Below are 115,343 nucleotides of genomic sequence, written 5' to 3'. Positions count from 1 at the left end.
ATTGATGAACACGTAGACGAACGCGAAGAACAGGGTCAGGCCCTGAATGACGGGGTAGTCACGCGCCAGCACGGCTTCCACCACCAGCCGGCCCAGGCCGGGGATGTTGAACACCGATTCGGTCACGACCACACCGCTGATCAAGAGCGCGATGCCCAGGCCCACGACGGTGGCGATGGGGACGGCCGCATTGCGCAGCGCATGGCCCAGCAGCACGCCAGTTTCACCCAGGCCCTTGGAGCGGGCGGTGCGGATGAAGTCTTCGCCCATGACCTCAATGACGCTGGTGCGCGTGATGCGCGCAATCAACGCCACATAGACCGTGGACAAGGCCAGGGACGGCAGGATGAGCCGGTGCAGATAGAGCCAGAAGCCCTTGGCCAGCGGCGCATACCCTTGCACGTTGAACCAGCCCAGCTTGATGGCGAACAGCCAGATCAGCAGGTAGCCGGTGACGAACACTGGCACCGAAAAGCCCAGTACTGAAAAGCCCATCACGGCGCGGTCCAGCAACTTGCCTTGCCGCCACGCCGCCAGGATGCCCAGCGGAATGGCCACAAGCAGCGTGAAGACCAAGGTCAGCACCGCCAGGCTCAGCGACGGTTCCAGGCGCTGCGCGATCAGTTTGGTGACCGGCACGCCAGACATGAGCGAGGTGCCCAGGTCGCCTTGCAGGAGCTTGCCGCCCCAGATGAAGAACTGTTTGATGACCGGTTGATCCAGGCCCATCGTCTGCCGTATCTGGACGATACGTTCAGGCGTGGCGCCGTCGCCCGCCATGATGATGGCCGGGTCGCCCGGGCTGAAACGCAATATCGCGAAGACCACCACCGCGACCATCACCAAAACGGGGATGGTCGCGAGGAGCCGGCGTGAGACAAATGCCAGCATGTATTTCCCCCTGAACTGCTTGCCCCTTTACGGAGCTTTCTTGACGTTCCAGAACGCAAAGACCGGTGCATGCACCAGGCCGGAGAGCTTGGTCGAGTAGACGGTGGGCACGGACATCTGGCCCAGCGGCACGTACAGGCCTTCGTCGATGCCGATGCGCTGCAATTCGTCGGCGATCTTCTTTTGCTCGGCGGGGTCGGAAGTCAGCGCGAACTTCGTGCGCAGTTCTTCCACTTGCGGCATGTCGGGCCAGCCGAACCAGGCGTTGTCGCCGTTGGCGGCGGCGGGCGCGGAACGCACCGGGTCCATCACGTCAGTGGCGTACCAGTTGGTGTTGTGGATGTTCCAGCCGCCTTCGGCCGGTGCGGCCTTGGAGGCGCGGCGGGTCGCCACGCTTTGCCAGTCCATTGCAGCCAGGTTGACGTTAAAGCCCGCCTTGCGCAGCGCTTGCGCCATCACCACAGGTTGCGCGGACAGCGTGCCCACGTCGGTGGCGTGCATGACGAGGATGGGCGTGTTGTCGTAACCCGCTTCCTTCAGCAGCGCCTTGGCCTTTTCGATGTTCGACGGAACGACGACGTCCTTGCCGATATCGCTTTCCATCGGCGTGCCGCAGCCCCACAACGAGGCGCAGGTCTTCCAGTACTTCGGATTGCCGACCAGCGCCTTCATCACGTCTTCCTGGCCGATTGCGTACATCGCGGCCTGACGGATCTTCTTGTTGTTGAACGGCGGGTGCTTGAAGTTGAAGCGGTACATCGTGAAGTAACCGACCGGGCTGAGCGATTCTTCCTTCAGGTCCGGGTTGCCTTCAATCATCGGCAGCAGGTCATACGGGAACTGTTCGACGAAATCGATCTCGCCGCCCAAGAGCGCGTTGGCGGTCGTGAGCGCATCAGGCATGACGTCCCATTCCACCTTGTCCACGTTCACGACCTTGCCGCCGGCCAGGCCGCTTGCGGGTTCCTTGCGCGGCACGTAGTCGGCGTTCTTGGCGTACACCGTCTTCACGCCCGGCTTGAACTCGATCACCTTGAACGGGCCGGAGCCCGTCATGTCGGTGATGGGCTGGCCGATGGCCTGTTCGGCGATGCGCTTGGGCATCATGAACGGCGCGGTGCCGGTGGGCTTGGACAGGGCGCGCAACGCCAGGTCTGTGGGTTCCTTCATGACGATGCGAAAGCTGTTGTCGTCGATGACTTCAATCTTGTCGGTGAACTTCAACAAGGTGCGGCCCATGCCGTCGCCCGCGGCCCAGCGCTTGATCGACGCCACGCAATCTTCGGACGTGACGGGCTTGCCATCGTGCCATTTCTGGCCGGCGCGCAACGTCATCGTGTAGGTCTTGCCATCAGGCGAGACTTCCCACTTCTCAAGCATCTGGGGCTGGATCTTGTTGTCGGCATCGGTGGCCAGCAACGTGTCGTAGATCATGTAGCCGTGCCACGTCGTGATGTACGCGGTGGTGGCGTGCGGGTCGGTCAAGCGCAACGGTGAGTGCATCACAGACTTGATGACGGTTTCGGCGTAAGCGCCGTGAGCCATCATCAGCGTTGCACCGGCCAGCGCGGCCGCTCGAACAAACTTGAGCATGAAGGTTCCCCTTGAAGCGGTGTGAGCGGCACGGTCGGCCGCTACGTCGTTAACGCGCCGCTCGATGGCGGCGTGCGAGGGTCAGGCTGTTGCGGGCAGGCCGGAAAAGACCGGCCCGCAAGGCGCCATTCTGATGCCGGGACGCAACCGTGTCCATGGTTGTTTTGCCGCATCCATCAGCATGGAGCCAGGGGCGGCGCACACCAGGATCGTGTGCGAGATGGCCGTGAAATCCGCGCGGAAATGCGCTGAACTCTTCACCACCAGAATCGCGGCGCGCGTGGGTTCGACACCGGCGAATCGGAACATTTCCTGGTCGGCCATCTGCACCTTGTTAGAGGCGACGATGATGCGTACGCCGCCGATGCGCAGGCATGCGCTGGGGCCCAGGTCCATGTGGAATCCGCGGTAGAACGCGCCGTGCGTATCGAAGCGTCCGTCTGACGTTTTCTCGACGATGAATTCGCTGTCCAGCGGTTCGTCGTCGGGAATACCCGAGTGTCCACCTAGTGCAATCCGGACCTTGTTTCCAACGCCTGCACGATGCGCGGCCAACGCCGCGGCGGGGTCAACAATCAGACCAATCGCCGTGTCGCGCGCATCGTGGCGGATCAGTGCGCGCAGCATGCCGGTGGTGTCGGAACTGCCGCCTGCGCCGGGGTTGTCTTGCGCGTCGGCGATGACGACGGGTTTCGTGGCGTCGCGTGCCAGCCGCATGGCTTCCTGCACGGCTTCGTCGGGCGTGTAGAGCTTGCCGCCAAAGTCGCGTTCCGCGTTCAACACGGCGCGCGTCATTTCATCGGCGGCGGCATCGGCGTCAGCTTGCGTGGCGCCGTAGGCCCACACGGTGGGCGCGCATTCGGGGAAGTCTGCCGCGGGAAAGCCGGTGGCGAAAGACAGGCTCGTGGCGCCGCGGGTTTCGATCTCGCCCACCAGCGCATACAGGCTGCGCGACGGTTCGATGTCGGTGGATTGCCAGCACAGCGAAATCAGGTAGGGCAGGGCGCGCAACGCCGCGTAAGGGCGCGGCACGCCGGCCAGACGCAGGGACAGCAGCGCGGCGGCGCGTTGCCCGGTCTCGGCCATGTCGATGTGGGGATACGTGCGATAACAAACCAGCGCGTCGGCGTGGCTCACCATCTTGCGCGTGACGTTCGCGTGCAAGTCCAGGCTGGCCACCACAGGCACATTGGGCCCTACCAATTCGCGCACGCGCTTGAGCAGTTCACCTTCGCCGTCATCCAGATGCTCGGTGACCATCGCGCCGTGCAGATCCAGGTACACGCCGTCTAGCGGCATCGCCACCGACAGGCCTTGCAGGATCATTGCGCTGATACGTTCGAACGCGTCTTTGGTGACCAGGCCAGAGGGGCTGGCCGCGGCCCAGGTGGTGGGCACGAGCGTGTGCTGCGCCATGGCTTCGATGAAGCCGGCAACAGGGATGTTCGCACCCGCTACTGCCTGAAACATCGCGGGGCCGCTGACCAGCTTGGGCCAGCCTCCGCCTTTTTCTGCAAAGTCTTCCCACGTGGCGCGCGAAGGCGCGAACGTATTGGTTTCGTGCTGAAAGCCGCCTATCCCGATGCGCATCAGGCATCCCCTTGTATGTGTGTTGTTGCTGTTGTTGCTGTGTCGTATTGCCGGGCGGGCGCGGCCGTGGCCGCGCCCTGTGCTCAAGCTGGGTAATGCGTCCTTCTGTAGGGCTTGTTGAAGCGTCGTGGGGCGAAGCGAAGGATTACTTCGCCACGGGCATGGTGAATTCCGCGCCCTTGGCGATGCTGTCCGGCCAGCGCTGCATCACGCTCTTGTAGCGCGAGTAGAAGCGGATGCCTTCTTCGCCGTAAGCGTGGTGGTCGCCAAACAGCGAACGCTTCCAGCCGCCAAACGAATGCCATGCCATCGGCACGGGAATCGGCACGTTGATGCCGACCATGCCCACCTTGATCTGGCGGGCAAAGGCGCGCGCCACGCCGCCGTCGGACGTGAAGCACGCCACGCCGTTGCCGAATTCATGCGCGTTGATGAGTTCGACTGCGCTGGCGAAGTCCGGCACGCGCACGACGCACAGCACGGGGCCGAAGATTTCTTCGCGGTAGATGTTCATCGCGGGCTTGACGTTGTCGAACAGCGTGCCGCCCAGGAAGTAACCCTTTTCGTTGCCAGGCACCTTCAGGCCGCGGCCATCCACCACCAGATCGGCGCCGGACGCGATGCCGTCTTCGATGTAGCCCACGACCTTGTTGCGGTGCTGCGCGGTAACCAGCGGGCCCATTTCGGCGTCTGACTGCATGCCGTCTTTGACGATCAGCGCCTTCACGCGCGGGATCAGGCGTTCGACCACCTTGTCGGCCACGTCGCCCACCGCCACGGCCACGGAAATCGCCATGCAGCGTTCGCCGGCCGAGCCGTAGGCTGCGCCCATCAATGCGTCGGTGACTTGGTCGAGATCGGCATCGGGCATCACCACCAGGTGGTTCTTGGCGCCGCCCAGCGCCTGCACGCGCTTGCCGCGCTTGGTGCCTTCGGCGTAGATGTATTCGGCGATCGGGGTCGATCCGACGAACGACAGGGCTTCAACGTCCGGATGCGCGATCAGCGCGTCAACGGATTGCTTGTCGCCATGCACGACGTTGAAGACGCCCGGCGGCAGGCCGGCTTCGGTCAGCAGTTCGGCCAGACGCAAGGACGCCGAGGGGTCGCGTTCAGACGGCTTGAGCACGAAGGTGTTGCCGCAGGCGATGGCCACCGGGAACATCCAGCACGGCACCATCATCGGGAAGTTGAACGGCGTAACGCCAGCCACCACGCCCAGGGCCTGGCGCATGCTCCAGTTGTCGATGCCGCCGCCGATCTGGTCGGAGTACTGGCCCTTGAGCAGTTGCGGAATGCCGCAGGCGAATTCGACGATTTCGATGCCGCGCATCACTTCGCCCTTGGCGTCGGAGAAGACCTTGCCGTGTTCGCGGGTGATGAGTTCGGCCAGTTCGTCCTGGTGCTGATCCAACAGCGCCTTGAAGTTGAACAGGATGCGCGCGCGCTTGAGCGCCGGCGTTTCCGACCAGGCCGGGAACGCAGCCTTGGCGGCGGCGACGGCCAGCGCCACGTCTTCGTTGGACGCCAGCGGAATCGACGAGCTGATCTCGCCGGTGGCGGGGTTGAAGCCATCAGCGTAGCGGCTGCTGCGGCCGTCGTAGTGTTGGCCGTTGATGAAATGAGGAATCTTCTTCATGGTGCGGAGGCTCGAAGCGGAGTTCTTTAAAAACGCCCGAGGGCGGCCATCGGCCGCCCGCGGGATTGGGTCAGGATGCGCGGCAGGGCCGCGATGTTTGGGTCACCATCTTGGGGTCACTGTGTTGAGGTCAATATCTTGAGGCCAACATGTTGAGGTCAACATCAGGCTCAAGCGACTTCTTTCAGCACCTTGCCGATCTGTTCGAAGATTTGGCCGATCTGGGCCTCGTCGATGATCAGCGGCGGCGAGACGGCGATGATGTCGCCGGTATAACGCACCATCAAGCCGTTGTCGAAGCACTTCTGGAACACTTCGCCTGCGCGGGCGCCCGGCGCACCGGCACGCGAAGACAGTTCGATGCCGGCGACGAGACCCAGATTGCGCACGTCGATGACGTGCGGCGCGCCCTTCAGGCTGTGGGCGGCGTCCTGGAAGGCGCCAGACAGCTTGCGGGCGCGGGCAAAAAGTTCGTCGCGGCGGTAGATGTCCAGCGTGGCCAGAATGGCGGCGGCGGCCAGCGGGTGCGCCGAATAGGTATAGCCGTGGAAGAATTCGATGCCGCCTGCCGGGCCGTTGACGATGGCGTCGTGGACTTCGCGTTTGACGGCCACTGCGCCGGCCGGCACGGCGGCGTTGCTGACGCCCTTGGCCATGGCGATGATGTCCGGCGTGACGCCGAAGAATTCGGAGGCAGTGGCGGCGCCCAGGCGGCCGTAGGCGGTGATGACTTCGTCAAAAATCAGCAGGATGCCGTGCTTGGACGTGATCTCGCGCAGCTTTTCCAGATAGCCCTTGGGCGGAATCAGCACGCCGGTGGAACCCGCCATGGGTTCGACGATGACTGCCGCAATGGTGGACGCGTCGTGCAGGGCGACGATGCGTTCCAGTTCTTCGGCCAGGTGCGCACCCCAGGCAGGCTGGCCCTGGGAGTAGGCGTTCTGCTCCAGGTTGTGCGTGTGGGGCAGGTGGTCGACGGCGGGCAGCAGCGCGCCGGAGAAGGTTTTGCGGTTGGTCGAAATGCCGCCGACCGAGATGCCGCCAAAGCCCACGCCGTGGTAGCCGCGTTCACGGCCGATCAGGCGGGTGCGCTGGCCTTCGCCGCGGGCGCGGTGGTAGGCCAGGGCAATTTTCAGCGAGGTGTCGACGGATTCGGAACCCGAGTTCGTGAAGAAGACGCGGTCCAGCCCTTGCGGCATCAGGCCGGCGACGGCGGTGGCGGCTTCAAAGGCCAGCGGGTGGCCCAGCTGGAAGCCCGGCGCGTAATCCATGATGCCGGCCTGGCGGGAGATCGCATCGACGATTTCCTGGCGGCCGTGGCCGGCGTTGACGCACCACAGGCCGGCGGTGCCGTCCAGAATCTGGCGGCCATCGGCCGACGTGTAATGCATGCCTTTGGCCGTTGCCAGCATGCGCGGGTGCGCCTTGAACTGCTTGTTGGCAGTGAAGGGCATCCAGAGATGAGACAGATCGGGCAACTCGGCGGGGGCGTTCATGGCGGCTCCAGGGTAAGGACAAGCGGCGGGTCTGCATGAATAGGGCGCAGCCGCCGCGATTCGAATGATTCTGGTACGTCCTACGGGGAATGAAAATATACGATCTGCGCAAAGGCCGCTAACTGTATAGTCACGAGTGGCCCAACTGTACAGTTATCTCCGTGATTGATTTCCAGCCTAACCGTGCCCGTGGACTCGCGCCCACACTCGTCGAACAGCTGGTCGCGGCCATTCTGCGCGCCATCGAGGAGCAGACCCTGCGTCCGGGTATGTCCCTACCCTCGGTGCGCGAGTTTGCCCGGCAGTACGGTGTCAGCACCTTCACGGTGGCCAGCGCCTACAGCCGGTTGGTGTCTTTGGGCTGGCTGGCGGCGCGGCCCGGCGCGGGCTACCGGGTGGCCACGCCCGACGCGCCCGCGCGCCGGGGCGAACCGCTGTCATGGGAGCCGCCGCGGCTGAATGCCGGCTGGCTGCTGTCGGACATCTTTGCGGACCATTCCATCCCGATCAAGTCGGGTTGCGGCTGGCTGCCCGGTGAATGGCTGAATGAAGAAGGCATGCACGTGGCGCTGCGGCACGTGGGGCGCGTGCCGGCCATGCGTATCGCCAATTATGGGCATCCGTACGGCTACGCGCCGTTGCGCGAGACCATCGCGGCCACGTTAAGCGCACAGGGCATGGACGTGGAGGTGTCGCAGGTGCTGCTGACCCAGGGCGTCACGCACGGTCTGGACATGGTGATCCGCACGCTGCTGCGGCCGGGCGACACGGTGGTGGTCGAACAGCCCGCCTACGCGAACCTGTTGCAGATGCTGCGGCTGGCGGGGCTGCGTGTGGTGTCGGTGCCGCGCACGGTGGACGGGCTGGATTGCGACGCGCTGGAACGCGTGGCGGCCCAGCACCGGCCGCGCGCGTTGTTCATCAACACCGCCTTGCAGAACCCGTCGGGCGCCAGCATCGGCATGGCCAACGCGTTCCGGATTCTGCAAGCGGCCGAGCGGCATGGCTTGTGGGTGATTGAAGACGATATCTCTCGCGAACTCGCGCCGGGCGTGACGCCGATGCTGGCGGCGCTGGATGGCGCGCGGCGCGTGGTGTATCTGGGCGGCTATTCCAAAGTCATCAGCCCGTCGGTGCGGGTGGGGTATGTGGTGGCGCATCGTGATCTGGTGCGTGACATTGCGCGCACGAAGATGGCGGTGGGGCTGACTTCACCCGAGATCATGGAGCGCATCGTGCACCAGGTCATTCGCGAAGGGCGCTACCGCGCGCACATCGCGCGCACGCGGGAACGGCTGGCCGGGGCGCATACCGTGGTGGCCGAGCAGATGCGGCAGCACGGATTCGACGTGTATGGGCGGCCCCAAGGCGGCCTGTTCCTGTGGGCCAAGGTGGCGGGCGAATGGCGGGCGCGCGGCGCGAACGGCCTGGCCGAATTGGCGCTGAAGGACGGTATCTGGCTGGCGCCGGGGTCTTACTTTGAAGTGGATGAAGCCGATACGCCCTGGGTGCGGTTCAACGTGGCGTATTCAGAGGCGCCAGCGTTGTGGCGGTTCATGAGGAATGCGGGGGCGGTTTGATGGGTTACGCGCGATGAGCGTGTGGTCCGATGCCGCCGCTGCGCCGCCGTCCGTAGGATGGGTGTAGCGCGCAAAGCTGCAAAAAAGAACCCAGCTGCCCAACGCGCAAACCCATCAGGCGCCCGACCTCTCGTAGGTCACAAAATCGTACTCATATCCGTTTTCCGCCGGCTGTTTTTCGCGTGCGGTTTCCTTCCACTGGAAGGCGGGCAGCAACGGGAAAAACGCGTCGCCTTCCACGTCGGCATGAACTTCCGTTGCCAGCACGCGTTGGGCAAGCGGCAGCGCGTGCGTGTAGATCTGCGCACCGCCAATCACGAAGGCTTGATCCACATCGCCGCAGGCGGCGATGGCGGCGTCCAGCGTGGGCACGACAGTGGCGCCCGTGGCGGCGAAGTCCGGGTTGCGGCTGATCACGATGTTGAGTCGGCCTGGCAGCGGGCGGCCCAGCGAATCCCAGGTTTTGCGGCCCATGATGATGGGGTGGCCCAGCGTGCTGCGCTTGAAGTGCGCCAGATCGCCCGGCAGTTTCCAGGGCAGGGCGTTGTCGCGGCCGATGGCGCGATTGGTGGAGTAGGCGACGATCAGGGTAAGGCTGGCGGGCATGCGGGCTTGCTACGGTTGGGGGCGGGCCGGGGGTCGGCCAGCGCAACGGCGTAAGCGTAGCAAATTCTGCCGCCCGGTCAGGTCCGGTGCGGCCGTATTGGCCGCGTCAACCTACCGCTTCAACCTACCGCTTCAACCTACCGCGTGTTCCAGGAATTCCGTCGCCGGCATCGGGCGGCCCAGCAGGAAGCCTTGCAGCGAATCGCAACCCAGGCCCGTCAGGAACTTCTGTTGTGCGGCGGTTTCCACGCCCTCGGCCACGATCCGCAGATTCAGCTGCTGCGCCAGCGCGACGATGGCGGACACAATGGCCGCGTCCTCATTGTCGTTTTCCAGCTGGTTCACAAAGCCGCGGTCAATCTTCAGTTCGGTGGCGGGCAGGCGCTTCAGATACAGCAGGCTGGAATAGCCGGTGCCGAAGTCGTCGATGGAAATGGTGACCCCCAGCCCCGACAGGCGCTTGAGCACGGCCAGGCTGGCTTCGGCGTCGCGCATGGCGGTGGATTCGGTCACTTCCAGGGTCAGGCAGGCGGGCGGCACATCGTGGCGCGCCAGTGCCGAGCGCACGGTTTCCACCAGGCTGGCGTGGGCGAACTGCAAGGCCGAAATGTTGACGGCGATGGTCCAGTGGCCTTGGCCGGCGTTGATCCATTCCCGCATCTGGCGGCAGGCTTCGTTGATGACCCATTCCCCGATCGACAGGATCAGGCCCGTCTTTTCGGCCGTGGGAATGAACTGATCGGGCCCAACCAGGCCGCGCGTGGGATGGTTCCAGCGCAGCAGCGCTTCGGCGCCCATGATGGGGCCGGCGGGCGCTTCGTACTTGGGCTGATAGTGCAGCACGAACTGGCCGCGTTCCTGCGCCAGCCGCAGGTCGTGCAGCAATTCGATCTGTTCATGCGCGTCCGCGTTCATGGACGGCTCGAAGAAGCTGTAGCCGGTGCCTCCCAGGCGCTTGGCGTGATACATCGCGGCGTCGGCGTTGGTCAGCAGCGTATGGGTGTCTTCGCCATCGTTGGGGTAGATGGCGATGCCCACGCTGGAGGTCACCAGCACTTCGTGGCCATAGACCATGACGGGGCGGGCGATGGCTTCGATCAGGCGGTCGGCCACGTTGGCGGCGTCGGTGGGTTCGATGACTTCGCTTAACACGATGAATTCGTCGCCACCCAGGCGGGCAACGGTGTCCTGCGTGCGCAGCGCCTGGCGGATGCGTTGGGCCAGGTCGATCAGCAGCGCGTCGCCGGTGTGGTGGCCATAGGCGTCGTTGACCGCCTTGAAGCCATCCAGGTCGAAGAACAGCACCGCGAAATAGCCCTTGCGGCGGCTCGCGCTTTCAATCGCCTGCTCCATTCGGTCTTCAAGCAGGATGCGGTTGGGCAGCTTGGTCAGCGTGTCATGCAGCGCCAGTTGCACGAGCTCTTCGTTGGCTTCGGCCAACGAAGAGGCCAGCGCCGACGTGCGCGCCTCCAGCCGGTTGTCCAGCACGGCCACGACCAGCGCGATGGCCAGCACGCTCAGCGTGACGGCGGTAACGGCAATGGCCAGCCAGCCGGCCGAGATGCCGCCGTCGGCGGCCATGCAGATGCTGCCGGCAGGAAAACTTGCTGCTTCCATGCCCGAATAATGCATGCCCACGATGGCGATGCCCATGACGACGGACGCCAACGGGCGGGACAAGGCCACGCGCGGCCCGTCATGGCGCAGCCGGTAGGTAATCCACAGCGCGGCGCCCGAGGCGGCCACGGCAATCCCGATCGACAGTGCGAACCATTTGGGGTCGTAGTCGATGCCGGGCGCCATCCGCATGGCGGCCATACCCAGGTAATGCATCGCGGCAATGCCCGCGCCCATCAGCAGGGCGCCCGCCACCAGTCTGGTCCAGGGCAGCTCGTCCTTGCAGACAATCCACAGAGCAAAGGCCGAGCAGCCGATGGCGATGGCTAGCGACAAGGCGGTGAGCGGCAGGTCGTAGCCCATGGGAATGGGCAGATTGAAGGCCAGCATGCCGACAAAGTGCATGGACCAGATGCCGATGCCCATGGCGAACGCACCCCCTGCCAACCAGTAGCGCGCGGCTGGCAGCCCGTTCGAGGCCCTTACGCGATTGGCCATGCCCAACGCCGTATATGACGCCAGGATGGCGACCCCTAGGGATACGAGGACGAGCGAAGGGTTATAAGTTCCAACGAGCATGTGTGGGGTCCTGTCCTGAGCGCTTGCTGCTGTCGCGCCGGCCTCAAATCAAATCAATTAGTAGTCAACCGTTGCAATTGGGTCGTAAGACACTGCTTCAGTCGACGCTGGCGATTTACGTACTCTCTTGTCGGGAAGGGGGATGCGGCGGGCATGGCCTGCGGTTGGCGCTGCCGGGTGTGCCGCGCTGCATTGCGGCAAGCGACAGGCGCGGCGCGGCATGGGCCGGTCGGAAGCCTGGGCGCGCGCGAAACTCTGGACGCGCGTCCGTGGCTAAGGGATGGGTTATACCGAAATCGCGCTTCCAGAAGCTCACCAATCTTCACTTAAGGCCGACGAGCGCGGCAAACCCGCCGCGGCGGCGCCAGCGGCGGTTAGGGGTCGCGTCCCGGATTGCCGGAGTCGGCAAGCCGGGCGCGATCTTACACGGCCATGGGCGCGGTGAGGGGGGCGTGATGCGTGTAGCCGGACAACGAGAAATCGCCCGGTTCCACCTTTTCCAGCCATTCGGGTTCGTAGCGGCCCGTGACGGCGAAATCGGGGATGCGATCAGACAGCACCAGCTTGGGCGATTCGTAAGGCTCGCGGGTGAGCTGTTCGCGCAGCATCGGCAGGTGGTTTTCGTAGATGTGCGCGTCGCCAATGAAGTACGTGAACCAGCGCGGGGTGTAGCCGGTCAGGCGGCCCACCAGATGCAGCAGCGCGGCGCCTTCCGTCAGATTGAACGGCGTGCCCAGCCCGACATCGTTGGAACGGATGTACAGGCAGAGCGAGATCTCGCGCGTGGTCGCGTTGGGCAGGAATTGATAGAGCAGATGGCAGGGCGGCAGCGCCATTTCTTCGATCTGCGCCCAGTTCCAGCCGTGGAACAGGATGCGGCGGTCGCCCGGGCGTTCATGGATGGTGTCCAGGCATTGACGCAACTGGTCCACGGCCTTGTACATCAGCACCTTCGGCACGCCGCCTTCATTCAGGTCAGAGACCTTGGCGTAGCCGCGCGACAAGGCGTCTTCGATCTGGGCCGGGCGGCTGGCGTCCAATACCTTATAGGCAGGCCACTGGCGCCATTGCACGCCGTACACGGGGCCCAGGTCGTCCGGGCCTTCGCGGTACGGGTTGGCCAGCCACTGGCTGTTCTCGTTGGCGTTCTGGTCCCAGACCTTGCAGCCCAGTTCACGGAATTCCGCGGCGCTGCGCGAGGCCCGCATGAAACCCACCATTTCACCGATGGCGGACTTGAAGGCCAGCTTCTTGGTGGTGACGGCGGGGAAGCCTTTTTGCAGGTCAAAGCGCAGCGACGCGCCCGGCATGCTGATCGTGCGGATGCCCGTTCGGTTTTCCTGCCACGAGCCGGTGTCCAGGATGGATTGAACGAGGTCTAGATATTGTTTCATGGCGGTCCTCAGGCAGCGGCGGGCGCTTCCTGCGTGTCGACGATTTCAACCGAGAACGTCATGGCCGCGGTCTTTTCCAGCATGGCCGAGGCCGAGCAGTACTTCTCGTGCGACAACTGCACCGCGCGTTCGACGGCGGCTTGCGGCAGATTGCGGCCGGTGACGGTGAATGCGAAATGGATGCGGGTGAAGACCTTCGGGTCGGTATCGGCGCGATCCGCCTGGAGCTTGACGCTGCAACCCGTGACCGCATGGCGGCCACGTTTCAGGATCAGCACCACGTCATAGGCCGTGCAGCCGCCGGTGCCGGCCAGCAGCATTTCCATCGGGCGGGGGGCCAGATTGTGTCCGCCGCCGTCTACAGCGCCATCCATCACGGCCACATGGCCGCTGCCGGTGCTGGCGGTAAAGAGCATGCCATTGGGGCCGCCCCAGTCGATCGTGCATTCCATTTCGAGTGTCCTTGAGCTTTGAGCGCAGTCAATGGCTGATGATACCTGTTGCGTACAATTCCAGGCACGAGAGCCCCGCCCCGCATCAGGGGTGTGCGCGCCAGTCTTCTCGAGGAGTAGTCCATGTCCACCGCCCTGTCCCGATCCGGCCCTGTTTCCTTCCTGCGCCGGACGAGCCCCCTGGATGCCTTGCTGGCCGAAGCCGACCGCGCGCTGCGCGTGCTGTCCAACAGCGCCACCGCCGGCCGGCCCTATCCCGCCAAGGCCCCCGAGGCGCCGGATACCCTGTCCGTGCAGGAAAAACGCCACGCAGCGGGCTTGATGCGGGTGAACCATGTGGGCGAGGTCTGCGCGCAGGCGTTGTATCGGGGGCAGGCGTCTGTGTGCCGCGAACCCGCTCCGCGCGAGTTGCTGCTGAACGCTGCGTCGGAAGAAGTGGACCATCTGGTCTGGTGCAACGAGCGATTGACCGAGCTGAACAGCCGGCCCAGCCTGCTGAATCCGGTCTGGTACGCGGGTTCGTTTGCCATGGGCGTGCTGGCCAGCGTGGCCGGCGTGCCAAAAAATTTGGGCTTCATGGCCGAAACCGAGCGGCAGGTCGAGGCCCATCTGGAAGAACATTTACGCACCTTACCGGTGCAAGACGAGCGCTCGCGCGAAATCGTCCGAAAGATGAAGGATGACGAGGCCGAGCACCGCGCCAGCGCCGAGCGGGCAGGGGGCGTGCCGCTGCCGGGCCCAGTAAAGACGGCCATGCGCGCGATGTCCAAGGTCATGACGACGACGGCGTACTGGATCTGACATCGGCGGTTGCTAAAATGTTGCAGTGCGCAAATTCCGCAACGTTGTGGTGCGCGGCGCACTGATCTGGTGCAAAAAACAGGGTGGGATTACCCGGTGCCGTTCAGGGTAAATCCCCAAGGGGTTTACCCATTCGGCAAAAACCCTTTTTTTGGCTAGACCTATTGTTTGTGCGGGTCTTCAGAGGGTCGGATTGAAATTTGCGGCAAAAACGCAACGTGAAATCTGGCCTTCTAAAGAGATTGAAAAAATTCTTGCAACGCACAAAAAACCTCGGTACTATTCACTCATCGGATGTTGAAACGCAGTCGGCGCGGTGCAAAACCCCGACAGCGCAGCGAGCAGAAGGTCAGCTCCCAACATGCCACGGTTGTCTCCTCCACCCTCCTCCTTTGGTGGATTTAGCCCGAGATCTCACGATCTCGGGCTTTTTTTTACGTCAAAATAATCCGTCCCTATTTTTAAGAGGCGCGACACCGCCAGTGCGGCCATTCGCCGTCTCCTCCCTATGGCGGCATCCGCGTTTTCCCTGGGATATTTCGCGTGTTCCGAGGCGGAAAGCTCTACAATCCTTCGCATGAAACCTGACCTTCCGCGCGTTCGCGGTGTTGTTGCATCCGCCCCTTCCCGGCCACGGCGGGTTGGCTTTCGAACAGCCCAAATTCGGGTGTTACGTTTCGTGCCTGTGAATTGCACTTCCTTATCGCTCCCATATATGGGCGTTACACCTGCCCCCGATAATGGCGGGCCTGTCTCGATAGACCAACCAGAGGTGATCTTGTGACCTGGCTGTACATATGCGTGGTCGCGTTCCTTGTTGGCGGGGCGATCGTCTGGTCGGAACGCTGGCATGGCCGTTTTACCGGCGACAGCGACCTCAATAAACCGCAAGCCAACCATTCCCGCGCCACGCCTCGCGTCGGCGGTTTGGCCGTGCTTGCCGGCACGCTGCTGGGCCTGCTTGTGCTGGGCCCCGCAAACATGACCCTGACCTGGCTTTGGCCGGCGCTGTTCGTTGCCGCCTTGCCGGTGTTCGTCGCGGGCTTGCTCGAAGACATCACCAAAGATATCGGCGCCAGCAAGCGTTTGCTGGCGGCATTTTTGTCGGCCGCAATCGCGTGGTGGCTGCTGGGCGGCGTCAGCCGTGTCGGCATGGCGCCGGTGGATTACGTGCTGTCCTATTGGCCCGTGTCGCTGCTGTTCACCATGTTTGCGGTGGGCGGCTGTACGCACGCGCTGAACATCGTTGACGGCATGAACGGCTTGGCCGGCATGGTCGCCACGTTGATGGCGGTGTCGATCAGCTTGGTGGCGCTGCAAGTGGGCGACGTGCCGATCTTCCTGATTTCCGCGGCCTTGGCCTCGGCCACCTTGGGGTTCCTGGTTTGGAACTTCCCGTTTGGCCGCGTGTTCCTGGGCGATGGCGGCGCGTACTTCCTGGGCTTCATGCTGGCCGAGCTGGCGGTGTTGCTGGTGGTGCGCAACCCCTCGGTGTCGCCGTTCTACGCCTTGGCCGTGCTGTTTTACCCGGTATTCGAAACGGGCTTTTCGATCTGGCGCCGCCGCTTCAAGCGTGGCGTGCCGGTTGATCAGCCGGATGCGTTGCACTTGCACCAGTTGGTGTTCCGCCGCCTGGTTCGTGTGACGTTCAGCCGCGGCCGCCGTCATGCGGTGCCGGCGCTGTGCAACGCGATGGCGTCGCCCTACATGTGGGTGCTGGCGTTGATCGGTTTGGTGCCGGCCACCATCTGGTGGGACAACGCCTGGGCGCTCTGCGCCAGTCTGGTGGTGTTCGCCAGCGTCTATATCTGGCTGTACGCGCGCCTGGTGTCCTGGCGCCGTCCGGGATGGCTGCTCTTGCCGTCCGTTTTGAAGACCTCGGATTAGTTTTGAGTGCCCCGGCGAATGCCGCCGGGGGCTCGGTTATCAATCACCCGACCATATTTAAAATGCCGTAGTCGATCTACGGTGAAGGGAGAGTTATGTTGCGAATTCAGGATGTGAAACTCGCTGTCGTTGGCCTTGGCTACGTCGGTCTGCCCCTGGCGGTGGAGTTCGGCAAGAAGCGCTCGGTCATCGGGTTCGATATCAATACGCGCCGTATCGACGCATTGAAAGCGGGTCACGACCATACGCTGGAAGTCAGCGACGAAGAGCTGGCCCAAGCCGCTCAGCTGAGCTATACCGCCGACCGCGCCGAACTGGGCCAGGCCAACGTGTTCATCGTGACCGTGCCCACGCCCATCGACGAATACAAGCAGCCCGACCTGACCCCGCTGGTCAAGGCCAGCGAAACGATCGGCGCCGTGCTCAAGCGCGGCGACATCGTCATCTATGAATCGACCGTGTATCCGGGCGCTACCGAAGAAGATTGCGTGCCGGTGCTGGAACGCGTGTCGGGCCTGAAGTTCAACGTGGACTTCTACGCCGGCTACAGCCCCGAGCGCATCAACCCGGGCGACAAAGAACACCGCGTCAGCACGATCAAGAAGGTCACCTCCGGCTCCACGCCTGACGTCGCCGAACTGGTCGACCAGCTGTACAAGGAAATCATCACCGCCGGCACGCACAAGGCGTCCAGCATCCGCGTGGCCGAAGCCGCCAAGGTGATCGAGAACACGCAGCGCGACGTGAACATTGCGCTGATCAACGAACTGGCCCTGATCTTCAACAAGATGGGCATCGACACCGAGGCCGTGCTGCAAGCTGCCGGCACCAAGTGGAACTTCCTGCCGTTCCGTCCGGGCCTGGTGGGCGGCCACTGCATCGGCGTGGACCCGTACTACCTGACCCACAAAGCGCAATCCATCGGCTACCACCCCGAGATCATCCTGGCGGGCCGCCGCCTGAATGACTCGATGGGCGGCTACGTGGTGTCGCAGCTGGTCAAGGCCATGACCAAGCAGCGCATCCATGTGCAAGGCGCGCGCGTGCTGGTCATGGGCCTGGCGTTCAAGGAAAACTGCCCCGACTTGCGCAACACGCGCATCGTGGACATCGTGCGTGAACTGGGCGACTACAACGTCGACGTCGACGTGTACGACCCGTGGGTCGACCCGGAGGAAGCCGTGCATGAATACGGCCTGACCCCGGTCGCCAAGCCCGAGGAAGGCAAGTACGACGCCGTCATCCTCGCGGTGGCGCACAACCAATTCAAGGCCATGGGCGCCGAAGGCATCCGCAAGCTGGGCAAGGCGCAACACATCCTGTACGACTTGAAGTACGTGCTGTCGCCCGCCGAATCCGATCTGCGTCTGTAAGGATTGCGCCATGACTACACGTTTTGAGACCCTCAAGCAGGAACTGTCGGCCGCGCCGCGCAAGTGGCTCGTGACCGGCTGCGCCGGCTTCATCGGCTCCAACCTGCTGGAAACGCTGCTGAAACTGAACCAGACCGTCACCGGCCTGGATAACTTCGCCACCGGCCACCAGCGCAATCTGGATGAAGTGCGCGACTCGGTGTCGCCTGAGCAATGGGCGCGCTTCAACTTTGTTGAAGGCGATATCCGTGACCTGGCCGCTTGCCAGCGCGCCACGGAAGGCGTGGACTTCGTGTTGCACCAAGCCGCGCTGGGTTCCGTGCCGCGTTCGTTGAAAGACCCGATCACCACGAACGAAGTGAACATCGGCGGCTTTCTGAACATGCTGGTCGCCGCGCGCGACGCCGGCGTGAAGTCGTTCGTGTATGCCGCGTCCAGCTCCACGTACGGCGACCACCCGGCGTTGCCGAAGGTGGAAGAGAACATCGGCAAGCCTTTGTCTCCGTACGCTGTGACCAAGTACGTGAACGAGCTGTACGCCGACGTGTTCGCCCGTTCGTACGGCTTCGAAACCGTGGGCCTGCGCTATTTCAACGTGTTCGGCAAACGCCAGGACCCGGACGGCGCCTACGCCGCCGTGATCCCGAAGTGGACCGCCGCGATGATCAAGGGCGACGACGTCACCATCAACGGCGACGGCGAAACCAGCCGCGATTTCTGCTTTGTGGATAACGCGGTGCAAGCCAACCTGCTGGCCGCAATGGCCCCGCCGGAAGCCCGCAACCAGGTCTACAACGTGGCCGTCAGTGGCCGCAGCACGTTGAACGACCTGTTCGGATTCCTGGTCAAGGCGCTGGGCAACCAAAGCGTGACCTACGCCAAGAAGCCGGTGTATGCCGACTTCCGCGCGGGCGACGTGCGCCACTCGCAGGCCGACGTCAGCAAGGCCGGCCGTCTGCTGGGCTATGCGCCGTCACACACCGTGCTGCAAGGCCTGGAAGTGGCCATGCCCTGGTACACGCAATTCCTGCGTTGATTTGAAAGCACTTCTCCGCAAACTCGGAAACATCCACCCGGACCACCAGCGCATTTTCAAAGGCGCGTTCCGGGTGGCGGTGTTCCTCTTGTTGGGCAAGGCCGCCGGCGCCATCAAAGAGATGGCGGTGGCGTACCGCTACGGCGTCAGCGACGCCGTGGACGCCTACCAGTTCACGATGACCATGGCCACCTGGCTGCCGGTCACGATCGTGGGCGTGCTGTCGGTGGTACTGATTCCGGTGCTGGTGCGCCTGAACCGCGCCGAAGACGCCGAACGCAACCAATTCATCAAAGAGCTACAAGGCTGGGTCGCCGCGGCGGGTATTGCGTTGGCGATCGGCACGTGGTTCGCGTGGCCCTACGTGGTCGATGCGCTAGGCAAGGGCTTGCCTGAACGCGTGCGCGGCATGACGGGCGACTTGCTCGTGGCCTTTGCCCCAGTGTCGGCCCTGCTGCTCATCGCCGGCATCAGCGCCGCGCGCCTGCGTGCGCATGAACGCCACGTCAATACCTTGCTGGACAGCGTGCCCGCCGTGGCGACGCTGGCCTGGGTGATGCTGGCCGTAAGCGCCGATGGCGTGGGGCCGCTGCTGTGGGGCACGCTCGTCGGCTACGCGATTCAAACCGTGTGGCTGGCCTGGCTGGCTGCGCGCGCCGACAAGGGGTTCTGGGGCGCACCCAGGCTGACCTTGCGTTCGCCGCACTGGCCCGAACTGATGGGCGCGGCCGGCGTGATGCTGATCGGGCAAGTTGCAATGAGCTTTGTCGGCCCGCTGGACCAATACGCCGCGGCGAACCTGGGCGCCAACGCCAACGCCACGCTGGGTTACGCCAGCCGGCTGCTGTCGTTGTTGCTGGGCATTGGCGCCGTGTCGGTGGGCCGCGCTGCGCTGCCGGTGCTGGCCGACGTGCAAGCGCGCGGCGACACCGCGCGGGCGCGCAGCATGGCGCTGAAATGGTCGGTGCTGATGGTGGGCGCGGGCGCGGCCGCCGTGGCGATCGGCTGGGTGCTGGCGCCGTGGGGCGTGTCCGTGCTGTTTCAGCGTGGCGCATTCACCGCCGAAAATACCGAGGCCGTGGCGCACGTGTTGCGCTGGGGCCTGCTGCAATTGCCGTTCTATTTCGGCGTGCTGATCCTGGTGCAATTGCTGGCCAGCCAGAACCGTTACCGCATCATGGCCGCCATTGCCGTGGCCAATTTTGCGTTGAAGGCCCTGTTGAACACTGTGCTGGCGCCCAAGATGGGCGCGGCCGGCATCATGCTGGCGACCAGCCTCATGTATGTGCTGTCTTACGCGTGCTACCTGGTGGTGGCGATGCGCAAGGCCGAACCCAAGGAGGCCGATTGAATGTCCGACGCCGACTCCGGCCGCGCGCTGCGCGTGCTGCTGTTCATTCATTCGCTGCATGGCGGCGGCGCTGAGCGGGTTGCCGCGGACCTGAGCGCGCATTGGGCCGACATGGGCCGCGAAGTCATGGTGGTGACCCAGGCCAGCGCCGATGGCGACGTCTATACGCTGCATCCGAAAGTGCGCCGCGAAGTCCTGCACACGGCAGGCGAGGGCGGCGGCCTGCGCGGCATCTGGAGCAATGTGCAGCGCGTGCGCGCCTTGCGCCGCGTGATCAAGGCGTTCCGCCCGGACATCGTGCTGGGCATGATGACAACCGCCTCCGTGCTGTCCGTGCTGGCCGCGAGCGGCCTGTCGTGCCGCGTGATCGCAACCGAACACACGCATCCCCCGTCGCAAACCCTGTCGGGCTTGTGGCAGCGCCTGCGCCGCATGACGTATCCGCGCGCCGCGCGCGTGGTTGCGTTAACGCGCGGCACAGCAGACTGGATCGAGCAACACGTGCCGGGCTCGCGCCTGGCTGTCATTCCCAACCCGGTGCACTGGCCGTTGCCGCGCGCCGAACCCGTGTTGACGCCGGTTTCGGGCGACGGCCGCAAACGCCTGTTGGCGGTGGGCCGCTTGCATGCGGACAAGGGCTTCGATCTGCTGATCCAGGCTTTTGCCACGCTGGCGCCATCGCATCCGGACTGGGATCTGGTTATTCTGGGCGAAGGCGATGAACGCCGCGCGCTGGAAGCGCAGGTCGCCAACGCCGGGCTGGCCTCGCGCATTGCGATGCCGGGACGCGCCGGCAACGTAGGCGACTGGTACGGCAGCGCTGACCTCTATGTGCTGACGTCGCGCTTTGAAGGCTTGTCGAACACCTTGCTGGAATCGATGGCCAGCGGCTTGGCCGCAGTGTCGTTTGATTGCGATACCGGCCCGCGCGAGATTGTGCGCGAGGGCATTGATGGCGTTTTGGTACGCCCCAACGGCGACGTGCCGGCGCTGTGCAAGGCGCTGGCGGACGTCATGGATAACGACGCAGGGCGCCAGCGGATGGCGCAGGCAGCAACCGATGTGCGCGACCGTTTTTCGGCCGCGCGCGTGCTGCAACAATGGCAAGAACTTTTTGACGGCGTGCGCGCGCCGGGCCGCTAGGCCTGGCCCGCATGCCGTTGCTACGGTGACCACGAGAACCTCATCATGTGTGGAATAGTCGGAATTTGGGGCCCCATCGGGAACAAGGAACGCGTGCTGGCGGAAAGCTGCCGCCGCATCCGCCACCGCGGGCCGGACAGCAACGGTTTCTGGGAAGACCCCGAGGCCGAGCTGGCGCTTGCGCACGTGCGCCTGGCGATCCTGGACCTGACCGAAGCCGGCCACCAGCCCATGACGTCCGCGTGCGGCCGCTATGTGATGGTGTTCAACGGCGAGGTCTATAACCACCTGGACATCCGCAAGCAGCTTGAGCAATCGGCGCTGGCGCCGTCGTGGCGCGGCCATTCCGACACCGAAACCCTGCTGGCCGGTTTTACCGCGCTGGGCATCGAGGCCACGTTGCAGGCGGCGGTGGGCATGTTCGCCATCGCCTTATGGGACCGCGCCTCGCGCAAGCTGATGCTGGCGCGCGACCGCATGGGCGAAAAGCCGCTGTACTACGGCTACTCGGGCGCTGAACTGGTGTTCGCGTCCGAGCTCAAGGGCTTGATGCCCATCCCCGGATTTGGCCGCGACCTGAACCGCAACGCGCTCGCGTCGTTCATGCGGCACAACTACATCCCCGCGCCGCAATCCATCTATCAAGGCATCGCCAAACTGCCGCCGGGCACGTGGGTGGAATTCACCGCCGACGACACCCGCAGCCGCCGCATGCCCGAGCCGCGCGTGTACTGGTCGGCGCGCGACGCCGCCGACGCCGCCGCCAAATCGCGGCTGACGTTTGAGTCCGACGCTCAAGCCACCGAAGCGCTGGAAGCCGTGTTGTCCAAGGCGGTCGGCGGGCAGATGTTGTCGGACGTGAGCTTGGGCGCCTTCCTGTCGGGCGGCATTGATTCGTCGACCATCGTCGCGCTGATGCAGGCGCAAAGCGCCAAGCCCGTGCGCACCTTCGCGATCGGTTTCCACGAAAAGGGCTACGACGAGGCGCAGCACGCCAAGGCCGTCGCCACCCATCTGGGCACGGACCACACTGAACTGTATGTGACCGCGGCGGATGCGCTGGCGGTCGTGCCGTCGCTGGCGGACATGTATGACGAACCGTTCGCCGATTCGTCGCAGATTCCGACGTCGCTCGTCACGAAGATGGCGCGCCAGCACGTCACCGTGGCCTTGTCGGGCGACGGCGGCGATGAACTCTTTGGCGGCTACTCGCGCTATTTCCGCGTGAACAAGTGGTGGCAGCAATGCGAGCGCGTTCCGGCGCTGTTGCGCAAACCCGCTGGCGCGCTGCTCACCGCATCGACGCATCTGCCCGGGCGCGGCGCGTGGCGCGGCAAAGTCGGCAAGCTGGGCGAACTGTTGCGCACCGATTCGCGCGGCGATTTCTATCGCCACTTCGTGTCGTACTGGGCGGACCCGTCGCAGGTCGTCAAAGGTGGCGTCGAACCCGTCTCGGAATTTGCGCGCGCCATGCAAGGCACGACTTTCGAAGCCATGATGAAGCTGGACACGGTGACTTACCTGCCCGACGACATCCTGGTCAAGGTTGACCGCGCCGCCATGGCCGTCAGCCTGGAAACGCGCGTGCCGCTGATCGATCACCGCGTGTATGAATTCGCCTGGAGCCTGCCGCATCAATACAAGGTGCGCGGCAATACGGGTAAGTGGCTGCTGCGCCAGGTGCTGCATCGCCACGTGCCGCAGGCGCTTGTGGACCGCCCCAAGCGCGGCTTCGCCGTGCCGCTGGCTGCGTGGCTGCGCGGCCCCTTGCGGGAATGGGCGGACGCGCTGCTGGACCCGGCGCGCTTGCGCCAGGAAGGCTGGTTCGAGCCCGAACCCATTCTGCGCAAGTGGCGCGAACACACGTCGGGCCATCGCAACTGGGACAGCCATCTGTGGGGCGTGCTGATGATGCAGGCCTGGCTGGATCGTTATCGTGCAGGACCGGATCAAGGGGGATCTATTGGGAGTCTTTGACGAATGAGAATATTGATGCTGGTCAGTTCCATGCATGCGGGCGGCGCCGAGCGGGTGGCTGCCACACTCGTCAGCGCATGGGCCGAACGCGGGGATGCCGTCACCTTGACGCCCACCTACTCGTCCAAGGGCACGTGTTTTTATCCCTTATCGGACAAGGTCGAACTTGCCTGGCTGGCCGATATCGCCGGCACGCGGGCCTCGGGCGGGTGGGCTGCGTTCAAGCGCCTGATGGCGCTACGCAAACACATCCGCGACACCAAGCCCGATGTGGTGGTGTCTTTCCTGACCAACGTCAATGTGGCCGCCATCCTCGCCACGCGAGGGCTGGGCGTGCCGCTCATCGTTTGCGAACGGACCAATCCCGTCGCCGAAACGACCACGGGTTCGGTGTGGCGCAAGCTGCGCCGGCTGCTGTATCCGCGCGCCGACATGGTGACGGTGCAGGCGGAAGACACCGCCGGCCCGTTCTCGCGCCAAGTGCCGGGCATCAAGCGCCTGGCCGTCATTCCCAATCCTTTGCCTGCGCCCTTGCTGGATGCGCCGCGCGTGCAACAGCGCGAAGACGGCAGCCCGCGTGAACTGCTGGCCATGGGACGTCTGGTGCCAGACAAACAATTCCATCTGCTGATCGACGTGTTCGCGCAATTGGCGCCGTTGAATCCCGACTGGAACCTGCGCATCTGGGGCGAAGGCCCCGAGCGTGCCGCGCTGGAAGCGCAGATCGAGCGCCTGGGCCTGCAATCGCGGGTCAGCCTGCCCGGCCGCACCGAAACGCCGTGGGAAGAACTGGCGCGCGGCCAGGCATTCGTGCTGAGCTCGCTGGTGGAAGGCTTTCCGAATGTGTTGCTGGAAGCCATGTCGCTGGGCCTGCCGTGCGTGGCGTTTGATTGCCCGAGCGGCCCGCGCGAAATGACGCGCGACGGCCAGGACGCGTTGCTGGTGCCGGCAGGCGACAGCGATGCGCTGCGCGATGCGTTGCAGCGCGTGCTGAGCGACGTGTCGTTGCGCCGTCAATTGGGCGAGCGTGGAGCAACGGCCGTGCGCCATCGTTATGCGCTGGAAGCGGTGCTGACGGAATGGGACGAACTGTTCGAAGCGGTGCGGGAGGGGCGATGAGCACCCCCGCGCTACGCGTGCTGCATGTCATCACCGGTCTGGGGCAGGGCGGCGCGGAATCCGTGCTGCTGCGCCTGGCGACCTATCCCGATGTGGGGGTGGAACACACCGTCGTGTCGCTGACCGATGAAGGTATCTACGGCGAGCGTCTGCGCGCAGCCGGCGTTGCGGTGCATGCGCTGGGCATGAAGCGCGGGCGCGTCAGCCTGGGCGGCTTTTTGGCCTTGCGCCGGTTGATCGCCGACGCGCGCCCCGACGCCGTGCAGACGTGGATGTATCACGCCGACCTGATCGGCGGGCTGGCCGCAAGGCTGGCGGGCGTGCGCGCCATTGCGTGGGGCATCCGCAATTCGGGCGCGCACCTGGAACGCAGCAGCCGGTCGGCGCGCATCGTGTTGCGTGCGTGCGCGGCCTTGTCGGGCAGCGTGCCCCGCGCCATTGTCTGCGCCGCGCAGAACGCCGCCGAGCGCCATGCCGAAAAGGGTTATCGGCGCGACCGCATGGAGGTGATCTCCAACGGCTATGACTTATCGCGCTATGCCCCCGATGCGCAGGCGCGTTCGCGCGTGCGGGCGCAATGGGGCGTGTCGGAAGACGCGCCGGTGATCGGCTGCGTGGCCCGCTGGGACCCGCTCAAGGACCACGCCAATCTGCTGCGCGCCGTGGCCGCGCTGGTGCGCGATGGCCGTGATGGCGGCCTGCGTTGCGTGCTGGTCGGACGCGGCATGAGCGCCGACAACCCCGAACTTGCTGCCCTGATCGACAAGCTGAACTTGCGCGACCGCCTGATACTTGCCGGCCCCAGCGACGATGTTCCCGCCGTGATGAACGGCCTGGACCTGCACGTGCTGTCGAGCTGCGCCGAAGGCTTTCCCAACGTCGTGGCCGAAGCGATGGCCTGCGGCGTGTACTGCGTGGTGACCGACGTGGGCGACGCCGCCTACATCGTTGGAGACACTGGCGTGGTCGTGCCGCCTGAACAAGCCGAGGCGCTTGCGCGCGGCATCGAAACCGCCTTGTGCGACGTGGCCGCGCGCGGCCATGGCCGTGCAGGCGAAGCCGGCCGCGCCCGCGTGCTGGAAAATTTTGACCTTGCCCGCATGGTGCAACGTTACATCGCCGTATGGCGCCGCATTTCTGGAGTCCAGGCATGAGCACCGGCCGCCGCCTGATGTTTGTCGTCAATAACCCCGCGTTCTTCATGTCGCATCGCGTGCCAGTGGCGCTGGCCGCACAACGCGCGGGGTATGACGTGCATGTGGCGACGATGGACGGGCCCGCCGTGGCCGACATCCAGGCACTCGGCATGACGCACCACGCCATTCCGATGACGCGCAGCGGCAAGCATCCCTTGCAGGAGCTGGGCACCTTGATGGCGCTGTTGCGGCTGTTCCGCCGCGTGCGTCCTGACGTGGTGCACCTGGTCACGATCAAGCCCGTGCTGTATGGCGGCATCGCCGCGCGTCTGGCACGCGTGCCCGGCATGGTGGCCGCGATCTCCGGGCTGGGCTTCGTGTTCCTGTCCAATTCGCTGAAGATGCGGATGGTGCGCGCGGTGGTGGCGCGGCTGTATCGCGTGGCGCTGGGGCATCCCAATAGCCGGGTGATTTTCCAGAACACCAGCGACCGCGACATGCTCAAGTCGCTGGGCGCCGTGCGCGATGAGCAGGTCGTCATCATCCGCGGCGCAGGCGTGGACCTGAATGCGTACCGGGCCTTGCCCGAGCCGCCCGCACCGCCCGTCGTGGTGACGATGGTGGCGCGTTTGCTGCGCGACAAGGGCGTACAGGAATTTGTGCAGGCGGCGTCGCTGCTGCGCGAACGCGGCGTGCCCGTGACGATGCAATTGGTGGGCGGCGTGGACGCTGGCAACCCGGCATCCGCGACGCAGGCCGAGGTCGAGGCCTGGCAACGTGATGGCGCGGTCCAGGCGCTGGGCGAACGGTCGGACATCGCCGAGCTGTACGCGGCGTGCCACATCGCCGTGCTGCCCTCATACCGTGAGGGGCTGCCGAAGTCACTGATCGAAGCCGCGGCCTGCGGGCGTGCGGTGGCGACGACCGACGTGCCCGGCTGCCGCGATGCCATCGAACCGAATGAGACGGGCTTGCTGGTGCCAGTGCGTGATGCGCGAGCCTTGGCCGACGCCATCGAGCGCTTGGCAGAAGATGCCGCGCTGCGTCAGTCCATGGGGGCAGCAGGCCGTGTGCTGGCGGAACGCGAATTCAATATCGAGCGCGTCGCCCGCATCCATGTGGAGCTGTACGACGCGCTCAGCGCCTGAGCCGGCTGAACAAAAATAGGGCGTGCTGCGTGGAGCACGCCGCGTGGCGTACTCCGCGCTGGGCAACCTAGTGGCGGCGCGCCATCGCGTCGATCCAGAAACGGGTCGACGGGTCTTGCTGGCCAGGCTGCGGCGCATCCAGTTCGCGCATGATGCTCTTTGCCAGCACCTTGCCGAATTCCACGCCCCATTGATCAAACGGGTTGATGCCCCAGATCACGCCTTGCGTGAACACCTTGTGTTCGTACAGGGCCAGCAGCGCGCCCAGCGTGTAGGCTTCCAAGCGCGGCAACACAATCAGTGACGACGGGCGGCCGCCCGGGTGCACGCGATGCTGCGCCAGCAGCCGCGCACGGGCCGGGTCGCGTTCGGTGGCGGAGGTTTCCGCCAACGCTTCCTCGAACGATTTTCCGCGCAACAGCGCCGAGCGCTGCGCCAGGCAATTGGCGATCAGCAGCTCGTGATGGCGCGCGTAATCGTGGTCGGGCTGTTCGCACAGGATGAAATCCACGGGCGCGCCCATGGAGTCCTGATGCAGCCATTGGAAGAAGGTGTGCTGGCAGTCGGTGCCTGACATGCCCCAGATCGCCGCGCCGGTCGGAACGCCCACGGGGCTGCCGTCGGCGGTGGCGACCTTGCCCAGCGATTCCATTTCCAGCTGCTGCGCCCACGGCACCAGGTGATACAGCCGGGAATCATAGGGCGCGATGACCAGCGAGTCATACCCCAGCACGCTGCGATTCACGACCCCCGAAAGCGCCATTTGCACGGGCGCGTTGTCGGCCAGCGGCGCGGTGCGGAAGTGTTCGTCCATGGCCGCGGCGCCGGCCAGCAGCTGGTCGAACGCATCGTTGCCCAGCGCCAAGGCGATGGGCAGACCGATGGCCGACCACAGCGAATAGCGCCCGCCCACCCAGTCCCAGATCTGAAAGATGTGGTCGGGCAGAATGCCCAGGTTCAGCGCGGCTTCCACGTTGGCGGTGATCGCCACAACCTGTTTGATCGGGTCGGCCACGCCCGCGTCGCGCAGCCAGTTCATCGCCACTTCGGCGTTGGCCAACGGTTCGGTCGTGGTGAACGATTTCGACGCGACGATGACCAGTGTGTCGTGCGGGTCCAGCCGGCTCATTGCGTCGGCCACCGAATGCGAATCGACGTTCGACGCGAAGCGGACTTCGCGGCGGGCGCCGCCATGGCGCAGCGCGCGGGTGACCAGGCGCGGCCCCCAGTCGCTGCCGCCGATACCCAGATGCAGCACATAGCCGTAGCGGTCGGCGGCATCGGCCTCTCGCACGAATTCGCGCAGACGGTCGCGTTCGGCCTGCACGGCGTTGGCGACTGCCGGCGGCGGCTCCGCCGCGCGCAAGGCGGTGTGCCAGGCGGCGCGGCCTTCCGTCCAGTTGGCGTGGCCGCCGTCGAACAGCATGGCGCGCGCGGCGTCAAAGCCTTGCTGCGCCAGCAGTTCGCCGGAAGCCGCCTGCAAGTCGGGCGAGTGGGCCTGGGTGCTCAGGTCCAGGCGCAAACCGGGCGCCGGGATCAGCCGCAATTGCTCGCCGCGCCGCGATGCGGCGTGGGCCGCTGCGGTGAAGCGTTGCCAGGCTGGGCTGTTGGACAGTGACATGGACGGCTCAGAACGGCAGTTTGGCGTCTGGCGCCAGCTTGCCCAGTTCGCGGCGGAAGTCGGCCTGGATGCGTGCCAGGGCCTCGGCGTTCTCGGCCTCGAAGCGCAACACGACCACCGGCGTGGTGTTCGACGGACGCGCCAGGCCAAAGCCGTCGGCGTATTCCGCGCGCACGCCGTCGATGGTGATCACGCGGCGGGCGTCGGGGAATTGCCCCTGGTCCTGCAAGGCTTTCACCAGCGTGAAGGGCTGGCCTTCTTCCATTTCCAGCTTCAATTCGGGCGTGGACACGTCTTGCGGCAAGGCTTCCAGCGGCGCGCACGGGTCGGCAAAACGCGACACGATTTCGAGCAGGCGCGCGCCGGTGTAGAGGCCGTCATCAAAGCCGTACCAGCGTTCCTTGAAGAAGATGTGGCCGCTCATTTCGCCCGCCAGCGGCGCGCCGGTTTCGGCCAGCTTGGCCTTGACCAGCGAATGGCCCGTCTTCCACATCAGCGGCACGCCGCCCGCAGCTTCGACCGACAAGCCCACGTGGCGGCTGCACTTCACGTCATAGATGATCGTGGCGCCGGGGTTGCGGTCCAGCACGTCGCGGGCAAACAGCACCAGTTGGCGATCCGGCCAAATGATCTGGCCCGACTTCGTGACCACGCCCAGGCGGTCACCGTCACCGTCGAACGCCAGACCGAGTTCGCAATCGGTCTCGCGCACGCACTTGATCAGGTCTTGCAGGTTTTTGGGTTCGGCGGGATCGGGGTGGTGGTTGGGGAACGTGCCGTCCACTTCGCAGAAGAGTTCGGTCACTTCGCAGCCCAGCTCGCGGAACAGCTGGGGCGCGACCGCGCCCGCCACGCCGTTGCCGCAGTCGATCGCAATCTTCATGGGGCGGGCCAGCTTCACGCCGGAGGCCACGCGCGCGATGTAGGCGGCCACCAGATCCAGCTGGCGGCGCACGCCTGCGCGCTCGGCGGGCGCGGGGCTCGTGCCGTTCATGGCGGCGCCTAGCGCCTGCACATCATCGCCGTACAGGGCGCGTCCGCCCATCATCATCTTGAAGCCGTTGTACTTGGGCGGATTGTGGCTGCCCGTGATGGCCACGCCCGAGCCGCACTGCATGATGTGCGTGGCGAAATAGACCAGCGGGGTCGGGACCATGCCGATGTCCACGGTGTCCACACCGCCTTCCAGCATGCCTTCCTGCAAAGCCATCGACAGCATGTCGCTGCTCAAGCGGCCATCCCGGCCCACCACCAGCGTCTGCACGCCGGCCTCGCGCGCGCGGCCGGCCAGCGCCACGCCCAGGGCGCGCGCGAACGACGCGTCGATCAGGTCCGGCACGGTGCCGCGGATGTCATAGGCCTTGAAGACCGAGGCGGGAAACTGCGACTTGTTATTGCCCACGACGATTCCTTGATAAGGGAGTTGCAACGGGGGATTTGGGCGGGGACTAATGGAAAACCCGAATGCCAAAACCCGCCTGAAAAGAGGGTCAAGGTGTGAATTATCCTCCATCGGCGCATGCGCCTTCATCCCTCGGTCGGCGTAGGGCGTCTTAACGGTAGCGCGTGCCCTGGTTTGGTGCGTGGCGCGGCCGTATCGCCTTGATCCGGTGCATGACGCGGCGGGGCTGAAAGGCCCTGTCCCAGGGGCGCTGCCGTGGCATGGAACTTGCTCGTCATCCGAAGGTGATACGCTTGCGCTGCAAGTAGAAAGACCGGGAGGGGCCATGGGTGCCAAAGTATCTACTGTCATGTCATCGGGAGGCGCCACCAGCCGGCGAGGCCCCCCCACGGATTTCGCCGGGCCAGCCGCTGGCCGCGAACGCCGGCTTGATATCCATGTATTCCACTCCGATGCCGGCGAATTGTCGTCTGGCCGCGCCTGGGAACGTTGTGTCTGGCGCGACGCGCGCGTCCTGATCGCTGAATGCCCGGCGCCGCATCTTCCCGCTTCCATTGAGTCCGCGCTGCGCGCCGTTGCCGCCGATGTCGCGCGCGATCGCGGCTGGCAGGGCATGGGCACCGTGGCGTTCGCGCTGGATGACCGCAGCGGCGTGTTCAGGGTGATCGGCGCCGATGCGCAGCCGCACAGCGGTTCGGCCATGGTCAGCCCCGATCCCGACAACGCGCACGCCCTGGAAATGCGCATCGACGGCTGCGTGGACCGCCGCCTTCCCTGCACGCGCCTGCTGGTCTGCGGCGCGACGCGGGGCGAGGCGCTGCGCCGCGCGTACCGGGCGCTGTCCGAGATGCCCGGCCCCGCCGGCGTTGACCGGGCATTCCTGATGAACCGCATCGCGTCCCGCGCTTATTGCTCCGGCCTGACCGGCACGCGCCTGGACCAGGCCGTCGGCTAGCGCGGCGCTTCGGCCCGCGCGATTCCGCCCCTACAATAGTCCGCACATCCCTAGACCCGCGCCTGGGCGAGACCAGGCCATTCTTGTGCGGCTGCTATGACATTGCTGAGCGATCTTCAGTCCCTCCTGGGTTTCACCCATGTGTTGACCGGTGTGGATGCCGAGTCCTATGTGCAGGATTGGCGCCGCCGCTATCGGGGGTCCGCGCTGGCGGTGATACGCCCCGGGTCCACGCAGGAAGTGGCCGACGCCGTGAAACTGTGCCTGCATCACGGCGTGCCGGTGGTGCCGCAAGGTGGCAATACCGGCCTGTGCGGCGGCGCCACGCCTGACGACTCCGGCCGCGCCGTGGTGCTGTCCACCGCCCGCCTGACCGCCATACGCAACCTGGATACCGACAACGACACCATCACCGTGGAAGCGGGCTGCATCCTGCAAGCCGTGCAAGAGGCCGCCGCAGCGGCCAACCGCCTGTTCCCGCTCAGCCTGGCGGCCGAAGGCAGCTGCACCATCGGCGGTAACCTGGCCACCAACGCTGGCGGCACGCAGGTGCTGCGCTACGGCAACACGCGCGACCTGGCGCTGGGCCTGGAAGTGGTGACGGCCGATGGCGAAATCTGGAACGGGCTGCGCGGCCTGCGCAAGGACAACACCGGCTACGACCTGCGCGACCTGTATATCGGCAGCGAAGGCACGCTGGGCATCATCACCGCCGCCACGCTGAAACTGTTCCCCCGGCCGGTGGCGTCGTGCACCGCGCTGCTCACCCTCGACACGATCGACCACGCCGTGGAATTGCTGTCGCGCGCACGCACCGGTTTTGGCGCAGCGTTGACGGGCTTTGAATTGATGAGCGGCGCCTGCCTGCAAGCTGTCGTGCGGCTGTTCCCGCAGCAGCGCCTGCCCTTCGAAGGCGCGTCCGCCGAGTCTCCGTGGTTTGCGTTGCTTGAGTTGTCCGACAGCGAAAGCGAAGCGCATGCGCGTGAACGCTTTGAAGCGGTGCTGGGCGAGGCCATCGACGCCGGTCTCGTCGACGATGCCGTCATCGCCGCCAACGTGGCGCAGAGCAAGGCGCTATGGCACTTGCGCGAAAGCATTCCGCTGGCCGAAGCCGAGCTGGGCAAGTCGGTCAAGCACGACGTGTCCATTCCCATTTCGTCCATCGCCGGTTTCGTGCACAAGACCAATGCCTTGCTGCAATCCCGCTTTCCTGGCGTGCGCCATGTGATCTTCGGGCATCTGGGCGATGGCAATCTGCATTACAACGTGGCGAACGCCGCAGGCCAGACCGAGGCCGAGTTGCTCGCCCTGCAAAGCGAAATCTACGGCGTGGTGCATGACAGCGTGCATGCGCATAGCGGCTCGATCAGCGCCGAGCATGGCGTGGGCCAACTCAAGCGCGACGAACTGCCGCGCTACAAGAGCCCTGTCGAACTTGCGCTGATGCACCGGATCAAGCGCGCGCTGGACCCGCAAGGGCTCATGAATCCGGGCAAGGTGCTGCAAGGCTGAGCGGCGTGGTCCGCTACCCCCTGCGTTCCTTATTTCACACGGAGCCTCAATGATGGCAGTCAGTCCCGCGGCGGGTGCGAATCATCGGGTGCTGATCGTTGAAGACGATCACATCATTGCCGGCAACCTGTTCTCCTTCCTGGAGGTGCGCGGGTTTTTGCCGGACGTGGCCTACACCGGCCACGCCGCGCTGGAACGCATGAAAGAGCAACGCTTTGACGCGCTGATCCTGGACATCGGCTTGCCGGGCATGGACGGCAACGCGGTGCTGCACGCGTTGCGCAATGAACGGCGCGTGGATGTGCCCGTGCTGATCCTGACCGCGCGCGACAGCCTGGAAGACAAGCTGGCGGGCTTTTCCCATGGCGCCGACGATTACCTGACCAAACCCTTCGCGTTGCTCGAAGTCGAAGCACGTCTGCTGGCGCTGATTCAGCGCGCCAAGGGCTCAACGGTGGATTCGGTGCGCGTGTTTGGCCCGGTGCAGTACGACACGCGCAGCCGTGCGGTATCGGTGAACGGCACGCCCGTGCATCTGACGCGCAAGGCGGGCCTGATCATGGAAGCGCTGATGCGCGACCCCGGCCGGGTCGTGGCGCGCGAAGAGCTGGAGTCCATGCTGTGGGGCAACGAGCCGCCGTCCTCTGACGCGCTGCGCAGCCAGGTCCATCTGCTGCGCCGCGCGCTGGCGGATGCCGGCTTTGATGGCATCGAGACCATGCACGGCACCGGTTGGCGCCTGACGCTGGGCGGGGCCGCGGCATGACGCGCGCTGCCACCGGCACCTTGACGCAGCGCGTGGTGTGGGCGCTGACGGGCACGGTCGCCTTGTTCGTGACGGCGCTGGCGCTCTTGGCCTACCTGACGTTCGACCAGATGGAAGACGATCTGGTCAACGACATTCTCAATACCGAAATGGACCGGCTGGTGCAGCATGCGCGCGCCAGCGACGAATTCATGCCGCGCCAGGGCGCACGCGAATTGGGCGGATCAATGCGCGCCTGGATGAGCGTGGACGGACAGCGTCCGGCCGGCATTCCCGATGAAGTGCTCGGCCTGGATAACGGGCTGCACCTGATCGAACCCGGCGCCTACACCTGGCACGTGATGGTGGCCGAGACCGGGCGCGGCAAGGTGTATCTGCTGTACGACGCGACCGACAACGAAGAGCGCGTCCACGATTTTGGCCTGATTGTGCTGGGCGTGGGCGCCATTTGCGTCGTCGGCGCCTACGCATTGTCGCGGCGCGTCGCTACGGTGGCGGTGGGGCCGCTCTTGGACTTGACCGACCGTTTATCGACCTGGGCGCCCGGGTCGCCTGATATGGCCGTCACCCGCGACGACGAGGCCGGCCGCCTGATCGAAGCCTTCAACCGGGTGCAGAACCAGGTTGACCGATCCATCGCCCGCGAACGCGAGTTTGCGGGCAACCTGAGCCACGAGGTGCGCACGCCGCTTGCCGCCATACGCTCTGATAGTGAACTGATGTTGCTGACGCAGGCGCTGACGCCCGACCAGCGCACGCGCCTGACGCGTGTCATGGACAACGTGGACGACGTGATCGTGTGCCTGGAAAGCGCCCGAGCCATGGCGCGCGACCAATTGCTGCTGCCCGCCCCGGTTGATATCGCCGACTGCATGGAAGACGCCTGGCGCGGTTACGAGGTGCAGGCGCAACACGCCAACCTGCGCTGGGACAACCAGATTGCCCCCGGCCACGTCCTGACGCTGGACCGCTACGCCTTGCTGACGGTGCTGCGCAACCTGGTGCGCAACGCGGTCGAGCATGCCGCCCCGGCGACGCTGACCACCCGGTTCACCGACGATGGCGTGCTGGAATTGAGCGACGACGGCAAAGGCATCGCCGAAGCCGATCTGCCGTTCCTGTTCCGCCGCTACTACAGCGGCCGGCTGCGCGACTCCGGCGTCGGCGCGCATGACGAGACCGCGCGCGGCTTGGGCCTGGCCATCGCCAAACGCGTGTGCGACATGCAGGGCTGGTCGCTGACAGTGGCGTCGTCGCGCGAACCCGAAACGCGTGGCACGCGATTCTCGTTGCGCTTCGACGCGGCAGCCGGCGTTGATGCCGCCACGAATTCCGCCACGTCCAGCACCCCGCGCCCGGGCTCCACAGCCGGCGTTGCGCCCAAGACACAAGATCGAATTTGACGATTTTTCGACTGCCCGCGCTCTAAGCTTTCTGCTTGTCCGACGCGTCCCCAGTCCATTGATCCATGTCGTCCCCCTTGCTGTCCGCGCCGCATGCGCCGTCGCCTGCGTGGTACCTGAGCACGCAGCTCGTCGGCGTCACGCTGATGCTGGCGTGCCTGGCTTGGTGGGCCAATGCCTCGGGCATGGATATGCGCATCGCCCGCGCGCTGTTCGATCCCGCCCTGGATGATTTCCCGCTGCACCTGAATCGTTGGTTCGATCTGTTCGGACATCGCATGGTGCTTGCGCTGCCGATTGGCGTGGCGTTGGCGGCCGTGGCGGCGGCCGTGGCAAGCTTTCGCATCCCCGCCTTGCGTCCCTGGCGCGGCGCAGCGCTTGCGCTGGCGGCGACCTGCCTGGTTGGCCAACTGGCGGTGAACCAGCTCAAACACCACACGACCTTGCCGCGCCCCTATGACCTGGAAACGCTGGGCGGCTACACGCCATACCCGCTGCACTGGTGGACGTGGGCGCGTGCGCGGGCGGGCGGCGCATTGCCCAGCGGCCACGCGGGCGCCGGCTATTCGATGCTGACGCTGTATTTCGCGGGCTGGGCGCTGAACCGTCCGGCGTGGCGCTGGTGGGGCCTGGCCCTGGGCGTGACCGCAGGCGTCGCCTTTTCCGTGGTACGCATTCTGCAAGGCGCCCATTTCCTGAGCCAGACGCTGTGGTCGGCCACCTTGCTTTGGTTTCTGGCGGCGCTGTTCTTCTACCCGGTGATCGTGGGCCGAGCCGCTGCGCGCGGCCCGGCCCGGCAAACGCCGGTTCAGTTGAGCAGCACGCCCGGCAACCACAGCGAAAACGCCGGCACATAGGTCACTAGCGCCAGCGCGGCCAGCAGCGCGCCGTAAAAGGGCCAGATTGTGCGCATCACGGTGCCGACCGACACGCCGCCGATGGCGCACCCCACGAACTGCGTGGTCCCCACGGGCGGGGTGTTCAAGCCCAGCGCGCAGTTCAGCAGCATCACGATGCCGAACTGCACCGGCCCCATGCCGTACTGCATGCAGATCGGCAGGAAGATCGGCGTGCAGATCAGGATGGTGGCGGCCATGTCCAGAAACGTGCCCAGCACGAACAGGATGATGTTGACCATCAAGAAGATGGCCCACGGGCTGGTCGATACCGACGCCATCAATTCGCCCGTCTTTTCCGCTACGCCATAAAAGCTGATCAGATAGCCGAAGGTGGCCGAGATGCCAATCAGCAGCAGCACGACGCCGGTTGTCTTGACGGCCTTGCTGGCGGCGCGCACGAACTGGTCCCACGTCAGCGAGCGGTACACGAAGATCGTCAGCGCCAGCGCATACAACACCGCCACCGCCGCGGATTCCGTTGCGGTGAAAACGCCGCTTAGGATGCCCGTGATGATCAACACCACAACAAACAGGCCAGGCGCCGCCGCGATCAGCGACCGCAGCACGATGTGCCATCCCGGAAACGTGCCCGCTGGATACCCGCGGCTGCGCGCCACGAAGTACGCCGCCGCCAGATTGCACAAGGTCAGGATCAGCGCGGGCACAACCCCTGCCGCGATCAGCGCCGCGATCGACACCTTGCCGCCCGCCGCCAGCGTGTAGATGATGATGTTGTGGCTGGTAGGCATCAGCGCGCCGACCAGCGCCGCATGCGTGGTGACGTTCACCGCGTAGTCGGCGTGATAGCCCTCGCGCTTCATCATCGGGATCATTACCGACCCCATCGCCGACACATCGGCCACGGGCGACCCGGACACGCCGCCGAACAGCGTGCAGGCCACCACGTTGGACATGCCGAGCCCGCCGCGCACGTGCCCCACCAGCGACTTCGCAAACGTCACGATGCGGTCGGCGATGCCGCCGTACAGCATCAGTTCGCCCGTGAAGATGAAGAAGGGAATGGCCAGGAACGAAAAGGCGTTCATGCCCGAGGTCATCTGCTGGAACGCAACCTGCAAGGGCAGGTCTTCGACCATGATGGCGGTGATGGACGACAAGCCAATGGCGAACGCCACCGGCACGCCGATCACCAGAAACCCCATGAACGTAAAGGAAAGCAGTGTCAGCGCCATGCCGGTACCACCTTATGGTTGCGCAGGATGGCGATGATGTGCTCAACGGAAAAGAGCGCGATCAGGGCGCCAGACAGCGTCGCGGGGATGTATTTCCAGGCGTTGGAAATGCCCAGGTTGGGGATCTTGTAGGCAGACACGGATTCCGCCAGCATCCCGCAGTTCCAGGCCATCAGCACGCCAAACAGCAGCACCAGCAGATGGATGAAGATCCGCAGGCGCCGCTGGCCAACGGGGGGCAAGGCGTCCAGCAGCGATTCAAAGCCGATATGGCCTGCATCGCGCACGCCAACCGCCGCGCCCAGCATGGTGACGTACAGCACCAGCAGCAGCGCCAGGCTTTCGGCCCAGGTGGGCGTGCTGTTGAGCACGTGGCGGCCAAAGATTTGCAGGCTGACGGCGATGATCAGGCAGACGAGCCCGAACACGCTGGTCCACATGCAGGCCCGGGCAATCCACGCGCAGGCGCGCGTGTAGGCGTCCAGCGGAGCGGCAAGGGCTTGCGCCCCGCCTCCCCCGGTCATCTCAGGTTCATTCGTAGGAGTGGCCAACATGATGTCCTCACTGGACGGCCTGGATCTTTGCGACCAGGTCTTTCATCTCGGGCGTGGTGACGAAGCGGTCGTACACCGGCTTCATCGCACCCTGGAACGACGCCTTGTCCACCTCCACGATCTGCGACCCGGCCTTTTCGACCACCGCGCGGGATTTCTGCTCGCGCTCGTCCCACAGCTTGCGCATATAGGGCACCGATTCGCGCGCGGCCTCACGCAGAATCTTCTGGTCTTCGGGCGTGAGCTTGTCCCACTGCCGCTTGGAATAGATCAAAATTTCCGGCGTCATCGTGTGTTCGGTCATCGAGTAGAACTTGGCGACCTCGTAGTGATGCGCGCTTTCGTAGCTGGGGAAATTGTTTTCCGCGGCATCCACGAGCCCGGTCTTCAGCGACGTATAGACCTCGCCCATCGGCATCGGCGTGGCGTTGCCGCCCATTGCTTCCACCATGGCCACAGACAGGTCCGATTGCTGCACACGAATCTTCAAGCCCTTGGCGTCGGCCAGCGTCTTGATCGGCTTGTTGCGCGTGTACATCGACCGCGAACCGCTGTCGTACCAGGCCAGCCCGACAAAGCCCGCGGCTTCGCACGAGCGCAGGATCTGGTCGCCGATTTCGCTGTCCAGCACTTTGTGCAGATGGTCTTTCGAGCGGAACAGGAACGGCAGCGACGGCACGCGCGTGGTCTGGCAGATGTTGTGCATGGCGGCGCTGGACACGCGCGCCATGGCAAGCGCGCCCATCTTCACCTGTTCGATCGAATCGTCTTCGTTACCCAACGCGCCGCCGGCATACACCTTGACGGTGATGCGGCCATTGGTGCGTTGCTTGACCAGTTCACCGAACTGGCGCACGGCCTGCACGGTGGGATAGTCGTCGGGATGGATGTCGGCGGATCGCAGTTCGGCGGCTTGGGTGGCGGGAATCAGCGTCAGCAAGGCAGCCGCCGCCAGGATGGCGCGGGTCAGGGTGGGGCGCAGCATGTCTACCTCCGGTTGGAGTACGGCGTTTCGTTAAGGGCCGGGTCGGCCTCGAAGCTCTATGTGTACAGACCTACTTTGCGTGGGGCGCGGGACGATGCGGGCGCTCCGGTCGGGTGCTAACCGGTGCTTGCGGTTTCCTCCAGGCCCTGCGCGCCGGGGCGCAGGGCGAATACGCCACCGTCGGGCGCGCCAGGGGCGGCGTTCGCGGGGCGTATCGATGTGATGAAGAGGGTGTCCATGGCCGCGCCACCGAAGGCGCACATCGCGACTTTGGCGGCGGGCACGGTATAGGTGCGGTCGAGTTTGCCCTCGGGCGTGTAGCGGTAGACGCGGCCGGCGTCGTTGCCGCAGATCCAGTAGCCGCCATCGGTGTCCACCGCCGCGCCATCGGGCCGGCCCGCGGGCAGGGCGTCGATGAAGGGGCGGCGGCTGTGCGGCGTGCCGGTGTCGATGTCGTAGTCGAACGCCCAGACCCTGGCGCGCGACGGATGCGAGTCTGACAGGTACATCGTCTTGCCGTCCGGGCTGAACGCCAGGCCGTTGGGCACGATCAGGTCAGACAGCAGCACCGCCACGCCGTGAGCGTCGTAGCGGTAGAGCTTGCCGGCGGCTTGCGCCAAACCCATGTCCATGACCATCGTGCCAGCCAGGAAGCGGCCTTGGCGGTCGCAACGCCCATCGTTAAAGCGCATACCGGCGGCCGCGTGGGCCACCGCAGCGATCCGTTCAGGAGTGCAGGGCGCGCCCGCTTGCAGCGGACCGCAGCCGTACAGGCCGTCTTCCATCGCCAACAGCCAGCCCGCGCCGCGCGGCGCGATGCTGCCCGCCATCTGCGGCAGCGCCCAATGCTCAAACGTGCCATGGGAGGGCGACCACCGGTGCAGCGTTTTGCCGGGGATGTCGGTCCAGGTGTAGGCCTGCTCTGTGGCGCGCCAGACCGGGCTTTCGCCCACACCGCAAACCAGATCCCCGATACGTTCGGCCAGGGTGGACATGGTGGCGTTTACTTGGAGGCGGGGGGAAAGGGAAACGGGCCGGCCTTGACGAACGCGCCGCCTTGATAGCGGGCGGCCGGGTCATCGGCCGCGAGCGGCGGCTGCGCTTCAACTTGCGCGCGGAAGCGTTCGGAAGAATCTTTGGGGACGAACCCCAGTACTTTCGCAGCGTCGTCGTGCCACCAGCGGTCGCGGTTGGCGGATGCGCCGTAGACGATCAGATGGCCAACGCCGGGGGTGAACAGGGCTCGGGTGACGAGCTCCGTCAGGTCGTCGTAGCTGAGCCACGTGACCATCATGCGGCGGTCTTTGGGTTCGGGAAACGATGAGCCGATGCGCAGGCACACGGTTTCGATGCCATAGCGGTCGAAGTAGAAGCGCGACAGGTGTTCGCCGTAGGCTTTGCTCAAGCCGTAATAGCCGTCGGGCCGCAAGGGGACGTCGGCGTTCAGCTGCTGCCCTTGTTCGTAGAAGCCGATGACGTGGTTCGAGCTGGCGAACACCACGCGTCGAACGCCGTGCAGGCGGGCGGCTTCGTACAGGTTGTAGATGCCCTGGATGTTCGCGGGCAGGATGACGTCGAAAGGCTGCTCTACCGAGACGCCGCCCAGATGCACAATGGCGTCGACCCCTTCAACCAAGGTGGACACGGCGGCCGCGTCGGCCAGATCGCAGGGCAGGGTTTCTTCGCCGGGGTCGGCGGGGCCGACGTCCGCCACGTCCGACACGCGCAGCAGATCTGCGTGGGCTTTCAGACGGGGACGCAACACCTTGCCCAGGTTGCCGGCGGCGCCGGTCAATAGCAAACGATGGCAGCGGAACTGGGCAGGCGGGGTGTTGACGGTTTGGTTCATGTCGCAACGCTCGGTGAAAGAGACGGATATCCAGGCAGATACTCATGCGGATGAACGTCCAGAAGCCTGTGCAGAGGGGGGGCGATCTGGTACGTTGTCGTACAACCTGCGCAAAGTATAATTAGCCCCAAATTTCAGCGTCAAGCTTTGTGCAATCAATTTCGGACTACATCCCGTGAACGCTCCAGTCGATACCTCTGTTCTGCCGCAGCGTCGTCCCCGAAATCTGGCCCAAGGCCTGGTGGAAAGCATCTCGGAACGCATCCGCAGCGGCAACATCCGCCCGGGCGACAAGCTGCCCACCGAATCCGAAATCATGCGTCAGTTTGGTGTCAGCCGCACCGTCGTGCGCGAGGCGCTGTCGCGCTTGCAAGCGTCCGGTCTGGTTGAAACGCATCACGGTGTCGGCACCTATGCGCTAGAGCCCAACGGCAGTGGCGACTTTCGCGTCGACCCCGCCGACATCGCCACCGTGCGCGATGTGCTGGTGCTGCTGGAACTGCGTATCTGCCTGGAAAGCGAGGCCGCAGGCCTGGCCGCCATTCGCCGCAGCGACACGCAGCTGCAAGACATGCGCCGCGCGCTGGACTTGTTTCGCAGCGCGTTGGAAAGTGGTGGCGACACCATCACGCCCGACTTTCAATTCCATTTGCTGATAGCGCAATCCACCGACAACCGCTACTTCGCGGACCTGATGTCGCACCTGGGCTCGGCCATCATTCCGCGCACGCGCATCAATTCCGCCAAGTTCGCGCATGAAGACCGCGCCGCCTATCTGGCGCGCGTGAATCTCGAACACGAAGACATCTACAGCGCCATCATGCGGCAAGACGCCGAGAGCGCCCGCGCCGCCATGCGCACGCACTTGAGCAACAGCCGCGAACGCTTGCGCCGTGCGCAATAGCGCGACAGACGGGCCGCGTCAGATGCGGCCCTGTTTGTGAAATACGATGTCGTACAACGTTTGACATCGCGCTGGCGTGACGTCGACATCACGCTGGCCTGACGCCTACGTCACGCTGGCGTTACGACGATGTCACGCTCACGTCACGCGATCGGCCGCTGGTTGGCGCAAAACCGCGTTAATCTTTGCCCGTTTTCATTCCGGACATCGACGCAGCATGGCTTTGCTAGGCACCCCCCGCGGCATTCTTTCATCTGAAACGGCGAGCGCTCGCTATCTCGGGAGGGCCGCCGCATGCGCCGCCTGACACTTCGATTCATCCTTGCCATTCTGGCGCTGCTGACGCTGTCGCGTCTGGGGCTGTCGTTCTGGATGTGGGACCGCGTGCAAGCCGCTGGCGGCCTGTGGCCGGTGCTGTTCGGCGGATTGCGTATCGACGTCTGCCTGCTGTCGATGGTGATTGCGCTGCCGGCGGTGTTCTCGCCCTGGTTCGGGCACCGTCCTTTGGCGGCCCGCATCACCGCATGGTGGTTCCGCATCTGGTGGATGCTGTATGCGCTGCTGGAAGTGTCCACGCCGCAATTCATCGCTGAATACGACACGCGGCCGAACCGTCTGTACTTCATCTACCTGCTGAATCCGAAGGAAGTGGGTTCTATGCTGTGGCAGGGCTACAAGGGCGTGCTGCTGGCCGCGTTCGTGGTGCTGGTGGTGGCGGCCTGGTTGGCCGTGAAGCTGTTCCCCACGCGTGCGCGTGACCCGTTCATGGCATGGTGGAAGCGCCCGATTGCATCGTTCGTGATCCTGGCGCTGGTGTTCCTGGGCGCGCGCGGCACGCTGGAACATCGCCCGATCAACCCGGCCAAGGTGGCCTTCAGCTCGGACGCCATGGTCAATTCCTTGGCGCTGAACTCGCTGTACAGCGTGTTTGATGCAGCCTATCGCATGCGCGATGAACGCTCCTCCGCCGCCATGTATCCGAAGATGCCGGTCGACCAGATGAACGCCATCGTCCGCGAGAAAGCCGGCCTGACCGGCGCGCCGCTGGACCCGCGTTACCCCAGCCTGCACGAACAGAAAGCCACGGTACGCCGCGACAAACCGTTGAACGTGGTCATCATCTTGCAGGAAAGCCTGGGCGCACAATACGTCGGCAGCCTGGGCGGCCGCGACCTCACGCCCAACATCGACCGCCTCTCGAAAGAAGGCTGGATGTTCCACCGCGCCTACGCCACCGGCACGCGCTCGGTACGCGGCATCGAAGCCGTCACCGCCGGCTTCCTGCCCAGCGTCGCCGATGCCGTGGTCAAACTCCCCCGCTCGCAAACCGGCTTCTTCACGCTGGCGCAGGTACTGGGCAAACACGGCTACCACTCGCGCTTCGTGTACGGCGGCGAATCCCACTTCGACAACATGCGCGCCTTCTTCCTGGGCAACGGCTTCGACGAAGTCATCGACCGCCCCAAATTCGTGAACCCGGTGTTCGAAGGGTCATGGGGCGCCTCCGACGAAGACATGTTCAACCAGGTCGACCGCCTGCTGCGCGCCGACGGCGACAAGCCCGTCTTCACCCTGGCGTTCTCGGTCAGCAACCACTCGCCGTGGGAATACCCCGAAGGCCGCATCAAACCGGTCGGCGACCCCGCCACTGTGGACAACACGGTGCGCTACGCGGACTGGGCGCTGGGCCAGTTCTTCGAGAAAGCCAAGCAGGCGCCGTACTGGGACAACACGGTGTTCCTGGTCATCGCCGACCACGACTCCCGCGTCTACGGTTCCATCCCCGTCCCCGTCCGCCACTTCCAGATCCCGGCAATGTTCCTGGGCGCAGGCATTACGCCACGCCAAGACGAACGCCTGGTCAGCCAGATCGACATGGCGCCCACGCTGTTGTCGTTGATCGGCCTGGACAACGTGAACCCGATGCTGGGCGCCGACCTGACCCAACGCGACCCCAACCGCGCGATCATGCAATACGCAGACAACTTCGGGTATTTGCAAGGCGACAAGCTGCTGGTGCTGGAACCCGCCAAGGAACCCAGAGAGTTCAAATACGAGGCTGCCCCGGTTGGCAAGGATGAGGTGTACGCCCCGATCACGCCCGCCGACCCGACGCTGACGGAAGAAGCGTTAGCGCACGCGTTGTGGGCAAGCTGGGTCTACCGCGAAGAAAAGTACCGGTTGCCTTGAGGGGGGATGGCGCGCAAAGGGTAGGCACGCGCAAGGCAGTGCCCACCGCGCGCCACCCTATACCCCACAAAACACGCGCGAGGGGACATCAACAAACCACGCCCCGCATTCGCGAAGCGATCACCAAGCGAGCGACCCCCTGTGCGTATGCCGAGTAAGGCCGCCCGCGCGGCCGCCACTCGGCGGGCCCCGCAGCACTCGTAATTAAGGCACACCCTAGCAGCGCACCGACCCAAGACGGCGGCAGCCCGTCGGCGCGGTGGCCCTGGCGGCGTGCAACCTCGATGCGCCCGAGGGAATCTGAAGGAACCCGCCAACGGCGGGTGACGAAGATGACAACGGGGGGGGCCGCCTAGGCAAGTCCGGAGCGAAGGCTCCGGACCGCAATCGTGGGCGCACGCCGCCAGGGCCATCGCGCCGATGGGCGACCTACATCCCCCTAAGCCGCCCGCAAATAACCCCCCTCAACCCCGCGAGCAAACACCCCCCCGCGAGCAAGCAATCATCAACCCCGCGCCGGCAACACCACCCCCGACGCTTCACCAAATCCAACCCTCGGATACCCCGCCTTCTCGCAAGCCGCCCGCATGATCACCTGATCCCCGTCCTGCAGGAACGTCCGCTTCTCCCCCCAAGGCAGATCAATCGCCGTCTTCCCGCCATTGCTCAACTCCAGCAACGACCCGGCTTCCGACGGCTGCGGACCTGACAGCGTGCCCGTTCCCAGCATGTCGCCCGGTTGCAGATTGCAGCCGTTCACCGTGTGATGCGTAATCAGCTGCGCCACGTTCCAGTAAGCATCCCGGAAATTGCTGCGTGACAGCGACACCGGCGGCAGCTTCGCCTCACGCGATTGCGCCGTCGTCATCAGCACCTCCAACTGCACGTCATACGCACCCTTCGCGCGGTTTGCATCGGACGCCAGATACGGCATCGGCTGCGGTTCGGCCGGGCCACGATTCCATTGCGTACGGAACGGCTCCAGCGCTTCCATCGTCACAATCCACGGCGAAATCGTCGACGCAAAATTCTTCGACAGGAAAGGCCCCAACGGCTGGTATTCCCACGCCTGAATATCCCGCGCCGACCAATCGTTCAGAATGCAAAGCCCGAACACATGCGCGTCAGCATCGGCCAGACCGATGCGCTCGCCTTGCTCATTGCCCGTACCCACAAAAATGCCCAGTTCCAGTTCGTAATCCAACCGTGTGCACGGGCCGAATTGCGGCGTTTCGCCTTCAGCAGCGGGACGCGTCTGGCCAACCGGGCGCGGGAATTTCTGGTCCACGCCAATGCTCGATGCACGGCCGTGATAGCCAATCGGCACCCACTTGTAGTTCGGCAGCAAAGGATTATCGGGACGGAACTGCTTGCCGATTGCGGTGGCGTGGTGCACCGAAATATAGAAGTCGGTGTAGTCGCCAATGCGCGCGGGCGTCGTGTACTCCGCGTCGGCCTGCGCCACCAGCAGCGGCTCGACTGTGGCGCGCAACGCGGCGCCTTCACGCAAAGCACGCGACAACGCCAGACGCAGCGCGCTCCAGTGCGGCTGGCCCAACGCCATCAGCGCGTTCAGGCTGTCTCCCGAGCAGGCGGCCAAGGCTTCCGCGGCCAGACCTTCGAACGGTGCTTTCGCGGCCAGCGCGGCCAGGTCCAGAATCTGGTCACCGATCGCCACGCCCGGGCGGAACGACTCTTGTGCGCCCTTGCGGCGGAACGCGCCATACGGCAGGTTTTGCACCGGAAAATCTGACGTGCCGGTGTTGGCGCTGGCGATCCAGCTCTTCAAGGACGGATCGTGGGTTTCGTTGATCGTGGTGGTCATGGCTGCGTGTCTCTTCTGTAATGGTGGGAATGGGAATGCCGAAATACGGTATCGCTGAAATGCCAAAACGGCGATGCGCTGTCGCGCACCGCCGTGGAGGGATCAGCGCGGGGCTGCCGTCACGCCTTCGTGGGGTCGAAGTGCTTCACGATACCCTGCCAGCACCGGTAATAGTCGCCCTGCAATTCTACCGACGCCAGCGCTTGCTCCGTCGGGCGGATGACGCGGCGCGTTTCGAACATGAACGCCATCGTGTCACGAATGTAATGCGCGGCGTGCGTGTCGGCGTGCGAGGCCTTTTCGAAGGTCTCGGCGTCGGGGCCGTGGCCGCTCATGCAGTTGTGCAGGCTGGCGCCGCCGGGGGCGAAGCCATCGGCCTTGGCGTCGTAGACGCCTTGGATCAGGCCCATGAATTCGCTGGCCACGTTGCGGTGGAACCAGGGCGGACGGAACGTGTTTTCCATCGCCAGGATGCGCGGCGGGAAAATCGCGAAATCCATGTTGGCCGTGCCCGGGGTGTCGGACGGCGCGGTCAGCACGGTGAAGATCGACGGGTCCGGGTGGTCGAAGCTGATCGAGCCGATGGTGTTGAAGTGGCGCAGATCATATTTGTACGGCGCGTGCGTGCCGTGCCAGGCCACCACGTCCAACGGCGAATGGTCGATGGACGCGCGCCAGAAGCCGCCCGTGAACTTGGCGATCAATTCGAAATCGCCTTCCACGTCTTCATACCAGGCAACCGGCGTCTTGAAGTCGCGCGCGTTGGCCAGACAGTTCGAACCGATGGGGCCCAGTTCCGGCAAGCGCAGCGTGGCGCCAAAGTTCTCCAGCATGTAGCCGCGCGCCGTGCTGTCCAACAGCTCGACACGAAAGCGCACACCGCGCGGAATCACGGCGATTTCCAAGGGTTCCAGGTCGATCAGGCCCAGCTCGGTGGCCAAACGCAGACGGCCTTCTTGCGGCACCAGCAGCAGCTCGCCATCGGCGTTGTAGAAGAAACGGCCCTGCATCGAACGGTTGGCCGCGTACATGTGTATGGCCACGCCGCCTTGCTCGTCGGGGCTGCCGTTGCCGCCCCACGTCTTCACGCCTTCCAGGAAGTCGGTGGGCGCATCCGGGATGGGCATCGGGCTCCAGCGCAACTGATTCGGCGTCACCGGGCCGTGGCCGAACGTGCTTTCCCAGCCTGCCGCGCCGCCAAACGCTTCAAACGGCTTGTGCTGCGCGCCCGGGCGAATGCGGTAGAGCCACGAGCGGCGGTTTTCGTTGCGGGGGGCCGTGAAGGCCGTGCCGGACAGCTGTTCGGCGTACAGGCCGTAAGGGCATTGCTGCGGCGAATTGCGGCCGACGGGCAGCGCGCCGGGCAAAGCCTCGGTGGCGCAGTCGTTGCCGAAACCGGTCAGATATTGCAGTTCCATGGAATCCTCCTGGGTGGCGGCGCGGTGCTTGGCCGCGCGATCGGTATGGGGTGGCTGTGCTGGGCGTACCCAGGGCCGATTCGCCATTGTCGGAAAAAACGCCCGCTAGGGCTACGGGAATGCAAAAATACAGACTATAAATTTTGTGAATAGTAGGGGGCGTGATGGCGGAACTACGTGATGTCGATCTGAACCTGTTGATCCTGTTTCAGCACCTGCTGGAAGACCGCAACCTGTCGGCCGTGGCGCGCCGCATGGATTTGACGCAACCTGCGGTCAGCAACGGCTTGCGCCGTTTGCGTGACGCCTTTGGTGATGAACTGTTCGTGCGCACCGCCCAGGGCATGTTGCCCACCCCTCGCGCGCAGCGGCTGGCCGGCCCCGTCAGCGAAGCGCTGACCGTGCTGACGCAGGCCTTGCAAGATCAGGATGTGTTCGACGCCGCCACCAGCACGCGACGCTTTCGCGTAGCCATGACGGACGTAGGCGAAATCCACTTCATGCCGCGCTTGATGGAAGTGTGCGTGCAAGTCGCGCCACACGTGCGCATCGATTCCGTGCGGGTACAAGGGCCGGACCTGCCGCGTGAAATGGAGTCGGGCCGCGTCGATCTGGCCATCGGCGCGTTCGACGAAATGGGCGCGGGCACGCTGCAACGCATGCTGTTTCGCCAGGGTTACGCAACCTTGTTCCGGCAGGCGCATCCGACGGCGCATGCGGGCATGGGCATCAAGGCGTTCCGGGCGGAACGCCATCTGATCGTGTCGCGCGCTGCGCCTTACGGGCAGGTCAATCAGTCGATGGAGCGCGCGGGCATCGTGCTGGCCGAGCACTTCAGCGTGCCGCATTTTTCGGCCGTGCCGTACATCGTCAGCGCAACGGATTTGCTGGCGACGGTGCCTGAAAAGCTGGCCGCCAGCGCCGCGCCGCCATTCGGCCTGCGCTACATGACCCCGCCGGTGAAAGTGCCTGCGCTACAGACGAACCTGTACTGGCAGCGCAGGGTGGACCGGGACAGCGGCAACCAATGGCTGCGCGCGTTGATCGTCAACACGTTCGCGGTGGGCGCCTAGGAGGGGTTGCGCGCGCCTCGGGCGGATGATTATTTCCGTGCCGGGCCGCGCGCTTCACCCATCCTATGGCCCTTCAAACCGTCGTTGTGTTCGTCACCGATGCCCGCGCTTGCTGCAACGCCTCTCGCAGCAGCGCCACATCGCCCAGATGGTTGGCCAGCAGCAGAATCAGCGCCGCGTTCAGTTCCTGGCTTTGCTCGTTGGTCAGGTCGCGGTGCGTTTCGATCAGCGCCTCGTAGAAGTCGTCCGGCGAGCTCAGATTGGTTTCAGTAATCAGCATGATGGAATGACCTCTGGATTCACGCGTGGCCCGTTGCGCGCTTTACGGCGGCGGCGACGGCTTCTGCGTTGAACGCGCGCCAGCGCGCGGCGATGTGCTGGTCGGGGCGGATCAGGTAAGCCGTGCCCGCTTCTGCGTCATAGCGCTTGGCCAGGCACCCTTGAACGTCCGTCACCACTGGCAGGTCGGCAGACAAGCCCGACACGTCGCACTGCGGGCCTGCCACCAGCACGGCCTTGACGGGCACCGCCGCCATGCGCAGCGACTGCAAGGCGGATTGCACATCGCGGCTGGGCAGCGCGCCGTCACAGAACACGGCCAGCACAAAGCCGCCGTCCAGTTGCGACATCCACCAGCCTTCATCGCCGTGTGCGGCGACAGGCGCGTCCAGCGCCACCGCGCCCGGCACCATGCGGCCCTTGAACGCGTCGGCATCCGGCGTGTTCAAGGGCGACGCGGCGTAGGTTGCGGGCAATGACAAGCGGCCGCTGTTGACCAGCGAACGCGCGAACGGATGCGTCTTCGCCAGGTTCAGCACCGCGTTGCGGAAGCTGCGGCTGATGTCGCTCTTGGGGGTGATGAAGTCGGTCGCGCGCGACGAATTCAGGATGTTCTCGTCGGCGGCGAACTCGCGTTCAGCGCTGTAGCTGTCGATCAGCGTATCGGGCGCCAGGCCCGCCAACACCAGCTTCAACTTCCACGCCAGGTTCTCCGCATCTTGCACGCCGCTGTTGGCGCCGCGTGCGCCAAACGGCGAAACGCGGTGCGCGGAGTCTCCGGCGAACACCACGCGGCCGTGGCGGAATTTGTCCATGCGCTCGCACGCAAACGTATAGACGCTGACCCATTCCAGATCGAACTGCGCGTCGGGGCCGAGCAGGGCGCGGATGCGCGGCAGCACGTTCTCGGGCTTGACGGCTTCAACGGGGTCGGCATTCCAGCCCAGCTGGAAGTCGATGCGCCAGACGTTGTCGGGCTGGCGGTGCAGTAGTACAGATTGGTTGGGATGGAAGGGCGGGTCGAACCAGAACCAGCGTTCGGTCGGGAAGTCGGCCTTCATCTTCACGTCGGCAATCAGGAAGCGGTCGCGGAAGATGCGGCCGTGGCTTTCCTGGCCGATCAGCTTGCGCACCGGCGAGCGCGCGCCGTCGCAGGCGACGAGCCAGTCGGCGTGCAGCGTGTACGGGCCTTCGGGGGTTTCGATCGTCAGGTCGACGCCGTCATCGGCTTGCGTGACGCCGGCCACCTTGTTCTTCCAGCGCAGGTCGATATTCGGTTCCTGGCGCGCCTGCTCGTACAGATAGCCTTCGGCGTAGTACTGCTGCAGGTTGATGAAGGCGGGGCGGCGGTGGCCGGGTTCGGGCAGCAGGTCAAAGCGCCACACTTCCTGTTCGCGGAAGAACACCTTGCCCACATTCCACGACACGCCTTTGTCGATCATGCGCTGGCCGACGCCCAGGCGGTCCCAGATTTCCAGCGTGCGCTTGGAAAAGCAGATGGCGCGCGAGCCTGTGGACAAGCGGTAATCGTCGTCCAGCACCACGACGCGCACGCCTTGGCGGGCGAGATCCAGCGCGGTGGTCAGGCCGACCGGGCCGGCGCCCACCACCACCACTTGATGGCGCGGCGCTGCGCCGGCGCTTTGGTCGGCGTGCTTTTCATAGGCGAACTCCATCGCCTGAAAGTCGATGTCTCCCACGGTTGTCTCCTGTGTGGATCACTTTGTTTTTATGCGCGAAGCCGCGCGCCGTCTTGCGACGCGCGTCTTCGGTTCTTGCCAAATTCCAGTTCGGGCAGGGCCGTCTTCAGCGGCCCGTGCGCCTTAACCTTCCAGCTGCGCCCACATTTCCAGATCGCGCTTGTCGGTCCAGATGCGCGGGTGGGTGTGGCCAGAGGCCTCGTCGTAGGCGCGCGACACGTCAAACGGCATGCAGTGGTCAAAGATCACCCAGTCGCTGTAGCGCGGCTTCATGAAGTCGTAGACCTCGCGGTAGATCGTCTTCAGGTCTTTGCCTTCGGCCACGCCGCGGTTGACGGCGCCGTACAGGTCGGTCAGGAAGGCGCGGGTGCCGGCCAGGCCCTGGCGGACTTCGGTGGCGCTCTTCAAGGCGGGGCCGCGTCCGGGCACCATCTTTTCGGCTTCAAAGCCCGACAGCGCGTCCAGCGTGCTGGGCCAGTCGCGGAAGTAGGCGTCGCCGCAGTACGGGGTGGACTGGTATTCGACCAGGTCGCCTGCGAACAGAATCTTCTGTTCGGGCAGCCAGGCGATGGTGTCGCCCTTGGTGTGGCCGCGGCCCACTTGCAGCAGCTTGACTTCCAGATTGCCCAGGTTGACGGTCATTTCGCCCTTGAACGTCATCGTCGGCCAGACCAGGCCCGGCGGAATCGATTCCGCGTTGCGGAACAGGCGGGGGAAGCGGCCGATTTCGCTGGCCTTGTCTTGTTCGCCGCGTTCGACGATCAGGTCGTAGGTGTCGCGGCTGGCCAGGATTTCCTGGGCGTTGTAGGCGGAAGCGCCGAACACGCGCACGGCATGGTAGTGCGACAGCAGGATGTATTTGATCGGCTTGTCCGTGACTTCACGGATGCGGCGGATGACGTCTTGCGCCATGACCGGCGTGGCCTGGGTGTCGATCACCATGACGGCCTCGTCGCCGATGATCACGCCCGTGTTGGGGTCGCCTTCGGCCGTGTAGGCATAGGCGTTGTCGGACAGCTTTTCGAACGAGACGACCTTGTCGTCCATATCGGCGTGCGAGGCGAATTGCTTGCTCATGGAGGCTCCTTCCACTGTTATAGGAATAGGTGTGTGGAAGGAATATAGCGTGGCGTTAGTGTTTGTGCAATACGTTCGCTATAAACAAACGGCCTTGTTTTTACAGGGATTTCCCGAGGGTTTTCGGGGACTTATGATTCAGTTCCTTTGGCACTTCGGGCAGTAATACGTGGCGCGCTGGCCCTGGACGAAGCGCCGGATTGGGGTGGAACACACCCGGCAGGGCAGGCCTTCGCGTTCGTAGACGGCGGCATGGATCTCGAAGTAGGCCCCAGGTTCGCCCGTAGCGCCAACATAGTCGCGCAGGGTGCTGCCGCCAGAGGTCAGGGCGTCGGCCAGCGTGGCGCGCACCATGTCGGCCAGCCGCTCGCAGCGCGCAAGCGACAGCTTGTTGGCCGGCGTCTTCGGGTTGATGCGCGCGCGGAACAGGGATTCCGATGCGTAGATATTGCCCACGCCCACCACCGCCATCCCGGCCAGCAGCACCTGTTTGATGGCGGCGCTGTGATTCTTGAAGTGGCGATGCAGCCACGCGCCGTCAAAGCGCGGGTCGAAGGGTTCGATGCCCAGCTTGGCCAACAGCGGGTGGGCGTCGATCGGGCCGTCGGCCTCGGGGTGCCACAAGACCGCGCCGAACCGGCGGGGGTCATGCAGGCGCAGCACGGCGTCATCGAAAATCCATTCGACGTGGTCGTGCTTGCGCAAGAATTCACCGGGAGCCACGCGGCGCAACGACCCGGACATGCCCAGATGCACAATCTGGGTGCCGTGTTCAAAGCGCAGCAGCAGGTATTTGCCCCGGCGGGCGCACTCCAGAACGGCGCGGCCGCCGATCAGCGCAGGCAGATCCGGGGGGATGGGCCAGCGCATGCGGGGTTCATGGACGAGCAGACGATTCAACGTCCGGCCGGTGATGACGGCGTCGATTCCGCGACGCGTAGTTTCGACTTCAGGCAGTTCCGGCATGAGCCAGTGTAAGATCATCAATTGCGTGTACGAAGATTGTGCCATCAACCGGACGGGCCGCGTGAAGTCGTCTTTCAAACAAATGAATATCGGGATCGCCGCGCTGGCGCTTGCGCTGGCAACAGGTTTTGCGCTGCCAGCCCAGGCGGCCGACAGCCGGACGCGTGATGCGACCGGGCCGCGTATGGCCCCGCAGAACCGCCAGCCAGAAACCGAGGTGATCCGCCTGCGTCCGGGCCAATTGCCCTACGTATCACTGACCGCCGACATCTTCTATCGCGTCCTCGCGTCGGAGATCGCCGCCCAGCGCGGCATGTACGGCACGGCCGCCACCACCATGGTCGGCCTCGCCCGGGACACGGGCGACCCCCGCCTGGCCCGTCGCGGCCTGGAATTCCAGCTCGCGGGCGGCAACCTGCCCGGCGCGCTGGACGCGGCCCGGGTCTGGGCGCGCCTGTCTCCCAACGACGTCGAGGCCAGCTCCACCGAGCTGGCGCTGGCCGCCGCCAACGGGCAGACCAAGGGCCTGGCTCAAGCGTTGCGCAACCGTATCGACGCTTCGCGCGACAAGCCGGCCGCCATCGGCCAGGCCTTGGCCGTGTTGAGCCGCCTGAACGACCGCCGTCTGGCGCTGCGCATCCTGGACGAATCCTTGAGCGATAGCGTGCGCAAGCTGCCTGCCGCCCATCTGGCGCTAGCCGACGTGGCCTCGGCCGCGGGCGACTACGAGCGCGCGGCGCAGGAATCCCGCGCGGCGCTGGCGGCAGACCCCAAGTCCGAACCCGCCGCCCAGCGCGTGCTGGAATATGGCTCGAAGGTCGACCCCCAACGCGCACAAACCGAAGCCCGCGCCTATATCAACCGCAATCCCAGCGCCCGCAAGGTTCGCCTGATGCTGGCCGGCCAACTGGCCGACAGCGGCGACTACAACGGCGCGCTGGCCGAATTGCAGGCCATGGCCCGCCGCTCGCCGGAAGATTTCGACCTGCTCTTCATGCAGGCCCAGCTGGCCTACAAGGCGGGCCAGTTGCCGCAGGCGAAGACGCTGCTTCAGCAATATCTGGATGTGCAGCAGCAACGCCAGCGCGCCACGGTGCCGGGCGCAACCGACGCGGGGGCCGCCGCCGCCGACGCGCATGTGCTGTTGTCGCGCATCGCTGAAGACCAGGGCCACTACGACGAAGCCATCAATGAACTTGGCCGTATCGACGACCCGACCCTGCGCTATTCCGTGCGCATGCGTCAGGCTGCGCTGCGCGCCAAGAGCGGCCGCGTCGACGACGCGCTGGCCATGATTGATTCCGCAGGCCCGCAGGATGAAGAAGAACGCACGCTGGGCGTGCTGACCAAGGCGCAGATCCTGCGCGACGCCGACCGCGTGGGGCAAGCCGTGACCACGCTGGAAGCCGCCGACCAGGCGCTGCCGGACACGGTCGAAATCAAATACGAACTGGCGATGCTGTACGAACGCCAGAACCGTCTGGCCGATCTTGAACGCATGCTGCGTCAGGTCATTGCGCTGGACCCGGACCACGCGCATGCCTATAACGCGCTGGGCTACACGCTGGCTGACCACAATCAGCGCCTGCCCGAAGCGCTGGACCTGATCACCCAGGCGTTGGAACTGTCGCCCAATGACCCGTTCATTCTGGACAGCATGGGCTGGGTCAAGTACCGCATGGGCGAATCGGAGTCCGCGGCGGAATACCTGCGCCGCGCCTACAGCGTGCGTCCGGAAGCCGATATCGCCGCCCACCTGGCCGAAGTGCTGTGGTCCCAGGGCAAGCGCGATCAGGCCACCGAGCTGCTGCGCGCCGCGCTCATGAAAGATCCCAAGAACAAGACCGTCCAGGACGTCGTCAAGCGTCTGGGAGTTCGTCTGTGAGGGCAGTAGTGCAACGCATGGCGGGCGCGGCAGCGTGGCTGCGCTGGGCGCTGATGGCGATGTTGGCCATGGCCCTGGCCGCCTGCACCACCACGCCCAAACCGATTGAAGGCGCCAGCGCCGATGCGTTTTCGCGCATCGGCCGCTTCGCCATCACGGTGAATGAAGAAAGCGGCAAGCAGAACGCCGTGCAGGGCGGCTTTTCGTGGTCGGACGATGGCCGGCGCTATGTGCTGGACCTGACCAACCCCTTGGGTTCTACCGAAGCCCGCGTCGAAGGCCAGCCCGGTTCGGCCAGCCTGACCAAGGCCGACGGCACGCGCCTGACGGCCGATAACCCCGACGCGCTGGCGGAAGACGCGCTGGGCAGCAGCATGCCGGTATCCGGCCTGCGCGACTGGCTGCGCGGCAAGCTGCCGGCTGACCCGGAAGCCACAGAGATCAAGCGTGATGACCTGGGCCGCCCCACGGCCTTCGAGCAAGGTGGCTGGCAAGCCAACCTGTCGCGCTATGACACGAAGGGCCCGCAGCTGCTGGTTCTGCAACGCCAGGAGCCGGGCCGCCGCATCATGGTGCGGCTGGTCGTGAATCAGCGCTGATCGTGAATCAGCGCTGATCGTGTCGGCCCTGAGCGCCCGCCGTCAGCGCACGGCGGGCTGGCTGCGTGGTTCAGGGTTGTCGCGCGCGAGCGACCGGTACAGGCTCGCCATGTAGCACAGCAACACCACTGAAAACGGCAGGCCGCAGAGCACCACCGCGGTCTGCATGGCATTGAAGTTTCCCGCCAGCAGCAGGCCAATTCCCAGCATTGTTGTCAGCACCGCCCAGAAGATGCGCAGCCAGATGGGTGCGTCGCGTCCGGCGTCGGCGTCGCGCGCCGACAGGTTGGCGATCATCAGCGTGCCTGAGTCCACCGGCGTCAGAAACAGCATGAACGACATCACGACGCCCACCGCGGCGACCAGGTTCGTCATGGGCAAATATTCCATCAGCTTGTAGAACGCCATCGGCGGGTTGGTCATGGCGGCGTCGCCCAGGGCCGCCGCGCCTTGGTTCATCACCAGATCAATGGCGGTATTGCCGAAGATGGACAGCCACGCCAGCGTGTAGCCCAGCGGCACCAGCATCACGCCGAAGATCAATTCGCGAATGCGGCGCCCGCGTGAGATGCGCGCGATGAACATGCCCACAAACGGCGCCCAGCCGATCCACCACGCCCAGTAGAAGATCGTCCAGGAACTGGTCCAGCGCTCGGCTTTGAGGTCATACAGATACAGGTCGAAGCTTTTGCCCAGGAAAGCGTTCAGGTAGTCGCCCAGGTTTTGCACCAGCGCGTCCAGCAGCAAGCGGGTCGGGCCGGCCAGGAAGATGAACAGCAGCAGGAAGCCCATCAGATAGGTGTTGATGTTGGATAGCACGGCAATGCCGCGCTTGATGCCGAGCGCCGCCGCGCCCGTGGCCACGGCCATCATGATGATCACGATGGGCGCCTGCACTGCCGCCGTATTGGGTACGCCCAGCAGGTACGTCAGCCCGGCGTGCAGCAGCAATGCGCCCAGCCCCAGGTTCGTCACCATGGACACGATGGTGGCCAGCACGCCAAAGCCATCCACGGCATGCCCTACGCTTTTGGGCAGCGGCCGGTTCAGCAAGCCCTGCAACGGCGAGCGCAGCGCTAGCGGCAGGTTGCGCCGATACGCGAAGTACGCCAGCGCCGTTGCGGTCAGCGCGTACAGCGTCCAGCCGTGAATGCCCCAGTGCAGAAACGTCAACGTCAGCGAATTGCGCGCGGCTTCCGTGGTGCCGCCCGCGCCGGTTGGCGGCAGCAGGAAATGGTCCAGGGGTTCGTACACGCCGTAGTACACCAGCGCGATGCCGATGCCGGAAGAAAACAGCATCGACACCCACGATAGATAGCTGAATTCCGGGGACTCGTCGTCATCGCCCAAGCGCAGCGCGCCGTGGCGGGATAACGCGAGCCAGAGCGCGAAGCCCACGCTCGCCGCCATCGCCAGCATGTAGTACCAGCCGAAGTGCGCCGCCACAAACCACTGAGCCGTCTCCAGCCAAGCCTGCGAGGCATCGGGGTAGGTGATGAGCAGGGCGCCGATCAGCAGCACGGCGCCTGAAGCGCTCAGGAAAACGACGGGGTTCGTGTGCGCGAGCCACACGCGCCTGGCTGGCGCGGCCCCTGGTTGTTGCGTCGTGCTGTCCCCGTCTTGTTGCACCGCCGTCTCCCCGTCTGGTGGTACTGCCTGGGTGCTGCATTGTGGTCGTTCGTTGTGTGCTGCGGCGGGCGCTGCTGAATGTTCTGCTGATTGTTCTGCCGCATGGGCTGGTGCATGGGTTGCTGCATGGCCTGCCGCATGGGTTGCTGCATGGGCTGCTGCATCGGCTGCTGCGTGGGCTGCCGCGTGTTCCGATGCATCTTCCGCCGTCGTTTGGCGGACCTTACCGGTTTTATATTGAATGATCAATCAATATAAACTAGACTCCATCGCAGCCCGGCGAACCGCCTTCCGGCCCGCCCATCGTCACACCAGGAACCGCGCCCACCATGCCAAAAGTCGGAATGCAGCCCATCCGCTGCAATCAACTGATTCAGGCCACCCTTGATTCCATCGATCAAGTCGGCCTGGCGGAAAGCTCCATCGCCCACATCGCCCGCGCGGCCAAGCTGTCCACCGGCATCATCAGCCATTACTTCGGCGACAAAGACGGCTTGCTGGAAGCCACCATGCGCGAACTGCTGCGTAACTTGCGCGATTCCGTATCGCGCGCCCGTGCCGCCGCGGCGCCCGATGCGCGCGCTCAGTTGCGCGCCATCGTCGATGGCAACTTCGTGCCCACGCAAGTCTCGGGCAGCGCCATGCGCGCCTGGCTGACGTTCTGGGCGGCCAGCATGCACCAGCCGCGCTTGCGCCGCTTGCAGCGCGCCAACGACCGCCGGCTGTACTCCAACCTGTGTTGCCAGTTTCTGCGTGTCATGCCGTTGGCCGATGCGCGCATTGCGGCGCGCGGGCTGGCCGCCATGATCGACGGGCTGTGGTTGCGCGGCAGCCTGATGGGCGCGGCGGTAATCGGGGATCACGCGCGCGCCATCGCTTACGACTATGTAGACCTGCTGCTTGCTCGCAGCCAATCCGGGGGCAGTCCAGCCTTGGGCCCGCCCTCACTCTGACGACAGGACGGACCCTCATGCCCTTGCCTATCCAACAGCTCTACATCCACGGCCGGCGCACCAACGCCATCAGCAGCAAGACCATCACCACGGTGAATCCCGCCAACGGCGTGGTCTTGGCGGAAGTGCAGGTGGCCGCCCGGCAAGACATCGACCGCGCCGTGGCCAGTGCGCAGGAAGGGCAGAAGGTCTGGGCGGCGCGCACGCCCGCGCAACGCTCGCGCGTGCTGCTCAAGGCGGCGCAGTTGCTGCGCGAGCGCAATGATGAATTGGCCGAACTCGAAACCCTGGATACCGGCAAGCCGTTGTCGGAAACGCGCTTGGTGGACATCGCCACGGGCGTCGATGTCATCGAGTATTACGCCGGCCTGGCCGCCGCTGTCGAAGGCGTGCAGGCGCCGCTGCGCGAGACCAGTTTCTTCTACACCCGGCGCGAACCGCTGGGCGTCATCGCGGGCATCGGCGCATGGAACTACCCCGTTCAAATCGCGATGTGGAAGTCGGCCGCGGCGTTGGCGACGGGCAACGCGATGGTCTTCAAACCCGCTGAAATCACGCCGCTGACGGCATTGCGGCTGGCCGAGATCTACACGCAAGCCGGCTTGCCCAATGGCGTATTCAACGTGGTGCTGGGCAGCGGCCGCGAGATCGGTGACTGGCTCACCAGCCACCCCGGCATCGCTAAGGTATCGTTCACCGGCGGGGTCGATACCGGCAAACACGTCATGGCTACGGCGGCCCAGTCATCGCTTAAGAGCGTCACGCTGGAGCTCGGCGGCAAGTCTGCACTGATCGTGATGCCGGACGCCAACGTCGACCGCGCAGCAGACATCGCCGTGATGGCCAACTTCTTCAGCTCGGGCCAGGTATGCACCAACGGCACGCGTGTGTTCGTGCATCGCTCAATGAAGGCCGAGTTCGAAGCCGCCGTGCTGGTGCGCGTGGCGCGCATCCGCGTGGGCGAGCCTTGCGACCCGCGCACGAACTTCGGCCCCCTGGTCAGCTTTGCGCATATGGACCATGTGCTGAGCTGGATTGAGATCGGCAAGCGCGAAGGCGCCAATCTGCTGGCAGGCGGCGTGCGCATGATCGAAGGCGCGCTTGCCAAGGGCGCATACGTGGCGCCCACCGTATTCACGGACTGCAACGACAGCATGGAGATCGTGCAGGAAGAGATCTTTGGCCCCGTGATGAGCATTCTTTCTTTCGACGACGAAGACGAAGTCATCAAGCGCGCCAACGACAGCCGTTACGGCTTGGCGGCGGGCGTCGTCAGCAACGACCTGAATACCGCCCACCGCATCGCGCATCACTTGCAGGCCGGTATTTGCTGGATCAACACGTGGGGCGAATCGCCCGCGCAGATGCCGGTGGGCGGCTACAAGCAATCGGGCATCGGCCGCGAAAACGGCTTGGCCGCGCTGGCCGAATACACGCAGACCAAGTCCGTGCAAGTCGAGCTGGGGTCGTTCGCCTCTGTCTTCTGACCCGGCTCGGCGCTTCATTGCCGCAGGTCTCGCCGGGCGGTCACGCCTGGCGTTCCGCTTTCCGTGTGCAGGGGGGAGAAGACGATGTCCATCAAGAAGGAGTACGACTACATCATCATCGGCGCAGGCTCCGCCGGGAATGTGCTGGCCGCACTTTTGACCGAAGATCCCGGAACCACCGTGCTGTTGCTGGAAGCCGGCGGCCAGGATCATCGGCTGGATTTCCGCACGCAGATGCCCGCTGCGCTAGCGATGCCCTTGCAAGGCACACGCTACAACTGGGCCTATAAAACCGATCCCGAACCGCATCTGAACGGCCGCCGCCTGGATTGCGGACGCGGCAAAGGGCTGGGCGGGTCGTCACTGATCAACGGCATGTGCTACATCCGCGGCAATGCGCTGGACTACGACCATTGGGCGCGTATCGATGGCCTGGCGCATTGGGATTACCTGTCGTGTTTGCCGTACTTCAAAAAGGCCGAAAGCCGCGATGTGGGCGGCTGCGATTATCACGGCGATAGCGGGCCGGTCAGCGTCACCACACCAAAGGCGGACAACAATCCCTTGTTCGCCGCGATGGTGCAAGCGGGTACTCAGGCAGGCTATGCGTCAACCGATGACGTGAATGGCTATCGCCAGGAAGGCTTTGGGCCGATGGATCGCACGGTCACGCCGCGGGGAAGGCGCGCCAGCACCGCGCGCGGGTATCTGGATCAGGCGCGCAGGCGCACGAACCTGACGATCGTCACACGCGCGTTGACCGATGTGATTCTGTTCTCTGGCCAGCGCGCCGTGGGCGTGGCCTGGCAGCAGCACGGGCAGCATCATCGCAGCCATGCGCTGCGCGAGGTGCTGTTGTGCGCGGGCGCGATTGCGTCGCCGCAGATTCTGCAACGCTCAGGTGTCGGCTCCGGCGCGTTGTTGCGTGACGTGGGTGTGCCGGTGTTGCACGAGCTGCCCGGTGTGGGCGCGAACTTGCAGGATCACCTTGAGCTCTACGTGCAGTATGAATGCAAGCTGCCTGTTTCCTTGGCGCCATCCCTGAGGCTGCACAACCAAGCGAAGATCGGCGCGCAGTGGTTGTTCATGGGTACGGGTGTGGGCGCCAGCAATCAGTTCGAAGCCGGCGGCTTCATACGCAGCCATGACGATTTTCAGTGGCCGAATTTGCAATATCACTTCCTGCCGGTCGCCATCAATTACAACGGTTCCAATCCGATCAAGGTGCACAGTTTTCAAATGCACGTGGGATCAATGCGTTCGCCCAGCCGGGGGCGTGTGCATATCCGCTCGCGTTCACCGCAGGACCATCCCAGCATCCTGTTCAACTACATGTCTGACGAGCAGGACTGGCGTGAATTCCGCGCGGCGCTGCGCATCACGCGTGAGCTCTTTGCGCAGCCCGCGCTGGCGCCCTACGCGGGCCGCGAAATCTCACCGGGGGTGAATGTGAAAAGCGATGCTGATCTTGATGCGTTCGTGCGTGCGCAGGCCGAGACCGCCTATCACCCGTCGTGCTCAAACAAGATGGGTGCGGCATCGGACCCGATGGCGGTGGTGGATGGCTACGGCAGCGTGCATGGGCTGCAAGGCTTGCGCGTGATTGATGCGTCGATCATGCCGGACATCGTCACGGGAAACCTGAACGCGCCGGTCATCATGATGGCGGAAAAAATTGCCGATCATCTGCGCGGGCGCGTGCCGCTTGCGCGGGTTCACGTGCCGTACTACACGGCAGAGGGCGCGGCGCGTGGCTAGAATGGGGGCTTGTCCCGCATCGGTTGTTTTTCCGTGACGCTCTACGACGTACCCGCTCCCGCGAAGTTGAACTTGTTCCTGCATGTGGTGGGCCGCCGCGCCGACGGCTACCACCTGCTGCAGACGGTCTTCCGTTTCATTGACCTATGCGACACGCTGCACTTTGATCTGCGCGCCGATGGCGTCATCAGCCGCGCCGCAGAATTGCCGGGCGTGTCAGAAGCCGATGACCTGACCTTGCGCGCGGCCCATGCCCTGCAGCGCGCCACCGGCACGCGGCAGGGTGCGCAGATCGCGCTGGAGAAACGCATTCCGCAAGGCGGCGGGCTGGGCGGTGGGTCGAGCGACGCCGCCACCGTGCTGATCGCGTTGAACAAATTGTGGGGTACGGGCCTTACGCGGCGCGAGCTCATGGCGCTGGCTTTGCCGCTGGGCGCAGACGTGCCCGTGTTCGTGTTCGGGCAGTCGGCATTCGCAGAAGGCGTGGGCGAAGATCTCACCGCCATCACGCTGCCGGAACGGGCTTATCTGGTGGCGCAGCCGGACTCAAGCGTGCCGACCGTAGGGATATTTTCAGCGCCCGATTTGACAAGGGATTCTTCTTACATCACAATAGCGGACTTTCTTGCTTCGCCGACATTTTCCTTCGGGAAAAATGATCTGGAGCCGGTAGTTCACCGTCTTTATCCTGAAGTTTTCAGGGCATCGCGGTGGCTTGCAGAACAGGGTTACCCTGTACGCATGTCGGGATCAGGCGCATGTTTATTCGCCGAGTTTTCCGAACTTTCTGAAGCCGTTTTGGCAAAAGCAGAAATATCCGCTATAATGCGCGGCGCTGTTGAAACAAACAGCACAACGCATCCACGGTTTCGGTTAGTGCAGGCTTGTACTGGTTTAACTGAACATCCGTTGCGGAATTGGATTGCAAGATAGTTGGGGAGTCGCCAAGCTGGTTAAGGCACCGGATTTTGATTCCGGCATGCGAAGGTTCGAATCCTTCCTCCCCAGCCAACCGAATACATAAAAAAGCTGTTGAACACGCCTGTAAGACACTGGCCCGGGTTCAGCAGCTTTTTTATTTTCCGGGTCCGCTGGTGTTTTCACCCCGCATCACCTCGTTAGTGTCTTAAAACGACCATCGCATCATCCATCATGGCAAACGATAGCTTCATGATCTTCACGGGCACGGCCAACACTCGGCTGGCCGTGGACGTAGTCAACCACCTCGATATGTCCCTGGGCAAGATGACCGTTGGTCGCTTCTCGGACGGCGAAGTGATGGTCGAAATCAACGAGAACGTGCGTGGCAAGGACGTCTTCGTCCTGCAGCCCACCTGTGCTCCCACCAATGACAACCTGATGGAAATCATGGTCATGGTTGATGCCCTGCGCCGCGCTTCGGCTGGCCGCATCACCGCCGCGATTCCCTATTTCGGCTATGCCCGCCAAGACCGCCGCCCGCGTTCGGCGCGCGTTGCGATCTCGGCCAAGGTTGTGGCCAACATGCTGCAAGTGGCTGGCGTTGACCGCGTCCTGACGATGGACCTGCACGCTGACCAGATCCAGGGTTTCTTCGATATCCCCGTGGACAACATCTACGCCGGTCCGATCTTGCTGGGCGACATTTGGCGCCGCAATTTCTCGAACCTGGTCGTTGTGTCCCCGGACATCGGCGGCGTGGTTCGCGCCCGCGCCCTGGCCAAGCAACTGGAAGCCGATCTGGCCATCATCGACAAGCGCCGTCCGCGCGCCAACGTGTCGGAAGTGATGAACATCATCGGTGAAGTCGACGGCCGTACCTGCATCATCATGGACGACATGGTCGACACCGCCGGCACGCTGTGCAAGGCGGCCCAGGCCCTGAAAGACCGCGGCGCCGGCGCCGTTTACGCCTATTGCACGCACCCCGTGCTGTCGGGCGGCGCAATTGACCGCATTGAAGCGTCGGAACTGGACGAACTGGTCGTCACCGACACCATCCCGCTCTCCGAGCAAGGCCAGGCCAGCGGCAAGATTCGCCAGCTGTCGTGCGCCGCGCTGCTGGGCGAGACCATCCTGCGTATCTCGAACGCGGAATCGGTCAGCTCGCTGTTCGTCGACTGACGCCTGGCGCGTCAGCCGGGCCACAGCCCACCCTAGTTTTTGCACCTTGCTGGTCGCGGCAAGGCGCAACCAACACGGCGCGCATGTTGCGCGCCGTGCCGTTAACTGGTGAAGCCTCTTCACCTTATTTTGTTTTTGGAGTTTTCCATGAAATTTATCGCCACTGCGCGTAGCGTCCAGGGTTCGAGTGCGAGCCGCCGCCTGCGCCGCGCGGGCCGCGTTCCCGCCATTGTCTATGGTGGTACGGCTGCCCCCCTGAACATCGAACTCGACCACAACGAGATCTACCACGCCCTGCGTAAGGAAGAATTCCACGCATCGATCCTGCAAATGCAGCTCGAAGGCGCGAAGGAAGAGCAAGTTCTGCTGCGTTCGGTTCAATGGCACGCCTACAAGCCGCAAGTCCTGCACGTGGACTTCCAGCGCGTGGACGCCAACCAAGCCCTGCGTACCAAGGTGCCGCTGCACTTCGTGAACGCTGAAATCTCGCCGGCCGTGAAGCTGTCGGGCGCCATCATCAGCCACGTGACGACCGAACTGGAAATCACCTGCCTGCCGAAGGCTCTGCCGCAATTCATCGAAGTCGACCTGACCAACATCCTGGCTGGCGCTTCGATCCACCTGGCTGACATCAAGCTGCCGATGGGCGTGACGTACGTTCCCCACGGCGGTGAAGACAACCCGCTGCTGGCTGCCGCCATCGTCAAGGGTGGCGCTGCCGCCGCTGACGACGAAGCCGAAGCCGCTCCGGCTGCCTAAGTCTTGTCGGAAAGCCTTCGGGCTTTCTGCGGCTTATGCTCGAAACCCTGCGTGTGCATTTGCATGCGCAGGGTTTTTTGGTTTAAACACCCTCCATCATGTCTATTCCCATACGCCTCATTGTGGGATTGGGTAATCCCGGTCCCGACTACGAAACCACGCGGCACAACGCCGGCTTCTGGCTGGCCGACCACCTGGCGGACGACTTGCGCACTTCTTTTGCGCTTGAGAAATCTTTTTTCGGCATGGTGGCCAAGTCGCGCCTGGGCGCAGACAACGTGCTGCTGCTCAAACCCATCACCTATATGAACAAATCCGGCCAGGCGGTCGGCGCGCTGGCTCGCTTCTACAAGCTGGAGCCGGAGCAGGTGCTGGTGTTGCATGACGAACTGGATCTGTTGCCGGGCCAGGTAAAACTCAAGCAGGGCGGCGGACACGCCGGCCATAACGGCTTGAAGGATATCCAGGCGGTGCTGGGCAGCCCGAATTTCTGGCGCCTGCGCATCGGTATCGGCCATCCGCGCACCTTGAACCTGGCGCAGCAAGTGGCGGACTTCGTGCTGCATCCGCCGCGCCGCGATGAACAAAAAGAAATCGAAGCCGTCATCGACCGTTGCCGCGCCGTGGTGCCGGCGATGCTGGCCGGTGATTTCGCGCTGGCGACGCGTCAATTGCACAGCGGCAACGTCGCCTGATGCTCCAACCCAAGCCGCCCGCTTCCGTTGGCAAGACGCGTTTCCGTGACGAGGCCGCGGACTTCTGGCGCTTTATCCGCCATCCGCGTCCCGCGTCGCGGCTGCCGGGGCGCACGATGGGCAGCGGCCTGTGGGCGGATTGGTGGCCGGGTATCCGGCCTGGCCGCTTGCTGGCCTGGGCGGGCTTGCTCTGGGCGTTGAATCTATTTGCGCTGGGCCCGGTCGCCGTGATGGCGGCCGGCCTGGGCGGCGCCACGCATCGGATCGATCCGGCCAACCTGCCGTGGCTGACGGCCGTGCTGTGGGCGCCGCTGGTCGAAGAAATGCTGTTTCGCTACGGCTTGCGACGGCCATTGCAGGCGCTGTGGCTGGTGCCTGCGCTGATGCCCGTCGTGCTGTACGGCCCGAAGCTGTGGACGGGGCTGCTATTGGCCGCATTCGTCATCCTGGCTATCTGGGGTGCGCGCGGCCGCGCCGCGCCGCTTGCGGGCTGGGACACCCCTTGGCGGCGGTATTACCTGACGCATTTTGGCTTGGTCTTTCATTTGATCGCGCTGACGTTCGCCGCCGTCCACCTGACCAACTTCGTCTACAGCAAGACACCGTATTGGCTGATGCCGTTGCTGGTGTTGCCGCAATGGCTGACCGGGCTGGTGTTGGGCTGGATGCGCGTGCGCCGCGGCATCGGGGCGGCCATCCTGCTGCACGCCACGTTCAACGCGGGTCCCATTTTGATGATCTGGGCCGTCATGCGCTGGGCGCCGTCGATCGCCAAATAGCGGGGCCGTATCCCCGTGCTGGCGAAAGAGCCGTTTGCCCCACCCGGGGTAAACTAGAACGTTAACGATCAATACCGTACTTACACAGGATTCCCATGGCTCTGCAATGCGGCATCGTCGGCCTGCCCAACGTTGGCAAATCGACTCTCTTCAACGCTCTGACCCGCGCCGGCATCGCCGCCGAGAACTATCCGTTCTGCACCATCGAACCCAACGTCGGTGTGGTCGAAGTGCCGGACCCGCGTCTGCAGAAGCTGGCTGAAATCGTCAAGCCCGAACGCATCCTGTCCGCCACCGTCGAATTCGTCGACATCGCGGGCCTGGTGGCCGGCGCGAGCAAGGGCGAAGGCCTGGGCAACCAGTTCCTGTCGCACATCCGCGAAACCGACGCCATCGTCAACGTCGTGCGCTGCTTCGAAGATCCCAACGTGATCCACGTGGCCGGCAAGGTCGACCCGATCGCCGACATCGAAGTCATCGAAACCGAACTGGCCCTGGCTGACCTGCAAACCGCTGAAAAAGCGTTGCTGCGTCATCAGAAGACCGCGCGTTCGGGCGACAAGGAATCGCAGCGCATCGTGGCCGTGCTGGAAAAGTGCATTGCCCAGTTGAACGAAGCCAAGCCGATCCGCGCGCTGGACCTGACGACGGAAGAACAGGCCGACATCGCCCAGCTGTGCTTCATCACCGCCAAGCGCGCGATGTACGTTGGCAACGTCGCCGATGACGGCTTCACCAACAACCCGCTGCTTGACCGCTTGACCGAATTCGCTGCCGCGCGCAACGCGCCGGTCGTGGCCATCTGCGCCGCCATCGAATCCGAAATCGTGGACCTGGACGACGCCGATCGCCAGGCGTTCCTGTCCGACATGGGCATGGAAGAGCCGGGCCTGAACCGCCTGATCCGCGCCGCGTTCAAGCTGCTGGGCCTGCAAACCTACTTCACCGCTGGCGTGAAGGAAGTGCGCGCCTGGACGGTTGCCATCGGCGCCACCGCCCCGCAAGCCGCCGGCGTCATCCACACCGACTTTGAACGCGGCTTCATCCGCGCGCAAACCATCGCGTACGAAGACTTCATCACGTACAAGGGTGAGCAAGGCGCCAAGGAAGCGGGCAAGATGCGCGCCGAAGGCAAGGAATACATCGTGCAAGACGGCGATGTGATGAACTTCTTGTTCAACGTCTAAGCGCCCGCAGCATTCCTGGCGCCGAATCGGCGCCCCTGCATCCCCGTGTGCCTCAGTGGCCGCGGGGATTTTCGTTTTTGGGCGTCAGAAAACGTGGTGCAGATTCCGCTCCAGCATCTCTGCACGCTCACTGAAAACCCCGACGCTTCTTATTAATACGAATCAAGGTCTCAGTGTGTTTTCGCGGTGGTCTTTCCTCCACAAGCCAGCCTAGTATCCCCAGATCATCGTGCCAGACGCCCTATGGCGTCCTTGTGTGGATCGCCGTGAATCGGGAAGGGGTTCACGGGTCTCTCGGCCTGTGTGTGGGGGGGAAGATGACGAACAAGGTAAGGTCTTTTGCCTTTTCTGCGGCGATGGTCGCCAGCGTAGCGGCCGCTTTCACCGGGGATGCCAAGGCCGATGTGGGCGGGCAGGTGCAGGTGTCGTTGCTAGTGTCGGCAGGCTGCTTCGTCAATGGCGAAGTCCAGGGCAACACCAACCAGTTTGGCGAACTCAATTTTGGCAGCACGGCGCCGTTGTGGTCCAACGTGTTGTCGGGCGAAGTGATCGGCCCCAATGGCGTCCTGCAAATCCATTGCGAAGGCACCGGCGGCTTTCTGCTCAGTATTGATGGGGGCTTGCGCGGCACGCGAGAAATGGAGGCTGCGGGCGACCGCATTGCCTATGAAGTCTTTCAGGACGCCAGCCGCACCAAGGTCTATCCCATTGACGGCCTGGTCGATTTTCCGGCGTTGGACAACGAACCCGTGCGCGTACCGATCTACGGCGTCGTCAGGCCAAACATGTCCAAGCCCAAACCCGAAGCGCTTTACACCGACACCCTGAACCTGACTTTGTATTTTTAAGGGCTTTACCTTCCAAGGAGTTCGCATGAAACGCAGCAATATTTCCGCGTCGATGATCGCGGTTGCGATGATGGTGCTATTGCCTGTTGGGGGCGCCGTAGCCGATATCGGCGGGCAGGTGATGGTGCGGCTCAATGTGGAAAGCGGTTGCGAAATCAATGGCAAGCTGGCCGCCAATGGAAACGGCAACGATTTTGGCATGCTGGATTTCGGCAGGACGAGCCCCACGTGGACCAACGTGCTGACCGCGCAAGTGGCAACGGCCGGCGGCGGCCTGGTCGTGACGTGCGACGCGTCCGTGGACGAGGTGGCCGTCAGCATTGATGGCGGCTTGTCTGGTTCGCGCAAGCTGAGCCACATCAACGGCGGCACGATTGACTATCAGGTCTATCGCGATGCCGCGCGTAGCGAAGTGTTTGTGGTCGATCAGCAGCATTCGTATCGGCTGGCGGGCGGTAACGCCGTACCGATTCCCGTCTATGGCGCCATCCCGCCGTTCTCGGGCGGCGCGGGCAAGGAAAAGGGCCTGTACACCGATGTGATGACCGTCACGCTGAGTTTCTGACGCGACGCGCGCCGGCGGGTTCTTTATGGTTTTCACTTCACGCTGCGGCGCTTGGGTGCGCGGGCTCGCAGCCGCCGTGGCCTGCATGTTCGCAGCGGTGGCCATGGCGGCGACCTCCTCAACGCTCAAGGTCTCCGCCACGATCACGCCGGGCTGCAAGCTTAGCGGCGGCAGCGCGCCACTGGATTTTGGAACGCTGGATTTTGGCGCCCGGCCCGCGGTGGGCGGCGACCGCGTGCAGACCAGCCTGACGCCGCAATCGGGGCTGAAGCTGATGTGCACGCCGGGCGTGTCGTTGTTGATGAGCGTGAACGGCGGCCTGCATTCGCAAGGCGGCCAACGCCATCTGCATAACGGCAAGCGCCTGCTGCCTTATCAGCTGTATGCCGATGCGGGGTTGAACCGGCCGATCGCTATCAATCAAGCGGTGGCGCTTCGCTACGACCATGCCGAAGACCTTCATCTGCCCTTGCATGGCGTGTTGCAGCTGCCCGGCGTGACGCCGGCTGGCATCTATCAAGACGTATTGATCGTGACGCTGTCATGGTGAAACCGGAGGCTTGCCCATGTGTTGCCGGCGTGCATTGGTTCGACTGCTTTTCTGCGGTATCGCAACGGGGTTGGCGGCACTTCCCGGCAGGGTGTCCGCCGCCATGTCCATCCTGATCTGGCCCATCAACCCGGTCATCGAAAGCAGCCAGCGCGCAAGCAGCCTGTGGCTGGAAAACCGGGGCAGCACGGCGGCGCATCTGCAACTGCGCATTTTCGAATGGACGCAGCAAGGCAACGAGAACAGCTACGCCGAACAGCGGGATGTGATTGGCAGCCCCCCGATGATGCGGATCGCGCCGGGCCAAAAACAATTCGTTCGGCTGACACGGCCGGACCCCTTGCCCGCCGGGGTTGAACGCGCGTACCGCATCGTTATCGACGAGGTGCCAGTGGATGATGGCGCCTTGCCAGAGGAAGGGCGTGGGGTGAATTTTCAGATGCGTTATTCCGTTCCGCTCTTTGCATACGGCGAAGGGCTGATCGGCAAACCGCAGTTGCAGGGCAAGCCTCGGCATGAATCCGACGGCGCGCAGGGCCTGGGCTGGAGCGTGGTGACGCTGGCGGGTAAGGCGCATCTGGAAGTGCGCAACCAAGGCAGCATGCATGCGCGCCTGACGCAGGTGTCGCTGGAAGCGGGCAAGCAGAAAACCACGGTGTCTGATGGATTGCTGGGCTATGTGCTGCCAGGCAGCGTCATGCGTTGGCCGCTGCCGGAAGGCGCGCGTGCGCGCGGCGAAGGCGTGCTGCGCGCACGGATCAACGGAGGACCCACATTGCACATCCTGACCCGTCTGCCTTGACGCGTCATGCGTGCCCAAGCCAGCGGCGCCTTGCCCCCCCCATGGCGCAGCCTTGGAGGTATCGGGCTTCTGTTGTGGGCAACGTTTGCGCCGGCAAGCGCGCATGGCGCGCCGTTGCCCCCGCCGCCTCGGGCGGGAGCCGCCATGTCAACGCTTGCGGGCACGCTGTATCTGGAGCTCGTCGTGAATCAACGCGCAAGCGGACGCGTCGTGCCGGTGCAGGCCATGGCCGGACGCTTCAAGGTGAATGCCGCCGACCTCCGGCACGCCGGCCTGCCGGCGGCCGAGCCGGACGGGGTGTGGCTGGACACCATGACGGGCATGACGGTGCACTACGACAGCGGGCAGCAGCGGCTGCTGCTGACGGTGCCCCCGCAGTGGCTGCCCGATCAGCAATTGGGCGAGACCGCTGTGTTTGCGCGCCAGATTGCGCGCAGCAGCGCCGGCGGCTTGTTGAACTATCAGATCTATTCCAGCATGCCGAACGAGGGCGGCGGCTACACAACGGCCTGGAACGAGGCGCGCGTGTTTGGCACGTGGGGGGTGTTGCGCAACACGGGCATCTACCGCTGGCCTCATGGCGCCGGGCGCAATGCCACCCGCGGCTATCAGCGCTATGACACGCAATGGCGCTACTCCGATGAAGGCCACGCCGTGACCTATGAAGTGGGCGACCTGATCAGTAATTCCTTGGCATGGAATCGGCCGGCAAGAATGGCGGGCGTGCAGGTGTCGCGGGATTTCTCGGTGCGCCCCGATGTCATCACTTATCCCTTGCCGCAGTTTTCCGGCGAGGCGTCGGTGCCCACCACGGTTGATCTGTTCATCGATGGGTATCGGAACAGCACGACAGACGTCGCGCCCGGCCCCTTCACGCTGACCAACGTTCCCTTCATCAACGGTGCGGGGCAGGCAGTGGTGGTCACGACGGATGCGCTGGGCCGTCAGGTATCCGCCACGGTGCCGTTTTATGTGTCCAGCGAATTGCTCAACCCCGGGATGTCCGATTATTCGCTGGCCATGGGCAGCTTGCGCCAAGACTACGGCAGCAGGAGCTTGGCTTATGCCGGATGGGCGGGCAGCGGTTCACTGCGCTATGGATTAACGCGGGGGCTGACCTTGGAAACTCACGCCGAAGGGGCAGGCCAGATGCGAGCGGCCGGGCTGGGTGCGGTCTTCACGGTAGGCAATGCCGGCACGTTCAACGCTGCGCGCAGTGCGAGCGTGGCGCGTGGGGCCGCCGGTCATCAGACAACCGTGGGCTATCAATATGCCAACCGCGGCTTCAGCATGGGCGTGCAGCACATTCAACGCACGCCGGACTATGCAGACTTGTCGAGCCTGGATAGACGCTATCGGACGGGCAGGCGCAGCATGCAGGCGAACGCCAGCGCGTCGATGGGCTGGGGCGGCAGCCTCGGCGCCGCGTACTTCGATGTGCGGGATCAGCGCTCACAGCGCACGCGGCTGCTCAACCTTAGCTGGAGCAAGCCGTTGTGGGGCAATAGCAGCATGTGGGTGTCATCCAACCGGCAGGTGGGCGGCGACGGCTGGTCGGTGCTGATGCAATTGCTGATTCCGATCGGTAGCCGCGATACCTTGAGTGGCGGCGTGGAGCGCGCGGCGGATGGCCGGATGACGCGGCGGTTGGACTATCAGCGTTCCGTGGCGGGCGATGGCGGATTCGGGTGGGACCTGGCCTACGGCGATGCCGGGCAGGCGGGCAGCTATCGGCAAGCCGGGCTGGCGTGGCGGGGCGAGGCCGCGCAAGTGGAAGGTGGCGTCTACGGCCAGAAGGGCCAGGATACGCGGTGGGCGTCGGCAAATGGGTCGCTCGTCTTCATGGACGGCGCGCTGATGGCGGCCAACGGTATCCAGGACGCGTTCGTGCTGGTCAGCACGGACGGCGTGGCGGACGTGCCGGTCCGATACGAGAACCAGGTGGTGGGGCGGACGAATCGCAACGGCCACTTGTTGATGCCCTGGGCCATCTCCTACTACAGCGGGAAGTACGAAGTCGACACCTTGGACCTGCCATCCAACTACCGCACTGACGTGGTCGAGCAGCGGGTGGCGGTGCGTGCGGGCAGCGGATACCTGCTGGAATTTCCGATTGCGCGGGTTGGAGCGGCCAGCATCGTCTTGCACGACGCAAGCGGCGCGCCGATTGCCATCGGGGCCCGGGTCAGCGGCGAGGATGGGCAGACTGGCGTGGTGGGCTGGGACGGCATTGTCTATCTGGAGCAATTGCAGGCGCGCAACACGTTACGCGTCGCGCCGCCTGGCGGCGAGGCGTGCCGCGTGGCCTTTGACCTGCAACCGGACTTGGAGGAAATCGCGCATGTCGGTCCGCTGGTGTGCCGTTGATCGGACCCGCCCTGCCTTGGGGACGGGAAGGGTTTGGGGGCGGGCAATGACAGGCGGATGTTTGCGCGGGCTGATCGCGGGCGCCGCGCTTGCCGGAACGCTCTACGCAAGCGCCGGCTGGGCAGGGCCGGCCTGCGGCGTGCGCACGGGCGTGGCGGCGGCGTTGGGCAATCACGGCTCACTGGATGCGGGCCAGTCGCGAATCGAGACGTCGTCATCCGGCGGGCTGAGCTGCCAACGGGGCGGCGTCGCGGTGTATGGCAAGGACTGGGTACGCTTGCGGCTCGACAGTCACGACGGCGGCCTGCTCAGGAACCCCACGACGGGCGACGTCCTGCCCTTCCAGATCTACGCCGGCAAGGACCGCAGCCTGCCGCTGGCTGTGGGCAGTCTGGTTGAACTGAGCCAATGGTCGTGGCTGGGCGCGGCGGGCAGCGCGGACATTCCGCTGTACTTCGCCACGCAACCCGCTACCGGAAGCAGCATCGCCGCCGGCACGTATACGGCGACGCTGTTCGTCCGCTGGTATTGGCAGATTTGCCCCGGCACGCTGGTGGCGGGGGCGTGCGCCGCCGCCGGCGGTTGGGACCGAAGCCGCGGCTTGACGGGGCGTTGCACCGCCGGCCTGGTCTGCCATGGCGTGCAGTATTGGGGCGCGGGCGAGGTGGCCGCATTGCAGCTCAGCCTGACGGTGGACACGCAGTGCGAAATGACCACGCCCGATTTGAATTTTGGCAGCGCGCCGCTGGTGAGCGAGTTCGCCGCAGCAAGCGGGCAGGTGCGGGTCCGTTGCACCAAAGGGGCGTCATACAGCGTGGGGATGGGCCCAGGCAGGCACCCCGACGGCGTGATCAGACGCATGTCGAATGGCTCGGAGTTTCTGGCGTATCAGCTGTACAAATCGAATGTGGCGGCCGACCGCTGGGGCGATCAGGGCGCTGAGCGCCGGCGCAGCCATGAGTCGGAATTGAATCCGGGCGTGTTGGATGGGCTGACGCCGCAGGTGTTCCAGTATCGCGGCGTCATCCTGACTGACCGGCCCACGCCATCAGCAGGAACGTACGTGGACCATGTGGTCGTGGATGTGCAGTTCTGATCAGGCGGCACGCACGAAGGTGTTCACGCGCGGTCTTTGTCGCCTGCGGCCTGCACGAAGTTGGTTTCCAGCACGGTCAGCACGCGGTTCAGCGTGTCGATGTCGGTGGCTGACAAGCCCTTCAACGACGCTTCAAAGAAGGCTGCGCGCTTGGGCAGGGCTTCGTTCACGACCGCCTGGCCGGCTTCGGTAAGCGTGGCGTTGGTCAGGCGGTTGTCTTGCGCGTCCACGGCGCGCGAGATCCATCCCAGCTTTTGCATGGCCTGCAATTGCCGCGTCAAAGACGCGGGGTCCAGGCGGCAGCGTTCGGCCAGATGCTTTTGCGAACAAGGTCCGCATTCATGCAGCGCCAGCAGGATGCGCCAGCGGGGCAGGGCGTGGCCCACCTTGCTGCTGAATGCGCTTTGCATGACGCGGTACGTCTGCCCCATGTGCTGGATGACTTGCAGGCCTTGTTGTTGTTTGGGCAAAAGCTATTCTCCGACGCTGGCCGGCTCCGCTTTGGGAGGCCGCGCCAATTGCACCAGGGGCACGCGGCGCACGCACCACAGCGCGAAGATGGCGACGGCAAGCGCGATGAGCTGCCCTTCATGAATGGCGCCCACCAGCGCGACCCGCGCGATCTCGATCAGCGACGTCCCGTCCTGGCCTTGATGCGCCAATTGTGCCAGGAACTGGGTCTGGGCCGCCGGGTTCACCAGCATCTGCGGGTCGTTCAATTCGGGCAGCCATTGCGCGGATGCGCCATGCAGCGTGGATTCCACGCCGCTGAAGTAGCTGTGGCTGACCATCGTGCCCACGACCGCCGTGCCCAGCATGCCGCCAATCATCCGCAGCGACTGCAACAGCGCCGTGGCAATGCCCAGATGCGTGCGGCCCGCCGTCTGCTGCGCGAACACGGTCAGGTTGGGCATGATGAAGCCCATGCCCAGGCCGGCCATCAGCATGTAGGCGGCGATCAGCCCATGTGACGTATAGCTATGGGTAGTGACAATACCCAAACAGGACAGCGCCATCAGCAAGAAGCCCGCGTACAGCATGCGGTTGGGATTGCGAATGCGCGTGATGATGCGGCCGTTGATGATGCTGCCCACCGTGATGAAAACGACCATGGGCGTGATCAGCAAGCCTGCATCCTGGGGCGACAGGCCAAAGCCGCCTTGCAGCAGCAGCGGCGCGTAGAACAACAGCGAATACATCGTCACGCCCACCAGCAGCGCCAGCGTGAAGAGCGTGGCCAGGCCGCGGTTGCGGAACATGTCCAGCGGCAGCAGGGGGTGCGGGCAGCGCTTTTCCCACCAGATCAAGAGCGCGAACGCGGCGATGCTGCCCACGGCCAGCAGCACGAGGGCGGTGCTGAAGCCTTCCTTGGGCAGCAGTTCAACCAGCAATTGCAGGCTGCCCAGCGCCAGCGCGATCAGCACGGCGCCTTGCCAGTCCAGCCGGACCTTGCCCGATGTGTGGTTGCGCAGGTGCGGCAAATAGCGCGACACGAACCACAAGCCCAGAATGCCGATCGGCAAGTTCACATAGAACACCGAGCGCCAGCCGTAGTGTTCGGTCAACGCGCCGCCCAGCGTCGGCCCCACGGCGTTGGCGATACCGAAGGCCGAGCTCAGCATGACTTGCCAGCGCAGCCGCACGTGCGGGTCCGGGAAAAGATCGGGGATGGACGCGAACGCGGTGCCCACCAGCATGCCGCCGCCGATACCTTGCAAGGCGCGGGCCAGCACCAGCGTGAGCATGCTGTTGGCCGCGCCGCACAGCACCGAGGCCAGCGTGAACAGGATGATGGCGGCCACCACGAACGGCTTGCGTCCGTAGTAATCGCCCAGCCGTCCGAAGATGGGCACGGTGATGACGGAGGTCAGCAGGTAAGACGTCGCAACCCATGCATACAGTTCGAAGCCCTTGAGTTCGGCCACAATGGTCGGCAACGCGGTGCCCACCACGGTCTGGTCGATGGCGACCATCATCATGACGAAGCACATGCCCAGCATGGCAAGCAGGGTTTGCCGGAAAGGAAGCATCTGGCCGGGCGAATGCGGGGTACTGGGGGCGGGGGCGGACATTGTTGGATGCATCAATAATTGATTGATCAATTATTCTAGTCCTACAATCCGCCAGACAGAAAGCCGTCAGCTGAAAGCGCCGTTTTTTGGGCTTCAGGGCATGTGATTTGTCCGGTTTTTGGTGTCATGACCTGACAAGTCATCGCGAAGGCGGCCTGATTTGTTACGATAGCGAAATCTGCACGCTGGTCATGCCAGCGTCTTCAGCAGGCCTTCCCTGGTAGATCCTCCCTTTCTGGCGCCGCAGCTTCGGGCTTTCGGCAGTAGCGAGGACTCGCCCTAAAAGGCAGATAGCTCCAATTGGCGTGTGGTTTTCCACCGCTACAGCACCACCCCCGCGCTTGGCGCGGTGGGCGGCATTCAAGGATTTCCAGTCGAGGTACCGACGGGGCGGCAATGAAAACGTGGTTCAAGCGCATTTTGATAGGCCTGGTGGTGTTGGTTGTCGTGGCCGTCGTTGGCCTGGCCATCTTCTTGCTGACGTTCGACCCCAACGCGTACAAGTACAAGCTCGAAGAGCTTGTGCAGGAACGCTATCACCGCACACTCACGATCGATGGCGAGATCGAGCTTTCGCTCTTCCCGCGCATTGGTCTGTCGGTGCAGGGCGTGTCCCTGTCCGAGCCCAATAGCCCCGACACCTTCGCGTCCATTGAAAGCACCCGCCTGGCGGTGGCCGTGTGGCCGCTGCTGTCGAACAGCTTCGTGGTGGACCACGTGGCCATCAGCGGCTTCAAGGCGCGTGTGGTGCGCGGCAAAGACGGCCAGTTCAACTTCAGCAACCTCGTGGGCGGCGCGTCCGCCACCACGACGGCGCCGTCCAACCCCGCCGAAGCGCTGGTAGGCGCCGCCCAGACTGCGGCCCAAGCCATCACCAGCGGCACCTTGCCCGCGTCGCGCAACAATATGCAGATCGACATCGCCGGGCTGGACTTGAAAGACGGCGAAGTGCAGTTGCAGGACGAGATTTCGGGCATGGCCGTGGCGGTTACGAAGATCAACGCCAACACCGGCCGCGTCACGTTCAACCAGCCGTTCGATGTGCGCCTGACGGCGCGCGTTGAAGGCGGTAACCCGCGTGTGGACGCCAACCTGACCGGGCAGGCCCTGCTGACGCTGGACCCGTCCGCCAAGCGCTACGCCGCCCAGAAGCTGGATTTGCGCATGGACGGCAAGTTGCCTGGCGCCGAGGCCAAGAGCCTGGCGGTGCGTGGCAACCTGGCTTTCAATGGCCAGAAATCGGCGCTGGATGTGGCCGGCCTGGAAGTGGTTTTCCAGGGCGATATCACCGACCCCGCCGCGCGCGCCACCGGCGTGGAAGCCAGCGTGGCGATGCCGAAGCTGGCAATCGACCCGCACAAGAGCCAATTGCAGATTGAAAAGCTGGCCATTCGCGCCAAGGGCGGTTCGGCGGATGGTCCGTTTGAGCTGGCGGTGGATGCGCCTGCGCTGAATATCTCGCCTGCGTCGGCCACCGGTGAAGCGCTGACCGGCCGCGTGCGTGTCAGCGGCCTGGACGCCAGCTTTGGTTTGAACGGCATCAGCGGCAACGCCGCCGAGCTGGACATCAAAGAAGCCAAGGTGGACAGCACGTCCAAGAATGGCGACCGCGTGGTCAAGCTGAACTTTGCGTCGCCGCTGACCTTGAACCTGCTGCAACGTAGCGGCGGCCTGTCGGCGCTGCGCGGTGACGTCAACATCACCGACCCGGGCCTGCCCAAGGGCAGCCTGCAGATTCCGGTGATCGGCAGCTTGAACGTGGACCTGCTGAAAGATCAGGCCACCAGCAAGATCAACGCCGTGCTCGAAGGCGGCAAGTTCGACCTGAGCGCCGACATCACCAAGCTGTCTACCTCGCCCGCCGTGAACTTTGCGTTGGCCGTGGACACGCTGGATCTGGACAAGCTGGTGCCGCCCGTTGTGGCTGCGCCGCCCAAGCCGCCCGCTGATGGCAAGAAGGACGATTCCAAGCCGGCGCAACCGGCCGCGCCCGCCGCACCCGCAGACGACACGATTGATCTGTCGGCGCTGGTTGGCCCCAGCGTCAACGGCACCTTGAAGGTGGGCAAGCTCGTCATGCGCGGCCTGAAGGCCGACGACGTGGCCGCCGCCGTCAAACTGGACAAGGGCAAGCTCGATATCTCCAGCCTTACCGCCGGCCTGTACGGCGGCAAGCTGGCGGGTGCGTTGTCGGTGGACGCTGCGCAAGGCAATCAGCTGGCCACGAAGATGTCGCTGGCGGGTATTTCCATTGAGCCCTTGCTGATGGACCTGGCCAAGCAAAACGTGCTGAGCGGCACCGGCAGCCTGGCGCTGGACCTGAAGACCGCGGGCGCCAACGCCTACGCCATGAAGAGCGGGCTGGGCGGCACGGTGCAAGTGCGCCTGCGCGATGGCGCGGTCAAGGGCATCAACCTGACGCAGACGCTGCGCGAGCTGAAGGCCGCTTTCACGGCAGAATCGCAGAACGAAACAGTGCCGGCCGACACCAGCAAACAGACCGAATTCTCGGAGATGGACGCGGACCTGGCCTTCACCAAGGGCGTGGCGACGGTCAAGCGCTTGAACGTCGTGTCGCCGTTGCTGCGCGTGACCCAAGGCGATCCGGCCACCATCGACTTCGTGAAGAATGAGCTGGACTTGGTGGCGCGCGCGCGCGTCGTCAATCCGGCCGCGACCGACGAAGGCAAAGAGCTGATCGACCTGAAGGACGTGACCATCCCCGTGCACCTCAAAGGCCCGTTCGACAAGCCCACCTACACGCTGCTGTGGAAAGACGCCATCGGCGGCATCCTCAAGCGCAGCCTGGAGAACAAGCTGCGCGAAGCCGTCACCGGCAAGGGGAAGAACGGCGCGGCGGTGGACAAGGCGCTGAAGGGTCTGCTGGGCCGATGAGCACCGATTCCCTCCCGCGCGACGTTCCGTCCGATTTCCAGCCCATCGCGGAATGCGGCGTCACGCCGCAACCCAATGCGGCCGCCTATCACCGTCAATGGCTGGTGGCCAACGATTCCGGCCAATGGCTGAACCGCGAACTGTGCCCGAAGCTTGCCGACGTGTCGGTGGAGCTGCGCCTGGGCTATCTGGTGCTGAAGGCGCCGGGCATGCTGCGCATGGATATTCCGCTGGACGTCATCGAAGACGACGACAGCGTGCGCTACAGCATGAAGGTGGGCGAGCAGACGATTGACGTCGTTGACGAAGGCGAACTTGCCGCCGCGTGGATTTCAAATTTTGTGCAGGTGCCTTGCCGCATCATGAAAGTGCACCCGGATACGCCCGTGGCCGCCTGGCCGGCGTGATTCCTTTGAAGCGCTCGGCGCTTTCCTAGCGGCCGGCGGGGCGGTTTATGCGCCGGCGCGCGCCCGCTTGTATTCGAATGCGGTGTGCGCCAGCAGGCCCGCCGCCAGGCCCCAGAAGGCCGACCCGATTCCCCAGAAACTGAACCCCGACGCCGTCGCCAGCAAGGTGATGAGCGCGGCTTCGCGCCGTTGCGGGTTGGCCATGGCGGCGGCCATGCCGCCCATGATGGTGCCCAGCAAGGCCAGGCCCGCCAGCGCCGCCAGCAGCGCGGCAGGCAAGGCCTGGAAGAAGACGGCGACTGCGCCCGCGACAAGGCTCAGGCCCACATAGCCCAGCCCATACGTGGCGGCGGCGATATAGCGTTTGCCGGGGTCGGGATGCGCTTCGGGGCCGGTGCAGATGGCGGCGCTGATGGCGCCCATCGTCACGCTGTGCGCGCCAAACGGGGCGGCCAGCAAGCCCAGGAGGCCCGTGGCGGCCACCAAACGCGACGCAGGGGGGCGGTAGCCCGCCGCTTGCAGAATGGCCAAGCCGGGCAGGTTTTGCGACGCCATGGCGACCACAAACAAGGGAATTCCCAAGCTGACCGCAGCCTGCGCGCTGAAGGCGGGCGTGGTCCAGACGAATTCGGTAAGCCGCCAGTCCAGCAGGTTCAGCTGCATCAGGTCGAGCGCGAACGCCAGGGCGACGGCCACCGCCATCACCACCAGCACCGCGTAGCGCGGCGCCCAGCGCCGGCACAGCAGGTAGGCGGCGCACATCGTCAGCACCAGCGCCGGTTGCTTGCTGATGTTGGTGAAGATACCCATGCCGAAATTGAGCAGCACGCCAGCCAGCATCGCGGCGGCGACTTCGCCGGGGATGCGGCGCAAGATGGGGTCGATCCAGCCGAACAGGCCACAGGCCAGCGTCAGCCCGGCCGCCAGCACAAACGCGCCGATGGCTTCATTGAAGGGCACGCCCGCCAGCGCCGTCACCAGCAAGGCCGCGCCGGGTGTGGACCACGCCATGACAATCGGCAGACCCGTGCGCAGGCTGTAGAACGCGCCGCCCAGCCCCAGCACGAGACTCAGCGAGCCAATCCATGAGCCGATGCGCGCCGCGTCCAGCCCGGCCGCGTGGCCGGCTTGCACCATCAGCACGGCGGTGCCGCCGAAGCTGACCAGCACGGCCACGAGGCCAGCCGCGATCGCCGACGCGGAGATGTCGCGGCGGGCGTGGTGGGAAGCGGGGGGAAGGTTGATGCCTGTCTGTGTGGCGTCGCTCATGCGGCACCGGTCAGGCGGCGGTACTTGGCCATGAGCTGTTCCTGGCCTTCGTTCCATTGCGGGTGCAGTTCAATGCACTCCACCGGACACACCACCTTGCACTGAGGCTCGTCGTGATGGCCAACGCACTCCGTGCATTTGTCGGGATCAATGACGTAATAGTCATCGCCCATGGAAATTGCGTCGTTCGGGCACTGGGGCTCGCAAACGTCGCAATTGATACATTCTTCGGTGATGAGCAGGGCCATGATGGGCAGCAGGGTTAAGCCAGAGGCGGCTTGATTGTACTGCTGGGGCGCAAAACGCAAGAAGGGCGCATTGAGCGCCCTTCAAGGATGGTGCCACGCGGGCGGGTCAGCCCGGCCAGGACTGCTCGCGGCGTTCCTTGGCCTTTTCCTGCAACCAGCGTTCCACGGACGGGAACACGAACTTGCTGACGTCACCGCCCAGCTGGGCGATTTCGCGCACGATGGTGCCCGAGATGAACTGGTATTGGTCCGACGGCGTCATGAACAGGGTTTCAACGTCGGGCAGCAGATGGCGGTTCATGCCGGCCATCTGGAATTCGTATTCAAAGTCGGACACGGCGCGCAGGCCGCGCACGATGACGCGCCCGTTCTGGTCGCGGACGAAATCCTTCAACAGACCGCCGAAGCTTTGCACTTCCACGTTGGGATAGTGGCCCAGCACTTCGCGGGCGATTTCCACGCGCTCGTCGATGCTGAAGAAAGGCTTCTTGTTGCGGCTGTGGGCGATGCCCACAACGACCTTGTCGAAAAGCGTGGCCGCACGGCGGACCAAGTCTTCGTGGCCCCGGGTCAGCGGGTCAAAAGTGCCGGGATATACAGCGATGATCATGCGAGCTCCGTACCGTTATTAGTGGTGTACACCATCCTCCGAAGCTCGGATTATTGATCTATTTGCGCAATGCAGCAAATTCCAGCAGGTGGTAGTGCACCGCGCCTGCCTTGTCCTGCCGCAAGATCTGAAATCCTTCGGGGGCTTCGATGGGGGTTTCCGCCTCGACGTAGACTAGCCCATGCTCGCTGAGAATACCCGGCAGGATCGGCCACAGGCGCGGCAGCCAGCCCTGTCCGAAGGGTGGGTCCAACAGGATGAGGTCAAATCGGGACGCATCCATCCGTTCGGCGACCTGCATCGCGTCGCCCACATGGATGCGTATCATGTCGGCTTTGAGCTTGTCGCGCAGTGTCCGCAGCGCGGACGCAGCGGTCTTGTCCCGCTCGACCATCTGCACATGCGCCACGCCGCGTGACGCCGCCTCGAAACCCAGGGCGCCGCTGCCGGCGAACAGATCCAGTACCTGTTTGTCGGCGAATTCGCCGGCCCACAGATGATTCAACCAGTTGAACAGCGTCTCGCGCACCCGGTCGGGCGTGGGGCGCAGCGTCTCCACGTCGGGCACGACGATGGGGGTGCGCCTGTATTGGCCGCCGACGATACGAATATACTTGTTACCCATGTTTAGCCGCTTCTTCAAGAAAAAATCCCCTCCGCCCGCCGCGCCGGTCCAGCCCGCGCCGCCGCCAGAGGCCGTGGACGCCGTTGTCGCGCCCGTAGCACCCGCCGCCGCGCCGGTTATTCCTGCGCCGGCACCGGCTCCCGTTCCTGCCGATCCGATTCCTGCGCCGGCTTTTGCTCCGGCTTCTGCTCCGGCTTCTGCGCCAGTTGCTGCCCCGATTGCCGCGCCAGTTTCTGCTCCGACTGCCGCGCCAGTTTCTGCTCCGACTGCCGCGCCGACGGCAACCCCCACGCCAACACCGGCTCCGGTTTCACCGCCGGTTGCAGCACAGGTAGCCGCGCCCATCGCGCCTGCACCGGTTGCCGCTCCCGCCGTGGCCACGCCGCCGGTGGCCCCGGCAATGTCGCCTGCGCCAGCTACCCCGGCAGCACCGCCCGCACCGGCTTTCGAGCCGGTACGCGCCGATGCGCCAGTCGCGGCTCCGGCGCCTGTACCTGCCGCGCCCACCCCGATGGTGCCGCCGCCGCCTGTCGTTGCCGCACCTGCACCGGTACCCGCCGCAGTCGTCCCAGCCCCAGCCCCAGCTCCAACCCCTAAACCCGCTGCCGAGGCGCCCAAGAAGGCGTCGTGGCTGTCGCGTTTGAAGCAGGGCTTGTCGCGCACCGGTCAGAGCATTGGCGGCATTTTCGTCGGCGTCAAGGTCGACGAAAACCTGTTCGAGGAACTCGAATCGGCGCTCATTATGGCCGATGCGGGCCTGGAGGCCACCGAGAAGCTGCTGACCGCGCTGCGTGCGCGCGTCAAGAAAGAACGCATTGAAGACCCGGCCAAGGTCAAGACGGCGCTGCGCCAATTGCTGGCCGATCACCTGCGACCGCTGGAACGCGGCTTCAACTTGACCAGCGCCAAACCGCTGGTGGTGATGATTGCCGGCGTGAACGGCGCGGGCAAGACGACCTCCATCGGCAAGCTTGCGCACACGTTCCAGCGCCAGGGCGCCAGCGTGCTCTTGGCCGCGGGCGATACCTTCCGCGCTGCCGCCCGCGAGCAGCTCGTGGAATGGGGCAGCCGCAACAACGTCAGCGTGATTTCGCAGGATGGCGGTGACCCCGCCGCCGTCGCGTTTGACGCGGTGAACGCGGGCCGCGCGCGCGGCATGGGCGTGGTCATGGTGGATACCGCCGGCCGCTTGCCCACGCAGCTGCACTTGATGGAAGAACTGAAGAAGATCCGCCGCGTCATCGGCAAGGCGGATGCGGCAGCGCCTCACGAAGTGCTGTTGGTGGTGGACGGCAACACCGGGCAGAACGCCTTGGCGCAGATCCGCGCGTTTGATGCGGCCATCAATCTGACGGGCCTCGTCGTGACGAAGCTGGACGGCACCGCCAAGGGCGGCACGCTGGCTGCCGTGGCGGCGGGCAGCCAGGGCGTGCGCCCGATTCCGGTGTACTGGATCGGCGTGGGTGAAAGCCTGGAAGACCTTCAGCCCTTCGTCGCGGACGAATTCGCCGCGGCGCTGCTTGCCGATTAATCGCCAACTGATGGCCGATTGATCGTCAACAAACCGCCGATCGATCGCCAACTGAAGGCCGATTGATCGCCAATGAACCGCCGATCGATCGCCAACTGATGGCAGATTGATCCTCAACGAATCGCCGGCAGATCATCCATTGATCGCCGGCGAATTCCTTACTCCACCTTCCCCATCGCCGGATCGCTGACGGCATCTTTCCCCGTCTCCATGCGTCCGGCGAAGCGGCGCTGGAAGGCGGCGTAGCCGTTGCACGCGACGGAAAAGTCGTACCACTGCCCGCTGTCCGTGACGGGCCAGCTCAACTCGCCGACCTGGCCCGCGTCGACCGTGACCGTCCACGGCCCATCGTTGCGGTACGCCATGGCCTGCACCGTGAACGTGCAGGCCGCGCTGCCGTTGTTGTGCAGCTTGACCTGCATCTGCGGGTCGTCACAAGGCACATAGCAGACCTGGATCTCGGGCTGCGTTCCCCCTGTTTGCATCAAATCGCCCGTGAAGGCGCGGTGATAGCCGTTGGGGCCAAGCACCCACAAGTCGTACTTGCCGCTGTCGGCGGATACGTCCCAGACGTCGTCCAGCGACTTGCCTGCCTCGACCACATAACGGCGCGGGATGCGGTCCAGATGCAGCTTGTCGTACACATGGAAAACCGCAGCCGTCTTGCCCGTGCTGGCGTTGGCGAACAGCAATTGAACGCGGTTTTCACGCGCCGCTTCGCGCGCGCTGGTGTGCAGCTCGTAGGGCAGGGCGCGCGACGGGCGTGTGCCTTCTGCTTGCTTGGCCAGCGTTTGCTGCGTCGGAATCGCGATGGCGGGCTGCGCTTCCTGCCAGGTGGTCAGGCCGTCGGCGTCCGTCTTTGTCGTGCGGCCCGGCAAGGTCGGCATGCTGGCGCTGTTGGGCGACACGAAATTCAAGGTCGACGTCAGGTCACCGCACACGGCGCGGCGAAACGCGCTGATGTTGGGTTCGACAACCCCGAAGCGTTGCTCAAGAAAGCGCAGCGCAGACGTGTGATCGAACACTTGCGAATTGACCCAGCCGCCACGGCTCCAGGGGGATATCACCCACATCGGCACACGCATGCCGGGGCCGAAGGGCTTGCCGTCGGCAGTCAGCTGCTTGGGCGTGGCGGGCGGATACGTGAAGTATTCAAACGCCATCTCGGCGTCCGTCATCGTCGATTTGCCGGCGAGCGTGCCGTCGTCGTTGCGTGACGGCGCGGACGGCGTGGGCATGTGGTCGAAGAAGCCGTCGTTCTCGTCGTAGGTGACCAGGAACACGGTCTTGCTCCAGACCTCGGGCGATTGCGTCAGCGCGTCCAGCGCCGCCTGGATGTACCACGCGCCCTTGGCCGGGCTGGAGGGGCCGGGGTGTTCGCTGTAGGCAGCGGGCGGAATGATCCACGACACTTCGGGCAGCGTGCCGTTGGCGACGTCGTCGCGCAGGCTTTGCAGGAAACCGCCGTCGGGCATCGTGTTGCCGAAGCCCTTGGCCAGCGGGCTGAATTGATCGTCGATGGCGGGGTTGTAGGCCGGGCCGCCCTGGTTCGTGACCTGGCGGTCTGCCGGCATTTTTTCGATCTCGGCGCGCCAGTGCCGAAAGCTCATCATTTCGTTGCAGCCGAAGTTGTCGGGGATGTTCTGGTAGACCTTCCAGCTGACGCCGGCGGCTTGCAGGCGGTCGGCATAGGTCGTCCACGTCCAGCCTTCGGTGGACGGGCCGACGTCGGCGCCGTCGTTCATTTCATTCATCACCACCGACACGTTGTCGCCCGATGGGCCGTTGGTGCCCGTCCAGAAGAACAAGCGGTTGGGGATCGTGCCGGCGTGCATCGAGCAGTGGTAGTTGTCGCACAGCGTGAAGGCGTCGGCCAGCGCGCGGTGGAACGGCACTTCGGCGGTTTCGTAATAGCCCATCGACAGCGGCTGCTTGGCGCTGGGCCATTTGTTCATACGGCCGTGGTCCCACGCGGCCTGACAGTTCGGCCACGAGTGCGGCGTGCTGCCCGCGCGCTGCGCGTTGCCCAGCGCTGCGTCCAGGTGATAAGGCAATTCTTCCGTGCCGTCGGTGCGTGTCTGGTGGAACACGTTCTTGCCGTTGGCCAGCGGAATGGGGAAGCGGTCACCAAACCCGCGCACGCCCGGGAATGTGCCGAAGTAGCCGTCAAAGGAACGGTTTTCCAGCATCAGCAGCACGACGTGTTTGACGTCCTGAATCGTGCCGGTGGGGCTGCTGGCTTCAATCGCCAGCGCGCGGCGGATGCTGGGCGGGAACATCGATAAGGCGCTGACGGCGGCGGTGGCCCCCAGCGTGGTCTTGAAGAACTTGCGTTTGGATGCGTCGAACGACATTGGCTGTGTCTCCTGCGGGTCTGCGATGAACGGGCTCATGGGGCGCAATGCGTGGCGCACGCCGCGGGGGGCGGGGCGGGCGTCGTCGGCGTCGTGGGGGGAGCGGGTTCGTCCGAGTCGTTGTCGTCACCGCCGCAAGCGGACAGCGTGAACACAAGCGACAGGGCGCAGAAGGCCAACAGGCCTCGTCTTGCATGGGCGAGCAAGGGGGAAGTGGTTTCCATGGTTCGGTCTATGTGGATGGGCTGACGGCGCGCAGGGCCGTTGCCGTCACAGAGGACGAATGCCGGGCGGATGCTGCGGGCCACGAAGGCGCCCGGCGCGTGTTGGCCGGACGACAGCGATCCAGTATTGGTGCCACGGATGTCGTTAACTTGACAGCAAGCTGACCCGTTGCTGACTATGGCCCCTTTTTTGAAACGCAGTGCGAGATGCGTGTCGAGGTGCAAGCCGCACAAGCGGCTGTCGTGAAAATGGGGTAGCGCAGGCGCCCGCGCGCCTGCCCCCGGTTACTTCCAGAACGGCTTGCTCTTTGCCAATTCCTCGAACGCCTTCTGCGCCTCTACCGCCAGCTCTTCCAGGCGTGCGCTGATCCAGCCCAGCGCGAACCAGGCTTGCGGATGCGTGGCCGTACACGACTCGTAGTAGTCGCGCGCCACCGCCAGATCATTGATCTCGCCCAGCACGTCCTGCACCTTGGACAGCAGCTTGCGATAGCCGCGCAGCTTGGCGGCGGGCAGCAGCGATTCGGCGAACGCCAGGCTGTAGCGCAGCCGCTTGCCGCGCTTGCGCAGCTCGTGGCGCGTGGGAATGTCCAGCGTGGCGAATTGCGTGCCTTGATCCGCCACCTTGCTGTGCCAGCGATGCAGGCGGCGAGCCAGCTGCTTGTGCAAGCGTTGCGGCTCGGGTTCGGGCGCCAGCATCGGGATGATGGTGGGCTTGACGCTCGGCCCAGCCACCCCGCCTTCCAGGCGGATCGCGGGTTCGGGCGCGGCGTCGCTGGGCGTGCCGTTGGCGATCGTCATGCCGTCGTTGGCCGGCATGGCGGGCGGCACATCCAGGCTCCATTCCAGCAACTCAAGCAGCCAGGCTTGAAAGCCCTTGCCGCCCGCGATGGTCTGCGCGTCTTCTTCAGGCGGCGGGGCTTCCATCGGAATCACGGGCATGCCAGCGCGCATCAGCGCGGGCGCCACGGTTTCGTTCAACACATCTTGATCGCGGTTGGCGCCGAATGCGCCGAAGTGCGTGCGCGCGCCTTCCAGCAGCGCGTCCGGCACCGGCGCAATCCAGCCGTCGAAGAGTTTCCACGCCGAACGCAGCCGGCGCACACCCACGCGCAATTGATGCACGTGTTCGGAGTTGCCGGCGCGGTACACGCCTTCGGTGTCCACTTCGGCCAGCACCGAGGCGTTGCGCGCGATCTGGTCCAGGCATTCGGCGGCGATGCGGCCCATGGCTTGCGACGGCGTCATGTCGTCGCGCAGCTTGACGGAGCTTGCCGTGCGCGGCGCCCAGAATTGCGCAATGGCTTGGGCGCGGCGGGTTTCCAGATCGTCGCCCGGCGCGGCGTCTACGTCGGCCAGGCGTTCTGCCAACTGCGCCAGCGCATCGCCGCGTTCAGATTTGCTGCGCGGGTCCAGCACCAGGCTATGGCGCTGCTGCCAGCCGCGCGCGGTGGCGAAGATGGCGGCGGGGCGGCCGGACACGAGTTCGAATTCCAGTTCGGAAATGGGCAGTTCCAACGCGCCCGCGCGCAGGATGCCGGTGTCGTACGCGAGTTCCACCGTGCCGTAGCGCGTGCGGACCTTGCGCAAGAGGCGCTGCACGTCGGTTTCATAACGCAAGCCCAGTTCGCCTTTGATGGCGGCAAGCGCGCTTTCAACTTCGGTGCCGGCATAGACCGACAAGTCCAGCACGGGGCCGGGGCGGGGATGGTTCAGTTCAATGCGCGTGATGGCGTTGATGCCGGGCATTTTCAGCGTCTGCACCCAGTCGCTGCCTTCCTGGCGCAAGCGGATCGCGATGCGCGCCCGCGCCAGTTCGCGTTCGGGCGTGTCGAAATACATGGCATGCAAACGGATGCGCGTGGCTTCGCGTTGCTTGATTTCGCGCAGCACGGCCTGGCGGGACGCCGTAGGCACGTGCAGCTTCAATTCCTGTTCCGACATGGCGATGGGTGTCCAACGGCAAAAGCCGAGATCTTAATCAACCCGGGGGCGGGATTTGATGACCGTTCATATTTTGTTCACATTGAGCATAGACGTGTTCGCAATCGCCGGACAAGCTGCACCGCAACCGCGACAAGAAAAAAGCGCCGCCCCTTTTCAAGGGCGGCGCCAAGGAGCGCTGGTCAGGGGAAACCGACAAGCGTTAAACAGGGACGCTAAGCATGCGCATAAAGGATGCGCACTACAGGATGCGCACCACAGCGTGCGTCACAAGATTCGCTTACGTGCCTGGGTAATGATGATTTCGGCCAGCACCACCACCACGAAGATCGCGGCCAGCACCAGCGCCACACGATCCCACTGGAACAGGTTCAGCGCGGTGTCCAGCGCCATGCCGATGCCGCCTGCGCCCACCAGCCCCAGCACGGCGGATTCGCGCACGTTGATGTCCCAGCGCAGTAGCACAATCGACCAGAACGCCGGGCGAATCTGCGGCCAGTAGGCGTACCACAGCACCGAACCCTTGCTGGCGCCCGTGGCGGTCACGGCTTCGATGGGGCCGCGCTGCGCCTCTTCGATGGCTTCGCCCACCAGCTTGCCCACGAACCCGATCGAGCGGAACGCAATGGCCAGCGTGCCGGCCAGCGCGCCGGGTCCGAAGATGGCGATGAACAGCAGCGCCCAGACCAGCGAATTGACCGAGCGGCTGGACACCAGAATCAGCCGGGCCAGCATGTTGATGGTCTTGCTGGGCGTCAGGTTGTTGGCCGCCAGCAAGCCCACCGGCACCGCCATGAAGACGGACAGAATGGTGCCCAGTGTGGCGATGTGCAGCGTTTCGATCAGCGCGTTGTGCACGCCATCCGGGTAGTAAGCCCAGTCGATCGGCCACATGCGGCGAAACAGGTCGGCCATCTGCTCGGGGGCGTCATACAGGAACTCCGGTATGACTTCCACGCCGCGAATGGCTTGCGCAATGGCGGCCACCACCAGCAGATACAGCGCAAAGCGCAGCAGCCGCTGGCCCATGCTGTAGCGCTGCCACACGCGTGGCGAACCGGCCGGGTTCAAGGTAGAGGCATGGGTGTTCATTCTTCCACCTCCGCCTTGCGGGCCGCCGGCGGTTTGCCGGCGCTGATGCCGCGTGCGCCGGCAAAGCGGCCTTGCAGGATGCGGTCAAAGCCCAGGTTGTCCAGGAACACGGCGCGCACGAAGCCCGCAATGATTTCGCCCAGCATGATGATGGCGATCAGCGTCAGCAGGATGGCGCTGACGAAGTCGTAATCAAAGCGCTGGAAGGCCGAGAACAGCGTGCCGCCCACCCCGCCCGCGCCCACGATACCCACCATGGTGGAGTTGCGCAGGTTGGAGTCGAATTGATAGGTGGCAAAGCCGATGAAGCGCGCGAACACCTGCGGCAGCACGCCAAAGATGATCACGTTGGCGAACGACGCGCCGCTTGCGCGCACCGCTTCCACCTGCTTGAGCGATATCTCTTCGATGGCTTCGGTGAACAGCTTGCCGATGAAGCCGATGGAGGCCACCGTCAACGCCAGAATGCCCGCCAGCGCGCCAAAGCCCACGGCCTTGACGAACAGGATGGCGACGATGACCGGGTGCAGCGCGCGGCACAAGGCCACGAGCGAACGCGCGGGCCACGACACCCAGGCCGGCATCATGTTGCGCGCGCCCAATAGGCCCACCGGCAGCGCGAACAGAATGCCCAGCACCGAGGCCAGCACAGCAATTTCCAGGCTTTCCGCAATGCCCTTCCACAAGGTGGCGGGCTTTTCGAAATTGGGCGGGAACATGCGCGAAAGAAACGTCGACGCATGCCCCATGCCGGTTTCAAAGCGCGCCCAGCTGAAATCCAGCTGCGCGCCGGCATACACGGTGTAGATCAGCAGCAGCACCAGGCCCGCCTTGGCGCGCCCGGACATGGCAAAGGGGCGGTTGCCCTGAGGGTGCGTCATTCCAGCCAAGACTCGCCTCCGTAGATCGTCTTGAGCATGGTGGCGTCCAGGCCATGGCCGTCGCCGTCATAGACCACATGCCCGCCGGACATGCCGACGATGCGGGTGGCGTAGCGGCGCGCAAGCTCCACGTCGTGAATGTTCACGATGACGGGAATGCCGGTGGCGCTGCCCTGCACGGACAGCAGCTCCATGATTTCAACCGAGGTCTTCGGGTCGAGCGACGACGTCGGCTCGTCTGCCAGCAGCAGTTGCGGGCGCTGCATCAGCGCACGGGCGATGCCTACGCGCTGGCGCTGTCCGCCCGACAAGGCATCCGCGCGCTGGTCGGCAAAGCCCGCCAGGCCGACGGTATCCAGCAGCTTGTAGGCGTGCTCGATATCTTCGGGTTCGAAGCGGCGCATCCAGGCCTTGAGCGCCGAGGTGTAGCCCAGCCGGCCCGTCAGCAGGTTTTCCATGACGGTCAGGCGTTCAACCAGGTTGTATTCCTGGAACACCATGCCGATGCGCCGGCGCGCACGGCGCAACGACGCGCCACGCACACGGGCCAGGTCCACGGTGCCTTCCTTGGACTGCAACACGATCTCGCCCTGGGTGGGTTCGATCAGCCGGTTGATGCAACGCAGAAGCGTGCTTTTGCCGGTGCCGGAAGGGCCGATGATGGCGGTCAGGCCTTGGCCGGCGACTTCAAGGTTGATGCCATTGAGAACCGGCCGGCCGGCCCGGTATTCCTTGACCAGGCCGGAAATGCGTAGCGACGTCGTCATGCTGGATTACTTCTTGCTCTTTGCGGATTCGCGGTCGTAGGCGGCGCGGTTGAAGCTTTCGCCACCCGATTCAGCCACCTGGCGGACGATGGCCCAGTCTTTCTGGTAGGTCACCGGATAGAAGCGGTCGGCGCCATCAAAGGCCTTCGACATTTCCGCGGGGAAGCGGTAGTCGTAGAAGCACTTGAGCATCTGGTCGCGGAACTTCGGCTCCAGGTCATGCGCGTAGGCGAACGACGAGGTGGGGAATTTTTCGCTGCGGTAGATCACGCGGAAGTCGGCTTCCTTGACCTGGCCGCGTTCGACCATGCGCTTGAACACGTCGGAGGCCACGGCGGCGGCGTCGTAATCGCCCGAGTTCACGCCCATGACGGACTGGTCGTGCTTGCCCGAGAAGACCACCTTGTAGTCCTTGTCCGGCGTCAGGCCTTCCTTGGGGAACAGCGCCACGGGCGCCATGTGGCCGGAGTTCGACGACGGTGCGGTGTGCGCGAGCTTCTTGCCCTTCAGGTCGGTCAGCTTCTGGTAGGGGCTGTCTTTCTTGACGATGACGATCAGGTTGTAGCCCTGGAAGCCGTCGGCATAACCCTTCACGGCAAACGGCACGGCGCCCGCGATGTTTACGGCGAACGCGGTGGGGCCGGTCGAGAAACCGCCCACGTGCAAGCGGCCCGAGCGCATGGCTTCGATTTCGGCGGCGTTGCTTTGCACTTGATAGAACACGACGCGCTTGCCCGTGCATTCGGACAGGTGCTTGGTGAAGGGCTTGAAGATGTCTTCGTAGACCGCCGGGTCTTCCACCGGGGTGTAGGTGAACACCAGGGTAGACGGGGTCTTCTGCTTGGACGCGTCGGCGGGCGTGTCCGCCACCAAATCCTTGTTGGCGTCGCAGTACATCTGGTCCAGATCACCGCGGTTGGAGCAGGTGTCGGCGGCCTGGGCGGCCGTGCCGCCAAAAGCGAATGCGGCCAGGGCGGCCGCTTGCAATAGACGCATCGCGTGCATGGTTTGTCTCCTCTTATGGGATGAATTTGAATATTTCCTGAATTCAAACACACAAGAGGGGACAGGCACACTTGGGAAAGTCCCTGCCTTTGTTTTCGACTTTTGTTCGAATTGTTCGCTTTATGTTCGTTTTTTTGCGAACAACCGAACGAAAGTCTTAATTCCGATAGCCCAGCTTGCGCGAAATCTCTTGCGCGCAGGCCAGCAGTGGGCGGGCGATGGCGCCGTCCCACGCCACGTCGAACAGGCCGGTGGGACCCAGGCTGGTCAGCGCCAGAACGATGTTGCCGGTGTTGTCGAACACCGGCACCGACAGCGCATCCACGCCGGGCAGCGGGTTGCCCAACGCGCGGGCCATGCCGTGCACGCGGATGTCGGCCAGTTGCGCCTCGATGTTGGCGCGCGATGCCTTGCGCGGGGGCGGCACGCTGGCAATGACCGCCGTGTCGCCTTCTTCGCGGGCAATGTAGTGCTCGCTGACCTTGGGCGGCAGCCACGCGGCAAACACCAGGCCGGTGGCCGTGTGCAGCATCGACATCACCGTGCCTTTGCGCATGTTCACGTGCACCGGGTAGCTGGCTTCGGTCATGTGGATCATCGTGGGGCCGTGCGACCCCAGCACGGCAATGCCCAGCGTGTGGCCGATTTCGGATTGCAGCGTGGCGATCTCGGGCATGGCGATGCGCACCGGGTCCAGCCGTTGCAGGCTGACCAGCCCCATCTGCAAGGCGAAGGGGCCGAGCTCGTACTGGCCGGTAATGGCGTCTTGCTGCACCAGCCCCACGCGGATGAAACTCACCAGATAGGGGTGGGCTTTGGCGGACGTCATGCCGGCGCCTGCGGCCAGGTCGCGCAGGTTCAGGGGCTTGCCGGCGTCCACCAACGCGGACAATAACGGCACGCCCACTTCGATGGACTGGATGCTGCGGCGGCCGTCATTGGCGGCGGCAGAGGAGGAAGGCTTGGTGGTGGCCACGGTGTGTCTGACCTTATGCCGGTTGGGCTTGGGTTGGCTGCGACGCCTGGCGCGCAGCCAGCAGCCGGTTGGCCATTTCGACAAAGCCCGCGCCGCCGTGAAACGCCGCGACATAAGCCGGGCGGTCCGTCAGGCGATGCAGCTGGGCCTGGATGTTGGCCACGCCGACCGAAATCGGGAAGTACGCGAACATGGGTTCGTCATTGGGCGAATCGCCGATGAACAGCGTGCTGTCCAAGGCGCTTGCCACATCCTGGCCGAATTCGCGCAGGAACATCGTGCGGGTCATGGTCAGCTTGTCGTAGTCGCCAAACCAGCCGTTCACGTGGATGGAGCTGACTTTGGCTTGCGCCCCGGCGTCGTGGAAGATCTGGACGATCTTGCTGATGGCCGAATCGGGCAGGGCAGGCACGTCTTCGCAGAAATCAATGGCCAGGTCGGCCACGCGGTAGTCCTGGTCGCTGGCCACGGCTGCGCCAGGCACCTCGGCCAGCACGCGGTCGCGGATGGCGTCCAATTGCTTGCGGCTGGCCTGGCGCGACGCGGCATCCGTCCAGTAATGCGTGGTCATGCGGCGGGCCTTGCGGTCATACGCGTAGTAGAACGCGCCGTTTTCCCCCACCACGGCGCGCACGGGCCACATGCGGGCGATGTGGTCACACCAGCCAGCCGGGCGGCCGGTAATGGGCACGACCTGGATGCCGGCCTGTTCCAGGCGCTCCAGCGCGGCGTAGGCGTCGGCCGGCAGGCGGCCTTCGGTGGTCAGCGTGTCGTCGATATCGGTCAACACGACGCGAACCGCCGCCGCAACGGTCAAGGGCATGGCCGCAAGGGCTTGCATGAGGTTTTTCCTTCGATTTATAGGGGGATCTCCGGGCGAAAGTTTAACCGGATGCCCCCGCCGGGCGGCCTTCTGGCGGGCGAATAGGGATTCTTGCGCCGAGAGCGGTAAAATCCGGGCTTTCCCGCCTGGTTTGCGTGCCCGCCATGTCCGTCCAGTTGTCCTCTTTGCCCGGCTCCGAGCCGGAATCCTTCGGCATCGCTTCGGTTGCCGAGATCATCGCCGAGCTGCGTGCCGGCCGCATCGTCATCCTGGTTGACGAAGAAGACCGTGAAAACGAGGGCGACCTCGTCATGGCCGCCGAATTCGTCACGCCCGAAGCCATCAACTTCATGGTCACCCATGGCCGCGGCCTGGTGTGCCTGACCCTGACCGAAGAACGCTGCCGCCAGTTGGAATTGCCCATGATGGCGGCCCGCAACGGCACGCGCTACGGCACCAATTTCACGCAGTCGATCGAAGCCGCTGAAGGCGTCGAGACCGGTATTTCGGCCGCCGACCGCGCCCGCACCATTCAGGTGGCGGTGGCGCGCGACGCCAAGCCGTCCGACCTGGTCCAGCCCGGCCACATCTTCCCGGTGCGCGCAGTACCCGGCGGCGTGCTGGTGCGTGCTGGCCACACGGAAGCCGGTTGCGACTTGACGGCCATGGCCGGCCTGACGCCCGCCGCCGTCATCTGCGAAATTCTGAAGCCAGACGGCACCATGGCCCGCTTGCCGGACCTGGTGGAATTCGCCCGCCAGCACAACCTGAAGATCGGCACCATCGCCGACCTGATCCAGTACCGCAGCGAACACGAATCCATCGTTAAGCGCGTGGGCAAGCGCCCCATGCAAACGGCGTGGGGCACCTTCGAGGCCGTGGCCTATGAAGACGCCGCCACCGGCTCCGCCCATTTGGCGCTGGTGCATGGTAACGTGACCCCCGACGTCGAAACGCTGGTGCGCGTACACGAGCCGGCCTCGGTGCTGGACGTGCTGGACACCGGCGCCAGCCCGCACAGCTGGGGCGTGGCGCAGGCCCTTGAGGCCATTGCCGCTTCGCCCGCAGGCGTCCTGGTGCTGATGAATTGCCAATCGTCCACGGAACATCTGTTTGGCCAGATTGCCGGCTGGAACGACCCGAAGGCCCAGGCTGCTGCCGCCGCCAGCACCGACCGCTTCGGCTTGCGCACTTATGGCATCGGCGCCCAGATTCTGCGCGACCTGAACGTGGGCCAAATGAGGCTGCTGGCCCGGCCGCGCAAGATGCCCAGCATGGCCGGATTCTCGCTGACCATTACGGGTTACGATTGCGACCCGCAGAATACTCCCGCAACACACTGAAGGCCGACACATGAACCCTTACATCCTTACCCCCGACCTGAACGGCGAAGGGCTGCACATCGGCATCGTACGCGCCCGCTTCAATGAAGAAATCGGCCAAGCCGAACTTGAAGCGTGCCTGAAAGAACTGGCCGAACTGGGCGTGGACGAACGTGACGTCATGGTCACCACCGTTCCCGGCGCCCTGGAACTGGGCGTGGCCCTGTCCCACATGGCCGAAACGTTTGAATTCGACGCCCTGATTGCACTGGGCGCGGTCATCCGTGGCGAGACCTATCACTTTGAAGTGGTCAGCAATGAAACGGCCACGGCAATCACCCGTATCTCCCTGGAAACCGGCATCCCCGTCGCAAACGGCGTTCTGACCGTCGACACCGACGAGCAGGCGCAAGCCCGCGCCGCCGGCAAGGGCCGCGATTGCGCTCAGGTGGCCGTTGAAATGGCCAACCTGGTGGCGGCGCTGGAACCCGAGGAAGAAGACGAAGACGAAGACGACGAAGACGAGGACGAAGATTTTGACGACGAAGAAGACGACGACAAGCGCTGATAGCGCGGCGCAAGCCCGCGCCAATGCGCGCAGCGCTCGCCGCCGTGCACGCGAATTCGCGCTGCAAGGCGTGTACGCGTGGCTGCTGCGCGGTGGCGAAGGCACGCAGGACGCCGGCGAGATCGACGCCCATTTGCGCGACACCGAGGATTTTTCCGAGGCCGACGCGCAATGGTTCAAGACCTTGCTGCATGGTGTTCTGCGCGAAGCGCCCACGCTGCGCGAGCGTTTCACGCCCTACATCGACCGCCCGCTGGCCGAGCTGTCGCCCGTTGAGCATGGCATCCTGCTGATCGGCAGCTTCGAACTGATTCATCATGTCGAAGTGCCGTACAAGGTCGCCATCAACGAAGCGGTTGAGCTGGCCAAATCGTTTGGCGGCACCGACGGCTTCAAGTTCGTCAACGGCGTGCTCGACAAACTGGCTGCCGACGTGCGTGCGAACGAGGTCCAGGCCGCGGCGCAGCAACGGCGCTGAACCGGGGCTTGACCGCCTGTCGAAGGGGTCAGGCGCATGCCGCCCTGCGCGCACCCTTATCCGGTGCGGCAGGTGCGGCCTGCGCCTGACCCCTTCGGCTTTTGATAATCGTGCCGGCGTGCCTGCCGGGTTTTCGGAGTTGCCGTGGCGTCCGAATTTGATCTGATCGCGCGCTATTTCACCCGCACCGCGCCCGCAGGGCTGCTGGGCGTGGGCGACGACTGCGCGCTGTTTCCCGTGCCGCCCGGCGAACAAGTCGCCACCAGCACCGACTTGCTGCTGGAAGGCCGGCATTTCTTTCCCGACGTGGACCCGCGCGCGCTGGGCCACAAGGCCCTGGCCGTGAACCTGTCGGATCTCGCCGCCATGGGCGCGCGCCCGATCGGCTGCGTGTTGGGGCTGGCCTTGCCGCGTCTGGAAGAGCCGTGGCTGGCCGCGTTCGCCGAAGGCTTTCACGCGCTGGCCGATGCCCATGGCTGCCCGCTGATCGGCGGCGACACCACGCGCAGCGCGCATGACCTGGCCATCAGCGTCACCGTGTTCGGCGCAGTGCCGGCCGGACAAGCCCTGCGCCGGGATGGCGCAGAAGCGGGCGACGACATCTGGGTGTCCGGCGAACTGGGCGCGGCCGATGTGGCCTACCGCCTGCTGGATGGCCAGTACGCCGCGAACGACGCCTTGCTGGCCGCCACCCGCGGCGCGCTGGAATGGCCGCAGCCGCAAGTGGCGCTGGGTCTGGCGTTGCGCGGCATTGCGCATGCGGCGATCGACTTGTCTGACGGCCTGTTGCAGGACCTGGGCCACATCCTGGCTGCAAGCCGGCTGGGCGCAAGCCTGGATGAAGCGAGCCTGCCGGTGGCCCCCGCCGTGGCCGCCATGGACGAAGCGCTGCGCCGCCGCGCGGTGCTGGGCGGCGGTGACGTCTATCAGTTGTGCTTTACCGCTCCGCCCGCCAAACGCGATGCCGTGGAAGCCGCCGCCCGCGCAGCCCAGGCCCGCGTCACCCGCATCGGCCAAACGCTGTCTCAAGCCGGGCTGCGCGTGATGGACAGCCAGGGCCATCCGCTGGCCGACCTGCCTGCCGGCTTCGACCATTTCCCCGCGTCCTGACCCAGACCCTGACTCGGACCCAGACCCCGCGCAATCCCTGTCTTCGTTCCCTCTTACTCCGCCTCGCATCCATGTCCTCTTCCGATAAGCCATCCGTCTCCATGCGCGAACGCTCGCGGGCTATCTATCCCGCCCTGTCCTGGGTGTGCCGCGACCCTGGCCGTTTGATCGCGTTCGGCTTTGGCAGCGGCCTGATCCGCCCGGCCTCTGGCACCTGGGGCACGTTGCTTGCTTGGGGCATCTGGATGGCGGCGGCGCCTGCGGCGTCGGATCTGGCCATTGGCGTGTTCCTGGCGCTGGCCTTTTTATACGGCTGCTGGGCCTGCCATCGTGTGGGCCGTGAACTTGGGCAGTCGGATCATGTCGGAATGGTCTGGGACGAGATGGTGGCGTTCTGGCTGGTGCTTTGGCTGACGCCCGCAGGCTGGTTGTCGCAGTTGCTGGCGTTTGCGCTGTTTCGCACTTTCGACATCGTCAAGCCGCCACCCATCAAGTTTTTTGACGCCCACATCAAGGGCGGCTTCGGCGTAATGTGGGACGATATCGTCGCCGCCGGCTACGCCTTGCTGGTCATGGCATTGATTGCACGCACAGGAGTCTTGGGATGAGCGAACCGCAAGGAACCACCCGTTCGAATTTATCGGCGGAGCAGTTGGCGGAAGCCACCATCGTGGGTCTGGCTGAACGGCTGGGCGACGCCATGCGCCGCCATGGCTGGATGTTGGGCACGGCGGAGTCTTGCACGGGCGGCCTGCTGGCCGGCGCGATGACGTCGGTGGCCGGTTCCAGCGACTGGTTCGAGCGCGGCTTCGTCACCTACAGCAACGACGCCAAGGTGACGGAACTGGATGTGTCGCCCGATACTCTGCATCACTTTGGGGCGGTCAGCGAACCCGTGGCGCTGGAAATGGCCAACGGCGTGTTGCTGGTGTCACCCGCCGCGCACGTGGCCGTGTCCACCACCGGCATCGCCGGGCCGGGCGGCGCCACGCCGGGCAAGCCGGTGGGCATGGTGTGCTTTGGGTTTGCGATGCGCGTGGGCGAAGGCATCACCAGCCGCGCCGTCACGCACGTGTTCCCCGGCGATCGCACGCAGGTGCGCCACGCGGCGGTGGAATTTGCGCTGCGAGGGGTGTTGGAATTTCTGGGCGCGCCGGTGAATCGGCGCTAAGCGGCACTGAGCAACACGACATGCCGCCGAACGACGCTAAGCCGCGCTGAAAAAAACGGGTTGCACGCATGCAACCCGTTTTTTTTGGCGACTGCGCTGGGATCAACGCACCGCGTTGATGGCGTCGCGCAGGCCCATGGCGGCGCGGCCGGCGGCCTCGCGCCAATCGTCGCCGCCGCTGGCGTAAATGATGGCGCGTGACGAATTGATCATCATGCCGCTGCGGGCGGCATTGGCGCCGGCGTTCACGGTGGCGGTGATGTCGCCGCCTTGCGCACCGATGCCCGGCACCAGCAGGGGCAGGGCGTCGCCGATGCGCTGGCGAACCGCCGCCAGCTCGTTCGGGAACGTTGCGCCCACCACCAGGCCGCACTGGCCGTTGGCGTTCCACTTGTCGGCCACCAGGCCTGCCACGTGCAGGTACAGCGGCTCGCCGTTATCCATCTTCAGGAATTGCAGATCCGAACCGCCGGGGTTTGACGTGCGGCACAGCACGATCACGCCACGGTCACGCCACGCCAGGTAGGGCTCGACCGAGTCCAGGCCCATGTAGGGGCTGACCGTCAGCGCGTGCGCCTGATAGCGTTCGTAGGCTTCGCGGGCGTAGTTTTCGGCGGTGGAGCCGATGTCGCCACGCTTGGCGTCCAGTACGATCGGCAAGTCGGGGTGCTTGTCGCGGATGTGCTGGCACAGCGCTTCCAGCTGGTCTTCGGCGCGGTGCGCGGCGAAGTACGCAATCTGCGGCTTGAAGCTGCATGCGTACGGCGCGGTGGCGTCGACGATGTCGCGGCAGAACTGGAAGATGGCGTCCGGCTTGTCCTGCAATTCGCGCGGAAAGCGTTGGGGGTCGGGGTCCAGGCCCACTTGCAGAAGCGAGTTGCTGGTGGTCCAGGCGTGTTCGAGTTTTTGCAGGAAATTCATGGGGGAGTTCAGTGCAGTTTGACCCGGGGGCGCGTGCGCCGCATGAGCAGGCGAGCCAGGGCCAGGGAGGCGGTGCGTGAGATACCGAGCACCGCTTTGTGGTGCATCAGGTGCAGGCTCATGTACATCAAGCGCGCCAGTGTACCGCTTACGAACAGTCCCCGTCCGGCGAGCTTGCCCATCAGGGAACCCACGCCCGCGTCCTGGCCCAGCGACACGAGCGACCCGTGATCCTGGTAGACGTAGGGGCCGGCCGGTTCCGCCGAGCGGCGCAGGCGGGCGGTGAGCTTCTTGGCCAGGTAATCGGCCTGCTGGTGCGCGGCTTGCGCGCGGGCAGGCACGGTGCGGCCGTCACGCCAGGGTACCGAGCAGCAATCGCCCAGCGCCAGGATATGCGGGTCGGCCGTTTCCAGCCGTTCGTTGACTTCCAGCTGGCCCAGCTTGTTCAGCGGCAGGTCCAGGTCGGCCAGCAGGGCGGGGCCTTTGATGCCGGCTGCCCACATGCACAGCTGCGCGGGAAATTCGCGGCCGTCGGCGGTCTTCACGCTGTTGGCGGTTACTTCCGATACGCGGCACGCCGTTTCCACGCCAATGCCCAGCTCGGTCAACCGGTTGGTGGCGGCTTCCGAGATTTTCTCGGGCAGGGCCGACAGAATGCGCGGCGCGCCTTCAACCAGCGTGATCGCCAGGTCGCGTTCCGCACGGAAGTTAGGCAGGCCGTAGGCGCTGACCACATGGCTGGCTTCGGTCAGCTCAACCGCCAGTTCAACGCCCGTGGCGCCGCCACCCACAATCACCAGGTCCAGCCGGGCGGACGGGTTGCGCACCTTGGCCAAGTCCACCTGCGCCATGGCTTTCAGCATGGTCAGGCGGAATTGTTCAGCGTTTTCGGTGGTGTCCAGCGTGACGGCGTGTTCGGCCGCGCCGGGGGTATTGAAGAAGTTGGACGTGCTGCCCAGGGCCAGCACCAGCGTGTCGTAGCCCAGGTCGCGGCGCGGCAGGACTTCCTGGCCCTGCGAGTCGTTCACGGCATCCACCACGATCTGGCGGCGCGCGCGATCCACGCTCAGCAAGCGGCCCTGCGCGAACGAAAAGCCGTTCATGTGGGCCAGCATCAGATAGGACAAGCCTTCCTGGTGGATATCCAGCGTGCCGGCGGCCGCTTCGTGCAGCGACGGTTTCCAGATATGGAATGGACGGCTGTCGACCAGCGTCACGTGTTGCCGGCCGTGAATGCGGCCAAGCTTTGCGGCCAGTTCCAGGCCGCCCGCGCCACCGCCAACGATGACGATGCGCTCAGAGGGTGCTGACGTCGAATTAGGCATCATGGCTCCCAGTATAAAGAGCGGCGCACCCCCCATGGGGCGCCACCCGTATCAATGCATGGCGAAACGGCTAATGGCAACGCCTATCCAGACCGCTCCGGCGAAGATCAGCAGCAGCATCACCGCTGCGCTGCCCAGGTCCTTGGCGCGCCCCAGCAAGGGGTGGCGTTCCACGGACAAAGCATCGGCCAGGGCTTCGATGGCGGAATTCAGCAGTTCCGCCGCCAGCACCATGATGACCGTGCCAACCAGAAAAAAGACCTCGACCGTGGTCCGCCCCAGGAAGAACGCCGCCGGAATCATCAGCACGGCCAGCGCCAGTTCCTGGCGGAAGGCCGCTTCATATTTGACGGCGGCCTTCAGGCCCTGCCAGGAATAACGCAGCGCATTCAAGATGCGGCGCGCGCCGCCGCTGCTTTTAAAGGGCGAGTGTTGCGGGTCGTGGGTCATGGTTGCGAAAGAGGGCCGGGTGTGGCGGCTTTTTAACAGATAAGGGTTGCCCGCGTGATGCGAAGCAGGGCTATGGGCAAACCCTAATTGTGACCCAACGACAGCAGGCGCAGGATTCTGGTCAATTGGTAAGGCCACTTTACCTTTTCGTCCTGTCAGCCAGCTGTATCCCCAAGGCTTCCCGCCCCATGCCGATTCAGACCATCGAGCCGCGACGTTTGTACCGCCAGATTGCCGACCAGTTGCGTCTGCTGATCGAGGCGGGCGAATTTCCCGTGGGCGCGCGGCTTCCCCCGGAGCGAGATCTGGCGTTGAAGCTGGGCGTGTCGCGCCCGTCGGTGCGCGAAGCGCTGATCGCACTCGAAGTCGAAGGCTGGGTGGAAGTGCGCATGGGTTCCGGCGTGTACGTGCAGAGCCTGGCCGGCGCGCCGCGCGCGAGCCTGACCGCCGAAAGCCCGCTTGAAACCATCCGCGCACGCTGGACCATCGAAGGCGAACTCGCCGCCCAAGCCGCCCGCCATACGGCGCCGGCGCTGGTGGATGGCCTGCTGGAAGCCGTAGGCGCCATGGAAGAGGAAGCCCGCGCAGGCTACGTGCCCATCCGCGGCGACCGCCTGTTTCACTTGCGCGTGGCCGAAATGGCCAACAACGCCGTGCTGGTGCGCGTGGTGGGCGAACTCTTCGACGAACGCCACAACCCCCTGTCCGTGAAGCTGGGCGACTACTTCGAAAACCCGGACAGCTGGGCCGTCGCCATTACCGAGCATCGCCGCGTCATCACCGCCATCGCGGCGGGCGACGAAACCGCCGCGCGCGCCGCGATGCATCACCATCTTTCCTGCTCGTTCGACCGCTTGACCGCCAGCTGGCCAGGCGGGGCCGAGACGATGCGCGTGGATAGCAAAGAGCCGGCGGCGTCCTGACGCCACCGGGGAACCGTAGTCGCAGTACGAAGGTGCAACCTGTAGGTGATATCCCGATGTGAAACATAAAGCGGGCCGGCTCACAACAACATTCGCCGCGTCCGTTACCTCAAAGAGAGGAGACAACATGAATCGAGGCAACGCTATCAAAGTGCTGTTTGCCGCCGTCGCGCTCGCCGTCAGTGGCAGCGCGCTGGCGCAAACCAAGCTGAAATGGGCGCATGTGTACGAGACTTCCGAACCCTTCCACACCTCGTCGGTGTGGGCGGCGCAGGAAATCGAGAAACGCACGAACGGCCGCTATCACATCGATGTCTACCCCGCCTCTCAGCTGGGCAAGGAGAACGACATCAACCAGGGGCTGACGCTGGGCACGGTGGACATGATCATCTCGGGTTCCAGCTTCGCCGCCAAGAGCTTTCCCCGCATCGGCGTCACCTATTACCCCTACACCTTCCGCAGCCCCGAGCACCTGATCGCCTACACCAAGAGCGATATCTACAAGGAGCTCACGGGCGGCTACGACGAAAAAAGCGGCAACCACATCGTCGCCACCACCTACTACGGCACGCGCCAGACGACATCGAATCGCGCCTTCACCAAGTGCTCGGAAATGAAGGGCATGAAGATTCGCGTGCCGGACGTGGCGGCCTACCTGGCCATGCCGCGCGCCTGTGGCGCCAACACCGCGCCCATCGCGTTCGCCGAGGTGTATCTGGCCTTGCAGAACGGCACGGTGGAAGCGCAGGAAAACCCGCTCACCACCATCGAAGCGAAGAAGTTCTACGAAGTGCAGAAGAACATCATCCTGACGGGCCACATCGTTGACCACCTGAACACGGTGATCTCGGGCAAGTTGTGGAAGAGCTTGTCTGATGAAGACAAGAAGATCTTCGCGGAGGTTGCGCAGCAGGCAGCGGAAAAGGCGTCATCCGAAGTTGCCGACAGCGAAAAGAAAATGGTCGAAGTGTTCAAAAAGCGCGGCTTGAACGTGGCCGAAGTCAACGTCGACGACTTCCGCAAGACCGTGCTGGAGAAGGTGCCGTTCGAGCAGTACGGCTATCAGAAATCGGATTGGGAAAAGATCCAGGCGGTGAAGTAAGCCGCGGCGGCGGGCCGTGTTGGCCCGCCGTTGCCGGCCACCGTTTGATACCCGGCGCTCGATACCCGATTCCGACCAGGGGAACTTCATGCACGTGAACGCAAAAGCGGCGCCCATGGCGGCCGTCAACCATGGCCCGACCCCGGCGCCCGGCCACGCCGCGTCGCCACCCGGCCCCCATCAGTCATCCGTCGACGAGATCGTCCATAGCTTCGAAGAGGCCGACCATCACGAAGTCAGCCTGGCCGGCTACGCGCCCGAAGACTGGATCTGCCTGGCGATATTCTGGACGATGGCGGGGCTCGTCTTCCTGCAATTCTTCTCGCGCTACGTGCTGAATGATTCGTACGCGTGGACCGAAGAGTTGGCGGTGTATTGCCTGATTGGCGTGGTGTTCCTGGGCGCTGCGATGTGCGTGCGCGCCTGCCGCCATATTCAGGTGGACTTCCTGTACCGCTACCTGCCCAAACCCGTCAGCCGCGTGCTGTCTACGTTGATCGACGTGTTGCGCACGGCCTTCTTCGGCTATGCCGTGTGGCTGACGTATCGCTACATCGTGCTGGTGGGCGACGAGCCCATGACCACCTTGTTCTGGAACAAGTCCTACGTGTACTGGGTTGCGCTGGCGGGTTTCGTCATGATGTTCCTGCGGTCCCTTCAAGTGTCCGTGCAGAACTGGCGGCAGGGCTATTCGATTCTGGAAAACCCGGCGGCCTACGAGTCGCTCGACTGAACGGCGCGCCGCGCCACACCCTTATGTATCCGCAGTGCCATTCCAGGAGCGACTCATGGGCACACTGATTGGAACCTTTCTGCTGTTGATGATTCTGGGCTTGCCGGTGGCGGTGTCCATGGCAGGCGCATCGCTGTTGTTCGTATTGATCTCGGGCAGCGTGCCGGATGTGGTGGTCGCGCAGCGCATGATTGCGGGCGTCGAATCGTTTCCCTTGCTGGCCGTGCCGTTCTTCATTCTGGCCGGCAACTTGATGAACATCGCCGGCATCACCGGCCGCATCTATAACTTTGCGGTGGCGTTGGTGGGCTGGATGCGCGGCGGGCTGGGGCAGGTGAACATCATCGGCTCGGTGGTGTTTGCCGGCATGTCCGGCACGGCCATTGCCGACGCCGCGGGGCTAGGCACCATCGAAATCAAAGCCATGAAAGATCATGGCTACGAAACGGAATTCGCCGTCGGGGTGACGGCGGCCTCGGCCACGCTGGGCCCCATCATTCCGCCGTCCTTGCCCTTCGTTATCTACGGCATGATGGCCAACGTGTCGATTGGCTCGCTGTTCCTGGCGGGCTTGTTGCCGGGCGCGGTGCTGACCATCCTGATGATGCTGACCGTGGCCTATTACGCCCGCCGTAATAACTGGGGCGGTGACGTGGCCTTCAACTGGAAGCGGCTGGGCGGCGCGGGCCTGGAAGTGCTGATTGTGCTGTCGTTTCCTTTGTCGATCTGGCTGATGACGCTAGCCGGCGTGTCGCCCAACGTGGCCACTGGCATTGCATTCGTGGCGCTGCTGGCGCTGGATTGGCGCTTCAACTTTTCTGCGGTGATGGCGTTGATGGCGCCGGTGATCTTGATTGGCGGCATGACGCTGGGCTGGTTCACGCCCACCGAAGCCGCCGTGGCCGCGGTGATCTGGGCGTTGTTCCTGGGCTTGGTGCGCTATCGCTCAATGACATTCAAGACCTTGGCCAAAGCCACCTTCGACACCATCGAAACGACCGCCTCTGTGTTGTTCATCGTGACGGCGGCATCCGTCTTCGCGTGGCTGCTGACCACCACGCAAGCCGCGCAAACGCTGACCGACGCCATTCTGAGCGTGACGCAGAACAAGTGGGTGTTTCTGCTGATGGCGAACGTGCTGATCCTGATCGTCGGCTGCTTCATCGACACCATCGCCGCCATCACCATTCTTGTGCCGATCCTGCTGCCCATCGTGTTGAAGCTGGGTATCGACCCGATCCACTTCGGTCTCATCATGACCTTGAACCTGATGATCGGCCTGCTGCATCCACCAATGGGCATGGTGCTGTTCGTGCTGGCGCGGGTGGCGCGGCTATCGGTTGAACGCACCACGATGGCCATTCTGCCGTGGCTGGTGCCGCTGTTCGTGGCGCTGATCGCCATTACCTACATCCCGCAGATCACGCTGTGGCTGCCCACCGCCATGGGCATGGCCGGCAAATAAGGAGCGCGTACTCATGTCGCAAAGACTGCAAGGCAAGACCGCCATCGTTACCGCCGCCGGCCAAGGTATCGGCCGCGCGGTAGCGGAAGCGTTTGCGCGCGAAGGCGCGGATGTGCTGGCCGTGGACATCAATGCCGACGCGTTAGGCACGTTGTCGGGCTGCCGCACCCAAGTGGTGGATGTGACCGACGGCCGCGCCATTCAAGCGCTGGTGGAGGGCGCGGGGCCGGTCAACGTGCTGTTCAACGGCGCGGGCTTCGTACACGCCGGCACCATTCTGGATTGCGATGAAGACGCGTGGGATTTTTCGTTCAATTTGAATGTGCGGTCCATGTACCGGCTGATGCGCGCCTGCCTGCCCGGCATGCTGGCGCGCGGCGGCGGCTCGATTGTGAACATGGCGTCGGTAGCGGGCAGCATCAAAGGCGCGCCGAACCGCTGCGCGTATGGTGCGACCAAGGCCGCCGTCATCGGCTTGACCAAGGCCGTGGCCGCCGACTTCGTGGCCCAGGGCATCCGGTGCAACGCCATCTGCCCCGGCACGGTGGAATCCCCATCGTTACGGCAACGCATTGACGCGCAGGCGCAGGCCAGCGGGCAGCCCGTCGCCGCCGTCGAAGCAGCGTTCACCGCCCGCCAACCGATGGGCCGCATCGGCCGCACCGAAGAAATTGCCGCGCTGGCGGTGTATCTTGCCAGTGACGAATCCGCCTTCACCACCGGCACCACGCAGGTGATCGACGGCGGCTGGTCCAACTGACCGCACCCATTTTTCGCAACAAGGAACCGATATGAAATTGATGCGTTATGGCGCCAAGGGCGCCGAGAAGCCCGGCCTGATCGACAAGCAAGGCAATGTGCGCGACCTGTCTGGCGTACTGCCCGACATCACCGCCGACACGCTGGCCGGCGCGCGGCTTGCCGAACTGCGCGCGCTGGACCCGGCATCGCTGCCTCTGGTGGCCAACCCCGGCCGCGTCGCGCCGCCGTGGCGTGGCATGGGCAAGTTCATCTGCATCGGCTTGAACTACGCCGATCACGCCGCGGAATCCGGCCTGGCCGTGCCGGCCGAGCCCGTCATCTTCATGAAGCCGACGTCCGCAGTCGTGGGCCCGAACGACCCGGTCGTGCTGCCGCAGGATTCCGTCAAGACGGATTGGGAAGTGGAGCTGGGTGTGGTCATCGGCGAACGCGCGCGCTACGTCAGCGAGGCCGACGCCATGAAGCACGTGGCCGGCTACTGCATCGTGAACGACGTGTCTGAACGGGAATATCAAATTGAACGCGGCGGCACGTGGGACAAGGGCAAGGGCTGCGATACCTTCGGCCCCATCGGCCCGTGGCTGGCCACGGCGGACGAGATCCCCAACCCGCAAGACCTGGAGATGTGGCTGGAAGTGAACGGCAAGCGTTTTCAGAACGGCAGCACGCGCACGATGGTGTTCGGCGTGGCGCAACTGGTGGCGTACGTCAGCCGCTTCATGACGCTGTATCCGGGCGATCTCATCAGCACGGGCACGCCGCCCGGCGTGGGCATGGGGCAAAAGCCCGCGCCCGTGTACTTGAAATCGGGCGACGAAATGAAGCTGGGCATCGCAGGGCTGGGTGAACAGCGCCAGCGCGTGCATGCCTGGGACCCGGCGCTGATCGATGGGTAGCCTCGTCAAGCCCTCCCATGAAGCCCCCGTCTGCAATTTGCGATGACCCTTCCCCGTCGATTTCGGTGAAGGTCATCGCCCCGCGCACCCCTTAACTTTCCGGAGGTCTCATGTCCCACGCAGACATGGCAGTGATACGCATCCACCCGGCGGACAACGTCGTGATCGCGCGGCGGCAACTCGTCAGCGGCACGCGGCTGGAAGGCGAAGGGGTGACGGTGCAGGGGCTGGTGCCGCCCGGTCACAAAGTGGCCGTGCGCGCCATCGCGGCGGGCCAGCCGGTGCGCCGCTACAACCAGATCATTGGCGTGGCGCGGCAAGACATCGCGCCGGGCCAGCACGTGCATACGCAGAACCTGGAGTTCTCGGACTTCGAACGGGACTACGCGGTGGGGCAGGGCGCGCATCCCACCGACTACGTGGCGCAACCCGCCACCTTCGACGGCATCGTGCGCGCCGATGGCCGCATCGCCACGCGCAACTACATCGGCATCCTGACCAGCGTGAACTGTTCGGCCACGGTCGCGCGCGCCATCGCCGACCACTTTCGCCGCGACATCCATCCTGAAGCACTGGCGTCCTGTCCGAACGTGGACGGCGTGGTGGCGCTGACGCACGGCGCGGGCTGCGCCACCGGCAGCGAAGGCGAACCGCTGCGCGTGTTGCGCCGGACCTTGGGCGGCTACGCGCGGCACGCCAATTTTGGCGGGCTGATGGTGGTGGGGCTGGGCTGCGAAACGAATCAGATCGGCGGCCTGATGGAACAAGAGGGCTTGCGAGAAAGTGGCTTGCTGCACACCTTCAACATTCAGGACACGGGCGGCACACGCAAGACGGTGGCGCGCGGCATCGAACTGGTGGAGCAAATGCTGGAGCAGGCGAACCAGGTGCGCCGCCAGCCGGTGCCCGCCAGCCACCTGACCGTGGGCCTGCAATGCGGCGGCTCTGACGGCTATTCGGGCATCAGCGCCAACCCGGCGTTGGGCGCGGCGGTGGACTTGCTGGTGCGCCACGGCGGCACCGCCATCTTGTCGGAAACGCCCGAGATCTATGGCGGCGAACACCTGCTGACGCGCCGCGCTGAAACCCCAGCCATTGCCGACAAGCTGCTGGCGCGCGTGCGCTGGTGGGAAGACTACTGCGCCCGCAACGACGCCGAGATGGACAACAACCCGTCGGCCGGCAACAAGGCAGGCGGGCTGACGACCATTTTGGAAAAGTCGCTGGGCGCCATCGCCAAAAGCGGCACCACGAACCTGACCGACGTGTTCGAGTACGCCGAGCCCGTGCGCACGCGCGGGCTGGTGTTCATGGACACGCCGGGCTACGACCCCGTGTCCGCCACGGGCCAGGTCGCGGGCGGCGCCAACCTGATCTGCTTCACCACCGGGCGCGGTTCGGCCTACGGCTGTGCGCCCGCGCCGTCGTTGAAGCTGTCGACCAATACGGCGTTGTGGCAGCGCCAGTCGGACGACATCGACATCAATTGCGGTGAAGTCGTCGACGGCGCGCAAAGCGTGGCGCAGATGGGCGAGCGTATCTTCCAGCTGATGCTGAAAACCGCGTCGGGGCACCGCACGCGCAGCGAAGAACACGGCTATGGCCAAAACGAATTCGTGCCTTGGGCGTTGGGCGCGGTGATGTAGCGGCGGCATCGTGGGCGCCGCCGTTGCATTTGGTCACTGTCGCGGTGTCGAAGAAAACGGCGTCTACGGATATCCTCATCGCGCGCCGACTGGCCGGTCATCCGACAGGTGCATGGCGCCTTACGCCATTGGTCAACCATGCTTGAACGTTTGAATACGGAGTCGTTGCCGCGCCTGCCCGCAGACGTGGAAAAACCCCTTTATGACCGCAGCCGCCTGACGCCCGGCATCGTGCATCTGGGGCTAGGCGCCTTTCACCGCGCGCATCAGGCGGTGTTGACGGATCTGGCGATGCAGGCCAGTGGCGATTTAAGTTGGGGCATTCTGGGCGTGTCGCTGCGCAGCGCCGCCACGCGTGACGCGTTGACGCCGCAAGACGGCCTGTACACGCTGGCGCTACGCGACGGCGGCCCCGACGGCAACACGCGCGAACAGCTGCGTGTGGTGGGCTCGGTGCTGCGCGTGATGGTGGCCGAAGAAGACCCCAACGCCGTTTTAGAACGCATTGCGTATCCGCAAACGCGCATCGTGAGCCTGACCGTGACGGAGAAGGGCTACAGCCACGAACCCGCCACCGGCTACCTGCGCTGGGACGATCCGGACATTCTTCACGACCTGGAAAACCCGCATCGTCCGCGCAGCACGATCGGCATCCTGGTCTACGGGCTGGCGCTGCGCCGCGAGCGCGGCCTGCCGCCGGTCACCTTGATGTCGTGCGACAACCTGCGTGGCAACGGCGACATGCTGCGCAGCCTGGTGCTGGCCTTTGCGCTGCGTGTAGACGTGGCGTTGACGGCGTGGATCGACACGCACTGTACGTTTCCGAATTCCATGGTCGACCGCATCGTGCCTGGCACCGATGACGAAGACCGTCAGCGCATCACCGGGCGTCTGGGCGTGGAAGACGCCTGGCCCGTGGTGGGCGAGCCCTATCTGAACTGGGTGATCGAAGACAAATTCGCCGCCGGCCGGCCCGCCTGGGAGACCCAAGGCGGCGCGACCTTCGTGCGTAACGCCGCGCCATACGAACGCCTGAAGCTGCGCATGGTGAACGGCCCGCACTCCACCTTCGCCTATCTGGGCGCGCTGCTGGGGCACGAGACGATCAGCCAGTCGGTCCAGACCCCGGCGCTGCGCGACTTTGTCGACGCGATGATGCGGCTGGAAATTGCGCCCACGTTGAAGGGCATTCCGGACAGCGGGCTGGAGGAATATCGCCGCCGCTTTTTGGCGCGCATCGCCAACGCGGCGCTGCGGCACCCGACGCCGCAGGTCGCCATGGACGGATCGCAGAAATTGCCGCAACGGCTGCTGGACACGATCCGCGACCGGCTGCGCACGGGCGACGACATCCAGCGCCTGACGCTTGCGGTGGCGGCGTGGCTGCACTATCTGCGCGGCGTCGATGAGCAGGGCGGGCGCTACGTCATTCAAGACCCGCTGGCGGCGCGTCTGGCCAAGCTGATGTCGCGCGCCGATGTGGCGGCGCGGGCATCGGCGCCGTCGGCTTCCGCGCACCGCCGGGCGATGGTGCTGGCGAGCTTTAAACCGGTGTTCGGCGAGTTGGGCAAATCGCCCGAATTCGTCGAGGCGCTGGCGACCCATCTGGAAACCCTGCGCGAGCATGGCGTGATGCACGCCGTGGAGGCCGCAACTTAAGGAGCGCTGCATGCATGCGGAAAGCCGAGTGGACGCCGTTGAATGGGAACGCTGGGGCAACGATTGCCTGCGCGTGCAGGGCTTTACCGACGATGATGCGCGCTGCCTCACGGCCAGCCTGGCGCAAACCAGCCTGTGGGGCATTGATTCCCATGGCATCGCGCGGCTGCCGCATTACCTGAACCGTGTCGCGCAGGGCTCCATCCTGGCGCAGCCGGACATACGTATTGAACGTACCGGCCCCGGCACCGCGCAGCTGCATGGCGGACAGGGGCAGGGCATTGTGGTGGCGCACCGCGCCAATGCGCTTGCCATCGAACTTGCGCGCGAGGCGGGCATCGCGGCCGTCGGCGTCAGCGATTCGTCGCACTGCGGCGCGGTGGGTCTGTATAGCCGCGCGGCGGCGCGCCAGGGCTTGATTGGCATCGCCTTCACGCATTCGGATTCCATCGCCGCGCCTTTCGGCGGCCATCAGGCGTTCTTCGGCACCAACCCCATTTCGCTGGCGTTCCCGCGCGCGGGCGCCGAGCCGTTGTGCCTGGACATGGCCACCACCGCCATTCCGTGGAACCGCGTCATGAACGCGCGGCGTGACGGCGTGGCCTTGCCGCCCGGCGTGGCGCTGGATGCGCAGGGCCAGGATTGCACCGATGCGGAACAGGTACGCGCATTGCGGCCCTTGGGCGGCGAGGAATACGGCTACAAGGGCTACGGGCTGGCGATGATGATCGAGCTGCTGTGCGGGCCGCTGAACGGCAATCCGTTCGGCCCGCATATTTCGCCGATGTACGCCGAGTTGGAGCGGCCGCGCGAGCTTGGCGCGTTCTTCATCGTGATCGACCCGGCGCGCTTTGCTGGCGGTGCGGCGTTGGCGGGTGTGGTCGCGGCGATGGCGATGGAGTTGTCGCAAGCACCGGGCGCGCCACGCCTGCCGGGCGACCCGGAAGCCGTGGCGCAGCGTGTACGCCAACGCGACGGCATCCCCGTGCCGCCTGCGCTATGGGACGAGATACAGGCGTGGAGCCAGCGGCTGGGCGTGGCGCCGCCGGTGCGAAGGCCGTAGCTGCGGCAGCCGATGCTGCGGCGGCCGATGCCACTCCAGGCATTGTCGTAAGACGAGCGCCCCGGTTAAACACCCAGGTATTGCAGCAGCCGGGGCTCGTCATCCAAAAACGCCTGCGACGATCCGGTCCATGCCACGCGGCCCTTTTCCACGATGGCGTGATGGTCGGCCGTGGCCAGCAGCGGTTCCAGGTTTTTGTCGATGCACAGCACCGCCAGCCCGGTCTGCTTCAAGGTGTCCAGCGCGTTCCAGATTTCTTCGCGCACGACGGGGGCCAGGCCTTCGGTGGCTTCGTCCAGAATCAGCAGCCGGGGGTTGGTCAACAGCGCCCGCCCGATGGCCAGCATCTGCTGTTCGCCGCCCGACAGGTGGCTGCCCAAGTGCCGCGCACGTTCCGACAAGCGCGGAAACAACGCGTAGACGCGTTCCAGCGTCCACGGTTGCGCGGCGCCTTGGCGGTTGTGGGCGGTGGCGATCAGGTTTTCGCGCACCGACAAGTTGGGAAAAATATGCCGGCCTTCGGGCACCAGGCCAATGCCGCATTGCGCGACCTTATAGGCGGGCAGCCGGCTGATGTCGCGCCCGTCGAAGGTGATGGTGCCTTGGGTGGCGCGGGTCAGCCCCATCACCGCTTTCACGGTGGTGGACTTGCCCATGCCGTTGCGCCCCAGCAAAGTCACGAACTCGCCGGGGCCGATATCCAGGTCGATGCCGAACAGCGCCTGGCTGGCGCCATAGTGTGCGGTCACGCCGCGTAGCGATAGCAGCGCGCTCATGCGGCGGTCTCCTGCGGGTGTGTTGCTTTGGCATTGGCGTTGACTCTAGCTCTGGCGCTGGCTCTGGCTCCGCCGCTTCCCCGTTCACTGCCCAGATAGCATTCGCGCACCTGTGCGTTGTTGCGAATCTCGTCCGCCGTGCCGCACGCCAGCGCGCTGCCGTAGACCAGCACGGTGATGCGATCAGACAGCGCGAAGACGGCTTGCATATCGTGTTCGACCAGCAGAATCGTGTAGTGCCCGCGCAGTTGCAGCAGCAGGCGGGTCATGGCTTCGGATTCGTGCTGGCTCATGCCCGCCATCGGTTCGTCCAGCAACAGCAGCGACGGTTGGCAGGCCAGCACCATGGCCAGCTCCAGTTGCCGCAACTCACCATGTGCAAGCTCGCCCGCAGGGGTGTGGGCGCGGGCGGATAAGCCAGCAAGCGCCAGCGCATCGTGGGCGGGTTCGGTCAGCGCCGCGGTGGACAGCACGGGCGTCCAGAACCGAAAGCTGTGGCCGCGCCGCGCCTGCACCGCCATCACCACGTTTTCCAGCGCGGTGAAGGGCTTGAAGACCGAGGTGATCTGATACGAACGCGCCAGGCCGTGGCGCACGCGCTTTTCCACCGGCATGCGTGTGATGTCGCGGCCGTTGAGCAGCACGCGTCCGGCGTCGGGCCGTAGTTCCCCGCTGAGCTGGCCGATCAGCGTGGTCTTGCCCGCGCCGTTTGGCCCGATCACGGCATGCAGTTCACCCGGCAGTACATTCAAAGACAGCTTGTCGGTGACGGTCAGGCCGCCATAGCGCTTGACCAGATTGTCGACTTGCAGCGCGGCGCTCATCGCGTTTCTCCTGATGGCGTGCGCAGTGGCGCGGCGCGCTTGCGCCACGGCGTGTCGCGCAAGTTTCCGTACACGCCCCGGCGCGATACCAGCACCACGCCCACGATCAGCAGGCCCATGATCAGCATCCAGTGGCCGGTCAAGAGCTTCAGGCCTTCTTCCAGCAGCAGGAACGTCAGCGCGCCGACGACCGGCCCGAACAGCGTGCCGATGCCGCCCAGCACCACCATCACAATCAGTTCGCCGGACGTCGTCCACGCCAGATAGGATGGCGACACGTACATCGTCAGGTTCGCCAGCAGCACGCCGGCCACGCCGCAGATCATGGCTGATATCACGTAGGCCGCCAGCCGGTAGCGCAAGGTGGGAAAGCCCAGTGCGCGCATGCGCCGTTCATTGGCCTGGCAGCCGCGCAACGCCATGCCGAATGGCGCGTGGATCAGGCGGTGCATCAGCCACAGCACGGCCAGCATGACGCCAAATGCCGCGTAGTACAGCGCAAGCGGCGTATCCAGGCGGAAGAGGCCGAAGTCGCTGCCGGCGAACAGTGACATGCCGTCGTCGCCGCCAAAGCCATCCAGCCCCGTCGCCAGAAAATAAAACATCTGCGCAAACGCCAGCGTGATCATGATGAAGGCAATGCCAGACGTGCGCATCACCACGTAGCCGCTGACAAGCCCAACGACGGCGCACGCGCCCAGCGCGCCCGCCAGATGCAGCCAGCCGCTTTCAATGCCGTAGTGCGACATCACGCCGACGGAATACGCGCCCAGCCCCAGGTTCAACGCGTGGCCAAAGCTGACCATGCCGCCAAACCCCAGCAGCAGATTCAACGCCAGCGCCGCCACGCCGTAGACCAGCACGCGGCCGAATAGCGCCAGCAGAAAAGGTTCGCCCTGCCATTGCGCGTAGGCGGGCACCAGCGCCAGCAACAGCAACAGGGCGGTGGCGACGAGGGTGCGCGGAGAGAACTGAAGCATGGTGTTCTCCTTATCCGTGCTTGACGGGAAACAGGCCTTGCGGCCGCATGGCCAGCACCAGCGCCATCACCACGTAGATCAGCATCGACGCAATGGCCGGGCCTGCCGCGTTGGCGGCGGCGGGCGGCAAGGCGGCGCGCAGCAAGGTCGGCAGCAATGCGCGGCCCAGCGTGTCGATCAGCCCCACCATCAGCGCGGCCAGAAACGCGCCGCGCACCGAGCCGATGCCGCCGATGACGATCACCACCAAGGTCAGGATCAAAATGGGTTCGCCCATGCCCGTCTGGGCCGACAGGATGGGTCCTGCCATCAGCCCCGCCAAACCCGCCAGCACCGCGCCCAGCACGAACAGCAAGGTGTTCAGCCGCGCGATGTTCACGCCCAGCGCGCCCACCATCATGCGGTCGGTGGACCCGGCGCGAATCAGCATGCCCAGCCGTGTGCGGTGGATCAGCACATAGCAGCCGGCCGCCACCAGCAAGCCCACCACGATGATCAGGAAGCGGTACAGCGGATACGTGACGCCCAGGATGTCGATGGTGCCCGACAACCACGACGGCAGGCCCATGCTGATGGGCGCCGGCCCCCAGATGATGCGCGTGAGCTCATTGAAGAACAGGATCAAGCCGAAGGTGGCCAGCACCTGGTCCAGGTGTTCGCGCGGATACAGGCGCGCCAGCGCGATGCGGTCCAGCAGCAGCCCAAGCGCCGCCATGCCCGCGATGACGGCGGCGGCAGCCAGCAGGAATGAGCCGGTGTGACGGAACACGGTGGCCGCGATGAATGCGCCCATCATGTAGAGCGAACCGTGCGCCAGGTTAATGAAGTTCATGATGCCGAACACCAGCGTCAGGCCGGCCGCCAGCAGGAAAAGCAGAATGCCAAGTTGCAGGCCGTTCAAGGTCTGCACCAGCAGCAGCGTCATCGACATGGCAATTACTTCATGACGCACTGGGCGGCGTACTGGTCCGAGACCTTGGCCAGGTCCGGAAAGATCGGGCCTTTGTTCACGAACGCCACCTTGCCATCCGCGCCCGCTTCGACGTCGGCGCGGAAGAAGCCGGCCACCGGGAAGTGATTGGGCTGATAGCGGAATTCGCCGCGCACCGAGGGGAAGTCAGCGGCTTCCATCGCTTTGCGCAAGGCGTCTTTGTCGTCGGTCTTGCCGCCGGTTTTCTTCAGCGCCGAGCCGATCAGCTGCGCGGCATCGAACGATTGCGCGGCGTAGCTGGACGGCTCGCGGCCGTATTTCTGGCGGAACGCTGCGGCAAACGCCTTGTTGGCGGCGTTGTCCAGGTCAGGCGAGTAGGGCACGTTGGTGACGGCGCCCAGCGCATCTTTTTGCAGGGCGGGCAGCGTGGCGCCGTCGATGGTGTCCACCGACAGCAGCGGAATCTTGCCAAAGAGCCCGGCCTGGCGATACTGCTTGATGAAGTTCACGCCCATGCCGCCGGGAAAGAAAACGTAGGCGGCGTCGGGTTTGGCGTCGGCCAGCGCGGCCAGTTCCACCGAGTAGTCGGGCTGGTTGACCTGCGTGAACACTTCGTTGGCGATGTCGCCTTTGTAGAAGCGCTTGAAGCCGGCCATGGCGTCTTTGCCGGCCTGGTAGTTGGGCGCCAGCAGATAGACTTTCTTGAAGCCCATCTGGTTGGCCATTTCACCGCTGCCTTCGTGGCGCTGCGTGTTGTTCCACGACGTTGAGAAGAAATACGGCGAACAGTCTTTGCCGGCCAGATTGGTGGGGCCGGCGTTCGAGCCCACCAGGAACACGCCAGCGCTGGTGACCGGGCGCACCACGGCAAGCATTACGTTGGAATACACCACGCCGGTGATGATCGGCACTTTGTCGCTTTGCACCAGCTTGCGCGCGGCCTGCACGCCCACTTCGGGTTTGAACTGATCGTCTTCCTTGATGACCTGCACCGGCACGCCGCCCAGCTTGCCGCCGCCTTGGTCCACGGCCAGCATGAAGCCATCCAGCTGGTCCTGGCCGAGCACGGAGCCGGGGCCGGTCAAGGTCGTCAACAGGCCGATCTTCACATCGGCCAAGGCAGTGGCCGATAGCGTCAAGCCCACAACCGCGGCGGCGGTCAGCATGGAGGTGCGTGTCATGATGGTTTCCCTTGAGTTGCCGTGTGTCACGGTCGTGGTGTGGTGCTGCGTTGCGTTGCGTTGTGCTGTGCTGCGCCGTCGTGCGTGACGTGTTACGCGTTCAGGCCGAAGAACGTCATCGTGTTGCGGAACAGAATCTTCTGCTGCACGCCCGGCACCAGCTCGGCATGCGTGACCAGGCGGCCGACTTCCTGCTCGCCTAGCGGGTAGGGGTAGTCGGAGCCGAGCAGCACGCGGTCTTCGCCCATGACGTCGATCAAGAGGCGGAGCGCGTGCGGGTCGAAGACGGCGCTGTCGGTGTAGAAGCGGTCGGTGTAGGACGAGGGCAGTTGCGGGCAATCTTCACGGACGATGTCGCGATGCCGCCAGGCGTTGTCGACGCGGCCCAGCAGGAACGCGAAGCTGCCGCCGCCATGCGCGAAGCACAGCTTCAGGCTGCGGGGAATGCGTTCAAACGCGCCGGACAGAATCAACGACAGAATGCCCAGCTGCGTTTCGGCGGGCATGGCGACCAGCCACGGCAGCATCCATTTCTTCATGCGGCCGTCGGTCATCATGTCCCACGGATGGACGAGCACGGGGATGTTGTCGTGGGCGCAGTGGATCAGAAACTGCACGAGCGTGTCATCGTCGAGATCGCGTGGGCCGACGTGGTTGCCGATCTGCACGCCCAGGTGCCCTGCTGCGCGCGCACGCGTGGCTTCCTTGCATGCCAGGTCCAGGTCTTGCAGCGGCACTTGCGCCAGCGCTTTCAAGCGCGTCGGCGCATGCGCGCAGTGTTCCAGCGCCAGGTCATTCATGCGCGCCGCCCAGTCAGCCGCGGCCTGCGCGGGGTAGGTGTAGCCGAACATGATGGGCGTGGCGCACAGGATCTGTAGGTCGACGCCGTGGCGGTCCATCTGTTCGATGCGCAGCGCCGGGTCCCACAAGGTGGCGTCAACGGGGCGGAACGGCCGGTCGCCCGCCATGATCTGGCCGGTGGAACCGTCGCCATCGGGGCGCAGCCAGGGCGCGTTGACGGGATCAAGCGCCGCCGCTTCCTGCCGCGTGATGGGCGGAAAGAAGTGGGCATGCATGTCGATTTTCTGAATCATGGGAACGGCTTCGCTGGGTGGTGGCGTTAGGCGGGTGTGGCGTGTTGGGTGGGGTGGGGCTGCTGTGTGTGGCCTTTGCCGGGGTGGACTTCACCGCAGCCGGGGCAGGTGCGTTGTTCGGTGCTGGCGTAGAAGGCCTGGAACAGCGGCGGCAGGTCGGTGACGATGCTCTTTAGCTGCACTTCGACGCGATGCACGAGGTGGCCGCAATGTGGGCAATACCATTCGAAGCCGTCAAGCATTCCCAAGGGGCGCTGACGTTCGATGACGAGACAGGCGCTGTCGGCTTCGGGGCGTTGCGGGGAATGGCGGACGTGTGGCGGCAAGAGGAAGATGTCGCCTTCTTTGAGGTCGACACGTTCGGGTTTGCCGTCGACCCAGAGCGATAGCCAGGCGTTGCCTTTGATCTGATAGAAGAATTCTTCCAGCGGGTCGTCGTGATAGTCGGTGCGATGGTTCGGGCCGCCCACGACGGTGACGATGAAGTCGGCGTCTTGCCAGATCTGCTGGTTGCCAACCGGCGGCTTGAGAAGATGAGCGTGGTCTTGAATCCAGCGCTGGAAATTCAATGGCGGGCCGTAGGCGGGCATGTTGCTCTCCGGGTGGGGGATATGGGGAGTCTAGGGGGCGGGGCGAGTTGGGGGTAATAGAAATTGTCGGGGTGGGTATTCTGGTTTTCTATTGCGGGTTTTCCTTGATGGGAGTGGGTTGGGGTCTTGAGGTGGGATGGGGTTGGAGTGGGGGCTTTAGGCGTTTTGTGTGGTGGGGTTGGATTTGGGTTCTTTAGGCGTTGTGTGCCGTGGGGGTGGATTTGGTTCTTTAGGCGCACTGTGCGTTGGGGGCCTGGGGTGCGCGGGTCAACGATTGCGGTCCGGAGCCTTCGCTCCGGACTGCCCCTGCGTCATCCTCGTACGCCTTCGGCTCCCTACGGATTCCCTCGGGCGCATCGACTCCCCGCGCACCCCAGGCCCCCAACGCACAGTGCTCCGCCAGCGGCAATTTCACAGTCGCGGGGCAGAGTTGTGTGCTTAGGGTTCTTGCCGCCAGTGGGGGGGGGGAAGATCTTGCGGGGCTTGCCCCAGGCCGGCTGTGGTGGTCAAGTTTTAGTGGACACGTCGATAGGTGTTTTTTGGACGCTGGCTGGCTTCATAGGCAGCCGGCGTCAGATAGCCCAGCGTAGAGTGCAGCCGCCGGGTGTT

General features: G+C 64.7%; 103 protein-coding genes and 1 tRNA gene (1 of these 104 running past the window's edge). 55 read left to right on the top strand and 49 right to left on the bottom strand.

The window, feature by feature from the left end:
- From HV765_RS21845 to aptA, 5 genes are all read right to left on the bottom strand, one after another.
- On the bottom strand, nt 1-891 hold the 5' portion of the coding sequence (locus HV765_RS21845; protein WP_175170927.1) for an ABC transporter permease. 51 nt of this gene lie to the left of the window's left edge; the window shows 891 of its 942 coding nt (coding positions 1-891); the start codon lies at nt 889-891; its stop codon lies off the left edge, out of view.
- Nucleotides 892-918: 27 nt separating this feature from the next.
- Nucleotides 919-2,484, bottom strand: coding sequence for an ABC transporter substrate-binding protein (locus tag HV765_RS21840; protein ID WP_054423184.1), 1,566 nt, complete (start codon nt 2,482-2,484; stop codon nt 919-921).
- A gap of 81 nt (nt 2,485-2,565) precedes the next feature.
- On the bottom strand, nt 2,566-4,074 hold the full coding sequence (locus tag HV765_RS21835; RefSeq protein ID WP_175170926.1) for a M81 family metallopeptidase: 1,509 nt from the start codon (nt 4,072-4,074) through the stop codon (nt 2,566-2,568).
- A gap of 145 nt (nt 4,075-4,219) precedes the next feature.
- Nucleotides 4,220-5,713, bottom strand: a complete 1,494-nt coding sequence (locus HV765_RS21830) for a CoA-acylating methylmalonate-semialdehyde dehydrogenase (protein ID WP_175170925.1) — start codon at nt 5,711-5,713, stop codon at nt 4,220-4,222.
- 170 nt (nt 5,714-5,883) lie between these two features.
- On the bottom strand, nt 5,884-7,209 hold the full coding sequence (gene aptA, locus HV765_RS21825) for an omega-aminotransferase AptA (RefSeq protein WP_054423181.1): 1,326 nt from the start codon (nt 7,207-7,209) through the stop codon (nt 5,884-5,886).
- Between the two features lie 161 nt (nt 7,210-7,370).
- On the opposite strand from aptA, the gene HV765_RS21820 reads away from it, so the two are divergent.
- Nucleotides 7,371-8,789, top strand: a complete 1,419-nt coding sequence (locus HV765_RS21820; RefSeq protein WP_175170924.1) for an aminotransferase-like domain-containing protein — start codon at nt 7,371-7,373, stop codon at nt 8,787-8,789.
- 114 nt (nt 8,790-8,903) lie between these two features.
- Here HV765_RS21820 and HV765_RS21815 read toward each other — a convergent pair whose 3' ends face one another.
- The 4 genes from HV765_RS21815 to HV765_RS21800 all read right to left on the bottom strand — a co-directional run bounded on the left by HV765_RS21815 (nt 8,904) and on the right by HV765_RS21800 (nt 13,437).
- The gene (locus HV765_RS21815; protein WP_175170923.1) at nt 8,904-9,395 is read right to left on the bottom strand and encodes a dihydrofolate reductase; all 492 of its coding nucleotides are present in this window, start codon (nt 9,393-9,395) and stop codon (nt 8,904-8,906) included.
- Nucleotides 9,396-9,527: 132 nt separating this feature from the next.
- On the bottom strand, nt 9,528-11,591 hold the full coding sequence (locus tag HV765_RS21810; protein ID WP_054423178.1) for a putative bifunctional diguanylate cyclase/phosphodiesterase: 2,064 nt from the start codon (nt 11,589-11,591) through the stop codon (nt 9,528-9,530).
- A gap of 422 nt (nt 11,592-12,013) precedes the next feature.
- A complete protein-coding gene (locus HV765_RS21805) occupies nt 12,014-12,985 on the bottom strand; it encodes a thymidylate synthase (protein ID WP_175170922.1) in 972 nt (323 codons plus the stop codon).
- Nucleotides 12,986-12,993: 8 nt separating this feature from the next.
- Entirely contained in the window at nt 12,994-13,437 is a 444-nt protein-coding gene (locus tag HV765_RS21800) for an OsmC family protein (protein ID WP_054423176.1), read from the bottom strand.
- Nucleotides 13,438-13,560: 123 nt separating this feature from the next.
- On the opposite strand from HV765_RS21800, the gene coq7 reads away from it, so the two are divergent.
- The 10 genes from coq7 (at nt 13,561) to HV765_RS21750 (ending at nt 26,408) form a co-directional block, all read left to right on the top strand.
- A complete protein-coding gene (coq7, locus tag HV765_RS21795) occupies nt 13,561-14,238 on the top strand; it encodes a 2-polyprenyl-3-methyl-6-methoxy-1,4-benzoquinone monooxygenase (protein WP_175170921.1) in 678 nt (225 codons plus the stop codon).
- Between the two features lie 780 nt (nt 14,239-15,018).
- A complete protein-coding gene (locus tag HV765_RS21790) occupies nt 15,019-16,125 on the top strand; it encodes an MraY family glycosyltransferase (protein WP_054423174.1) in 1,107 nt (368 codons plus the stop codon).
- Between the two features lie 95 nt (nt 16,126-16,220).
- The gene (tviB, locus tag HV765_RS21785; RefSeq protein WP_156336544.1) at nt 16,221-17,498 is read left to right on the top strand and encodes a Vi polysaccharide biosynthesis UDP-N-acetylglucosamine C-6 dehydrogenase TviB; all 1,278 of its coding nucleotides are present in this window, start codon (nt 16,221-16,223) and stop codon (nt 17,496-17,498) included.
- A gap of 10 nt (nt 17,499-17,508) precedes the next feature.
- Nucleotides 17,509-18,534: an SDR family oxidoreductase gene (locus HV765_RS21780; protein WP_054423173.1), complete on the top strand. Its 1,026-nt coding sequence runs from the start codon at nt 17,509-17,511 to the stop codon at nt 18,532-18,534.
- 1 nt (nt 18,535) lies between these two features.
- Nucleotides 18,536-19,885 carry a murein biosynthesis integral membrane protein MurJ gene (gene murJ / locus HV765_RS21775; protein ID WP_175170920.1) on the top strand — a complete coding sequence of 450 codons (1,350 nt, stop codon included), beginning with the start codon at nt 18,536-18,538 and terminating at the stop codon, nt 19,883-19,885.
- Nucleotides 19,886-21,028, top strand: coding sequence for a glycosyltransferase family 4 protein (locus HV765_RS21770; protein WP_175170919.1), 1,143 nt, complete (start codon nt 19,886-19,888; stop codon nt 21,026-21,028).
- Nucleotides 21,029-21,073: 45 nt separating this feature from the next.
- Complete coding sequence (asnB, locus tag HV765_RS21765; protein ID WP_054423170.1) at nt 21,074-23,005, top strand: asparagine synthase (glutamine-hydrolyzing); 1,932 nt, start codon at nt 21,074-21,076, stop codon at nt 23,003-23,005.
- Between the two features lie 3 nt (nt 23,006-23,008).
- The gene (locus tag HV765_RS21760; protein WP_175170918.1) at nt 23,009-24,124 is read left to right on the top strand and encodes a glycosyltransferase family 4 protein; all 1,116 of its coding nucleotides are present in this window, start codon (nt 23,009-23,011) and stop codon (nt 24,122-24,124) included.
- Nucleotides 24,121-25,278, top strand: coding sequence for a glycosyltransferase family 4 protein (locus HV765_RS21755; RefSeq protein WP_175170917.1), 1,158 nt, complete (start codon nt 24,121-24,123; stop codon nt 25,276-25,278). The genes HV765_RS21760 and HV765_RS21755 overlap by 4 nt, the downstream gene beginning before the upstream one ends.
- Nucleotides 25,275-26,408 (top strand): glycosyltransferase family 4 protein, encoded by a 1,134-nt coding sequence (locus tag HV765_RS21750; RefSeq protein WP_175170916.1) that lies wholly within the window; start codon nt 25,275-25,277, stop codon nt 26,406-26,408. Before HV765_RS21755 ends, HV765_RS21750 begins: the two co-directional genes overlap by 4 nt.
- Before the next feature lie 67 nt (nt 26,409-26,475).
- Here the strand turns inward: HV765_RS21750 and pgi are convergent, their stop codons facing one another.
- Nucleotides 26,476-28,029 carry a glucose-6-phosphate isomerase gene (gene pgi, locus HV765_RS21745; RefSeq protein ID WP_175170915.1) on the bottom strand — a complete coding sequence of 518 codons (1,554 nt, stop codon included), beginning with the start codon at nt 28,027-28,029 and terminating at the stop codon, nt 26,476-26,478.
- 7 nt (nt 28,030-28,036) lie between these two features.
- A complete protein-coding gene (locus tag HV765_RS21740) occupies nt 28,037-29,431 on the bottom strand; it encodes a phosphomannomutase/phosphoglucomutase (protein WP_054423165.1) in 1,395 nt (464 codons plus the stop codon).
- Nucleotides 29,432-29,756: 325 nt separating this feature from the next.
- On the opposite strand from HV765_RS21740, the gene HV765_RS21735 reads away from it, so the two are divergent.
- The 5 genes from HV765_RS21735 (at nt 29,757) to HV765_RS21715 (ending at nt 34,924) form a co-directional block, all read left to right on the top strand.
- Nucleotides 29,757-30,386, top strand: coding sequence for a BPTD_3102 family carboxylase-like protein (locus HV765_RS21735; RefSeq protein ID WP_175170914.1), 630 nt, complete (start codon nt 29,757-29,759; stop codon nt 30,384-30,386).
- A 96-nt stretch (nt 30,387-30,482) separates the two neighbouring features.
- Nucleotides 30,483-31,898, top strand: a complete 1,416-nt coding sequence (locus tag HV765_RS21730; RefSeq protein ID WP_054423163.1) for an FAD-binding oxidoreductase — start codon at nt 30,483-30,485, stop codon at nt 31,896-31,898.
- Nucleotides 31,899-31,950: 52 nt separating this feature from the next.
- Nucleotides 31,951-32,664: a response regulator transcription factor gene (locus tag HV765_RS21725; protein WP_054423361.1), complete on the top strand. Its 714-nt coding sequence runs from the start codon at nt 31,951-31,953 to the stop codon at nt 32,662-32,664.
- Complete coding sequence (locus HV765_RS21720) at nt 32,661-34,067, top strand: sensor histidine kinase (protein ID WP_175170913.1); 1,407 nt, start codon at nt 32,661-32,663, stop codon at nt 34,065-34,067. The genes HV765_RS21725 and HV765_RS21720 overlap by 4 nt, the downstream gene beginning before the upstream one ends.
- Before the next feature lie 65 nt (nt 34,068-34,132).
- Complete coding sequence (locus HV765_RS21715) at nt 34,133-34,924, top strand: phosphatase PAP2 family protein (RefSeq protein ID WP_175170912.1); 792 nt, start codon at nt 34,133-34,135, stop codon at nt 34,922-34,924.
- Here HV765_RS21715 and HV765_RS21710 read toward each other — a convergent pair.
- The 5 genes from HV765_RS21710 to HV765_RS21690 form a co-directional block, all read right to left on the bottom strand.
- Nucleotides 34,876-36,159: a TRAP transporter large permease gene (locus HV765_RS21710; protein ID WP_054423161.1), complete on the bottom strand. Its 1,284-nt coding sequence runs from the start codon at nt 36,157-36,159 to the stop codon at nt 34,876-34,878. The genes HV765_RS21715 and HV765_RS21710 overlap by 49 nt on opposite strands.
- Nucleotides 36,150-36,713: a TRAP transporter small permease gene (locus tag HV765_RS21705; protein ID WP_175170911.1), complete on the bottom strand. Its 564-nt coding sequence runs from the start codon at nt 36,711-36,713 to the stop codon at nt 36,150-36,152. Before HV765_RS21705 ends, HV765_RS21710 begins: the two co-directional genes overlap by 10 nt.
- 7 nt (nt 36,714-36,720) lie before the next feature.
- Nucleotides 36,721-37,698, bottom strand: coding sequence for a TRAP transporter substrate-binding protein (locus HV765_RS21700; protein ID WP_054423160.1), 978 nt, complete (start codon nt 37,696-37,698; stop codon nt 36,721-36,723).
- A gap of 116 nt (nt 37,699-37,814) precedes the next feature.
- Nucleotides 37,815-38,693 carry an SMP-30/gluconolactonase/LRE family protein gene (locus HV765_RS21695; protein WP_175170910.1) on the bottom strand — a complete coding sequence of 293 codons (879 nt, stop codon included), beginning with the start codon at nt 38,691-38,693 and terminating at the stop codon, nt 37,815-37,817.
- Between the two features lie 8 nt (nt 38,694-38,701).
- Nucleotides 38,702-39,547 (bottom strand): NAD-dependent epimerase/dehydratase family protein, encoded by an 846-nt coding sequence (locus HV765_RS21690; RefSeq protein ID WP_175170909.1) that lies wholly within the window; start codon nt 39,545-39,547, stop codon nt 38,702-38,704.
- Between the two features lie 175 nt (nt 39,548-39,722).
- On the opposite strand from HV765_RS21690, the gene HV765_RS21685 reads away from it, so the two are divergent.
- Both HV765_RS21685 and HV765_RS21680 read left to right on the top strand, forming a co-directional pair.
- A complete protein-coding gene (locus HV765_RS21685; RefSeq protein WP_054423157.1) occupies nt 39,723-40,451 on the top strand; it encodes a FadR/GntR family transcriptional regulator in 729 nt (242 codons plus the stop codon).
- A 294-nt stretch (nt 40,452-40,745) separates the two neighbouring features.
- On the top strand, nt 40,746-42,641 hold the full coding sequence (locus HV765_RS21680; protein ID WP_054423156.1) for an LTA synthase family protein: 1,896 nt from the start codon (nt 40,746-40,748) through the stop codon (nt 42,639-42,641).
- Between the two features lie 505 nt (nt 42,642-43,146).
- Here the strand turns inward: HV765_RS21680 and fahA are convergent.
- Together fahA and hmgA are read right to left on the bottom strand one after the other, a co-directional pair.
- Complete coding sequence (fahA, locus tag HV765_RS21675) at nt 43,147-44,466, bottom strand: fumarylacetoacetase (RefSeq protein WP_175170908.1); 1,320 nt, start codon at nt 44,464-44,466, stop codon at nt 43,147-43,149.
- 119 nt (nt 44,467-44,585) lie between these two features.
- Nucleotides 44,586-45,884, bottom strand: coding sequence for a homogentisate 1,2-dioxygenase (gene hmgA, locus HV765_RS21670; protein WP_175170907.1), 1,299 nt, complete (start codon nt 45,882-45,884; stop codon nt 44,586-44,588).
- 164 nt (nt 45,885-46,048) lie between these two features.
- On the opposite strand from hmgA, the gene HV765_RS21665 reads away from it, so the two are divergent.
- On the top strand, nt 46,049-46,957 hold the full coding sequence (locus HV765_RS21665) for a LysR family transcriptional regulator (RefSeq protein WP_175170906.1): 909 nt from the start codon (nt 46,049-46,051) through the stop codon (nt 46,955-46,957).
- A 73-nt stretch (nt 46,958-47,030) separates the two neighbouring features.
- Here HV765_RS21665 and HV765_RS21660 read toward each other — a convergent pair whose 3' ends face one another.
- From HV765_RS21660 to mutM, 4 genes are all read right to left on the bottom strand, one after another.
- Nucleotides 47,031-47,237, bottom strand: a complete 207-nt coding sequence (locus HV765_RS21660; RefSeq protein WP_054423152.1) for a DUF2783 domain-containing protein — start codon at nt 47,235-47,237, stop codon at nt 47,031-47,033.
- 19 nt (nt 47,238-47,256) lie between these two features.
- Nucleotides 47,257-48,936 (bottom strand): FAD-dependent oxidoreductase, encoded by a 1,680-nt coding sequence (locus tag HV765_RS21655; protein WP_175170905.1) that lies wholly within the window; start codon nt 48,934-48,936, stop codon nt 47,257-47,259.
- A 123-nt stretch (nt 48,937-49,059) separates the two neighbouring features.
- Nucleotides 49,060-50,013 (bottom strand): MBL fold metallo-hydrolase, encoded by a 954-nt coding sequence (locus tag HV765_RS21650; protein ID WP_175170904.1) that lies wholly within the window; start codon nt 50,011-50,013, stop codon nt 49,060-49,062.
- 138 nt (nt 50,014-50,151) lie between these two features.
- On the bottom strand, nt 50,152-50,979 hold the full coding sequence (gene mutM / locus HV765_RS21645; protein ID WP_175170903.1) for a bifunctional DNA-formamidopyrimidine glycosylase/DNA-(apurinic or apyrimidinic site) lyase: 828 nt from the start codon (nt 50,977-50,979) through the stop codon (nt 50,152-50,154).
- Here mutM and HV765_RS21640 point away from each other — a divergent pair.
- Entirely contained in the window at nt 50,978-52,864 is a 1,887-nt protein-coding gene (locus tag HV765_RS21640; RefSeq protein ID WP_054423148.1) for a tetratricopeptide repeat protein, read from the top strand. The two genes, mutM and HV765_RS21640, sit on opposite strands and share 2 nt — an antisense overlap.
- Nucleotides 52,865-52,881: 17 nt before the next feature.
- Entirely contained in the window at nt 52,882-53,463 is a 582-nt protein-coding gene (gene lolB, locus HV765_RS21635) for a lipoprotein insertase outer membrane protein LolB (protein WP_175171036.1), read from the top strand.
- Nucleotides 53,464-53,505: 42 nt separating this feature from the next.
- Here the strand turns inward: lolB and HV765_RS21630 are convergent, their stop codons facing one another.
- Complete coding sequence (locus HV765_RS21630; RefSeq protein ID WP_175170902.1) at nt 53,506-55,092, bottom strand: BCCT family transporter; 1,587 nt, start codon at nt 55,090-55,092, stop codon at nt 53,506-53,508.
- Between the two features lie 329 nt (nt 55,093-55,421).
- Between HV765_RS21630 and betI the strand changes: the two genes are divergently transcribed.
- The 16 genes from betI (at nt 55,422) to HV765_RS21550 (ending at nt 71,041) form a co-directional block, all read left to right on the top strand.
- On the top strand, nt 55,422-56,045 hold the full coding sequence (betI, locus tag HV765_RS21625) for a transcriptional regulator BetI (protein ID WP_175170901.1): 624 nt from the start codon (nt 55,422-55,424) through the stop codon (nt 56,043-56,045).
- 17 nt (nt 56,046-56,062) lie between these two features.
- The gene (gene betB / locus HV765_RS21620) at nt 56,063-57,532 is read left to right on the top strand and encodes a betaine-aldehyde dehydrogenase (RefSeq protein ID WP_054423145.1); all 1,470 of its coding nucleotides are present in this window, start codon (nt 56,063-56,065) and stop codon (nt 57,530-57,532) included.
- 84 nt (nt 57,533-57,616) lie between these two features.
- Nucleotides 57,617-59,290, top strand: a complete 1,674-nt coding sequence (gene betA / locus HV765_RS21615) for a choline dehydrogenase (protein WP_175170900.1) — start codon at nt 57,617-57,619, stop codon at nt 59,288-59,290.
- Between the two features lie 33 nt (nt 59,291-59,323).
- Nucleotides 59,324-60,223 carry a 4-(cytidine 5'-diphospho)-2-C-methyl-D-erythritol kinase gene (gene ispE / locus HV765_RS21610; RefSeq protein WP_175171035.1) on the top strand — a complete coding sequence of 300 codons (900 nt, stop codon included), beginning with the start codon at nt 59,324-59,326 and terminating at the stop codon, nt 60,221-60,223.
- A gap of 1 nt (nt 60,224) precedes the next feature.
- A tRNA-Gln gene (locus HV765_RS21605) sits at nt 60,225-60,301 on the top strand.
- A 141-nt stretch (nt 60,302-60,442) separates the two neighbouring features.
- On the top strand, nt 60,443-61,393 hold the full coding sequence (locus HV765_RS21600) for a ribose-phosphate pyrophosphokinase (RefSeq protein ID WP_006227587.1): 951 nt from the start codon (nt 60,443-60,445) through the stop codon (nt 61,391-61,393).
- A gap of 147 nt (nt 61,394-61,540) precedes the next feature.
- Complete coding sequence (locus HV765_RS21595; protein WP_054423143.1) at nt 61,541-62,152, top strand: 50S ribosomal protein L25/general stress protein Ctc; 612 nt, start codon at nt 61,541-61,543, stop codon at nt 62,150-62,152.
- A gap of 98 nt (nt 62,153-62,250) precedes the next feature.
- Nucleotides 62,251-62,847: an aminoacyl-tRNA hydrolase gene (gene pth / locus HV765_RS21590; RefSeq protein ID WP_054423142.1), complete on the top strand. Its 597-nt coding sequence runs from the start codon at nt 62,251-62,253 to the stop codon at nt 62,845-62,847.
- Entirely contained in the window at nt 62,847-63,626 is a 780-nt protein-coding gene (locus tag HV765_RS21585) for a CPBP family glutamic-type intramembrane protease (protein WP_175170899.1), read from the top strand. Before pth ends, HV765_RS21585 begins: the two co-directional genes overlap by 1 nt.
- 95 nt (nt 63,627-63,721) lie before the next feature.
- On the top strand, nt 63,722-64,813 hold the full coding sequence (gene ychF / locus HV765_RS21580; protein WP_054423140.1) for a redox-regulated ATPase YchF: 1,092 nt from the start codon (nt 63,722-63,724) through the stop codon (nt 64,811-64,813).
- A 317-nt stretch (nt 64,814-65,130) separates the two neighbouring features.
- Nucleotides 65,131-65,661 (top strand): Csu type fimbrial protein, encoded by a 531-nt coding sequence (locus HV765_RS21575; protein ID WP_175170898.1) that lies wholly within the window; start codon nt 65,131-65,133, stop codon nt 65,659-65,661.
- A 25-nt stretch (nt 65,662-65,686) separates the two neighbouring features.
- Nucleotides 65,687-66,226, top strand: coding sequence for a Csu type fimbrial protein (locus HV765_RS21570; RefSeq protein ID WP_175170897.1), 540 nt, complete (start codon nt 65,687-65,689; stop codon nt 66,224-66,226).
- A 25-nt stretch (nt 66,227-66,251) separates the two neighbouring features.
- A complete protein-coding gene (locus HV765_RS21565) occupies nt 66,252-66,776 on the top strand; it encodes a Csu type fimbrial protein (protein WP_175170896.1) in 525 nt (174 codons plus the stop codon).
- A 103-nt stretch (nt 66,777-66,879) separates the two neighbouring features.
- Complete coding sequence (locus tag HV765_RS21560; protein WP_217483380.1) at nt 66,880-67,578, top strand: fimbrial biogenesis chaperone; 699 nt, start codon at nt 66,880-66,882, stop codon at nt 67,576-67,578.
- 144 nt (nt 67,579-67,722) lie between these two features.
- The gene (locus HV765_RS21555) at nt 67,723-69,945 is read left to right on the top strand and encodes a fimbria/pilus outer membrane usher protein (protein WP_175170894.1); all 2,223 of its coding nucleotides are present in this window, start codon (nt 67,723-67,725) and stop codon (nt 69,943-69,945) included.
- Nucleotides 69,946-69,991: 46 nt separating this feature from the next.
- Nucleotides 69,992-71,041 (top strand): Csu type fimbrial protein, encoded by a 1,050-nt coding sequence (locus tag HV765_RS21550; RefSeq protein ID WP_175170893.1) that lies wholly within the window; start codon nt 69,992-69,994, stop codon nt 71,039-71,041.
- A gap of 23 nt (nt 71,042-71,064) precedes the next feature.
- On the opposite strand, the gene HV765_RS21545 is transcribed toward HV765_RS21550, so the two are convergent.
- Together HV765_RS21545 and HV765_RS21540 are read right to left on the bottom strand one after the other, a co-directional pair.
- Complete coding sequence (locus HV765_RS21545) at nt 71,065-71,511, bottom strand: MarR family winged helix-turn-helix transcriptional regulator (RefSeq protein ID WP_054423139.1); 447 nt, start codon at nt 71,509-71,511, stop codon at nt 71,065-71,067.
- A 3-nt stretch (nt 71,512-71,514) separates the two neighbouring features.
- Entirely contained in the window at nt 71,515-73,113 is a 1,599-nt protein-coding gene (locus HV765_RS21540; protein WP_175170892.1) for an MDR family MFS transporter, read from the bottom strand.
- Nucleotides 73,114-73,509: 396 nt separating this feature from the next.
- Here HV765_RS21540 and HV765_RS21535 point away from each other — a divergent pair, with 396 nt between their 5' ends.
- Nucleotides 73,510-76,008, top strand: a complete 2,499-nt coding sequence (locus HV765_RS21535; RefSeq protein WP_175170891.1) for an AsmA family protein — start codon at nt 73,510-73,512, stop codon at nt 76,006-76,008.
- On the top strand, nt 76,005-76,415 hold the full coding sequence (locus HV765_RS21530; RefSeq protein ID WP_054423136.1) for an MOSC N-terminal beta barrel domain-containing protein: 411 nt from the start codon (nt 76,005-76,007) through the stop codon (nt 76,413-76,415). Before HV765_RS21535 ends, HV765_RS21530 begins: the two co-directional genes overlap by 4 nt.
- Before the next feature lie 45 nt (nt 76,416-76,460).
- On the opposite strand, the gene HV765_RS21525 is transcribed toward HV765_RS21530, so the two are convergent.
- From HV765_RS21525 to HV765_RS32130, 5 genes are all read right to left on the bottom strand, one after another.
- The gene (locus HV765_RS21525; RefSeq protein WP_054423135.1) at nt 76,461-77,684 is read right to left on the bottom strand and encodes a benzoate/H(+) symporter BenE family transporter; all 1,224 of its coding nucleotides are present in this window, start codon (nt 77,682-77,684) and stop codon (nt 76,461-76,463) included.
- Nucleotides 77,681-77,932: a YfhL family 4Fe-4S dicluster ferredoxin gene (locus HV765_RS21520; RefSeq protein WP_006221659.1), complete on the bottom strand. Its 252-nt coding sequence runs from the start codon at nt 77,930-77,932 to the stop codon at nt 77,681-77,683. Before HV765_RS21520 ends, HV765_RS21525 begins: the two co-directional genes overlap by 4 nt.
- Before the next feature lie 106 nt (nt 77,933-78,038).
- On the bottom strand, nt 78,039-78,542 hold the full coding sequence (gene coaD, locus HV765_RS21515; protein WP_046807920.1) for a pantetheine-phosphate adenylyltransferase: 504 nt from the start codon (nt 78,540-78,542) through the stop codon (nt 78,039-78,041).
- Between the two features lie 58 nt (nt 78,543-78,600).
- Nucleotides 78,601-79,167, bottom strand: coding sequence for a 16S rRNA (guanine(966)-N(2))-methyltransferase RsmD (gene rsmD / locus HV765_RS21510; protein WP_175170890.1), 567 nt, complete (start codon nt 79,165-79,167; stop codon nt 78,601-78,603).
- A 116-nt stretch (nt 79,168-79,283) separates the two neighbouring features.
- Nucleotides 79,284-79,496: a hypothetical protein gene (locus HV765_RS32130; protein WP_338077806.1), complete on the bottom strand. Its 213-nt coding sequence runs from the start codon at nt 79,494-79,496 to the stop codon at nt 79,284-79,286.
- A 182-nt stretch (nt 79,497-79,678) separates the two neighbouring features.
- On the opposite strand from HV765_RS32130, the gene ftsY reads away from it, so the two are divergent.
- Nucleotides 79,679-80,698, top strand: coding sequence for a signal recognition particle-docking protein FtsY (ftsY, locus tag HV765_RS21505; RefSeq protein WP_338077810.1), 1,020 nt, complete (start codon nt 79,679-79,681; stop codon nt 80,696-80,698).
- Between the two features lie 158 nt (nt 80,699-80,856).
- Here ftsY and HV765_RS21500 read toward each other — a convergent pair whose 3' ends face one another.
- From HV765_RS21500 to HV765_RS21460, 9 genes are all read right to left on the bottom strand, one after another.
- Entirely contained in the window at nt 80,857-83,052 is a 2,196-nt protein-coding gene (locus HV765_RS21500) for a phosphocholine-specific phospholipase C (RefSeq protein ID WP_175170888.1), read from the bottom strand.
- 35 nt (nt 83,053-83,087) lie between these two features.
- A complete protein-coding gene (locus HV765_RS21495; RefSeq protein WP_156336542.1) occupies nt 83,088-83,276 on the bottom strand; it encodes a hypothetical protein in 189 nt (62 codons plus the stop codon).
- Nucleotides 83,277-83,561: 285 nt separating this feature from the next.
- Nucleotides 83,562-85,220, bottom strand: coding sequence for a CYTH and CHAD domain-containing protein (locus tag HV765_RS21490; RefSeq protein ID WP_175170887.1), 1,659 nt, complete (start codon nt 85,218-85,220; stop codon nt 83,562-83,564).
- A gap of 267 nt (nt 85,221-85,487) precedes the next feature.
- Nucleotides 85,488-86,312 (bottom strand): phosphonate ABC transporter, permease protein PhnE, encoded by an 825-nt coding sequence (gene phnE / locus HV765_RS21485; RefSeq protein ID WP_054423130.1) that lies wholly within the window; start codon nt 86,310-86,312, stop codon nt 85,488-85,490.
- Nucleotides 86,309-87,193, bottom strand: a complete 885-nt coding sequence (phnE, locus tag HV765_RS21480; RefSeq protein WP_054423129.1) for a phosphonate ABC transporter, permease protein PhnE — start codon at nt 87,191-87,193, stop codon at nt 86,309-86,311. The genes phnE (HV765_RS21485) and phnE (HV765_RS21480) overlap by 4 nt, the downstream gene beginning before the upstream one ends.
- The gene (phnC, locus tag HV765_RS21475) at nt 87,190-87,960 is read right to left on the bottom strand and encodes a phosphonate ABC transporter ATP-binding protein (protein ID WP_054423128.1); all 771 of its coding nucleotides are present in this window, start codon (nt 87,958-87,960) and stop codon (nt 87,190-87,192) included. The genes phnE (HV765_RS21480) and phnC overlap by 4 nt, the downstream gene beginning before the upstream one ends.
- Nucleotides 87,961-87,966: 6 nt before the next feature.
- The gene (gene phnD / locus HV765_RS21470) at nt 87,967-88,965 is read right to left on the bottom strand and encodes a phosphate/phosphite/phosphonate ABC transporter substrate-binding protein (protein WP_054423127.1); all 999 of its coding nucleotides are present in this window, start codon (nt 88,963-88,965) and stop codon (nt 87,967-87,969) included.
- A 157-nt stretch (nt 88,966-89,122) separates the two neighbouring features.
- Entirely contained in the window at nt 89,123-89,941 is an 819-nt protein-coding gene (locus tag HV765_RS21465) for an IclR family transcriptional regulator (RefSeq protein ID WP_054423126.1), read from the bottom strand.
- A gap of 13 nt (nt 89,942-89,954) precedes the next feature.
- Nucleotides 89,955-90,782, bottom strand: coding sequence for an HAD-IIB family hydrolase (locus HV765_RS21460; protein ID WP_175170886.1), 828 nt, complete (start codon nt 90,780-90,782; stop codon nt 89,955-89,957).
- Between the two features lie 146 nt (nt 90,783-90,928).
- Between HV765_RS21460 and ribBA the strand changes: the two genes are divergently transcribed.
- The 6 genes from ribBA to HV765_RS21430 all read left to right on the top strand — a co-directional run bounded on the left by ribBA (nt 90,929) and on the right by HV765_RS21430 (nt 95,413).
- Complete coding sequence (gene ribBA, locus HV765_RS21455) at nt 90,929-92,107, top strand: bifunctional 3,4-dihydroxy-2-butanone-4-phosphate synthase/GTP cyclohydrolase II (RefSeq protein WP_054423124.1); 1,179 nt, start codon at nt 90,929-90,931, stop codon at nt 92,105-92,107.
- 10 nt (nt 92,108-92,117) lie between these two features.
- A complete protein-coding gene (gene ribH / locus HV765_RS21450; protein WP_054423123.1) occupies nt 92,118-92,654 on the top strand; it encodes a 6,7-dimethyl-8-ribityllumazine synthase in 537 nt (178 codons plus the stop codon).
- Nucleotides 92,623-93,132, top strand: a complete 510-nt coding sequence (nusB, locus tag HV765_RS21445) for a transcription antitermination factor NusB (protein ID WP_175170885.1) — start codon at nt 92,623-92,625, stop codon at nt 93,130-93,132. The genes ribH and nusB overlap by 32 nt, the downstream gene beginning before the upstream one ends.
- A gap of 144 nt (nt 93,133-93,276) precedes the next feature.
- Complete coding sequence (gene thiL, locus HV765_RS21440) at nt 93,277-94,242, top strand: thiamine-phosphate kinase (protein ID WP_175170884.1); 966 nt, start codon at nt 93,277-93,279, stop codon at nt 94,240-94,242.
- A 101-nt stretch (nt 94,243-94,343) separates the two neighbouring features.
- Nucleotides 94,344-94,850: a phosphatidylglycerophosphatase A family protein gene (locus HV765_RS21435; RefSeq protein ID WP_175171034.1), complete on the top strand. Its 507-nt coding sequence runs from the start codon at nt 94,344-94,346 to the stop codon at nt 94,848-94,850.
- Complete coding sequence (locus HV765_RS21430; protein WP_054423120.1) at nt 94,847-95,413, top strand: CinA family protein; 567 nt, start codon at nt 94,847-94,849, stop codon at nt 95,411-95,413. The genes HV765_RS21435 and HV765_RS21430 overlap by 4 nt, the downstream gene beginning before the upstream one ends.
- A 102-nt stretch (nt 95,414-95,515) precedes the next feature.
- Here the strand turns inward: HV765_RS21430 and pyrF are convergent, their stop codons facing one another.
- Genes pyrF through HV765_RS21415 form a run of 3 tightly spaced genes read right to left on the bottom strand, consistent with a single transcriptional unit; the run spans nt 95,516 to nt 98,109 of the window.
- Complete coding sequence (pyrF, locus tag HV765_RS21425; protein WP_006227618.1) at nt 95,516-96,334, bottom strand: orotidine-5'-phosphate decarboxylase; 819 nt, start codon at nt 96,332-96,334, stop codon at nt 95,516-95,518.
- A gap of 8 nt (nt 96,335-96,342) precedes the next feature.
- Nucleotides 96,343-97,662 carry an NAD(P)/FAD-dependent oxidoreductase gene (locus tag HV765_RS21420; RefSeq protein WP_175170883.1) on the bottom strand — a complete coding sequence of 440 codons (1,320 nt, stop codon included), beginning with the start codon at nt 97,660-97,662 and terminating at the stop codon, nt 96,343-96,345.
- 48 nt (nt 97,663-97,710) lie between these two features.
- Nucleotides 97,711-98,109 (bottom strand): diacylglycerol kinase, encoded by a 399-nt coding sequence (locus HV765_RS21415; protein WP_054423118.1) that lies wholly within the window; start codon nt 98,107-98,109, stop codon nt 97,711-97,713.
- 188 nt (nt 98,110-98,297) lie between these two features.
- Between HV765_RS21415 and HV765_RS21410 the strand changes: the two genes are divergently transcribed.
- The 9 genes from HV765_RS21410 (at nt 98,298) to HV765_RS21370 (ending at nt 108,358) form a co-directional block, all read left to right on the top strand.
- Nucleotides 98,298-99,032: a FadR/GntR family transcriptional regulator gene (locus HV765_RS21410; RefSeq protein WP_054423117.1), complete on the top strand. Its 735-nt coding sequence runs from the start codon at nt 98,298-98,300 to the stop codon at nt 99,030-99,032.
- 127 nt (nt 99,033-99,159) lie between these two features.
- Nucleotides 99,160-100,134, top strand: coding sequence for a sialic acid TRAP transporter substrate-binding protein SiaP (locus tag HV765_RS21405; protein WP_175170882.1), 975 nt, complete (start codon nt 99,160-99,162; stop codon nt 100,132-100,134).
- Between the two features lie 88 nt (nt 100,135-100,222).
- Nucleotides 100,223-100,867: a TRAP transporter small permease gene (locus HV765_RS21400; RefSeq protein ID WP_175170881.1), complete on the top strand. Its 645-nt coding sequence runs from the start codon at nt 100,223-100,225 to the stop codon at nt 100,865-100,867.
- A 55-nt stretch (nt 100,868-100,922) separates the two neighbouring features.
- Nucleotides 100,923-102,332 (top strand): TRAP transporter large permease, encoded by a 1,410-nt coding sequence (locus HV765_RS21395; protein WP_006227624.1) that lies wholly within the window; start codon nt 100,923-100,925, stop codon nt 102,330-102,332.
- A 13-nt stretch (nt 102,333-102,345) separates the two neighbouring features.
- On the top strand, nt 102,346-103,092 hold the full coding sequence (locus HV765_RS21390) for an SDR family oxidoreductase (protein ID WP_054423116.1): 747 nt from the start codon (nt 102,346-102,348) through the stop codon (nt 103,090-103,092).
- Nucleotides 103,093-103,123: 31 nt separating this feature from the next.
- Entirely contained in the window at nt 103,124-103,990 is an 867-nt protein-coding gene (locus HV765_RS21385; protein ID WP_175170880.1) for a fumarylacetoacetate hydrolase family protein, read from the top strand.
- A gap of 110 nt (nt 103,991-104,100) precedes the next feature.
- Nucleotides 104,101-105,636, top strand: coding sequence for a UxaA family hydrolase (locus HV765_RS21380; protein ID WP_175170879.1), 1,536 nt, complete (start codon nt 104,101-104,103; stop codon nt 105,634-105,636).
- Between the two features lie 138 nt (nt 105,637-105,774).
- Nucleotides 105,775-107,295: a mannitol dehydrogenase family protein gene (locus tag HV765_RS21375; RefSeq protein ID WP_175170878.1), complete on the top strand. Its 1,521-nt coding sequence runs from the start codon at nt 105,775-105,777 to the stop codon at nt 107,293-107,295.
- A gap of 10 nt (nt 107,296-107,305) precedes the next feature.
- Nucleotides 107,306-108,358, top strand: a complete 1,053-nt coding sequence (locus tag HV765_RS21370; protein WP_175170877.1) for an Ldh family oxidoreductase — start codon at nt 107,306-107,308, stop codon at nt 108,356-108,358.
- Between the two features lie 65 nt (nt 108,359-108,423).
- On the opposite strand, the gene HV765_RS21365 is transcribed toward HV765_RS21370, so the two are convergent.
- The 7 genes from HV765_RS21365 to HV765_RS21335 form a co-directional block, all read right to left on the bottom strand.
- Nucleotides 108,424-109,134: an ABC transporter ATP-binding protein gene (locus HV765_RS21365; protein WP_054423109.1), complete on the bottom strand. Its 711-nt coding sequence runs from the start codon at nt 109,132-109,134 to the stop codon at nt 108,424-108,426.
- Nucleotides 109,131-109,958 carry an ABC transporter ATP-binding protein gene (locus HV765_RS21360; RefSeq protein WP_254600670.1) on the bottom strand — a complete coding sequence of 276 codons (828 nt, stop codon included), beginning with the start codon at nt 109,956-109,958 and terminating at the stop codon, nt 109,131-109,133. Before HV765_RS21360 ends, HV765_RS21365 begins: the two co-directional genes overlap by 4 nt.
- Nucleotides 109,955-110,938, bottom strand: coding sequence for a branched-chain amino acid ABC transporter permease (locus HV765_RS21355; RefSeq protein WP_175170876.1), 984 nt, complete (start codon nt 110,936-110,938; stop codon nt 109,955-109,957). The genes HV765_RS21360 and HV765_RS21355 overlap by 4 nt, the downstream gene beginning before the upstream one ends.
- Before the next feature lie 10 nt (nt 110,939-110,948).
- On the bottom strand, nt 110,949-111,869 hold the full coding sequence (locus HV765_RS21350) for a branched-chain amino acid ABC transporter permease (RefSeq protein ID WP_175170875.1): 921 nt from the start codon (nt 111,867-111,869) through the stop codon (nt 110,949-110,951).
- A gap of 5 nt (nt 111,870-111,874) precedes the next feature.
- Nucleotides 111,875-113,050 (bottom strand): ABC transporter substrate-binding protein, encoded by a 1,176-nt coding sequence (locus tag HV765_RS21345; protein ID WP_175170874.1) that lies wholly within the window; start codon nt 113,048-113,050, stop codon nt 111,875-111,877.
- A gap of 92 nt (nt 113,051-113,142) precedes the next feature.
- Nucleotides 113,143-114,144 carry an amidohydrolase family protein gene (locus tag HV765_RS21340; protein ID WP_054423099.1) on the bottom strand — a complete coding sequence of 334 codons (1,002 nt, stop codon included), beginning with the start codon at nt 114,142-114,144 and terminating at the stop codon, nt 113,143-113,145.
- A gap of 26 nt (nt 114,145-114,170) precedes the next feature.
- Nucleotides 114,171-114,734, bottom strand: a complete 564-nt coding sequence (locus tag HV765_RS21335) for a 3-hydroxyanthranilate 3,4-dioxygenase (RefSeq protein WP_175170873.1) — start codon at nt 114,732-114,734, stop codon at nt 114,171-114,173.
- Between the last annotated feature and the right edge of the window lie 609 nt (nt 114,735-115,343).

The sequence above is a fragment of the Achromobacter kerstersii genome, assembly GCF_902859595.1.
Taxonomy (GTDB): Bacteria; Pseudomonadota; Gammaproteobacteria; order Burkholderiales; family Burkholderiaceae_B; genus Achromobacter; species Achromobacter kerstersii.
Note: the sequence above shows the minus strand (reverse complement) of the source record. Positions and strands in the feature narration are given on the sequence as shown.

Bases quoted from the DNA above. Each gene is read 5' to 3' on its own strand.
- HV765_RS21840 (WP_054423184.1), bottom strand. From the start codon at position 2,484: ATGCTCAAGTTTGTTCGAGCGGCCGCGCTGGCCGGTGCAACGCTGATG.
- HV765_RS21835 (WP_175170926.1), bottom strand. From the start codon at position 4,074: ATGCGCATCGGGATAGGCGGCTTTCAGCACGAAACCAATACGTTCGCG.
- HV765_RS21830 (WP_175170925.1), bottom strand. From the start codon at position 5,713: ATGAAGAAGATTCCTCATTTCATCAACGGCCAACACTACGACGGCCGC.
- aptA (WP_054423181.1), bottom strand. From the start codon at position 7,209: ATGAACGCCCCCGCCGAGTTGCCCGATCTGTCTCATCTCTGGATGCCC.
- HV765_RS21815 (WP_175170923.1), bottom strand. From the start codon at position 9,395: ATGCCCGCCAGCCTTACCCTGATCGTCGCCTACTCCACCAATCGCGCC.
- HV765_RS21810 (WP_054423178.1), bottom strand. From the start codon at position 11,591: ATGCTCGTTGGAACTTATAACCCTTCGCTCGTCCTCGTATCCCTAGGG.
- HV765_RS21805 (WP_175170922.1), bottom strand. From the start codon at position 12,985: ATGAAACAATATCTAGACCTCGTTCAATCCATCCTGGACACCGGCTCG.
- HV765_RS21800 (WP_054423176.1), bottom strand. From the start codon at position 13,437: ATGGAATGCACGATCGACTGGGGCGGCCCCAATGGCATGCTCTTTACC.
- coq7 (WP_175170921.1), top strand. From the start codon at position 13,561: ATGTCCACCGCCCTGTCCCGATCCGGCCCTGTTTCCTTCCTGCGCCGG.
- tviB (WP_156336544.1), top strand. From the start codon at position 16,221: ATGTTGCGAATTCAGGATGTGAAACTCGCTGTCGTTGGCCTTGGCTAC.
- HV765_RS21780 (WP_054423173.1), top strand. From the start codon at position 17,509: ATGACTACACGTTTTGAGACCCTCAAGCAGGAACTGTCGGCCGCGCCG.
- HV765_RS21770 (WP_175170919.1), top strand. From the start codon at position 19,886: ATGTCCGACGCCGACTCCGGCCGCGCGCTGCGCGTGCTGCTGTTCATT.
- asnB (WP_054423170.1), top strand. From the start codon at position 21,074: ATGTGTGGAATAGTCGGAATTTGGGGCCCCATCGGGAACAAGGAACGC.
- HV765_RS21760 (WP_175170918.1), top strand. From the start codon at position 23,009: ATGAGAATATTGATGCTGGTCAGTTCCATGCATGCGGGCGGCGCCGAG.
- HV765_RS21755 (WP_175170917.1), top strand. From the start codon at position 24,121: ATGAGCACCCCCGCGCTACGCGTGCTGCATGTCATCACCGGTCTGGGG.
- HV765_RS21750 (WP_175170916.1), top strand. From the start codon at position 25,275: ATGAGCACCGGCCGCCGCCTGATGTTTGTCGTCAATAACCCCGCGTTC.
- pgi (WP_175170915.1), bottom strand. From the start codon at position 28,029: ATGTCACTGTCCAACAGCCCAGCCTGGCAACGCTTCACCGCAGCGGCC.
- HV765_RS21735 (WP_175170914.1), top strand. From the start codon at position 29,757: ATGGGTGCCAAAGTATCTACTGTCATGTCATCGGGAGGCGCCACCAGC.
- HV765_RS21730 (WP_054423163.1), top strand. From the start codon at position 30,483: ATGACATTGCTGAGCGATCTTCAGTCCCTCCTGGGTTTCACCCATGTG.
- HV765_RS21725 (WP_054423361.1), top strand. From the start codon at position 31,951: ATGGCAGTCAGTCCCGCGGCGGGTGCGAATCATCGGGTGCTGATCGTT.
- HV765_RS21720 (WP_175170913.1), top strand. From the start codon at position 32,661: ATGACGCGCGCTGCCACCGGCACCTTGACGCAGCGCGTGGTGTGGGCG.
- HV765_RS21715 (WP_175170912.1), top strand. From the start codon at position 34,133: ATGTCGTCCCCCTTGCTGTCCGCGCCGCATGCGCCGTCGCCTGCGTGG.
- HV765_RS21710 (WP_054423161.1), bottom strand. From the start codon at position 36,159: ATGGCGCTGACACTGCTTTCCTTTACGTTCATGGGGTTTCTGGTGATC.
- HV765_RS21705 (WP_175170911.1), bottom strand. From the start codon at position 36,713: ATGTTGGCCACTCCTACGAATGAACCTGAGATGACCGGGGGAGGCGGG.
- HV765_RS21700 (WP_054423160.1), bottom strand. From the start codon at position 37,698: ATGCTGCGCCCCACCCTGACCCGCGCCATCCTGGCGGCGGCTGCCTTG.
- HV765_RS21695 (WP_175170910.1), bottom strand. From the start codon at position 38,693: ATGTCCACCCTGGCCGAACGTATCGGGGATCTGGTTTGCGGTGTGGGC.
- HV765_RS21690 (WP_175170909.1), bottom strand. From the start codon at position 39,547: ATGAACCAAACCGTCAACACCCCGCCTGCCCAGTTCCGCTGCCATCGT.
- HV765_RS21680 (WP_054423156.1), top strand. From the start codon at position 40,746: ATGCGCCGCCTGACACTTCGATTCATCCTTGCCATTCTGGCGCTGCTG.
- fahA (WP_175170908.1), bottom strand. From the start codon at position 44,466: ATGACCACCACGATCAACGAAACCCACGATCCGTCCTTGAAGAGCTGG.
- hmgA (WP_175170907.1), bottom strand. From the start codon at position 45,884: ATGGAACTGCAATATCTGACCGGTTTCGGCAACGACTGCGCCACCGAG.
- HV765_RS21665 (WP_175170906.1), top strand. From the start codon at position 46,049: ATGGCGGAACTACGTGATGTCGATCTGAACCTGTTGATCCTGTTTCAG.
- HV765_RS21660 (WP_054423152.1), bottom strand. From the start codon at position 47,237: ATGCTGATTACTGAAACCAATCTGAGCTCGCCGGACGACTTCTACGAG.
- HV765_RS21650 (WP_175170904.1), bottom strand. From the start codon at position 50,013: ATGAGCAAGCAATTCGCCTCGCACGCCGATATGGACGACAAGGTCGTC.
- HV765_RS21640 (WP_054423148.1), top strand. From the start codon at position 50,978: ATGAGCCAGTGTAAGATCATCAATTGCGTGTACGAAGATTGTGCCATC.
- mutM (WP_175170903.1), bottom strand. From the start codon at position 50,979: ATGCCGGAACTGCCTGAAGTCGAAACTACGCGTCGCGGAATCGACGCC.
- lolB (WP_175171036.1), top strand. From the start codon at position 52,882: ATGGCGGGCGCGGCAGCGTGGCTGCGCTGGGCGCTGATGGCGATGTTG.
- betI (WP_175170901.1), top strand. From the start codon at position 55,422: ATGCCAAAAGTCGGAATGCAGCCCATCCGCTGCAATCAACTGATTCAG.
- betB (WP_054423145.1), top strand. From the start codon at position 56,063: ATGCCCTTGCCTATCCAACAGCTCTACATCCACGGCCGGCGCACCAAC.
- betA (WP_175170900.1), top strand. From the start codon at position 57,617: ATGTCCATCAAGAAGGAGTACGACTACATCATCATCGGCGCAGGCTCC.
- HV765_RS21600 (WP_006227587.1), top strand. From the start codon at position 60,443: ATGGCAAACGATAGCTTCATGATCTTCACGGGCACGGCCAACACTCGG.
- HV765_RS21595 (WP_054423143.1), top strand. From the start codon at position 61,541: ATGAAATTTATCGCCACTGCGCGTAGCGTCCAGGGTTCGAGTGCGAGC.
- pth (WP_054423142.1), top strand. From the start codon at position 62,251: ATGTCTATTCCCATACGCCTCATTGTGGGATTGGGTAATCCCGGTCCC.
- HV765_RS21585 (WP_175170899.1), top strand. From the start codon at position 62,847: ATGCTCCAACCCAAGCCGCCCGCTTCCGTTGGCAAGACGCGTTTCCGT.
- ychF (WP_054423140.1), top strand. From the start codon at position 63,722: ATGGCTCTGCAATGCGGCATCGTCGGCCTGCCCAACGTTGGCAAATCG.
- HV765_RS21575 (WP_175170898.1), top strand. From the start codon at position 65,131: ATGACGAACAAGGTAAGGTCTTTTGCCTTTTCTGCGGCGATGGTCGCC.
- HV765_RS21570 (WP_175170897.1), top strand. From the start codon at position 65,687: ATGAAACGCAGCAATATTTCCGCGTCGATGATCGCGGTTGCGATGATG.
- HV765_RS21565 (WP_175170896.1), top strand. From the start codon at position 66,252: ATGGTTTTCACTTCACGCTGCGGCGCTTGGGTGCGCGGGCTCGCAGCC.
- HV765_RS21560 (WP_217483380.1), top strand. From the start codon at position 66,880: ATGTCCATCCTGATCTGGCCCATCAACCCGGTCATCGAAAGCAGCCAG.
- HV765_RS21555 (WP_175170894.1), top strand. From the start codon at position 67,723: ATGTCAACGCTTGCGGGCACGCTGTATCTGGAGCTCGTCGTGAATCAA.
- HV765_RS21550 (WP_175170893.1), top strand. From the start codon at position 69,992: ATGACAGGCGGATGTTTGCGCGGGCTGATCGCGGGCGCCGCGCTTGCC.
- HV765_RS21540 (WP_175170892.1), bottom strand. From the start codon at position 73,113: ATGTCCGCCCCCGCCCCCAGTACCCCGCATTCGCCCGGCCAGATGCTT.
- HV765_RS21535 (WP_175170891.1), top strand. From the start codon at position 73,510: ATGAAAACGTGGTTCAAGCGCATTTTGATAGGCCTGGTGGTGTTGGTT.
- HV765_RS21530 (WP_054423136.1), top strand. From the start codon at position 76,005: ATGAGCACCGATTCCCTCCCGCGCGACGTTCCGTCCGATTTCCAGCCC.
- HV765_RS21525 (WP_054423135.1), bottom strand. From the start codon at position 77,684: ATGAGCGACGCCACACAGACAGGCATCAACCTTCCCCCCGCTTCCCAC.
- HV765_RS21520 (WP_006221659.1), bottom strand. From the start codon at position 77,932: ATGGCCCTGCTCATCACCGAAGAATGTATCAATTGCGACGTTTGCGAG.
- coaD (WP_046807920.1), bottom strand. From the start codon at position 78,542: ATGATCATCGCTGTATATCCCGGCACTTTTGACCCGCTGACCCGGGGC.
- rsmD (WP_175170890.1), bottom strand. From the start codon at position 79,167: ATGGGTAACAAGTATATTCGTATCGTCGGCGGCCAATACAGGCGCACC.
- ftsY (WP_338077810.1), top strand. From the start codon at position 79,679: ATGGTGCCGCCGCCGCCTGTCGTTGCCGCACCTGCACCGGTACCCGCC.
- HV765_RS21500 (WP_175170888.1), bottom strand. From the start codon at position 83,052: ATGTCGTTCGACGCATCCAAACGCAAGTTCTTCAAGACCACGCTGGGG.
- HV765_RS21495 (WP_156336542.1), bottom strand. From the start codon at position 83,276: ATGGAAACCACTTCCCCCTTGCTCGCCCATGCAAGACGAGGCCTGTTG.
- HV765_RS21490 (WP_175170887.1), bottom strand. From the start codon at position 85,220: ATGTCGGAACAGGAATTGAAGCTGCACGTGCCTACGGCGTCCCGCCAG.
- phnE (WP_054423130.1), bottom strand. From the start codon at position 86,312: ATGAACACCCATGCCTCTACCTTGAACCCGGCCGGTTCGCCACGCGTG.
- phnE (WP_054423129.1), bottom strand. From the start codon at position 87,193: ATGACGCACCCTCAGGGCAACCGCCCCTTTGCCATGTCCGGGCGCGCC.
- phnC (WP_054423128.1), bottom strand. From the start codon at position 87,960: ATGACGACGTCGCTACGCATTTCCGGCCTGGTCAAGGAATACCGGGCC.
- phnD (WP_054423127.1), bottom strand. From the start codon at position 88,965: ATGCACGCGATGCGTCTATTGCAAGCGGCCGCCCTGGCCGCATTCGCT.
- HV765_RS21460 (WP_175170886.1), bottom strand. From the start codon at position 90,782: ATGCAAGCCCTTGCGGCCATGCCCTTGACCGTTGCGGCGGCGGTTCGC.
- ribBA (WP_054423124.1), top strand. From the start codon at position 90,929: ATGTCCGTCCAGTTGTCCTCTTTGCCCGGCTCCGAGCCGGAATCCTTC.
- ribH (WP_054423123.1), top strand. From the start codon at position 92,118: ATGAACCCTTACATCCTTACCCCCGACCTGAACGGCGAAGGGCTGCAC.
- HV765_RS21435 (WP_175171034.1), top strand. From the start codon at position 94,344: ATGCGCGAACGCTCGCGGGCTATCTATCCCGCCCTGTCCTGGGTGTGC.
- HV765_RS21430 (WP_054423120.1), top strand. From the start codon at position 94,847: ATGAGCGAACCGCAAGGAACCACCCGTTCGAATTTATCGGCGGAGCAG.
- pyrF (WP_006227618.1), bottom strand. From the start codon at position 96,334: ATGAATTTCCTGCAAAAACTCGAACACGCCTGGACCACCAGCAACTCG.
- HV765_RS21420 (WP_175170883.1), bottom strand. From the start codon at position 97,662: ATGATGCCTAATTCGACGTCAGCACCCTCTGAGCGCATCGTCATCGTT.
- HV765_RS21415 (WP_054423118.1), bottom strand. From the start codon at position 98,109: ATGACCCACGACCCGCAACACTCGCCCTTTAAAAGCAGCGGCGGCGCG.
- HV765_RS21410 (WP_054423117.1), top strand. From the start codon at position 98,298: ATGCCGATTCAGACCATCGAGCCGCGACGTTTGTACCGCCAGATTGCC.
- HV765_RS21405 (WP_175170882.1), top strand. From the start codon at position 99,160: ATGAATCGAGGCAACGCTATCAAAGTGCTGTTTGCCGCCGTCGCGCTC.
- HV765_RS21400 (WP_175170881.1), top strand. From the start codon at position 100,223: ATGCACGTGAACGCAAAAGCGGCGCCCATGGCGGCCGTCAACCATGGC.
- HV765_RS21395 (WP_006227624.1), top strand. From the start codon at position 100,923: ATGGGCACACTGATTGGAACCTTTCTGCTGTTGATGATTCTGGGCTTG.
- HV765_RS21390 (WP_054423116.1), top strand. From the start codon at position 102,346: ATGTCGCAAAGACTGCAAGGCAAGACCGCCATCGTTACCGCCGCCGGC.
- HV765_RS21385 (WP_175170880.1), top strand. From the start codon at position 103,124: ATGAAATTGATGCGTTATGGCGCCAAGGGCGCCGAGAAGCCCGGCCTG.
- HV765_RS21380 (WP_175170879.1), top strand. From the start codon at position 104,101: ATGTCCCACGCAGACATGGCAGTGATACGCATCCACCCGGCGGACAAC.
- HV765_RS21375 (WP_175170878.1), top strand. From the start codon at position 105,775: ATGCTTGAACGTTTGAATACGGAGTCGTTGCCGCGCCTGCCCGCAGAC.
- HV765_RS21370 (WP_175170877.1), top strand. From the start codon at position 107,306: ATGCATGCGGAAAGCCGAGTGGACGCCGTTGAATGGGAACGCTGGGGC.
- HV765_RS21365 (WP_054423109.1), bottom strand. From the start codon at position 109,134: ATGAGCGCGCTGCTATCGCTACGCGGCGTGACCGCACACTATGGCGCC.
- HV765_RS21360 (WP_254600670.1), bottom strand. From the start codon at position 109,958: ATGAGCGCCGCGCTGCAAGTCGACAATCTGGTCAAGCGCTATGGCGGC.
- HV765_RS21355 (WP_175170876.1), bottom strand. From the start codon at position 110,938: ATGCTTCAGTTCTCTCCGCGCACCCTCGTCGCCACCGCCCTGTTGCTG.
- HV765_RS21350 (WP_175170875.1), bottom strand. From the start codon at position 111,869: ATGTCGATGACGCTGCTGCTGGTGCAGACCTTGAACGGCCTGCAACTT.
- HV765_RS21345 (WP_175170874.1), bottom strand. From the start codon at position 113,050: ATGACACGCACCTCCATGCTGACCGCCGCCGCGGTTGTGGGCTTGACG.
- HV765_RS21340 (WP_054423099.1), bottom strand. From the start codon at position 114,144: ATGATTCAGAAAATCGACATGCATGCCCACTTCTTTCCGCCCATCACG.
- HV765_RS21335 (WP_175170873.1), bottom strand. From the start codon at position 114,734: ATGCCCGCCTACGGCCCGCCATTGAATTTCCAGCGCTGGATTCAAGAC.